At 53.3% G+C, this 111,931-nt stretch carries 128 protein-coding genes, 2 tRNA genes, 1 pseudogene and 1 riboswitch (1 of these 132 cut by a window edge); of the genes and pseudogenes, 112 read left to right on the top strand and 19 right to left on the bottom strand.

Annotated elements, in window-relative coordinates; translation table 11 throughout:
* Positions 1-542: the 3' portion of a TolC family protein gene (locus KE531_06195; GenBank protein ID MBR9953215.1), read on the top strand. The gene continues 676 nt to the left of window position 1, outside the view; the window shows 542 of its 1,218 coding nt (coding positions 677-1,218); its start codon lies beyond the left edge, outside the window; it ends in the stop codon at positions 540-542.
* Between the two features lie 93 nt (positions 543-635).
* The gene (locus KE531_06190; protein ID MBR9953214.1) at positions 636-1,853 is read left to right on the top strand and encodes a Zn-dependent hydrolase; all 1,218 of its coding nucleotides are present in this window, start codon (positions 636-638) and stop codon (positions 1,851-1,853) included.
* 48 nt (positions 1,854-1,901) lie between these two features.
* Here the strand turns inward: KE531_06190 and KE531_06185 are convergent, their stop codons facing one another.
* A complete protein-coding gene (locus tag KE531_06185) occupies positions 1,902-2,297 on the bottom strand; it encodes a hypothetical protein (GenBank protein MBR9953213.1) in 396 nt (131 codons plus the stop codon).
* 83 nt (positions 2,298-2,380) lie between these two features.
* Positions 2,381-3,019 (bottom strand): stage II sporulation protein R, encoded by a 639-nt coding sequence (gene spoIIR / locus KE531_06180; protein ID MBR9953212.1) that lies wholly within the window; start codon positions 3,017-3,019, stop codon positions 2,381-2,383.
* A 95-nt stretch (positions 3,020-3,114) separates the two neighbouring features.
* Between spoIIR and KE531_06175 the strand changes: the two genes are divergently transcribed.
* The 5 genes from KE531_06175 to KE531_06155 are packed head-to-tail and all read left to right on the top strand — an operon-like array spanning position 3,115 to position 8,122.
* Positions 3,115-4,179: a D-alanine--D-alanine ligase gene (locus KE531_06175; GenBank protein MBR9953211.1), complete on the top strand. Its 1,065-nt coding sequence runs from the start codon at positions 3,115-3,117 to the stop codon at positions 4,177-4,179.
* A gap of 8 nt (positions 4,180-4,187) precedes the next feature.
* Complete coding sequence (locus KE531_06170) at positions 4,188-5,009, top strand: glutamate racemase (protein ID MBR9953210.1); 822 nt, start codon at positions 4,188-4,190, stop codon at positions 5,007-5,009.
* 22 nt (positions 5,010-5,031) lie between these two features.
* A complete protein-coding gene (locus tag KE531_06165; GenBank protein ID MBR9953209.1) occupies positions 5,032-6,726 on the top strand; it encodes a ribulokinase in 1,695 nt (564 codons plus the stop codon).
* On the top strand, positions 6,723-7,181 hold the full coding sequence (locus KE531_06160; protein MBR9953208.1) for a DUF1934 domain-containing protein: 459 nt from the start codon (positions 6,723-6,725) through the stop codon (positions 7,179-7,181). The genes KE531_06165 and KE531_06160 overlap by 4 nt, the downstream gene beginning before the upstream one ends.
* On the top strand, positions 7,181-8,122 hold the full coding sequence (locus KE531_06155) for an AEC family transporter (GenBank protein ID MBR9953207.1): 942 nt from the start codon (positions 7,181-7,183) through the stop codon (positions 8,120-8,122). The genes KE531_06160 and KE531_06155 overlap by 1 nt, the downstream gene beginning before the upstream one ends.
* Before the next feature lie 97 nt (positions 8,123-8,219).
* On the opposite strand, the gene KE531_06150 is transcribed toward KE531_06155, so the two are convergent.
* Together KE531_06150 and KE531_06145 are read right to left on the bottom strand one after the other, a co-directional pair.
* Positions 8,220-8,699 (bottom strand): hypothetical protein, encoded by a 480-nt coding sequence (locus KE531_06150; protein ID MBR9953206.1) that lies wholly within the window; start codon positions 8,697-8,699, stop codon positions 8,220-8,222.
* A gap of 100 nt (positions 8,700-8,799) precedes the next feature.
* Positions 8,800-10,050 carry a sn-glycerol-1-phosphate dehydrogenase gene (locus tag KE531_06145; GenBank protein MBR9953205.1) on the bottom strand — a complete coding sequence of 417 codons (1,251 nt, stop codon included), beginning with the start codon at positions 10,048-10,050 and terminating at the stop codon, positions 8,800-8,802.
* A 253-nt stretch (positions 10,051-10,303) separates the two neighbouring features.
* Between KE531_06145 and KE531_06140 the strand changes: the two genes are divergently transcribed.
* The 9 genes from KE531_06140 to KE531_06100 all read left to right on the top strand — a co-directional run bounded on the left by KE531_06140 (position 10,304) and on the right by KE531_06100 (position 21,562).
* Entirely contained in the window at positions 10,304-11,074 is a 771-nt protein-coding gene (locus KE531_06140) for a DeoR/GlpR transcriptional regulator (GenBank protein MBR9953204.1), read from the top strand.
* Positions 11,075-11,110: 36 nt separating this feature from the next.
* Entirely contained in the window at positions 11,111-12,220 is a 1,110-nt protein-coding gene (locus KE531_06135) for an ABC transporter ATP-binding protein (protein MBR9953203.1), read from the top strand.
* 20 nt (positions 12,221-12,240) lie between these two features.
* The gene (locus KE531_06130; protein MBR9953202.1) at positions 12,241-13,890 is read left to right on the top strand and encodes an iron ABC transporter permease; all 1,650 of its coding nucleotides are present in this window, start codon (positions 12,241-12,243) and stop codon (positions 13,888-13,890) included.
* Between the two features lie 63 nt (positions 13,891-13,953).
* Complete coding sequence (locus tag KE531_06125) at positions 13,954-15,093, top strand: extracellular solute-binding protein (protein ID MBR9953201.1); 1,140 nt, start codon at positions 13,954-13,956, stop codon at positions 15,091-15,093.
* An 89-nt stretch (positions 15,094-15,182) separates the two neighbouring features.
* The gene (locus KE531_06120) at positions 15,183-16,346 is read left to right on the top strand and encodes a glycerate kinase (GenBank protein ID MBR9953200.1); all 1,164 of its coding nucleotides are present in this window, start codon (positions 15,183-15,185) and stop codon (positions 16,344-16,346) included.
* Between the two features lie 15 nt (positions 16,347-16,361).
* Positions 16,362-17,702: an MATE family efflux transporter gene (locus KE531_06115; protein MBR9953199.1), complete on the top strand. Its 1,341-nt coding sequence runs from the start codon at positions 16,362-16,364 to the stop codon at positions 17,700-17,702.
* A 124-nt stretch (positions 17,703-17,826) separates the two neighbouring features.
* A complete protein-coding gene (locus tag KE531_06110; GenBank protein MBR9953198.1) occupies positions 17,827-19,272 on the top strand; it encodes an amidohydrolase in 1,446 nt (481 codons plus the stop codon).
* Positions 19,273-19,386: 114 nt separating this feature from the next.
* Positions 19,387-19,932, top strand: a complete 546-nt coding sequence (locus tag KE531_06105) for a nitroreductase family protein (protein MBR9953197.1) — start codon at positions 19,387-19,389, stop codon at positions 19,930-19,932.
* A complete protein-coding gene (locus tag KE531_06100) occupies positions 19,925-21,562 on the top strand; it encodes a hypothetical protein (GenBank protein ID MBR9953196.1) in 1,638 nt (545 codons plus the stop codon). The genes KE531_06105 and KE531_06100 overlap by 8 nt, the downstream gene beginning before the upstream one ends.
* 128 nt (positions 21,563-21,690) lie before the next feature.
* On the opposite strand, the gene KE531_06095 is transcribed toward KE531_06100, so the two are convergent.
* The 3 genes from KE531_06095 to KE531_06085 are packed head-to-tail and all read right to left on the bottom strand — an operon-like array spanning position 21,691 to position 23,941.
* The gene (locus KE531_06095) at positions 21,691-23,262 is read right to left on the bottom strand and encodes a DUF4173 domain-containing protein (GenBank protein MBR9953195.1); all 1,572 of its coding nucleotides are present in this window, start codon (positions 23,260-23,262) and stop codon (positions 21,691-21,693) included.
* Between the two features lie 2 nt (positions 23,263-23,264).
* Positions 23,265-23,474 (bottom strand): helix-turn-helix transcriptional regulator, encoded by a 210-nt coding sequence (locus tag KE531_06090; protein ID MBR9953194.1) that lies wholly within the window; start codon positions 23,472-23,474, stop codon positions 23,265-23,267.
* A 14-nt stretch (positions 23,475-23,488) separates the two neighbouring features.
* On the bottom strand, positions 23,489-23,941 hold the full coding sequence (locus KE531_06085) for a DUF2975 domain-containing protein (GenBank protein MBR9953193.1): 453 nt from the start codon (positions 23,939-23,941) through the stop codon (positions 23,489-23,491).
* A 281-nt stretch (positions 23,942-24,222) separates the two neighbouring features.
* Positions 24,223-24,335, top strand: a riboswitch (TPP riboswitch).
* 117 nt (positions 24,336-24,452) lie between these two features.
* Here KE531_06085 and thiC point away from each other — a divergent pair.
* The 3 genes from thiC to thiE are packed head-to-tail and all read left to right on the top strand — an operon-like array spanning position 24,453 to position 26,905.
* Entirely contained in the window at positions 24,453-25,760 is a 1,308-nt protein-coding gene (gene thiC, locus KE531_06080) for a phosphomethylpyrimidine synthase ThiC (GenBank protein MBR9953192.1), read from the top strand.
* A 16-nt stretch (positions 25,761-25,776) separates the two neighbouring features.
* Positions 25,777-26,283 (top strand): energy coupling factor transporter S component ThiW, encoded by a 507-nt coding sequence (thiW, locus tag KE531_06075; protein ID MBR9953191.1) that lies wholly within the window; start codon positions 25,777-25,779, stop codon positions 26,281-26,283.
* A 1-nt stretch (position 26,284) separates the two neighbouring features.
* A complete protein-coding gene (gene thiE / locus KE531_06070) occupies positions 26,285-26,905 on the top strand; it encodes a thiamine phosphate synthase (protein MBR9953190.1) in 621 nt (206 codons plus the stop codon).
* 16 nt (positions 26,906-26,921) lie between these two features.
* On the opposite strand, the gene citX is transcribed toward thiE, so the two are convergent.
* Together citX and citC are read right to left on the bottom strand one after the other, a co-directional pair.
* The gene (gene citX / locus KE531_06065; protein MBR9953189.1) at positions 26,922-28,325 is read right to left on the bottom strand and encodes a citrate lyase holo-[acyl-carrier protein] synthase; all 1,404 of its coding nucleotides are present in this window, start codon (positions 28,323-28,325) and stop codon (positions 26,922-26,924) included.
* Positions 28,322-29,347: a [citrate (pro-3S)-lyase] ligase gene (gene citC, locus KE531_06060; GenBank protein MBR9953188.1), complete on the bottom strand. Its 1,026-nt coding sequence runs from the start codon at positions 29,345-29,347 to the stop codon at positions 28,322-28,324. The genes citX and citC overlap by 4 nt, the downstream gene beginning before the upstream one ends.
* A 194-nt stretch (positions 29,348-29,541) precedes the next feature.
* On the opposite strand from citC, the gene KE531_06055 reads away from it, so the two are divergent.
* The 6 genes from KE531_06055 (at position 29,542) to citF (ending at position 35,134) form a co-directional block, all read left to right on the top strand.
* Positions 29,542-30,456, top strand: coding sequence for a LysR family transcriptional regulator (locus KE531_06055; protein MBR9953187.1), 915 nt, complete (start codon positions 29,542-29,544; stop codon positions 30,454-30,456).
* A 222-nt stretch (positions 30,457-30,678) separates the two neighbouring features.
* A complete protein-coding gene (locus tag KE531_06050; protein MBR9953186.1) occupies positions 30,679-32,061 on the top strand; it encodes a TRAP transporter large permease subunit in 1,383 nt (460 codons plus the stop codon).
* Between the two features lie 15 nt (positions 32,062-32,076).
* The gene (locus KE531_06045) at positions 32,077-32,310 is read left to right on the top strand and encodes a hypothetical protein (GenBank protein ID MBR9953185.1); all 234 of its coding nucleotides are present in this window, start codon (positions 32,077-32,079) and stop codon (positions 32,308-32,310) included.
* A gap of 61 nt (positions 32,311-32,371) precedes the next feature.
* Positions 32,372-32,695: a citrate lyase acyl carrier protein gene (gene citD, locus KE531_06040; GenBank protein MBR9953184.1), complete on the top strand. Its 324-nt coding sequence runs from the start codon at positions 32,372-32,374 to the stop codon at positions 32,693-32,695.
* Positions 32,671-33,576, top strand: a complete 906-nt coding sequence (locus KE531_06035; protein MBR9953183.1) for an HpcH/HpaI aldolase/citrate lyase family protein — start codon at positions 32,671-32,673, stop codon at positions 33,574-33,576. The genes citD and KE531_06035 overlap by 25 nt, the downstream gene beginning before the upstream one ends.
* A 1-nt stretch (position 33,577) precedes the next feature.
* The gene (gene citF / locus KE531_06030; protein MBR9953182.1) at positions 33,578-35,134 is read left to right on the top strand and encodes a citrate lyase subunit alpha; all 1,557 of its coding nucleotides are present in this window, start codon (positions 33,578-33,580) and stop codon (positions 35,132-35,134) included.
* A gap of 59 nt (positions 35,135-35,193) precedes the next feature.
* Here citF and KE531_06025 read toward each other — a convergent pair whose 3' ends face one another.
* The 6 genes from KE531_06025 to KE531_06000 all read right to left on the bottom strand — a co-directional run bounded on the left by KE531_06025 (position 35,194) and on the right by KE531_06000 (position 40,109).
* On the bottom strand, positions 35,194-35,967 hold the full coding sequence (locus tag KE531_06025) for a helix-turn-helix transcriptional regulator (protein MBR9953181.1): 774 nt from the start codon (positions 35,965-35,967) through the stop codon (positions 35,194-35,196).
* A 115-nt stretch (positions 35,968-36,082) separates the two neighbouring features.
* The gene (locus KE531_06020) at positions 36,083-37,213 is read right to left on the bottom strand and encodes an acyl-CoA reductase (GenBank protein MBR9953180.1); all 1,131 of its coding nucleotides are present in this window, start codon (positions 37,211-37,213) and stop codon (positions 36,083-36,085) included.
* Positions 37,197-38,315, bottom strand: coding sequence for an acyl-protein synthetase (locus KE531_06015; protein ID MBR9953179.1), 1,119 nt, complete (start codon positions 38,313-38,315; stop codon positions 37,197-37,199). The genes KE531_06020 and KE531_06015 overlap by 17 nt, the downstream gene beginning before the upstream one ends.
* Positions 38,316-38,389: 74 nt before the next feature.
* Positions 38,390-39,181 (bottom strand): YwaF family protein, encoded by a 792-nt coding sequence (locus KE531_06010; protein MBR9953178.1) that lies wholly within the window; start codon positions 39,179-39,181, stop codon positions 38,390-38,392.
* Positions 39,182-39,835 (bottom strand): SdpI family protein, encoded by a 654-nt coding sequence (locus KE531_06005; protein ID MBR9953177.1) that lies wholly within the window; start codon positions 39,833-39,835, stop codon positions 39,182-39,184. It abuts the gene before it with no gap.
* Between the two features lie 13 nt (positions 39,836-39,848).
* Complete coding sequence (locus tag KE531_06000) at positions 39,849-40,109, bottom strand: winged helix-turn-helix transcriptional regulator (protein ID MBR9953176.1); 261 nt, start codon at positions 40,107-40,109, stop codon at positions 39,849-39,851.
* 426 nt (positions 40,110-40,535) lie between these two features.
* Here KE531_06000 and KE531_05995 point away from each other — a divergent pair, with 426 nt between their 5' ends.
* The 9 genes from KE531_05995 to prfA all read left to right on the top strand — a co-directional run bounded on the left by KE531_05995 (position 40,536) and on the right by prfA (position 48,694).
* Complete coding sequence (locus tag KE531_05995) at positions 40,536-41,600, top strand: acyltransferase family protein (protein MBR9953175.1); 1,065 nt, start codon at positions 40,536-40,538, stop codon at positions 41,598-41,600.
* Positions 41,601-41,616: 16 nt separating this feature from the next.
* A complete protein-coding gene (locus KE531_05990) occupies positions 41,617-42,486 on the top strand; it encodes a LysR family transcriptional regulator (protein MBR9953174.1) in 870 nt (289 codons plus the stop codon).
* Complete coding sequence (locus KE531_05985) at positions 42,483-43,319, top strand: tetratricopeptide repeat protein (protein ID MBR9953173.1); 837 nt, start codon at positions 42,483-42,485, stop codon at positions 43,317-43,319. The genes KE531_05990 and KE531_05985 overlap by 4 nt, the downstream gene beginning before the upstream one ends.
* A complete protein-coding gene (locus tag KE531_05980; GenBank protein ID MBR9953172.1) occupies positions 43,316-44,236 on the top strand; it encodes a DUF4037 domain-containing protein in 921 nt (306 codons plus the stop codon). The genes KE531_05985 and KE531_05980 overlap by 4 nt, the downstream gene beginning before the upstream one ends.
* 100 nt (positions 44,237-44,336) lie before the next feature.
* Positions 44,337-45,329 (top strand): Fic family protein, encoded by a 993-nt coding sequence (locus tag KE531_05975; GenBank protein ID MBR9953171.1) that lies wholly within the window; start codon positions 44,337-44,339, stop codon positions 45,327-45,329.
* A 139-nt stretch (positions 45,330-45,468) separates the two neighbouring features.
* Positions 45,469-45,678: a 50S ribosomal protein L31 gene (gene rpmE, locus KE531_05970; GenBank protein MBR9953170.1), complete on the top strand. Its 210-nt coding sequence runs from the start codon at positions 45,469-45,471 to the stop codon at positions 45,676-45,678.
* Positions 45,679-45,766: 88 nt separating this feature from the next.
* Complete coding sequence (locus KE531_05965) at positions 45,767-46,744, top strand: DUF1385 domain-containing protein (protein MBR9953169.1); 978 nt, start codon at positions 45,767-45,769, stop codon at positions 46,742-46,744.
* Positions 46,741-47,601 carry a peptide chain release factor N(5)-glutamine methyltransferase gene (gene prmC / locus KE531_05960; protein ID MBR9953168.1) on the top strand — a complete coding sequence of 287 codons (861 nt, stop codon included), beginning with the start codon at positions 46,741-46,743 and terminating at the stop codon, positions 47,599-47,601. The genes KE531_05965 and prmC overlap by 4 nt, the downstream gene beginning before the upstream one ends.
* Before the next feature lie 16 nt (positions 47,602-47,617).
* Complete coding sequence (prfA, locus tag KE531_05955) at positions 47,618-48,694, top strand: peptide chain release factor 1 (protein MBR9953167.1); 1,077 nt, start codon at positions 47,618-47,620, stop codon at positions 48,692-48,694.
* 134 nt (positions 48,695-48,828) lie between these two features.
* Here the strand turns inward: prfA and KE531_05950 are convergent, their stop codons facing one another.
* A complete protein-coding gene (locus tag KE531_05950) occupies positions 48,829-50,208 on the bottom strand; it encodes an MATE family efflux transporter (protein MBR9953166.1) in 1,380 nt (459 codons plus the stop codon).
* 97 nt (positions 50,209-50,305) lie between these two features.
* On the opposite strand from KE531_05950, the gene KE531_05945 reads away from it, so the two are divergent.
* From KE531_05945 to KE531_05935, 3 genes are read left to right on the top strand one after another with little or no spacing between them, the layout of a single operon-like run.
* Positions 50,306-50,968 carry a Crp/Fnr family transcriptional regulator gene (locus tag KE531_05945; GenBank protein ID MBR9953165.1) on the top strand — a complete coding sequence of 221 codons (663 nt, stop codon included), beginning with the start codon at positions 50,306-50,308 and terminating at the stop codon, positions 50,966-50,968.
* 10 nt (positions 50,969-50,978) lie between these two features.
* Positions 50,979-51,344, top strand: coding sequence for an MGMT family protein (locus KE531_05940; GenBank protein ID MBR9953164.1), 366 nt, complete (start codon positions 50,979-50,981; stop codon positions 51,342-51,344).
* Positions 51,341-51,835 carry an AAA family ATPase gene (locus KE531_05935; GenBank protein ID MBR9953163.1) on the top strand — a complete coding sequence of 165 codons (495 nt, stop codon included), beginning with the start codon at positions 51,341-51,343 and terminating at the stop codon, positions 51,833-51,835. Before KE531_05940 ends, KE531_05935 begins: the two co-directional genes overlap by 4 nt.
* A gap of 47 nt (positions 51,836-51,882) precedes the next feature.
* Here the strand turns inward: KE531_05935 and KE531_05930 are convergent, their stop codons facing one another.
* Both KE531_05930 and KE531_05925 read right to left on the bottom strand, forming a co-directional pair.
* The gene (locus KE531_05930; protein ID MBR9953162.1) at positions 51,883-52,890 is read right to left on the bottom strand and encodes an NADH:flavin oxidoreductase; all 1,008 of its coding nucleotides are present in this window, start codon (positions 52,888-52,890) and stop codon (positions 51,883-51,885) included.
* A gap of 73 nt (positions 52,891-52,963) precedes the next feature.
* Entirely contained in the window at positions 52,964-54,286 is a 1,323-nt protein-coding gene (locus KE531_05925; GenBank protein MBR9953161.1) for an MATE family efflux transporter, read from the bottom strand.
* 417 nt (positions 54,287-54,703) lie between these two features.
* On the opposite strand from KE531_05925, the gene KE531_05920 reads away from it, so the two are divergent.
* From KE531_05920 to KE531_05565, 72 genes and pseudogenes are all read left to right on the top strand, one after another.
* On the top strand, positions 54,704-55,201 hold the full coding sequence (locus KE531_05920; protein ID MBR9953160.1) for a pyridoxamine 5'-phosphate oxidase family protein: 498 nt from the start codon (positions 54,704-54,706) through the stop codon (positions 55,199-55,201).
* A 109-nt stretch (positions 55,202-55,310) separates the two neighbouring features.
* Entirely contained in the window at positions 55,311-56,642 is a 1,332-nt protein-coding gene (locus tag KE531_05915) for an MATE family efflux transporter (protein ID MBR9953159.1), read from the top strand.
* Between the two features lie 14 nt (positions 56,643-56,656).
* A complete protein-coding gene (locus tag KE531_05910; GenBank protein ID MBR9953158.1) occupies positions 56,657-57,259 on the top strand; it encodes a cytidylate kinase-like family protein in 603 nt (200 codons plus the stop codon).
* A 351-nt stretch (positions 57,260-57,610) separates the two neighbouring features.
* Complete coding sequence (rfbA, locus tag KE531_05905) at positions 57,611-58,513, top strand: glucose-1-phosphate thymidylyltransferase RfbA (protein MBR9953157.1); 903 nt, start codon at positions 57,611-57,613, stop codon at positions 58,511-58,513.
* Between the two features lie 54 nt (positions 58,514-58,567).
* Complete coding sequence (gene rfbB, locus KE531_05900) at positions 58,568-59,593, top strand: dTDP-glucose 4,6-dehydratase (GenBank protein MBR9953156.1); 1,026 nt, start codon at positions 58,568-58,570, stop codon at positions 59,591-59,593.
* Positions 59,590-60,441 carry a dTDP-4-dehydrorhamnose reductase gene (gene rfbD, locus KE531_05895; GenBank protein ID MBR9953155.1) on the top strand — a complete coding sequence of 284 codons (852 nt, stop codon included), beginning with the start codon at positions 59,590-59,592 and terminating at the stop codon, positions 60,439-60,441. Before rfbB ends, rfbD begins: the two co-directional genes overlap by 4 nt.
* 85 nt (positions 60,442-60,526) lie before the next feature.
* Positions 60,527-61,879 (top strand): phosphoglucosamine mutase, encoded by a 1,353-nt coding sequence (locus tag KE531_05890; GenBank protein MBR9953154.1) that lies wholly within the window; start codon positions 60,527-60,529, stop codon positions 61,877-61,879.
* Positions 61,880-61,945: 66 nt separating this feature from the next.
* Complete coding sequence (locus tag KE531_05885; protein ID MBR9953153.1) at positions 61,946-62,806, top strand: hypothetical protein; 861 nt, start codon at positions 61,946-61,948, stop codon at positions 62,804-62,806.
* 92 nt (positions 62,807-62,898) lie between these two features.
* Positions 62,899-64,236: an alpha-L-fucosidase gene (locus tag KE531_05880; protein MBR9953152.1), complete on the top strand. Its 1,338-nt coding sequence runs from the start codon at positions 62,899-62,901 to the stop codon at positions 64,234-64,236.
* 255 nt (positions 64,237-64,491) lie between these two features.
* Positions 64,492-64,564 (top strand) — tRNA-Gln (locus KE531_05875).
* Between the two features lie 67 nt (positions 64,565-64,631).
* A tRNA-Gln gene (locus KE531_05870) sits at positions 64,632-64,704 on the top strand.
* Positions 64,705-64,827: 123 nt separating this feature from the next.
* Positions 64,828-65,559 (top strand): acyl-[acyl-carrier-protein] thioesterase, encoded by a 732-nt coding sequence (locus tag KE531_05865; protein ID MBR9953151.1) that lies wholly within the window; start codon positions 64,828-64,830, stop codon positions 65,557-65,559.
* A complete protein-coding gene (locus tag KE531_05860; GenBank protein MBR9953150.1) occupies positions 65,552-66,409 on the top strand; it encodes an RNA-binding protein in 858 nt (285 codons plus the stop codon). The genes KE531_05865 and KE531_05860 overlap by 8 nt, the downstream gene beginning before the upstream one ends.
* The gene (locus tag KE531_05855; GenBank protein ID MBR9953149.1) at positions 66,406-66,783 is read left to right on the top strand and encodes a RidA family protein; all 378 of its coding nucleotides are present in this window, start codon (positions 66,406-66,408) and stop codon (positions 66,781-66,783) included. Before KE531_05860 ends, KE531_05855 begins: the two co-directional genes overlap by 4 nt.
* Positions 66,784-66,987: 204 nt before the next feature.
* Positions 66,988-68,079, top strand: a complete 1,092-nt coding sequence (locus tag KE531_05850) for an ABC transporter ATP-binding protein (protein ID MBR9953148.1) — start codon at positions 66,988-66,990, stop codon at positions 68,077-68,079.
* 253 nt (positions 68,080-68,332) lie between these two features.
* Positions 68,333-69,421 carry a helix-turn-helix domain-containing protein gene (locus KE531_05845; GenBank protein MBR9953147.1) on the top strand — a complete coding sequence of 363 codons (1,089 nt, stop codon included), beginning with the start codon at positions 68,333-68,335 and terminating at the stop codon, positions 69,419-69,421.
* A gap of 3 nt (positions 69,422-69,424) precedes the next feature.
* Positions 69,425-70,111: a cell division ATP-binding protein FtsE gene (gene ftsE / locus KE531_05840; GenBank protein ID MBR9953146.1), complete on the top strand. Its 687-nt coding sequence runs from the start codon at positions 69,425-69,427 to the stop codon at positions 70,109-70,111.
* Complete coding sequence (gene ftsX / locus KE531_05835) at positions 70,101-71,012, top strand: permease-like cell division protein FtsX (GenBank protein MBR9953145.1); 912 nt, start codon at positions 70,101-70,103, stop codon at positions 71,010-71,012. Before ftsE ends, ftsX begins: the two co-directional genes overlap by 11 nt.
* Before the next feature lie 9 nt (positions 71,013-71,021).
* Complete coding sequence (locus KE531_05830) at positions 71,022-72,224, top strand: peptidoglycan DD-metalloendopeptidase family protein (protein MBR9953144.1); 1,203 nt, start codon at positions 71,022-71,024, stop codon at positions 72,222-72,224.
* 140 nt (positions 72,225-72,364) lie between these two features.
* Positions 72,365-73,702 (top strand): S41 family peptidase, encoded by a 1,338-nt coding sequence (locus KE531_05825; protein MBR9953143.1) that lies wholly within the window; start codon positions 72,365-72,367, stop codon positions 73,700-73,702.
* A 121-nt stretch (positions 73,703-73,823) separates the two neighbouring features.
* Positions 73,824-75,161: pseudogene (locus KE531_05820) on the top strand (MATE family efflux transporter).
* Positions 75,162-75,511: 350 nt separating this feature from the next.
* Positions 75,512-75,832: a 30S ribosomal protein S10 gene (rpsJ, locus tag KE531_05815; GenBank protein ID MBR9953142.1), complete on the top strand. Its 321-nt coding sequence runs from the start codon at positions 75,512-75,514 to the stop codon at positions 75,830-75,832.
* 194 nt (positions 75,833-76,026) lie between these two features.
* Positions 76,027-76,662 carry a 50S ribosomal protein L3 gene (gene rplC, locus KE531_05810; protein ID MBR9953141.1) on the top strand — a complete coding sequence of 212 codons (636 nt, stop codon included), beginning with the start codon at positions 76,027-76,029 and terminating at the stop codon, positions 76,660-76,662.
* A 28-nt stretch (positions 76,663-76,690) separates the two neighbouring features.
* A complete protein-coding gene (gene rplD / locus KE531_05805; protein ID MBR9953140.1) occupies positions 76,691-77,311 on the top strand; it encodes a 50S ribosomal protein L4 in 621 nt (206 codons plus the stop codon).
* Positions 77,311-77,610: a 50S ribosomal protein L23 gene (rplW, locus tag KE531_05800; GenBank protein ID MBR9953139.1), complete on the top strand. Its 300-nt coding sequence runs from the start codon at positions 77,311-77,313 to the stop codon at positions 77,608-77,610. Before rplD ends, rplW begins: the two co-directional genes overlap by 1 nt.
* A 136-nt stretch (positions 77,611-77,746) precedes the next feature.
* Positions 77,747-78,592, top strand: a complete 846-nt coding sequence (gene rplB, locus KE531_05795) for a 50S ribosomal protein L2 (GenBank protein MBR9953138.1) — start codon at positions 77,747-77,749, stop codon at positions 78,590-78,592.
* Positions 78,593-78,610: 18 nt separating this feature from the next.
* Positions 78,611-78,895 (top strand): 30S ribosomal protein S19, encoded by a 285-nt coding sequence (gene rpsS, locus KE531_05790; GenBank protein MBR9953137.1) that lies wholly within the window; start codon positions 78,611-78,613, stop codon positions 78,893-78,895.
* A 29-nt stretch (positions 78,896-78,924) separates the two neighbouring features.
* Entirely contained in the window at positions 78,925-79,311 is a 387-nt protein-coding gene (rplV, locus tag KE531_05785; GenBank protein ID MBR9953136.1) for a 50S ribosomal protein L22, read from the top strand.
* A gap of 9 nt (positions 79,312-79,320) precedes the next feature.
* Entirely contained in the window at positions 79,321-79,977 is a 657-nt protein-coding gene (gene rpsC, locus KE531_05780) for a 30S ribosomal protein S3 (protein ID MBR9953135.1), read from the top strand.
* On the top strand, positions 79,977-80,414 hold the full coding sequence (gene rplP, locus KE531_05775) for a 50S ribosomal protein L16 (protein ID MBR9953134.1): 438 nt from the start codon (positions 79,977-79,979) through the stop codon (positions 80,412-80,414). The genes rpsC and rplP overlap by 1 nt, the downstream gene beginning before the upstream one ends.
* A complete protein-coding gene (rpmC, locus tag KE531_05770; GenBank protein ID MBR9953133.1) occupies positions 80,404-80,613 on the top strand; it encodes a 50S ribosomal protein L29 in 210 nt (69 codons plus the stop codon). Before rplP ends, rpmC begins: the two co-directional genes overlap by 11 nt.
* A 59-nt stretch (positions 80,614-80,672) precedes the next feature.
* A complete protein-coding gene (gene rpsQ, locus KE531_05765) occupies positions 80,673-80,987 on the top strand; it encodes a 30S ribosomal protein S17 (GenBank protein ID MBR9953132.1) in 315 nt (104 codons plus the stop codon).
* A 26-nt stretch (positions 80,988-81,013) separates the two neighbouring features.
* The gene (gene rplN, locus KE531_05760; protein ID MBR9953131.1) at positions 81,014-81,382 is read left to right on the top strand and encodes a 50S ribosomal protein L14; all 369 of its coding nucleotides are present in this window, start codon (positions 81,014-81,016) and stop codon (positions 81,380-81,382) included.
* Between the two features lie 14 nt (positions 81,383-81,396).
* A complete protein-coding gene (rplX, locus tag KE531_05755) occupies positions 81,397-81,702 on the top strand; it encodes a 50S ribosomal protein L24 (GenBank protein ID MBR9953130.1) in 306 nt (101 codons plus the stop codon).
* A gap of 23 nt (positions 81,703-81,725) precedes the next feature.
* A complete protein-coding gene (gene rplE, locus KE531_05750; protein ID MBR9953129.1) occupies positions 81,726-82,265 on the top strand; it encodes a 50S ribosomal protein L5 in 540 nt (179 codons plus the stop codon).
* Positions 82,266-82,281: 16 nt separating this feature from the next.
* A complete protein-coding gene (locus KE531_05745) occupies positions 82,282-82,467 on the top strand; it encodes a type Z 30S ribosomal protein S14 (protein ID MBR9953128.1) in 186 nt (61 codons plus the stop codon).
* 359 nt (positions 82,468-82,826) lie between these two features.
* A complete protein-coding gene (gene rpsH / locus KE531_05740) occupies positions 82,827-83,228 on the top strand; it encodes a 30S ribosomal protein S8 (GenBank protein MBR9953127.1) in 402 nt (133 codons plus the stop codon).
* Positions 83,229-83,536: 308 nt separating this feature from the next.
* Positions 83,537-84,079, top strand: coding sequence for a 50S ribosomal protein L6 (gene rplF / locus KE531_05735; protein ID MBR9953126.1), 543 nt, complete (start codon positions 83,537-83,539; stop codon positions 84,077-84,079).
* Positions 84,080-84,096: 17 nt separating this feature from the next.
* Complete coding sequence (gene rplR / locus KE531_05730) at positions 84,097-84,465, top strand: 50S ribosomal protein L18 (GenBank protein MBR9953125.1); 369 nt, start codon at positions 84,097-84,099, stop codon at positions 84,463-84,465.
* Between the two features lie 18 nt (positions 84,466-84,483).
* Complete coding sequence (gene rpsE, locus KE531_05725; GenBank protein ID MBR9953124.1) at positions 84,484-84,993, top strand: 30S ribosomal protein S5; 510 nt, start codon at positions 84,484-84,486, stop codon at positions 84,991-84,993.
* 15 nt (positions 84,994-85,008) lie between these two features.
* Positions 85,009-85,191 (top strand): 50S ribosomal protein L30, encoded by a 183-nt coding sequence (gene rpmD, locus KE531_05720; protein ID MBR9953123.1) that lies wholly within the window; start codon positions 85,009-85,011, stop codon positions 85,189-85,191.
* 27 nt (positions 85,192-85,218) lie between these two features.
* Positions 85,219-85,659, top strand: a complete 441-nt coding sequence (gene rplO / locus KE531_05715) for a 50S ribosomal protein L15 (GenBank protein MBR9953122.1) — start codon at positions 85,219-85,221, stop codon at positions 85,657-85,659.
* A gap of 1 nt (position 85,660) precedes the next feature.
* The gene (gene secY, locus KE531_05710) at positions 85,661-86,983 is read left to right on the top strand and encodes a preprotein translocase subunit SecY (protein ID MBR9953121.1); all 1,323 of its coding nucleotides are present in this window, start codon (positions 85,661-85,663) and stop codon (positions 86,981-86,983) included.
* A gap of 108 nt (positions 86,984-87,091) precedes the next feature.
* Positions 87,092-87,736 (top strand): adenylate kinase, encoded by a 645-nt coding sequence (locus KE531_05705; protein ID MBR9953120.1) that lies wholly within the window; start codon positions 87,092-87,094, stop codon positions 87,734-87,736.
* Between the two features lie 4 nt (positions 87,737-87,740).
* Positions 87,741-88,517, top strand: a complete 777-nt coding sequence (map, locus tag KE531_05700) for a type I methionyl aminopeptidase (protein MBR9953119.1) — start codon at positions 87,741-87,743, stop codon at positions 88,515-88,517.
* The gene (locus KE531_05695; GenBank protein MBR9953118.1) at positions 88,507-88,701 is read left to right on the top strand and encodes a hypothetical protein; all 195 of its coding nucleotides are present in this window, start codon (positions 88,507-88,509) and stop codon (positions 88,699-88,701) included. The genes map and KE531_05695 overlap by 11 nt, the downstream gene beginning before the upstream one ends.
* Before the next feature lie 5 nt (positions 88,702-88,706).
* Entirely contained in the window at positions 88,707-88,925 is a 219-nt protein-coding gene (infA, locus tag KE531_05690) for a translation initiation factor IF-1 (GenBank protein MBR9953117.1), read from the top strand.
* Positions 88,926-89,121: 196 nt separating this feature from the next.
* Positions 89,122-89,235, top strand: a complete 114-nt coding sequence (rpmJ, locus tag KE531_05685) for a 50S ribosomal protein L36 (GenBank protein ID MBR9953116.1) — start codon at positions 89,122-89,124, stop codon at positions 89,233-89,235.
* 109 nt (positions 89,236-89,344) lie between these two features.
* Positions 89,345-89,713: a 30S ribosomal protein S13 gene (rpsM, locus tag KE531_05680; GenBank protein ID MBR9953115.1), complete on the top strand. Its 369-nt coding sequence runs from the start codon at positions 89,345-89,347 to the stop codon at positions 89,711-89,713.
* Between the two features lie 190 nt (positions 89,714-89,903).
* Complete coding sequence (gene rpsK, locus KE531_05675) at positions 89,904-90,305, top strand: 30S ribosomal protein S11 (protein MBR9953114.1); 402 nt, start codon at positions 89,904-89,906, stop codon at positions 90,303-90,305.
* A gap of 15 nt (positions 90,306-90,320) precedes the next feature.
* Positions 90,321-90,914, top strand: coding sequence for a 30S ribosomal protein S4 (rpsD, locus tag KE531_05670; protein ID MBR9953113.1), 594 nt, complete (start codon positions 90,321-90,323; stop codon positions 90,912-90,914).
* A gap of 86 nt (positions 90,915-91,000) precedes the next feature.
* The gene (locus KE531_05665; GenBank protein MBR9953112.1) at positions 91,001-91,963 is read left to right on the top strand and encodes a DNA-directed RNA polymerase subunit alpha; all 963 of its coding nucleotides are present in this window, start codon (positions 91,001-91,003) and stop codon (positions 91,961-91,963) included.
* 80 nt (positions 91,964-92,043) lie between these two features.
* Positions 92,044-92,580 (top strand): 50S ribosomal protein L17, encoded by a 537-nt coding sequence (locus KE531_05660; protein ID MBR9953111.1) that lies wholly within the window; start codon positions 92,044-92,046, stop codon positions 92,578-92,580.
* A 271-nt stretch (positions 92,581-92,851) separates the two neighbouring features.
* On the top strand, positions 92,852-94,066 hold the full coding sequence (locus tag KE531_05655) for an N-acetylmuramoyl-L-alanine amidase family protein (protein MBR9953110.1): 1,215 nt from the start codon (positions 92,852-92,854) through the stop codon (positions 94,064-94,066).
* Between the two features lie 50 nt (positions 94,067-94,116).
* Entirely contained in the window at positions 94,117-95,166 is a 1,050-nt protein-coding gene (locus KE531_05650; protein MBR9953109.1) for an N-acetylmuramoyl-L-alanine amidase family protein, read from the top strand.
* A gap of 108 nt (positions 95,167-95,274) precedes the next feature.
* The gene (locus KE531_05645) at positions 95,275-96,525 is read left to right on the top strand and encodes a hypothetical protein (protein ID MBR9953108.1); all 1,251 of its coding nucleotides are present in this window, start codon (positions 95,275-95,277) and stop codon (positions 96,523-96,525) included.
* A gap of 94 nt (positions 96,526-96,619) precedes the next feature.
* Positions 96,620-97,495, top strand: coding sequence for an energy-coupling factor transporter ATPase (locus tag KE531_05640; protein MBR9953107.1), 876 nt, complete (start codon positions 96,620-96,622; stop codon positions 97,493-97,495).
* Positions 97,485-98,342 carry an energy-coupling factor transporter ATPase gene (locus KE531_05635; protein MBR9953106.1) on the top strand — a complete coding sequence of 286 codons (858 nt, stop codon included), beginning with the start codon at positions 97,485-97,487 and terminating at the stop codon, positions 98,340-98,342. The genes KE531_05640 and KE531_05635 overlap by 11 nt, the downstream gene beginning before the upstream one ends.
* Positions 98,343-98,408: 66 nt before the next feature.
* Positions 98,409-99,209 carry an energy-coupling factor transporter transmembrane protein EcfT gene (locus tag KE531_05630; protein ID MBR9953105.1) on the top strand — a complete coding sequence of 267 codons (801 nt, stop codon included), beginning with the start codon at positions 98,409-98,411 and terminating at the stop codon, positions 99,207-99,209.
* A 15-nt stretch (positions 99,210-99,224) separates the two neighbouring features.
* Complete coding sequence (truA, locus tag KE531_05625) at positions 99,225-100,286, top strand: tRNA pseudouridine(38-40) synthase TruA (protein ID MBR9953104.1); 1,062 nt, start codon at positions 99,225-99,227, stop codon at positions 100,284-100,286.
* Entirely contained in the window at positions 100,267-100,764 is a 498-nt protein-coding gene (locus KE531_05620) for a GNAT family N-acetyltransferase (protein MBR9953103.1), read from the top strand. Before truA ends, KE531_05620 begins: the two co-directional genes overlap by 20 nt.
* A 146-nt stretch (positions 100,765-100,910) precedes the next feature.
* Entirely contained in the window at positions 100,911-101,384 is a 474-nt protein-coding gene (locus tag KE531_05615) for a hypothetical protein (GenBank protein ID MBR9953102.1), read from the top strand.
* A 101-nt stretch (positions 101,385-101,485) separates the two neighbouring features.
* A complete protein-coding gene (locus KE531_05610) occupies positions 101,486-102,244 on the top strand; it encodes a 5-oxoprolinase subunit PxpA (GenBank protein MBR9953101.1) in 759 nt (252 codons plus the stop codon).
* Positions 102,245-102,256: 12 nt separating this feature from the next.
* On the top strand, positions 102,257-102,988 hold the full coding sequence (gene pxpB / locus KE531_05605; GenBank protein MBR9953100.1) for a 5-oxoprolinase subunit PxpB: 732 nt from the start codon (positions 102,257-102,259) through the stop codon (positions 102,986-102,988).
* Positions 102,988-104,085 (top strand): biotin-dependent carboxyltransferase family protein, encoded by a 1,098-nt coding sequence (locus KE531_05600; protein MBR9953099.1) that lies wholly within the window; start codon positions 102,988-102,990, stop codon positions 104,083-104,085. Before pxpB ends, KE531_05600 begins: the two co-directional genes overlap by 1 nt.
* Before the next feature lie 12 nt (positions 104,086-104,097).
* On the top strand, positions 104,098-104,907 hold the full coding sequence (locus KE531_05595) for a putative hydro-lyase (GenBank protein ID MBR9953098.1): 810 nt from the start codon (positions 104,098-104,100) through the stop codon (positions 104,905-104,907).
* A gap of 264 nt (positions 104,908-105,171) precedes the next feature.
* On the top strand, positions 105,172-105,606 hold the full coding sequence (gene rplM / locus KE531_05590) for a 50S ribosomal protein L13 (protein ID MBR9953097.1): 435 nt from the start codon (positions 105,172-105,174) through the stop codon (positions 105,604-105,606).
* A gap of 27 nt (positions 105,607-105,633) precedes the next feature.
* Entirely contained in the window at positions 105,634-106,026 is a 393-nt protein-coding gene (gene rpsI, locus KE531_05585; GenBank protein ID MBR9953096.1) for a 30S ribosomal protein S9, read from the top strand.
* A 443-nt stretch (positions 106,027-106,469) separates the two neighbouring features.
* Complete coding sequence (locus KE531_05580) at positions 106,470-107,291, top strand: ParA family protein (protein ID MBR9953095.1); 822 nt, start codon at positions 106,470-106,472, stop codon at positions 107,289-107,291.
* Positions 107,248-108,174, top strand: coding sequence for a ParB/RepB/Spo0J family partition protein (locus tag KE531_05575; protein ID MBR9953094.1), 927 nt, complete (start codon positions 107,248-107,250; stop codon positions 108,172-108,174). Before KE531_05580 ends, KE531_05575 begins: the two co-directional genes overlap by 44 nt.
* A 12-nt stretch (positions 108,175-108,186) precedes the next feature.
* A complete protein-coding gene (locus KE531_05570) occupies positions 108,187-108,462 on the top strand; it encodes a hypothetical protein (GenBank protein ID MBR9953093.1) in 276 nt (91 codons plus the stop codon).
* Between the two features lie 27 nt (positions 108,463-108,489).
* Complete coding sequence (locus tag KE531_05565; protein ID MBR9953092.1) at positions 108,490-108,681, top strand: hypothetical protein; 192 nt, start codon at positions 108,490-108,492, stop codon at positions 108,679-108,681.
* Positions 108,682-108,800: 119 nt separating this feature from the next.
* On the opposite strand, the gene KE531_05560 is transcribed toward KE531_05565, so the two are convergent.
* Entirely contained in the window at positions 108,801-110,027 is a 1,227-nt protein-coding gene (locus KE531_05560; protein MBR9953091.1) for an IS110 family transposase, read from the bottom strand.
* Positions 110,028-110,310: 283 nt separating this feature from the next.
* Between KE531_05560 and KE531_05555 the strand changes: the two genes are divergently transcribed.
* Genes KE531_05555 through KE531_05545 form a run of 3 tightly spaced genes read left to right on the top strand, consistent with a single transcriptional unit; the run spans position 110,311 to position 111,919 of the window.
* The gene (locus KE531_05555; protein ID MBR9953090.1) at positions 110,311-111,204 is read left to right on the top strand and encodes a helix-turn-helix domain-containing protein; all 894 of its coding nucleotides are present in this window, start codon (positions 110,311-110,313) and stop codon (positions 111,202-111,204) included.
* 48 nt (positions 111,205-111,252) lie between these two features.
* Positions 111,253-111,615, top strand: a complete 363-nt coding sequence (locus KE531_05550) for a hypothetical protein (GenBank protein ID MBR9953089.1) — start codon at positions 111,253-111,255, stop codon at positions 111,613-111,615.
* Positions 111,608-111,919, top strand: coding sequence for a hypothetical protein (locus KE531_05545; GenBank protein ID MBR9953088.1), 312 nt, complete (start codon positions 111,608-111,610; stop codon positions 111,917-111,919). The genes KE531_05550 and KE531_05545 overlap by 8 nt, the downstream gene beginning before the upstream one ends.
* Positions 111,920-111,931 lie beyond the last annotated feature (12 nt).

Here is a 111,931-nt window from a genome sequence, read left to right as displayed (position 1 = left end):
CCGGTCTTCTCACGGTGAATGCCAACCTTGACAAGATCCGCCAGTCCCTCTGCACAATGATGGGCTGGGCCTACGATGCGAGCCCGGAAATCCGCCCGGTGCCGGCGGCAGACGCTTCCAGAATCGGCGGGATGAACCCGGAGGCTGACAAGGAAAAGGCCATCGAGAACAACTATACGCTCCGCTACAATCTTCTGGATTATGAGAATAAGACAGACGGTTCCGTGGAGAAGCAGAACCTCCAGAGAACCATCGACAATCAGAGGACAGCGATTGCGTCTTCGATGACCAACCTTTACAACGATGTGCTTCAGAAAAAGAATGAATACGATACGGCTGTAACGGCTTACGGGCTGGAACAGGCAAAGATGCAGACGGCAGAGACGAAATACCAGCTCGGCATGATCGGCCGCCTGGAATATCTCCAGCAGAAAAATGCGCTGGTGACGAAAGAAACTGCGATGAAAAACGCGGATCTGGCTCTGTTTCAGGCGATGGAAACTTATGACTGGGCCGTGGCAGGAAATCTTGCCGTATCATAAATACAAATCTCCGGTTCCCCGGGCGAAAACTGCGGGGGAGCGGGGATTTTTTGCCTTATACAGGCTATTTTTACAGAAAGGAAAAGGAAACACATGGATTTTGAGCGGATTTATGGGAAATTTATGGAGCTTGCCTCCATCGGACAGGCGGAGGACGGCTCCGTGACGCGGCTGCTGTTCAGTGAAACGTATCTGGAAGCCCTGGAAAAGACGAAGGCCTACATGGAGGAGGCCGGGCTTACGGTATGGACGGATTCCTGCAAGAACCTTCACGGGGAGTACCGCTGCGGCCGCCCTGGTGCAAAAACCATCTACTTTGGTTCCCACCTGGACACGGTAAAGGAGGGCGGCCTCTATGACGGGATGCTGGGAATCGTGGCCGCCGTCGAGGCCTTTCGGGATTTCAAAGAATATCTCGGAGAAAACGGGGAGTGTTATGTAAACTTTCATCTTCTGGGAACCAACGGGGAAGAGGGCAACGACCTGGGCGGTACTTTCGGGAGCCGTGCCATGACCGGGCTTCTCGACCCGGACGCGCCGGGATATATGGAGCGGGCCGCGGCCTATGGCCTTTCGAGAGAGGATTTTGAGACGGTAAAACTTCCCATGGACGACGCCCTCTGTTATCTGGAGCTCCATATTGAACAGGGAAATACGTTGGAAAAAGCGGGAGAAAATATCGGCATCGTGACCGGCATTGTAGGGCTGGAGCGGTACGAAGTGACCGTGACGGGCGAGAGCAACCATGCGGGCACGACGATGATGGAGTACCGGAAGGACGCTCTGGTGGGAGCCGCCAGGCTCATCGAGGGCTTTGACCGGATTGCCAGGGAAATTGGAAACCAGATGGTAGCGACCGTGGGGACAATTTCCGTTTCGCCGGGGGCTGTCGCAGTGATCCCGGGACGGGCCGACATGGTGCTGGAAATCCGGAATCTGAGCGCTGAAAGGATGGAAGCGTTCATGGAAAAGGCCAGGGCACTTGGCGCTTCGCTTCCGGACGTGAAGGCAGAATTCTGTCAGATTGTAAAAAAGGCGCCGGTGCGCTGTGACGAGGGAATCATGGAGAAGCTGGAAACGGTCTGCGAAAGACATGGCTATCCCTGCCGCCGGATGTCCAGCGGTGCCACCCACGACGGAAACGCCATGGCAATGAAAATGCCCATCGCCATGATTTTCGTGCCGAGTAAGGACGGCATCAGCCACAGCAAAAAGGAGTTCACCGCCTGGGACGACGCGGCCAAGGGAATGACCGTGCTTGCGGAGGTGCTGCGGGAGCTTAACGAAGAAAACGGGCGGCGCTTCCGTTAAGGCCGCCTGCCGCTTTCTGCTTCACGAGCCAGGCGGAAGGCCCGTGTGCTAAAGTCCCAGGACATAAAAGCCCGCCGCATCGCTTTCTTTTTCAAGCCATGCGAGGAGCGTCTCATATTCCGGCGGTTTTTCCTGCTTCAGGCGCGCCGCAATCTGTTCGGCCCGGTCTGCCGGAAAAAAGTTGATGCCGCAGAGATCAAGCGGGCCGGTTTTGGTGTTGTTATAATATCCCCCGGAAAGGATATCGCCGTAAAAGGATAGAAATTCCGGGACATCGTCGCCTAGGACATAGAGGGAGCCGGCGTTCCAATGCTTTAAGCTGTGTACCGTGACGATATCCCGGATTTCGGTATTTTTTGGCAGGCGGCAGGACTGGATTTCAATGAAGCAGGAGCCGCCGGCCGACCGGCGTTCTTTCGGAGAAGAAAACATATGAAAAAGCATGGGAATCCTTTCCTGAAATTGTTTTTTTCATCATAGCATGGCCGCTCACCGCTGTCCACGAAAATCTTCCCCGACGCGTCCCTCTAACGCCCCAAAACCTCTAAAAATTTAAACTTCACCCGCACCGTCCCCGTCCCTTTGTGCCGCGCCCGAAGGAGCGCAAGAAAGTCGTCCTCCGGCAGAAGACCGGAAAGAACTTCCTTCGACTCCTCCGGCACGACGGCGTGGGTGCTGTCCAGATAGCAGAGGGACGGATACAGCACGCACCAGAAATTTTCGCCCTCACCGGCGCCCAAAAGGACGCGAACCGCGTCATAAGTGCCTGCGGGAAACGTCATATCGCCGTAAGTTTTTTCCGGGAATTCACAGGTTTCCAGCCGGATTTCGGCCGGGTAGGAAAAGCCGCGGCTTTCCATGAAGTCTTCCGCCGCGTTCTCCAGGGCGTCCCTGTTTTCCATAATATATGCGGAAAGCGCCTCCCTGGAGTCCGCCGGGATTTCCGCTGCGCCGTCGCGGATGGCATCCAGCAGAAAATCCTTTACTTCTAATTTTAATGCCTGATCCTCTGCCGAATTGCTGTTTGCCAGCACATGAAACCGCAGGATTTCCGGTGCAATGCGGGCTGCCAGGGCGGCGTCATGCTCCCGCTTTCCGGACATGGCCGTCAGAAAGGCTGTCAAAAGGAGCACCAAGGACAGGCAGAACCGATATTTCTTCTTCATCATCCGAACCTCATTTCATCACATTTGCTATTTGTAATTGTTTCCAACTGTGTTATAATCTAAACCGTATCCTTATAGAATTCAGGAGGAGAAAAATGCAGAAATTGAATCTTGTGGCACTGTTCGGCGGCCAGTCTTCGGAGCATGTGGTCTCCTGCATGTCCGCCAAAAACATCATCGCCAATATTGATACGGAAAAATACAACGTGATCCTGGTGGGAATCACCGAGGCCGGACACTGGCTCAAGGTAGACTCCCTGGCTCAGTTAGAGGACGATTCCTGGCGCGAAAGCCATGTATCGGCCGTCCTTTCCCCCGACGCGGAGGACAAATGCCTGCTCGTCATGGACGGGGATAAGACGGAAAAGATCCATGTGGACGTGGTGTTCCCGATTCTCCACGGCCTTTACGGCGAGGACGGCACGGTGCAGGGCATTTTAGAGCTTGCGAAGATCCCTTACGTGGGCTGCGGCGTCCTGGCGTCCTCGGCGGCCATGGATAAGCTGACGACGAAAATCATCGTAAACAGCCTGGGCTTCCGTCAGGCGGCCTATGTGGCGGTGATGAAGCATGAATTAAAGGACATGGAAACGGTGACGGCCCGCGTGGAAAGCGCGTTCCCGTACCCGGTCTTTATAAAGCCGTCCAACGCCGGTTCGTCCCGGGGGGTTACCAGAGCTGAAAACCGGAAAGAGCTGGAGGAAGGCCTTAAAGAAGCCGCCCGCCATGACCGGAGGATCCTGGTGGAGGAGGCCATCGTGGGTCATGAAATCGAGTGTGCCGTTTTCGGCGGCGGAGACGAGAAGGTTCGCGCTTCCGGCGTCGGGGAAATCCTTGCGGCGGCCGAGTTCTATGATTTTGATGCAAAATATTACAACGGGGATTCCCGTACCGTCGTGGATCCCGAGCTTCCGGAGGGCGCCGCAGAGACCGTCCGGAACGAGGCCAAGGAGATTTTTAAGGCCGTTGACGGCTACGGCCTGGCCCGCGTGGACTTTTTCGTAAAGGACGACGGGACGGTAATTTTCAACGAAATCAATACCATGCCCGGCTTTACGGCCATCAGCATGTACCCGATGCTCTGGGAAGCCAGGGGATGCGATAAAAAACAGCTTGTGGAGGACTTAATCCGTCATGGACTCCGCCGCTATGAGAGGTGATTCGCGGGATGGACAGAAACGCACCCATCGGGGTCTTTGATTCCGGCATCGGCGGCCTGACGGTGGCGAGGGAGATCATGCGCCAGATGCCGGAGGAAAAAATCGTCTACTTCGGCGACACGGCGAGACTCCCTTACGGCAATAAATCGAAGCAGACCGTCATCCACTATTCGGAGCAGATCATCCGTTTCCTGCGGACAAAGGGCGTAAAGGCCATCGTCATCGCCTGCAACACGGCCTCGTCCTATGCCCTGGAGGAAGTCCGCAAAAACGAGGATTTCCCCATCATCGGCGTCATCAATGCCGGCGCCAGGGCGGCTGCAGCGGCCACGAAAAACGGGAAAATCGGCGTGATCGGGACGGAAGGCACCGTCCGAAGCGGCACCTACGGAAAGGTATTACGGGAGATGAAGCCCGGCGTCGAGGTTTTCGGAAAGGCATGTCCGCTTTTTGTGCCCCTCGTGGAGGAAGGCCTTCTCCATGACTCGGTGACGGACGAGATCGCTTCCAGGTACTTATCCGTTTTAAAGGAAAAATATATCGACACCCTCGTGCTCGGCTGTACCCACTATCCGTTGATCCGCTCGACTCTCGGGCGGCTCATGGGCGACGGCGTGACGCTCGTGAATCCGGCTTATGAGACGGCAGTCCAGCTAAAAACCCTGCTTCATTCCATGGAGATGAGCTGCGATACCGGGAGAGAGCTGCCGCTGGAGGAAAAATACCAGTTTTACGTCAGCGACATGGCCGAGAAGTTCCGGGATTTTGCGACGGCAATCCTGCCGGACGAGGTAAAGAAAACCGTACAGATCAACATCGAAGAATATTAGCCGGAGACGGCGGGAGGCGCGTATGGGAAAAGAGAAGTATGCAGTCGGCATTGATTTCGGGACGCTGTCCGGCCGGGCCGTTTTAGCCAGGCTCTCCGACGGGGAAATCCTGGCCCAGAGCGCCCTCGCCTACCGCCACGGCGTCTATGAGGAGATGCTGCCGGACGGGACGAAGGCGCCTTCCGGCTGGGCGCTCCAGGATCCGGCAGATTATCTGGAGGTTCTGTTTCACACGGTGCCGGAGATTCTGAAGGCGGCCGGCGTCTGCCCGGAGGACGTGGTGGGAATCGGTGTGGACGTCACCTCCTGCACCATGTTCCCGGTGGACGAAAGGGGAATTCCCCTCTGTTTTCAGGAAAAATATCGGAATCATCCCCATGCGTACGGAAAGCTCTGGAAGCATCATGCGGCGCAGCCCGAGGCCGACAGGCTAAACCGGCTGGCAGCAGAGCGGGGTGAGGATTTTCTTTTGCGGTACGGGAATAAGGTAAGCTCCGAGTGGATGTTCCCGAAGCTCATGGAAATCTGCGAGGAAGCGCCGGAGATTTATGAGGCGGCGGCCAGATTCATCGAGGCGGCCGACTGGCTCCCGTGGATGCTCACGGGAAAGGAGACGCGGGCGGCGTCCATGGCCGGATATAAAGCCCTGTGGCATGAGAGCGGCTATCCGCCGGAAGAATTTTTAGCGTCCCTTCATCCGCTTCTTCGGAATGCGCCGAAAGAGAAACTTGGAGACGGCGTTCTCCCCCAGGGGAGCCTGGCCGGGCATCTGACAAAAGAGATGGCAGAAAAGCTTGGGCTTTCGGAACAAACGGCCGTCAGCGTCGGAAACATCGATGCCCATGTGGCCCTGCCGTCGGTGGGGATCACGGAACCGGGAAAGCTTCTTATGATTCTGGGAACGTCTACCTGCGACATTCTCTGCGGAGAGGACGAGCGCCATGTGCCGGGAATCTGCGGCGTCGTAAAGGACGGTGCGCTTCCCGGGCTTTACGGCTACGAGGCCGGACAGCCCTGCGTCGGCGATATGCTCGACTGGTTTTCCAGGCGGTGCGTGCCGGAGAGCTATAAAAAAGAGGCCGAGGCGGCGGGCGTAAGCCTTCAGGAGCTTTTAACAAAAAAGGCAGAAAGGCTGATTCCGGGAGAGAGCGGGCTTTTAGCTCTCGACTGGTGGAACGGGAACCGCTCCGTTTTGGTGGATTCGGAGCTTTCCGGCATGATCTTAGGGCTTACGCTTAAGACAAAGCCGGAGGAAATTTACCGGGCGCTCATCGAGGCCACGGCCTTCGGCCAGCGGATGATTATCGAAAACTTTGAAGCGTTTGGCGTCCCGGTAAAGGAGCTTTACGCCTGCGGCGGGATCGCAAAGAAGAATCCCATGATGATGCAGATCTATGCCGATGTCTGTAAAAGAGAAATTTTCGTCGGAAAATCCGACCAGTCCCCGGCCCTGGGTTCCGCCATGTTCGGCGCCGTGGCGGCAGGAAAAATGGGCGGCGGGTATGATACCATCGGCGAAGCGGCGGCGGCCATGGGACATGTGGAAGAAAAAACGTATGCCCCGGCGCCGGAGCATGCAGACGTGTACGACCGCCTGTACCGGGAATATGAGCGGCTTTACGCATATTTCGGCCGCGGGGAAAACGGCGTGATGAAGCGCCTGCTTTCCGAAAAGCGGGCGGCCGGAGAAAAAAAGAGGAGAGGACAGTCAACATGACAAAGGACGTGCTGGTGAGCGTGACGGGCACCCAGTTTTTCGGCGACGGCCAGGATGCTGTGGAAATCATTACGCCGGGAACGTATTATCTGAAAAACGGAAAACACTATATCCTTTATGATGAGGCCATCGCGGACACGGACATCGTGACCCACAACACCGTCAAGGCCGCCCCGGGGAAGGTGGAGGTCGCAAAAAACGGCGCTGTGGAAACCCGCATGGTTTTTGAGAGCGGGAAAAAGACCATGGCAAACTACCTGACGCCCCTGGGGCTCATCGTTTTAGGGCTTACGACGGTGGATATTAAGCTGAGAGAAGAAGAAAACGCAGTCCATGTGAACGTGGACTATGCACTGGAGATGAACGGGGAACACGTTTCCAACTGCCAGATCGGCATCTGCGCCCAGTCCAGAGAGACGGCTGCCCTTCACCTTTCCGGGGAAAGGAACGGATGATGGAAAGTTTTCTGGTAGCAGTCGATGCAGTTACACCATTTTTGATCTATATCGTATTCGGATATCTGGCAAAGGCAAAAGGGATTTTGGAGGAAAGCTTTCTCCAGAAATTAAACAGGATGATTTTCAAGCTGTTTTTCCCATGCATGACGTTTTATAACGTCTACAAGGCGGACGCCAGCTCTCTGCCGCGGCCGCAGCTTATGATTTTCGGCGCTGTGAGCCTGCTGCTTTTGGAAGTGATCCTCGTGCTCATCGTGCCGAAGATCATTAAGGAGAACCCGCGGCGCGGCGTCATCATCCAGGCCATTTACCGCAGCAATTTCATTCTGTTCGGCCTTCCGCTTACGATCTCCGTCTTCGGCGATTCGGCGGCTTCGGTGGCGGCCATGATGGTGACAATCGTCGTGTCCATCTACAATATCACCTCGGTTATCATCCTGGAGATGTTTCATGGCGAAGGGAAGACCAGCATGAAGGAGCTGTTGAAAAACGTGGCGACGAACCCGCTTCTTGACGGCGCCGTCGTCGGAATTATCTTTTTTGCGCTCCAGATCAGGCTTCCGGCCTGTATTTTAAAGCCTATTGCGGCTTTTTCGGACATGACGTCGCCCCTGGCGCTGTTCGTTTTGGGCGGCACCCTGCATTTCAGTGAGGTGCGGGCAAATTTAAAATATCTGGTGCCGAGCCTTTCCATGAAGCTCGTTGTGGTTCCGGCCGTCATGGTGGCCATCGCTTATGCCCTTGGGCTGCGCGGCGTGGAGCTGTTCATCCTGCTTGCCATGTATGCGACGCCGGTGGCGACCTCGTCCTATCCGATGGCTCAGAACATGGGCGGCGACGGCGAGCTGGCCGGCCAGTTCGTAGTCATCAGTACGGTGGTGTCGGTTGTAACAATTTTCTTCTGGATTTTCTTTATGAAGAGTGTCGGTCTGATCTAAGGAAGCGCTGATGAAATCACCGTTTCTCTAAGACATGAAAAATGGGCCTGCGGCAGATTTTTAAGTTTCTGCCGCGGGCCCGCGTTTTGTTTCGCTCTTATTTTTTCTTGTTCTCGTTCGTGTCTGTCTTTTCCCAGAATTTCAGGCGCTGTGCCAAAGTTTTCTTTTTCGGCAGGGGCGGGATGCCGCCGCGCACGCTCTTGATTTCCGTTATGTAGAGGCCGCTGATGACAACCTTTGCCTCTGTCTTTAACGGAAGCTGAAGGAATACCTTTTCGTCAGCGATCATGGTTGCAATCTTCGGGCCAACCTTTACCTTTACAATCGGCACCTTGGCGCGTTTTGCGTACCAGGGCGTCTTTTCGTAGACGATGCTCGGGAGACCGGCGTCCTTAAGCTTCATTTTCTTCTTATCAATCGCCATGACCGTCGCCACCTGGGCTGCGGCTTCAATGACGGCCTGCTGTTCCACCTGGCGCTTTTCCAGGCGCCGTCCGAGGAAGTACAAAACAACCAGCGCGACAACGAGAATTACGAGGATGACAAGAACGACATTTAAAACGATGTTCCAGTTCATGGGGATACCTCCAATCCTTTTCCCTGTCCCGCCCGCGGGGCCAGGGCCTACGGAAAAGATTATATCATCCATTAAATAAAAGCGCAAGCGGATGTTTGCCCTATTTCCCGATCATAAGCCGGATTCTCATGAGGGTCATCCGGTTGCGGACACTCGGCGAGTAATGGAGCAGTTCCGAAAGGGCCGCATCCGGCACCTCGATGTCCGAAAGGCTCTTCTTTGCGCCGATTTTTTCATAGAGGGAGAGAAGTTCGTCCTTTGTGGGGATCTCCTTTATGATCTCGCGGATCTTCGGCCATGCGGCGGCTAACATTTCCGGCGTCACGCCGTTCATGCAGTCGTTCTGATTCTCCTCCAGGACGGCCGGCGCAAGCCGCTCCCCGTAAAAGCGGTACAAATCGTCCTTTGGATAGAAGGCATATGGCTTCACATACGGAGAAAGATCCGAAATGGCGGCTAACTCGTGGTAAACGCCGGAGACGAGGGCCGTTCCGACGCCCACCTTTTCCCCGTGGAGCGCATGGGAATGGACGCCAAGGGCTTCCGGCTCCATCTCGATTAAGTGGGAAATGTGGTGCTCGGCGCCGGAGGCCGGGCGGGAGTTCCCCATGAGCTGCATGGCGAGGCCGGAGAGAAGGAGCGCGTAGGTGAGCTGTTCCATGGCATGAGAATCCCGCTCCCCGACTTTTTCGCAGCATTCATAGACGGCCTTCACGGCGTCCCTCGTCATGCCCTCGATGGTGGGGCAGAAAAATTCGCCGGTCAGCGCGTGTGCAATCTTCCAGTCGGCCAGGGCCGTGTATTTTCCCAGAATGTCGCCGACGCCGGAAAGCGCCAGGTAGAGCGGCGCCTCTTTGATGACGGAGACATCGGCCAGCACGATGTCGGGAGCTACGCCGGGAAGCGTCTTTTTGTAGCCGCCCCAGGTCATAGCCGACACGGTGGAACAGAAGCCGTCCACACTGGCAGCCGTCGGGCAGGCGATAAAGGGGATGCCTAACTTGTTGGCACAGTAGCGCGTCGTGTCGTGGATCGTGCCGCTGCCCACGGCGATTAAAAGCTTCACGTCCGGATCCAGCTTCTCAAGGACGGCCCCCGTCGCCAGCTCGTTGGCATGGAGGTTTTCCGGGTTCAGGACGATTTCCTGCTCCGCCTTCGGGCGCACCAGGTTTTTCGCATGGTAGGTGTTTTCATCATAAACGGCGGCACGCTTTCCGGTGATGCCGTATTCTTCCAGATAAGTTTCAAATTTTTCGAGACAGCCCTCTTCGATGACGGCGGCGCGGGTGTTCATCACATGGTTTCTCCCGCAGGCGCAGGGGCCGTTTAACTTCCTGCTGTCAAGGATCATAACGTATTTTCCTCCTTTCCGGTTTGCCCTGATTATACATCTCCATGTGCATTCTGTCCATAGAAACGGAGCAAAACAAAACAAAAACGAAACCAAACGAAACTTTACGCCAAAATTTTCCCGGCCGCAGGCATAAATTTGGCAAAATCGCACGGCAATCGAGACAAACTTGTGCAAATTTGTTGACACCTATCGGGCCGTAGAGTAAAATATAGGAAGATGATTTGTAAAATAGTGGTAAAGAGAAGGAAAAATGAGGCAGGAAGAGCGCAGGAGCTACATTCTTAAACAACTGAATGACAAGTCGTCGGTTACGGTTTCGGAACTCAGCGAAGCCTTTGGGCTTTCTGAGGTTTCTGTGCGGAAGCTCCTTGTTTCCATGGAGCAGGAGGGCGTCCTAAAGAGGACGTGGGGCGGCGCGGTCAGCGCCTACGGCTCGCTCCGGGAGTTCTCCCACCAGGAAAAGGAGTTTCTCCACAAAGAGGAGAAAACGGCAATCGCCAGAGCCGCCTATGACTGCATCAGCGACGGCGAAGCCGTGTTCTTAGACAGCGGCACGACGACAATCCAGCTTGCGCGCCTGATGGTAACAGGGCCCAAGCGAAATATTATGGTCTGCACGAACAGCATCCACATTGCCATGGAACTTTCCAAGGCAGGCGATTTGCAGGTGATCGTCACGGGAGGGGAACTGCGGGCCAATATTTATTCCTGCGTGGGTTCCCTTGCGGCGGCGGCCCTGGATCAGCTCTATTTCGACAAGGGCTTTGTGACGGGCAACCACTTTACGCTGGAACATGGCTTCACGACGCCGATTCCCGCGGAGGTGGAGTTAAAGCGCCAGGTATTAAAGGCCTCAAAGGAGAAATTTATCCTGATGGACTACACGAAATTCGGGGATGATTCCCTGGTTTCCATCGCGCCGCCGGAGGGCGTGGATGTACTGATTACCGACTGGCACATGCCGAAATCCGTGGCGGACGAATTTTTGGCAAAGGGCGTCAAGGTCATCGCCGCCCGTTAAACAGGTGAAGGACAGCAAAATGAGGAGGAACGGAAGATGAGTGTGAATATTACGGTAAGCCATGCGCTGAAAAAGTACGGAGAGAACGTCATCATACCGGATTTGAACGTAAAAATAAAGGAAGGCGAGTTTTTCACGCTTTTAGGCCCGTCCGGCTGCGGAAAGACGACGCTTCTGCGGATGATCGCGGGCTTCAACTCCATCGAAGGCGGAGATTTCTATTTTAATGAAAAACGGATCAACGACCTGGATCCGGCCAAGAGAAACATCGGCATGGTGTTCCAGAACTATGCGATTTTCCCCCACCTGACCGTGCGGAAAAACGTGGAATTCGGCCTGAAAAACAAACATTTCCCGAAAGACGAAATCAAAGAGAGGGCCGACAAATTCTTAAAGCTCATGCAGATCGACTCCATGGCTGACCGGCTTCCCGACCGGCTCTCCGGCGGCCAGCAGCAGCGTGTGGCCTTAGCCCGCGCTTTGTGCATCGAGCCGGACGTGCTGTTAATGGATGAGCCGCTTTCCAACCTGGATGCAAAGCTGCGCGTGGAGATGCGTACCGTTATCAAAAACATCCAGCACAGCGTCGGCATTACGACCATCTACGTCACCCATGACCAGGAGGAGGCTATGGCTGTCTCCGACAGGATCGCTGTCATGAAGGGCGGCGTGATCCAGCACATCGGAACGCCGAAGGCCATCTACCAGAGGCCGGCGAACCTGTTCGTATCCACCTTCATCGGCCGCTCCAATGTCTTAAACGGAAAGCTTGTGATGAAGGACGGCGTCCCGCATTTAAGGCTTCTTGACTACGATGCGCCGATGCCCCATGTAAAAGAAGAGTACCGGAAGGATGCGGACATCATGATTTCCGTCCGCCCCGAGGAGTTCTTAATGAGCCGGGAGACCGGAAAGGGCATTAAGGCCGTCGTCGACGACTGCGTGTTCCTGGGCCTCAACACCCACTATTTCATGCACCTGGAAAACGGCCAGGAGGTAGAGTCCATCCAGGAATCCACCATCGACAGCATCATCGAGCCGGGAACCGAAATTTCCCTGACCATCAATACCGAGAAGGCAAACCTGTTTACGGCGGACGGTGAAAAGAACATTTTAACCGGCGTCCAGAATGACTGTGAGTCCTAGGGAAAGAGGTGAAGTCACAGATGAAAGCAAAGAAATTTGAGCTCTGGAGCGGCATTACCGTCATGTTCCTCGTGCTGTTTTTACTGTTCCTCGTCTATCCCATGTACGGGATTTTGAGGCAGGCAGTCATCACGAAGGAAGGCCAGTTCAGCCTCCAGGAATTTACGAAATTCTTCTCCCAGAGCTATTACAGCAAAACGATTTTAAACAGCTTTAAGGTCAGCATTACCGTCACCCTTGTGACCCTTGTAATCGGAATCCCGTTTTCCTACTTCTTTTCCTTTTACAGGCTGAGGGGTTCCAAGGTGCTGTTTGTCATCAGCGTCCTCTGCTGTATGTCGGCCCCGTTCATCGGCGCCTACTCCTGGATCCTGCTTCTTGGACGCTCCGGCATCATCACGCAGTTTTTAAAGAACGTGTTTGGAATTGAGCTTGGCAGCATCTACGGCTTTAAGGGGATCCTTTTGGTACAGTCCCTAAAGCTTTTCCCGCTTGTGTTCATCTACATGAACGGCGCCTTTAAGAACATCGACAATACCTTAATGGAAGCGGCGGCCAACATGGGCTGTACCGGCGTCAAGCGGTTTTTCCAGGTGGTGATGCAGCTTTCCATGCCGACGATCCTGGCGGCGGCCCTGATGGTATTCATGCAGGCGTTTGCCGACTTCGGAACGCCGCTCTTAATCGGCGAGGGCTTCCGGACGTTCCCGGTGGAAATTTACAATCAGTACCTGGGTGAGAACGGAACCGACCACAATTTCGCCGCGGCCATCAGCGTCATTGCCATCGTGGTGACGGCCGTCGTGTTCTTTCTCCAGAAATGGGCCACGGGCAAGTATAAATTTTCCATCAATGCCCTGCATCCCATCGAGAAAAAGCAGCCGAAGGGCATCAAGGGCCTTTTGATGTACGCGTACAGCTACCTTCTCGTAGCCATCGCCTTCCTGCCGCAGATTTATGTGGTTTACCTGTCCTTCAGAAACTGCGACCAGGCGGTATTTAAGCCGGGTTATTCCCTTGCAAACTACGAGCAGGCCATGAAAAAGCTTCTGGTGCGTTCCATTAAGAACACGGTTGTCATGGGCGTGGGCGCCCTGGCGATCATCATCGTGATTTCCATCCTGATCGCATACCTGGTTGTGCGGCGGGCCAGCTTCATCAACAACATGATTGACACCATGGCAATGCTTCCGTATATCATGCCTGGTTCTGTCATCGGTATCGCCCTCGTCATCGCCTTCGGAAAGAAGCCGTTTGCATTGACGGGTACCGTAACCATCATGCTGATCTCCTTCGTCATACGAAGGATGCCATATACCATACGGTCGGCCACGGCGACGCTCATGCAGATTCCCATGAGCATCGAGGAGGCGTCCATCAGCCTCGGGGCGTCGAAGCTTAAGACGTTCATAAAAATCACCGTGCCGATGATGTCAAACGGAATCCTGTCCGGCGCAATCTTAAGCTGGGTTGCCATCGTGACAGAGCTTTCCAGCTCCATCATCCTCTACAACAACCGGAACATCACGCTGACGATGTCGGCCTATGTTGCGATTTCCAGAGGAAATTACGGCCTGGCTGCGGCGTTCGCGGCAATCCTTACGGCCGTGACTGCGGTGTCCTTAATTGCATACCTGTTAATCAGCAAGTCGGAGGACATCGAGCTTTAAATCCGGATACCGACGGCCGAAAGGCCGGTTATATCAAAATATTATAAAAAAGGAGAGATTATTATGAGAAAGAGTCTGGCAGTTTTACTGGCAGCAGCAATGGCAATGTCTCTGACCGCATGCGGAGGCGGCGCAGAAGAAACGACGGCTGCGGCTGCACCGGCAGAGACGGAGGCGGCTGGTTCCGAGACGACGGCAGCTGAGGCAGCGGAGACCGAGGCCGCTGAGGCCGAAGCCGCAGAGCCGGAGGACATCGGCGACAGCCTTGTGCTTTACTCCAGTATGACGGAGAACGACCTGGACAACTTAATCGAACTGTTCAATGAGAAATACCCGGACTGCTACGTTGAGGTGGTAAATGGTTCTGCCGGCGAGCTGACCGCGAGAATCGCAGCCGAGGCTGAGAATCCCCAGGGCGACTTGATGTGGGGCGGCTTAAGCAACAGCGACGGCGACATGTACACCGATATTTTCGAGCACTGGCTTTCCGACTATGAGGACGAAGTCATCGAGGACTACAAGTCCAACAACGGCTTTTACAGCCTGGATCACCTTTCCACCTGCGTCTTCTGTGTCAACACGGAGTTAGAGGCAGAGCTCGGCATCGAGATCAACAGCTACGAAGACCTTCTGAACCCGGCATTAAACGGCAAGATCGTTTTCTCTGACCCGAACTCCTCTTCCGCAGCATGGAACAATGTCTGCAACATCATGTCCGTATTCGGCAATGACAGCGATGAGGCATGGGAGTACATCACGAACCTGATGAACAATGGTCTTGTTATCTCCACTTCCTCTTCTGTCTGCTTCAAGAGCGTTGAGACGGGCGAGTATGTGGTTGGCATTACCTACGAGGACGGCGCTTCCACGCTTCTTAAGTCCGGCGCCGACAACATCCGTATGGTATATCCGGAGGAAGGAACTTCCGCATCTGCATTTGGCTGCGCCGTTATTAAAGGCGCTCCCCACGAGGCAGCAGCAAAGGCCATGGTGAACTTCTTAATGAGCGAGGACGGCCAGAACGCTCTGGGCGAAGCTCTTGGAACCCTTCGTATGACCAACTCCAAGGCAAACTTCGAGAGCCCGTACCTTCCGAAGACAGAGGATGTTACCTGGGTAACGCGTGACGTTGACTGGCTGATCGAGAACAAAGAGCAGGTGCTTGAGCACTGGAACCAGATTTATACAGAAGTAAATCAGTAAGGATCATCCGAATCAGGACGGCCGCGGGAGTTTTCCTGCGGCCGTTTTTTGAAATTGGGATGCCTTCAGGCAGACGGAGGAGATAAGACTTGGAACGCAACCTAAAATTTATATTTGCATCGGATTCCTTCAAGGGCTCGCTGTCGTCGAAGGAGGCGGCAGAGCTTCTTACAAAGGCGGCGAAGGCCGTGTTTCCGGACTGTATCTGCGTCGGGGTTCCGGTGGCTGACGGCGGCGAGGGGACGGTGGATGCCGTCGTGTCGGCAGCCGGCGGCGAGATGCGGCCTGTGACGGTCTGCGGGCCTCTGATGGAAAAGGCAGAAAGCTTTTACGGCGTCCTTCCCGGCGGGCGGGCCATCATCGAGATGGCGGCGGCCTCGGGTCTTCCGATGGTGCCGGAGAAAAAGCGGAATCCGCTCTATACTACCACATACGGTACTGGCGAGCTGATTTTTGACGCATTAAAGAGCGGCTACCGGGACATTACGGTGGCAATCGGCGGAAGCGCAACCAACGACGGCGGCATGGGGGCGCTTCGAGCCCTCGGCGTGAAATTCCTGGATGCGGACGGAAATGAGCTTTCCGGCATCGGGGAAGATCTGGAAAAGGTGGAGAAGATCTCCATGGACGGCCTGATCCCGGAAGCAAAGGAGGCACGGTTCACGGTCATGTGCGACGTGACGAACCCGCTCACAGGAAAGCAGGGCGCAACTTATACTTTCGGAAAGCAGAAGGGCGGGACGCCGAAAATTTTAGACCGGCTGGAGGCTGGGATGATCCGCTATGCGGATAAGTTGGAGGAAGCAGCCGGGAAGTCCGTGCGGGACATTCCAGGAGCCGGAGCAGCCGGGGGCCTCGGCGCTGCGCTTTTAGCACTTCTCGATGCCAGGCTCCAGTCGGGAATCGAGACGGTTCTTGACCTGATTGATTTCGATACGCTTTTAGACGGCGCCGATCTGGTGGTGACAGGAGAGGGGCGCATCGACTGGCAGTCGGCCTTCGGAAAAGTGCCGGGCGGCGTGGCAGGCCGGGCGAAAAAACGCGGGATCCCGGCGGCGGCCCTCGTGGGCGGCGCTGGGCCTGGCAGCGAGAGCCTTTACCACTACGGGATCGACACGATTCTGGCAATAACGGACGGGCCCATGGATCTTAAGGAAGCCATGGATCATGCCGCAGAGCTCTATGAAAAGGCGGCGGAGCGGATGTTTCGGATGTTAAGAATCGGACTGGAGATAGAAGAAAGAAGAAGATAGCGGGGGATAGGAAAAATGATAGTCCGGGAAAAGGATTTTTATGTGAAATCGGCGTCCATTGCGGTGCCCATCGCCATGCAGAGTCTGATTACCATCGGCGTCAACATGATGGACACGATCATGTTAGGCACCATGGGGGAGACGGCTCTCAGCGCCTCGTCGCTGGCAAACCAGTTTATTTCCATTTACCAGGTCTGCTGCATGGGAATCGGGATGGGCGCCAACGTGCTGACGTCGCGGTTTTGGGGGAAACAGGATCTCGTGTCCTTAAAAAAGACGGTCACAATCATGCTGAGGTTAAGCGTCGTTTTCGCCACCATGTTCGCGGCGGCCACGCTTCTTATCCCCGGCGCGATCATGCGGCTGTTTACGGCAGATGAGGCGATTATCTACGAGGGAACCAGATATTTTGAGTGGTCGATCCTGTCATACTATTTCCTGGGGATTTCCCTGACGCTGTCGCTGGTGCTCCGGTCGGTGGGGCGGGCGACGGTGCCGCTCATGGCGTCCATCGTAGCCTTTTTCGGGAATATCTTTTTTAACTACATGTTCATTTTCGGCAAGTTCGGCGCGCCGCGGATGGAAGTGGCCGGAGCGGCGTTAGGAACGCTGATCGCCAGGATCATCGAGTTTTCCATGGTGGTGGGCTACACGTTCCTGAAGGATCAGAACATCGGCTACCGGTTCCGTGACCTGTTTGGAAGCTGCCGGGATCTGGTGGGCGAATACTTGAATATCAGTATTCCCGTCCTGGTGAGCGATTCGCTTCTGGCCCTGGGAAACAGCGCCGTCGCCATGGTTATGGGCCACATCGGCGCCCAGTTCGTTTCGGCAAACGCCATCACGGCCGTGACCCAGCAGCTTTCCACCGTATTCATCCAGGGCATCAGCCAGGCGAGCTGCATCGTCGTTGGGCATACCCTGGGAACCGGCGACAGGAAACGGGCGCAGGATCAGGGCTACACCTTCCTGCTTTTGGGCGTCGGCATCGGAATCGTGGCCGGCGGCATTATCGCGGCCATCGGCGCGCCGGTGATTTCCTATTACCGGATTACGGAGGAGACGGCCGGCATCGCCATGCAGCTCATGGAGGCCGTGGCCTTCATCGTAATTTTCCAGAGCGCCAACAGCATCATGACAAAGGGCGTTTTAAGAGGCGGCGGGGACACGAAGTTTTTGATGGTTGCCGACATCCTGTTTCTCTGGGTCGTCAGCATCCCCCTCGGCGCCATGGCCGGGCTAGTCTGGCATTTTGAACCCTTCTGGATTTATGTGTGCCTGAAGCTTGACCAGGTGATTAAGGCGGTCTGGTGCGTGTTCCGGCTGAAAAGCGGCAAATGGATCAAGAGTATTTAGAAACCGGCTGCGGCCGACAAATTTGTTGCGGCGGGCATGATTAAGTAGTATAATCGAACTGGGCGCGTTCTCCTGCCATGGGGGCGGGAGCGGACTGCCCAGCCGAATGGAAAGGAGACTCGATATGGGAAAGAAAACGGCATGGGAAGAAATTGACAAAAAGGCTCCTGAAATTTTGGAAGCCAGCGATGAGATCTGGGGTTACGCGGAGACGGCGTTTACAGAAGTGAATTCTGTGAAGACGCTCTGCGAGGTTCTTCGCAAAGAGGGCTTTGAGGTTGAAGAAAACCTGGCTGGAGTCGAGACGGCTTTTAAGGGGACGTTCGGTTCCGGCAAGCCGGTGATCGGATTTTTAGGTGAGTTTGACGCGCTTTCCGGTCTTGACCAGGAAGCAGGCGCGCTTGAGAAGAAGGCAGTTCATCCCGGCTGTTCCGGCCATGGATGCGGCCACAACATGCTCGGCACGGCGTCCCTGGCGGCAGCCATCGGCGTGAAAAAGTACCTGGAGGAGAGCGGGAAATCCGGCACGGTCATTTACTTTGGCTGCCCGGGCGAGGAAGGCGGCTCCGGAAAGGCATTTATGGCAAAGGGCGGCGCGTTCGAGGGACTGGACGCCGCGATTACCTGGCATCCCGGCGATGTGACGAGAGCCGATACGGGAAGCTCCCTGGCAAACTATCAGGTTGCATATAAATTCTACGGCACGTCTGCTCATGCAGGCGGGGCGCCGCATCTTGGAAGAAGCGCCCTGGATGCCCTGGAGCTGATGAACATGGGCGTGCAGTTCTTAAGAGAGCACGTGGTTCCCGAGGCGAGGATCCACTATGCGATCACGAATACAGGCGGATATTCGCCGAACGTGGTACAGCCGTATGCGGAAGTTTTGTACCTGATCCGTGCGCCGAAAAATAAACAGGTGGAGGAAATCTACCAGCGCGTCAACAAGATTGCCGAGGGTGCTGCCCATATGACGGAGACGAGAGTGGAAATCGACTTCGTGAAGGGCTGTTCCAACCTTGTGAGCAATAAGGTGATTGCAAAGAGGCTCTGGGACAATTTGACAGAGCTCGGCGCTCCGGAGTACACGGAGGAAGAGCTTCAGATGGCGAAGGCCTTAAGCGAGGGCGTCGGCGAGGGCCGGTTTGAGTCCCTGGAGAAGGTGGCCGCAGGCCTTGGAAAGGAAGAGAAGAAGGAAGTCCTTGCCCACAAGGGAGAATCCCTGTACCGCTTCGTGGCTCCGTTTGATCCGGTGGGCATCATGTCCTTCGGTTCCACGGACGTCGGCGATGTGAGCTGGAACTGCCCGACGGCGCAGGCGTATGTCACCACATGGGCGGCCGGAACGCCGGGACATTCCTGGCAGGTTGTCACCCAGGGAAAGAGCGGGCTTGCCCACAAGGGACTGCTCTACGCGGCAAAGGCCATGGCCGGTGCAGCCGTAGACCTCTTTGAGGAGCCGAAATACCTGGAGGAAGCAAAGGCGGAGATGGAAGAGACCTTAGACGGTGATACCTACCACTGCCCGATCCCGGACGGCTGCAAGCCGAGGGCGCTTTCCGCAGGAAAGTAGGAAACGTACATAAAATGGGGGAGCCGCGGTGAAAAGCTGCGGCTCCTGTTTCGCAAAAAAGCATGACAGAAATGACGCCGCCAGACGGCCGGCAAAGACAGGAGGAAACGAGACATGGAAGTGATTGACGCAGTCCTTACGAGGCGCAGCATCCGCCGCTTCAAGGAGAAAAAGGTACCGAGGGAGACGATTGAGAAAATTGCCGCCGCGGCGGCTTATGCGCCGTCCTGGAAGAATACGCAGACCGTCCGCTATTATGTGGTGGAGGACGACGCGGTGAAGACGGACATTGCAAGGAATCATACGATGGGCTTTGCCTACAACACCGGCACCATCGAGCATGCGCCGCAGATCGTCGCCGTCACGTCCGTAAAGGGAAAAAGCGGCGCCGTGGAGGAAGGAAAGTTTACGACGGCCCAGAAGGAGAACTGGGCGCTGTTCGATGCCGGGGCGGCCTGCCAGACCTTTTGCCTGGCGGCTCATGAATACGGCGTCGGGACAGTCATCATGGGGATTTTTGATGCCGGGACGGTGGGAAAGCTGCTCCATATCCCGGAAAATGAGCAGGTAGTCTGCCTGATTTCCATGGGATACCCTGACGAGGAACCGAAAGCACCGAAGCGGAAGCCGGTCGATGAGCTTCTGCATTTCTGTGAGTAGGACGAGAGGGGGAGAGCGGCGCGGCCGGTTTTTGCGGTTTTTCTCCCCGGTTCTGGCCTTTATGCTGATGTTCTGCCTGGCGCTCCCGCTTTCTGCGGCGGCAGCCGAAAAGCCGGCATATTTAAAATCTGTGACATATTTCGGTGACCAGTGGCCGATCAACTTCTGGAGCAGCGAGGACGACGAAATGGAAGCCAACATGGCGCGGATCGCGGCCGACGGCTTCAACAGCATCATCCTCGTGGTTCCGTGGCGGGAATTCCAGCCGGAGACGGATCCCGTGGCGTACAGTGACTATCCGTTTAAAAAGCTGGACGCCATCATGGACTGCGCCGAAAGGCACGGCCTTTGGGTCAGCCTGCGTGTGGGCTATTGCTGGGATTACGCCGGAACCTCCGGCGTGCCGGCAAGATATACGGAAATTTTAAAGCCGGAGAGCAGGGCGCGGGCCGCATGGCTGGATTACTGCCGGACATTATACGCGGCGGCTTCGGCCCATGGGAATTTTTACGGCGGATTTATTACCTGGGAGGACTTCTGGGATTACACATACAGCCTGGAGCGGGAGATTCCTGCCAGGGAGCGGATTCAGATGGCAAAGGACTGCGGCTATACGAAATATCTGGAGGAGCGGTACTCGATTGAGCAGGTGAGTGAGGCTTACGGCGCCGGTTTTTCCGATTTTTCCCAGGTGTACCTGCCCTATAAGACGCATCCGAGCGCCAGCCTTTTCTATGACTTTTACGATGAGTTCCTGATGAATCTCATGAAGGAGAGCCAGGCTGTGTTCCCGGAGCTTTCCATGGAAGTGCGCGTGGACGGCGATGTGATTTACGACGGGGACGGGAACCAGACTTACTATTCCCATGGGCGGACGTTCGCCTGTGAGGGCGCGCCTTATTCGGCCATCATGTACAGCGTTTCCATGGGCCAGGCCAACAATTACGAGCGGATCTCCGCGGAGCAGGCCCTTTCCGCCATGCGGACGCATCTTGGGAACATCAGCGCCATTGCAGGTGGGAAGCCGCTGTTCATCGAGCAGCTTCTCTACATGGATACGACGGCTGAGTTTTCCTACAATGCCCAGATCGAGGAGAACCAGGTGGACGATTACATCATGGGGCTGTCCCCGATCCTCAAGGATTACAGCAATGGATACGGCCTCTGGGTGTACCGGAATTATGTAAACAACTGCGTGTACAACGCTCAGTTTGCCCTGGGGACAAAAGGGTGGACGGCGTCTTCCGGCGTGCGTGCGGAGAGCCATGACGGATCGCAGGCCATCGCCCTGCCGTCCGGTGAGAGTATTTCCCAGAAGTTACTTAAAAAGTTTGACAGAAACGATACGGTTTACGTGGAGTTTTATGCGTACAGCGAGGCCGGAGCCGACATGACCGTAAAGGTCGGCGACTACGAGCGGGTGGTTCGTGTGAGCGGGCCGACACGGTTCGTCTATTCGATCCCATCGACGGCAGACTGCGTGCTGTCGTTCACCTCGGATAAGGGCGAGGTTGTCATTGACGATGTGAAGATTTATACTTATGAGCAGGAAGGCAGGATTTATGACACGGATGGAAGCGAGCTGGATTTGGCCGGCGCGTTCCGGACGTTAAATGGGCAGTTGAATTAGAAATGGGTTTAGGAAGCCCGCCGCGGCAAGGGGAGATGCTGCGGCGGGCGGATTTTATCAGTTATAACTGACAAAACTAAAAAATACGGAACCTTATCAGATACAACTGACAGAATTCCAAAAAGCATTTATTCCGGCCCAACAGAACGGGCATCATAAATTTTCCTAGCTGCCCCGACGGAGAAATTATAGGTACGCAGGGAGGCATTGCCATCGCCGTCTGCGGCTCTCCGGCAAAATTCAGCCAGATAAGCATCCCGGCCGCCGTACCATTCCGTGAGCTCAGGGGAATCTTTCAGGTACTTTTCCATGGCAGGCGCCGCGTCCAGGGAAAGTGTCTGGAGGTAGTACAGATCGCTTGTGCCGACGGCTTCATGGCCGGGCGCTGTCAGGTTGTAGGCGGCGATCACGGCGTCGGGCCGGGAAAGGGCCAGAGCCGTATAAAAAACGGAGACCACGACGAGGCCGTACCGGAACAGGGGAAACCGCTCCTTCCGGATGAGCAGGAAAACGCCTGCCATAAAAACAGCGGCCGTCCCCAAAAACCACAGGACTAAAAGCCTGAGAAGCGTCAGCCGGTAAACCGAGATGTAAAGGAGCATCCGGCAGGCGGCGGAGGCGATCATGACACAGGTGCAGGCGCTGACGGTGGTAAGAAGCGCCTTTAAATACGGCGCTGGCCGGAAATAGCGGAGAAAGCCGAGGACGAGGGCCAGGTTTAAGGCGATTACGAAGGTGAGCTGGAAAAAGCCCTGGCGGGCGTACTCCGCATAGGTCATGCCGTCCGGGAGCGTGCCTTTCCGGAGGAACAGGAAGACGACCTGGATGGCGCAAAAGACAAGATATGCGGCCGCGAAGGTAAAGAGGAAGCCGGAGGCAAAGGCCGGACTCCCTTTTCGGCGGTCACGGACGCCTTCCGGGAATTTCATTTTGTAGCGGCTGCACAGGATGCAGTAAAAGACGGCTGCGGAAACCACGGTCTGAAACAGGACGGAGGAAACCGAGGACGGGTTTACGGCACCGTCTAAGGCAGACACGAGGAGCTTATTGAAAACAACGTCGGCGTCCCCGAGAAGGCAGACGACGATGAGCACAAAGGGCAGGGAGAGAAACGCGCCGAGGATGGCGGCTGCATAAGGCCCCTTTTTTCCCTGGCGGGACGTCTTAAAATAGCGGATGCCGTGGGAAAACGGCACCGGAAGCAGGAGAAAAAGTCCGCCTGCATACCGGAGAGCAGAGGAAATGGCTGTCCCGATGTCCCAGCCGGAGTCGTCGCAGAGCTGGTGGAGAAGGAAAAAGGCCAGCAAGAAGAACAGGGCGATGCGGTTTATGGTATGGAGGAACAGGCTGTCTGTCCGGCACATGGAGACGCCGATGAGAAGTATGGACGTTGCTAAAAACCAGGAATCTTTCCTGATTTTAACAGACAGGCTTTGGAAGGCGGCACAAACGAGGACGAAGCCGGCGGCCAGGAAAAACGGCCATGTGATGCCGTTTGGGTTTTTATAGAAGCAGAAGGCGTAAAAGAGGCCTGTGAGAAGACAGCCGGCGCCGTATTTGGAAAAGCGTTCAAAGAGAGGCGCAGCCGGGTCCGGCGGCACTTCTTTTTCTATTTTTCCTGAGGTTTCGGCCGGATTCATAGCCAGAGCCGGTTCCGGCATTTCGGGCTGCATCATGATTTCATTTTGATGTTCCATCATCGTCACTCCTTTTCTGAATATTCAAGAATGTCCCCAGGCTGGCAGTCAAGCTCGCGGCAGATGGCTTCCAGTGTGGAGAAGCGGATGGCCTTTGCCTTGTTGTTCTTCAGGATGGAGAGGTTTGCCGGGGTGATCCCCACCCGTTCTGCAAGCTCGCCGGCGGAAATTTTCCGTTTCGCCATCATGACGTCGAGGTTTACGATAATCGGCATGAAAAATCCCCCTTCTATATGGTAAAGTCGTTTTCGTCCTTCAGTTCCTTGGCGCGGGCGAAGACATTTTTTATGACACGGATTAAAAGGCACATGAGGATCAGACAGCAGCCCAAAATTCCCCAGAACAGATAGTAAATCATGGAGAGGAAGCAGAAGATGCCGGTGATGCCGCACATCCAGGAGATGAGCCGGAGCCTTTTGATGTTTTCGGCTGTGAAAATGTCTTCATTCCCGATGGCGGAAATGAGGTTCCTTAAATGGAACAAGAGAATCCCAACCGGTACGGCGCAGGCGTAGATGGACGCCAGGAAGAGCCGCACGTCTTTCCCGGCCGCGGTGTAGCTTAAGCGCACGAAGACCGGGACAAAAAACGGGCAGGTGAAAAGGACGAGAACGTAGCCGGCAATGAACAGCCAGATACAGCATTTTGTAAGCGCAACCGATTGTTTTTCAGACCAGAACATGAAATTCCTCCTTGCATGTGGATATTGCGGTGCAGTGACCGCCTGGATTGGGTGTATCATAGCATAGGCGGAAACGAAAATCAATATATTTTTATTGTTTTTCGATAAAAATATATTGATTTTCCATGCACTGAATTATACCCTTGACTGAATAGGGGATAAAAGGGTATAATTCCAAAGTTTTGAAATCAAGCAGTATCGCCGCTGGGGAGATAAAAGCCCAGCAAGATTTCTCTTGCTTTTTTTCATCATCATGCTATACTGAAACCAGGAAAATTACATACGGATAAAAAGGGAGCTTGCCGCGGCAGGCTGAGAGGGAATGAAGGAACGATTCCGACCTGTGGAACCTGATACGGATAATGCCGGCGTAGGGAGAAAAGAGATTGGCTTTACGGCCGCATCGCATTTCGGGTTCCGGAGTGAGGAGCGGCTTTTTTCTTGCCGCGGGAAATCCCGCGGCAGGATCGGACACATTTTCCGGCCCCCTTTCATCCGGGAGAGGAGACGCATGAACTATACGACACAGATGGATGCCGCAAGGAAAGGCATCATCACAAAAGAAATGGAGCTTGTGGCCGAAAAGGAGAAGATGACCGGGGAGGAGATCCGGGCATACGTGGCCAAAGGGCAGATTGCCATCCCCTGCAACAGGCTTCATACGTCCATCGAGCCGAACGGCATCGGTTCCATGTTAAAGACAAAGATCAACGTGAACCTGGGAATTTCCAGAGACTGCAAAGACATGGACGTGGAGGTGGAGAAGGTAAACAGCGCCGTGAAGATGGGGGCGGAGTCCATCATGGATTTAAGCTCCTTCGGCGATACGCGGACGTTCCGCAGGCGCCTTACGTCGGAATGTCCGGCCATCATCGGCACGGTTCCGATTTATGACGCCGTGGTTTACTACCACAAGGCATTAAAAGAGATTACGACGGAGGAATGGCTTGACATTGTGCGGATGCATGCCGAGGACGGCGTGGACTTCATGACGATCCACTGCGGCATCAACCGGGCGACGGCCGGCCGCTTCAAGGAAAACAAGCGGCTCACGAATATCGTATCCCGCGGCGGTTCCATTATTTTTGCGTGGATGGAGATGACGGGAAAAGAAAACCCGTTTTATGAGCATTTTGACGAGATCCTGGACATCTGCCGGGAGTACGACGTGACCTTGAGCCTCGGCGACGCCTGCCGTCCGGGCTGCTTAAAGGACGCCAGCGACATTTCCCAGATTGAGGAGCTAGTGACACTCGGCGAGCTGACGAGACGCGCATGGGAAAAGGATGTGCAGGTCATCATCGAGGGGCCGGGGCACATGCCTCTTGACCAGATCGAGGCCAACATGCGGATTCAGAAAGAAATCTGCAAAGGCGCACCGTTCTATGTTTTAGGGCCTCTTGTGACGGACATTGCGCCGGGCTATGACCATATCACAGCGGCCATCGGCGGCGCCATTGCGGCGGCAAGCGGGGCTTCGTTCCTCTGCTATGTGACGCCGGCCGAGCATTTAAGGCTCCCGAACCTTCAGGACGTGAAGGAGGGCATCATCGCCTCCCGCATCGCTGCCCACGCAGCCGACATCGCAAAAGGCGTCCGCGGCGCAAGGGACTGGGATGATGAGATGAGCCTTGCCAGGAAAAATCTGGACTGGGAGCGGATGTTTGAGCTTTCCATCGACCCGGAAAAGGCCAGGGCTTACCGGGCGGAGGCGAAGCCGGAGAAGGAAGATACCTGTTCCATGTGCGGCAATTTCTGCGCCGTCCGCAACATGAACCGGATCCTGGACGGGGAGATTGTAAGTATTTTTGACGAATAAAAAGGAGCGTGAGCATATGAAAATTACAGTGAAAAAGACAGTTACGGCGGCCATGCTGGTGGCTTTAACCGTGTCCTTATCTTCCTTTGCAATTCCCATCGGGGCATCGAAATGCTATCCGGTGCAGCATCTTGTAAACGTGGTTTGTGCCGTGTTTTTAGGGCCGGGCTACGGCGTTATGGCGGCCTTCTGCACCTCGTTTATCCGGAACCTTCTGGGCACAGGAAGCTTGCTGGCATTCCCAGGAAGCATGGTTGGCGCGTTTCTATGCGGCATCGTGTACCAGAAAACCCATAAGTTAATTCTTACCTATATCGGTGAGGTTGTCGGAACGGGGCTCATCGGCGGGATGCTCTGTTTCCCGGTAGCGGCGCTTCTTATGGGAAAGGAAGCGGCGTTATTTACTTATGTCATGCCGTTTTTCATGAGTACGGCCTGCGGCACCATCATGGCGGCGATCCTCGTGGGAGCTCTGGAAAAGGCCCATGCCGTCGAGTATTTAAAAGGCGTTTTGGAGAGCTAGGATGAAGGAAAAAGGAATTTTATACTTGATTGCAGACAGGAAATTGGGCGATGAAAAGATTCTGGAGGCCCTTGCGGCCGGACTTGACATGATCCAGCTCCGGGAGAAGAATCTTTCGTCGGCAGAATACCTGCGGGATGCGAAATGGCTCTGCGAAAAGGCCAATGAAGCAGGCGCCCTGTTTCTCGTAAACGACAGGCTGGACATTGCCCTCGCCTGCGGCGCTGACGGCGTCCATTTGGGGCAGGACGATCTGCCGGTTTCTGAGGCAAAGCGGCTTGCGGCGGCCTGCGGCCGCCCGGATTTCATCGTGGGCGCCACGGCAAAAACAAGGGAACAGGCGAAAGAAGCCGTGCGCCAGGGCGCCGATTACATCGGAAGCGGGGCGTGGTACTCCACTTCTACGAAGCCGGATGCGACGCCGATTTCCGACGAGGAATATCTGGCGATTTTAAAAGAAGCGCCGGTTCCCAATGTGGCTATTGGCGGGCTGACGCCGGAAAATTGTGGGCGGCCGTTATCCCTTGGCGCGTCCGGCCTCGCGGTGGCAGGCGGGATTTTAGGCGCGCCGTCGGTGACGGAGGCGGTGCGGGCGTTTCGGGAACGGCTAAGGAAACGCTGATTAAATCACCGTTTCCTTAAAGGATTTCTGACACTAACCCCGCGTCCTCCAAAAACAAAAGGAGCAAACTCACAGCCAAAAGATCGGCGCATCCGCCCGGGCTTAAGTTCCGGCGGATGTAGTCCTGATCCAACTGTTCCATCGTTTCCTTAAAATCTGACAAAGAAATTTCAGAAAGAAGCCTTCGGGCTTCTTTTTTTGCGTCCATGGCAGCGGAAAGGCCGCCGCGGTGGATCATGTTGGTGTCGTCCACCTCTGCGATCAGGGTTAAAAGCGAAAGGACAGCCGCATCGTTTAATGGCCAGCCGGAAGAAAGGTGCGCCTTCAGGGCTGGAAGGCCGATTTTTCTTGCCGATGGAAAGCCGGCGGCCGCTTCGCCGCGGGCGCCGGGGATTTTGTATGCAGTATAACAGGCCTCTCCGGCGGTGGCACATTTGCCGGTTCCTTCAAAATCCTTCAGGGAACATGTCCCCAGGCGCCGGCAGAGGTCGAAGACTTCCGCGGCATCCGCCGGGAGACCGGTGCCGGCCAAAAGATTTCCGGCACAGACTTTTCCAAGTGCACCGCAGAGAAGGGCAAAGGAAAAAATAAGCCCCTTGTGGGTGTTGACGCCGCCGGTGGCAGAGAACATGGCTGCCTCAGCCTTCTGCCCCGCGAGGCGAAGTCTGGAAAATAAGGCCTCCGTCTGCTCGTCCCCGTGATCCCAGCCGATACAGAAAAAGTCCCGGAACCAGGGAATCAGGGCGGCGCTGCTGTCGAGAAACGTGAAAAAGTCCATGTCCTTATGGGAGCCGGAATTGTTCCGGTCGACGAGGCCCGGCTTCGGCGTCGAGGAAACCTCGTAGAGCAGGGCGCGCACAGCGCAGGCCGCCGTCTTGTCAGCGGAGAGGCCGCGGAAATAGTCGTTTAAAATCTGGGCAGTCCGCCAGAGAACCAGTTCCATGGAATGAGCCTGGCTCCTGGCGCAGACCTTGGCGTTTTCGCCGCAGACAAGGCAGGTGCGGGGCGGGAGCCCTAACTCCGTCCGGGAAAGCGGCCGACCGTCGCCAGCCAGCACGTCGATGTCGAAAAGGCGTCCCAGAGGATGACTTTCCTCCAGCCCGGACATGGCCTTTTTTACGGCCTGCGGCTCAGAACCAAGCAGGAAAAACGCCTCGTTTCCCGTTTTTTTCCGGGACTCCTCAAACGTCAGGACGGATGTTTCCGGAATGAGCGCCCGGATTTCCGAAAGTCCCGTTTCAAAGGCAGCTTCCGCCAACGGAAACTGTTTGATGGCGCCGGGAATGTTCATGGAAAAGCTGATGAGGCAGCTTCCGCCTGCTTTTAAAAGCTCTTTCTGCCGGTCAGCCCGAAGGCTTCTGGCGTCTAAAATTTCTTCCAGCGAGGCGGGCTCGCCGTTTATGACGGATGCTGGCTTCATGATTTTCCCCCGTATTCTTCTTTTAAGTAGTTGGCCGTACAAGGCGGCACCAGAGCCAGAAGCTCGTCGGTGACGCCGGATTCTTTCAGGAGCTTTCGTACACGGGAGGCGCTGATGATGGTCTCCTCGCCGTGAAAGCCAGCCGTGACGCGGGCGATTTTATGAAAGGCGATGCCGTGGCGCGGCAAAATCTCCGCCATGGCGATGTTGTACCGGTTCGTCACGGGATCCAGAGGTTCTTCGCCGGCGAACCGCTTGGCGATGGAGAAAATCGGCGCAATCTTCGAGGCAAATAACGTGATGTCCAGTTCGCTCTGGATTTTTGCCGCGTCTTCACCTTCTTTTAAAAAGTAGGTGGGGAAGGTGGCGGCAGAAATCATGTAAGGGCCGGACGGATGCACTTTTACATTGGGAAGATGGGCCGTCCCTTCTTTTACGAGCCGCATGCGGACGTCAAAGGGGAACTGGGATCGGTTTTCCTCCACGACGAAGATATGAAGCAGCTCCACGCGGGCGGCGGCGTAGGTGATGAGCGCCAGATGCCCCTTCGTAAACGGGTTGCAGTTCATGACGATGCAGCCGACGTTTGCGGACGAACGGTCCGAGGCGGCAAAGCGGGAGTAGAACCGCTCCAGCCCGTCCTTCCTGTTTTCTAACATGATGACGTCCTCTGTTTCGGCGAGCGGATAAAAGCCGCAGGCCGTGAACATGTCCCTGTTTTTCGGGCGCGTGATGACGAAAAGATCATAAAAACCGGCCTGAAAACGGTTTTCTACGAGCCTGGATATGAGGCTTCCGAGGGCGTTCTGCCCCCTCAAAGACTCATCCACGGCAAAGCATTTTAAAAGCGTACCGGCGCAGCAGCCGCAGCCGGCCAGCGTTTCGTCGGAAGAAAAGACACCGAAGGCGGCCTCGATGTCGTCTTCAAAGGCGAGGTGATGTTTTTTCAGGAACTCTTCCAGCATGTGCCTGTCCGGCGCAAAGGAGAGGGATATTTCATGTATGGTAAATTCTTCGGTCATAATCTGCACCTCCAGTCGTTTCGTTTCTTCTATTTTAGTATAGCTGCGGGGATATTTCCAGATATAATATGCAAAAAAGATGACGGGCATATGAAAAAACTATGAGGACAAACGGACATGAGTTTGTTAATATGTAAACAAACAAAAATTGTACATGCTATAACAAGAATATGTCAGGGGGAATCAGAACAATTATGACGCTTCGAGATATGGAATATATACTTGTGATTGCAGAGGAAAAGAGCATAACGAAGGCGGCTTCCAGGCTTTTCGTGGCGCAGCCGGCCCTGAGCCAGTGTGTGCACAAAGTAGAGCGGGAGCTTGGGATGCCGGTCTTTTTAAGGAATACAAACGGCGTTACGCTGACGGCGGAGGGGCAGTGCTTTACGGAATTCGCAGAGCGGACGCTGCGGGAACAGAAGGAATTTGAAAAACGGGTGCAGGATTTAAGACATGCGGAGCGGGGGACGATCCATCTGGGGCTCACGGGAACGCAGGCCAGGTACGTGCTGCCGTATTTTCTGCCGCGGTTTAAGGAACTGTACCCCCATATCGAGATTGTACTGGTGGAGGCCAGCAGCGACGAGACGGAAAACAAGCTGGTGAAGGGGGAAATCGACGTGGGCATTCTCCATCCGCCGATCATCCATGAAAGCCTGGATTTTTTTGAAATCAGCTATGATGAAATGGTCATCATCCCAAGAAGCAACAGCCGTTTCCAACCCTTTATCTACTTTAAGGAAGACGAGACGGCGCCTTACCTGGATATTGAATTTTTAAAGAATGAGCCGCTTCTTCTCACAAAAAGCTGGCAGCGGAGCCGCATGGTCTGCGAGCAGATTTTTCAAAAGGCCGGGCTCACGCCCCATATTAAGCAGACATCGAAGAATATCAGCACCCTGGGCGCGCTGGCGCAGGTGGACTACGGGACGACTATCATGCCGTCCAAGCAGGTGCCGGCTGAGTTAAGCCGACGGGGCATCTATAAAATTGATCCGCTTTATCATGTCCCATATTCCTTTTTCGCAGCCGTGTTAAAGGATACGTACGTTTCCATGGCGACGCGAAAACTTTTAGAGCTTCTTGAGGAGTTAAAAGGGACGTTTTAGGGCAGGCCGTTCCTCCGGTTTTCTTATGGCGGCGACATGGTTTTCCTATTTAACAGACCGGAAATTTTCGTTTATTCTGTATCCAGAAGCAGCCGGAAATGGCGAAGCTTCCATACGCGCGTAGAAGTCGGGAACCGGCTGGCGCCGCATCCGTGCCGGAGGGAGAACTATCCGGCGGAGAGCAGGCGGCAGACGGAAAAGAAAAAGACTGGGGGAATGAACATGAATTTTATTGGCATCGGAGTGATCTCGCTCCTCATCTATATCGCCTCGATCCTGGTTATCAACATGGGACTCAAGCGGAAGATGGCGGAGGCGATGATGTGGTCTTTCCTTCTGATTCTTGCCATCGGCGGGATATTCGGAGGAAAGGATGTGGTGTCCCTGGCAAAGTCGGGCATCACATCGGCGGCCAAGCAGGAGGTCGTATATGCCTCCATGGCCTTCGTTTTTATGGCCTATATGATGGATAAGACCGGCGTCATCGGCCGTCTTGTGGAAATTTTAAACAGTGTTTTAGGCCGCCTTCCCGGCGGTTCCGGCTATGTATCCACCATCGCCAGCGCGCTGTTCGGCATGGTGTCCGGTTCCGGTTCGGGAAACGCGTCGGCCGTCGGCTCCATCACGATCCCGTGGATGAAGCAGAGCGGCTGGAGCACCGAGCGGGCCACGACTATTGTGGCAGGAAATGCAGGACTCGGCATGATTTTCCCGCCGTCGTCGTCCATGCTTTTGCTTCTCGGAATGGAGGCCATCGCGGCCGAGCTTACCAGCAATGAGCTGTATGTGGGGCTCATGGGCGCCGGCATGCTTGTTCTGGCGTACCGCCTTTTCGTCGTATTTCTCTATGCGAAAAAGGACGGACTCAAGGCATCTGCTTCGGGGAACGAATCCTTTGGGGCGGCATTTAAGAAAAATGCGTCGTCTCTGATTATTTTCCTTGGAATCATCATCCCGCTGCTGTTTCAGATGGGCCCCACGGGAAATGCCGTCAAGGCCAGATTGAATGCGAGTCTGGACGGTTCCTTCGGCTCTATCTCCCTCGTGATGTGGATTCCGATTCTCATGACCTTCTTTACGATTGTTGAGGGCTGGAAGTATCTGCCCCATGATTTCAAGGGCTGGAAGGACATGATTAAGACCTCAGCACCGAAATACAGCGAGGTCGGCTGCCTGCTGTTCTTTGCCTTTGCGGCGGCCAGCGTCCTGACAAAGCTGGGGCTTCAGGACGAGTTTACGGCGATTTTCGAGTCCCTGGGCAGCTATTCTTCTGTCCTTGTGGTGCTTTTGATTGCACTGATTACGACGCTCATGGTTGGCCCGTTCACGGGAACCGCTTCTACGACGGCCCTCGGCGCGCTGTCCTATGCGGCACTCCGTTCCATTGGCCTGGCTCCGGTGGCCTGCTGTGTGGCGTTTCTGTTCCTTGTTTCCAACGAGGGCTGTATCCCGCCGAACTCGGCTCCGATTTACATCGCCAGCGGTATTTCCGGCTTAAACGAACCGTCGAGAATTTTTAAAAACCTGATCTTCCATTATGCGCTTCCTGTGGTGCTTTTGGCGATTCTCATCATGCTTGGGATTATCCCGATCATAGGCGCATAGAAAGGAGAGGCGACGATGAAAAAGACCATTTACAATATCTGCATGGCAGTTTTCCAGATTACGCTTCCGCTGTTCCTTCTGATGGGGACGGTGCTGGTGTTTGCACAGCTCATTGGGGCGCTTATGGGAAACGGGGCTATCGTCATGGGAATCGACGATGCGTTAAAAACGTATTCCGTCTGGGCAGCCAGCGTCTGCGCGTTTTCCGGCTTTATCATGAGCTATACGAGAGAGAAAAAGAAAAAATAGAGGGAAACCGAATGCCGTGGGCCCCGTTTTGGGGCCCGAACGGCTGAAAGGAGGTTTTGTCATGGAAATCAAGAAACCGGCCGTCGCCGGAACCCTGGAATCCAGCGACTGCCAGATCGTTATCCGGCCCAACCCCGGCGCCGGGATTGACATCGGGCTGGAAAGCGATGTGAAGATGATGTTTGGCGAGTCCATCCTGGAAACCATAAACGAAGTTTTAAAGGAATTTGACGTCACGGACGCCTCCGTGGAAATCCGCGACCGGGGCGCCTTAGACTGCGTGATCCGCTCCCGGATGCAGTGCGTCATCTGCCGCGGGGCGGAAGAACCTTACGACTGGGCAAAGGAGGACGGGAAATCATGGCAGAAAAAACCATCCATTTAAAGCGCACCAGCCTCTACGCCAGCGGGGCCAGCCCCGTGAACATGATCCAGGCGGTGTTCTATAACGAAGACGTCCTGATTTACGACCTGGAGGACTCGGTTCCGGCCGTCGAAAAGGACGCGGCCCGCTTCCTCGTCTACAACATGGTGAAAAACCACAGGCCCAAAGACAAATACGTGGCAATCCGCGTCAACGGCATTTACTCGGAATATCTGGAAGAAGACCTTCAGGCCGCCGTCCGCGCAAACCCCGACTGCATCCGTATCCCCAAGGTGGAGTACGCGAGGGAAGCGCAGGACATCTCAAGACGGATCGGGGAAATCGAGGAAAAGGCCGGCCTGCCGGTGGGGAAGATTGAGCTAATCTGCAACATCGAGTCCTACATGGGCGTCATCAACGCCATGGAAATCGCCCATGCCGACCCGCGGATCGTCGCCATGGCTGTGAGCGCCGAAGACCTGACGGCCAGCTTAAAGGCCCAGCGGACGAAACAGGGGTTAGAGGTGTTCTATGCAAGGAACGCGGTGCTGATGGCCTGCCGTTCCGCCGGCATCGACGCCCTGGATATTGTATTCAGCGACATCAACGACACCGACGGCTTAAAGGAAGACACAGCCCTGGCAAAGAACCTGGGCTTTGACGGGAAGACCTGCATCCACCCGAGGCAGATCGACACGGTCAATGCCTATTTCACGCCCAGCATGAAGGAGATCAAATACGCGCTCCGCGTGCTGGCGGCCGTGGAAGAGGGAAAGAAACAGCACAAAGGCGCCGTGACCTTAGACGGCGGCATGATCGACAAGCCCATGGAGCTGCGGGCGCTGACGACCTTAGCCCAGGCGAAGGCCGCCGGGATCAGGACGGAAGGGATGGTGGTCTAGGATGAAGAATGCAGTGGGACGTGAAATCCCGGAAAAGATCGGGGATTACATCGTAAGGCCGTACACAGGCGCCTACACGGGGAATCCCGGGACAGAGCCGGTAAAGAGCCTGCGGACGGCAGGAAAGCATGTATCCGGGGACTGCAAGATGGCAGAGAGCATCGAGGAGGCCATTAGAGCCTGCGGCTTAAAGGACGACATGACGATCTCCTTCCACCACAGCTTCCGGGAGGGAGACGAGATCATCGGCCAGGTACTAAAAGCCATCAAGAACCTTGGAATTAAGCACCTAAAGTTTGCCCCGAGCGCCGTGGTAAATATCAAGAATCCCTCGATTGCGGATTTCGTAAAAGACGGCACCATCGACCGCATCGAGGCCAGCGGGATCCGCGGGGAGCTGGGCGACGCGGTATTAGAAGGCCTGATGGAAAACCCGGTCATCTTAAGAACCCATGGCTCCCGCCCCCGCGCCATCGAGGCCGGGGAATTACAGATTGACGTGGCCTTCATCGGCGCGTCGGCGGCCGATGAGTACGGGAACGCCACGGGACAGATCGGGCCAAACGCCTGCGGTTCCCTGGGCTATTCCTTCATCGACGCCACGAGCGCCGGAAAAGTCGTCGTCATCACCGATAACCTGGTGGAATACCCCTGTAACCCCGTGAGCATTTCCCAGCAGTACGTGGACTATGTGGTAAAGGTTGACCGCATCGGCGACCCGGAAAAGATCGGGAAAGGCGCGGCCAGGATGACGAAAAACCCGAGGGATTTGATGATTGCCGAGCGGGCGGCCGACGTGATGGCGGCGTCCCGCATGTTTAAGGAAAACTTCTCCTTCCAGACCGGGGCCGGAGCCATCAGCATCGCCTGCACCAACTACCTGGCGGAGCGGATGGAAGCGAGAGGCATTAAGGCAAGCTTTGCCCTTGGCGGCATGACGGCAGCCATCGTGGACATGTATAAGAAAGGGCTGGTGCGGGTACTGGAATGCAGCCAGTGCTTTGACGCGGTGGCGGCGAGGGCCATTGCCGAGGAGCCGGGGATCGTGGAAATCGACAATGCGGTGTACTCGAACCCGTTTTCCAAGGGAGCGATGCTTGATAAGCTGACTTTCGGTGTGCTGGCGGCGCTTGAGGTGGACACGGACTTTCATGTGAACATCTTAACCGGCTCCAGCGGGGAGATGATGGGAGGCCTTGGAGGCGGCCCGGATGTGGCGGCCGGGGCGGATATATCCATTGTGTGCCTGCCGGTGGTGAGAGGGCGGACGCCGTCGATCACGAAGCGGGTGTTCACCTGCTGTACGCCGGGAGAGACGGTGGCGGCGGTGGTGACAGAGGCGGGAATCGCCCTGAACCCGAAGCATAAGTATTATGAGGAACTAAAGGAAGACCTGGAGCAGGCGAATTTAAAGCTTGTAACCATCGAATATCTCCAGGAGTTAGCGGAGTCCTTGACGGGAGTGCCGAAGCCCATCGAGACGACGGACCGGGTGGTGTGCATTGTGGAATACCGGGACGGATCGGTGATTGATGTGATCCGGGAGATTAAGAAATAGAAAACAGACCGGGCCTTGTCCTCCGACAAGGCCCGATCTGTTTTCGTACCAAACACCATTTATTCCCATTCCCTCACCTTCCTTTTCACCCTAAAAACCAACCTTTTCGTATATTCTTCATTTTCAACCAACAGCTCATACGCCTCCATCATTCCCGCACAGTAACAAAATCCGAAAAGCCCTGCCGCAAGCCCCAAAAACACAAACCCATGATATTTAGACCACGCAAAAACGCCTCCCGCGGTAAGGGAAACCGTGATAATCCCCAAAATGAACAGAACCGTACACGGAATGAAAAATGCGTGCCAGGTTTTCTTTCTGGCACAGAGTTCATCTGACAGAGCTTTCAGATACCCCTGATCAAAGCCCAGCGGTTCTTCTCTTAAAATCTTATATTCCTTCCGTTCCAAAACCGCACCGGTGACAAAGGCGGCAATTCCCGCCGCGAAACATCCCGCCATGCCCCAAAACCTCCATGCCATGCCTTCGGAAAACAAGACGAAAGGGATTCCCGAAAGTGCCCAGAACATAAACCCGATGCCAATGCAAAGATTTACCGTTTTCTGATTTTCCAGGTATCCCTGGGCCATTTCCCTGCTCACATAGTACCGATGCCCGTCCGTATTTTCCGAGGCCGCTTCCTCCCGAAGAAGAAAGTCAGCAGACACATCAAAAATGCTGGCGAGCAAAAGCAGCTTTTCCGTTTCGGGATAGCCTTGATGGTTCTCCCACTTGCTGACTGCCTGTCTTGTGGTGCCGAGCTGCTCGGCCAGGGTTTCCTGGGAAAGCCCTCTTTCTTTTCTCAGCTTGAACAGTTTTTCTCCGAATGTCATAGCTTCGCCTCCCTGATTTGGTAGGTTTATTTTAGTCCATTGGCCTGCCATTTTCCAGCGCTTCCGGAATGCAGTTTGTCAACTGGAGGTTGCGGCGGTGTTATTTTCCGTTTCGTCATGGAACCATATCTCCTTCCACAATCTTACAATACCTTCTAAGCGCATACTCCCCGTCATGCACACCGCCGATTCCCTCTATGCCCGAAAGCTCTCCGGCACCGCAGACCCGCGTCACGCCGGAGCGGATCAGCAGGTAAGAAAGCTCATCCCGTTCTGCATCATTGCAGATCAGGCATGCCGTCTGGAGCGCTCCTGCCATGCCGCGCAGAACCCGAACCATCTCTGTTCGCGGAAGAAGCCGCACGGGAAAGAGACTGTCTGCATCCCTGTGACCGACGGCTCCGGAAAGCTGATCGGAATACGCCCAGAGCGTCCGCCCGGCCGTCCCCCGGAGCGAGCCGCACTCCCAAACGCTTTCCAAAATCGTCCCGAACCGTTTTTTAAAGGCCAGAAGGTCGTCCCTGTTCTCGGAATCCAGGAAAAGAAGCTGGCAGGAATTGCAGTAACGTCCCTCGGTTTCAGCCAGATGGCGCGCCAGCCGGAACAAATCCATGGTTTTTGAAGCGCCATCCATGGAAATGTAGGCGAAGCTGACCTTAGGTCCCCATTCGATGAGTTTCCGGTCAGGCGGAAGGAGATTTCGAACAGCACGGACGGCATCGTTCCCGCCCCAGACCACGGCCGCGTCCGCCAGCCCGGCGAGCCGCCTAAGCTTTTCCTGCTTATCGGAGGGAATATGGAACACATGGACATAGGGAGAAAGTTTTGGCTCCTCGTTGACAAGCTGGCGTAAAAGGAACCTGGAAATAAGAAAATCCCCGGAGGCCGGCTTTAGGAGATTGATGTTTCCCGTCAAAAGTCCCTCAATGACGCTGTAAGCGCCAAGCCCGGCCATGTTCCCGGCGCCCACATGGAAGAGAACGCCAAGGGGAAACACGGTGCGCCCGTACTGCCAGTCTCCAAGTTCCCGATTTACCCGCTCCATGAGCCGATCTTCGGAGAACATCGCGGCAGCCTGGCGCAAACCGCCGTCCGGCACGGAGATTCCTTCAGGAAGGCGAAGCTCCCCGGACAGGATTTTTTCCGAAACCCGCCCGCAGGCCGCCGCCGTAAGCTCCGGCCTTAGAAGCGGCTTTTCCAGTGTCCGTATGATTTCAGATTTCAGATCTTCAAGGCTTCGTCCCATATCCAAGTCCTCCCTGTAAAAGTATGGCGGCATCGGCCGCGCATGTCTTTTCCGTTCCCGCCTCGGCCCGCCCCAAAAGCGTAAAATAAGGGGCCGAAATCCCGCAGCCGCATTCCTTTCCCTCATGCATCACAGCCAGGTCGCCGGTCAGGATACTCGTTAAGGGCATTCCCTTTGCCAATGGGGAAATCAGGTTTAAAAGCCCCGGCTTTCCGTAAGGCAGGGGCTTTAAGGTGTTCACATCCAGGACGGCCGCCCGGCTGTACACGGGAACATGGAAATGCCCGTTTTTGCAGGCACAGTAGAGGGATGAATGCTCGGCCGCACCGAAAAATTCCCTGTACTGATCCGGCGGGATTCCGAGCCTGTCCTGAATTAGCTCCAGAAGCTGCTCCCGCTTCGGCGCGTCGCCGTGAAAGCCCTTCCAGCCGCCGCCGAGAAGAACCATGGAGCCGCCGGGGAGCGCAAAGCGCAGTCCATGTTTTTTCAAATACAATAGGAAGAAATACGTATAGAAAGGAAACCCGATGATCCGCACAGGGAGACGGAGAGCCATGGCGAACCGCAGTGCCCTCAAAAGCCCGTCCCGGTTGATGAGAGGCCGTCCATGGCCGCCGGCCTTTAACGCATATACCCGCCGGACGGGCGGCGCAAAGAACGAAGTAACCGTCTGCGTCTTTGCGATCATGACAGGATCGTTCGGCCGCGGCGCAAAGCTCATCATCAGGCAGACAGCCGGCCGCGGCGAGAGGATTTTGTGATATTTTACGATGGCATGGGTCATTCTTGCCCCGCGCACCGCATCGGAAAAGCAGAAGCCGAGATTCGTCTTTTTCCCGCCGGTTCCCGAGGAGGTAACGCGAAATGGGAGCTTTTGCGGCTTAAGTGTCCAGAGGGGATGTTCTTTTAAGAAAGCGGCGGGAATCGGAACCGGCTCCGATCCCATAGAAAACCGCATGGAAATCCTGCGGTAGGCCGCATTGTGCCTGAAATGGAATTCCGTATTTTCCTGGACAGCCCTTTGGAACAGGCGTTCCGACCCTGCGGCATCGTAGAGTTCTCCGCGCCAGGAAAACAGCCGTCTTGTGTAGGACTTGTTCATGCGCTTCACCTGCCGTTTCTTTTCCCTTTTCTTAAGTATAGCAACTGGAAAAACGGGGGTAAAGGAAAATAGTCTTACGATTTTTGGTACGATTTAAAAATGCGGGCAGAAAGCATACCCATGATGCAGTGGACGAGAAAGGCGCCGGCCGCCATGGCGGCGATGTAGAGAAGAATTCCGGGAAAAATCCCCAATTCCATGGAGATTTTGTGGAAAACCGGCTGGGAAGACGGGTGAAACGGGGATATGTAGAACATATCGGCGCCGGAAGATGGGCCGGCGGCCGTGTTGACGGCAAGCGCGGCGATGCAGCAGAGGAAAAAGATCGGGAGCGTTTCGGCATAACCCCGCAGGGAATGGCTGGAAAGCCCGGACATACCGCAGTAAAGCCCAAGGAAAATTAAGAGAAAGTGCCAGAGAAAGCCATGGAGCGTCATGGTCCAGTAAGGATGCATGAGCCCGGCCGGCACGGCTAAGGCCATGATGCCGCCGAGAAGGCCGAAATCCTGAATGAATGTGGAAAAAACAGCAGAATATTTTCCGCTTTGTGGATAAAGCAGGCAGAGGTACATGGGAATGCTGCAAAGCTGGAACGGAAAGTACCACCAGTTGAAATGGCCGTCAAATTCGATAAAGAAAAGGAAGGCCTGCTTGTAAAGCTCAAGGAAGAGGAGAAAAAGGCCGCAGGAAAACAGGACGGCCTTCGGGGCCGCCCCGCGTTTTTTTGCCAGCCGCCGCGCCGCCAGCACAGCCAGGGGAATCCCGGCGGCGCAGAGCGCCAGATGAAAAGCAGAATATGGCTTCGGTGTTTCCATCTCCCATGCCGTTAGGGAGAGGACGTCTTTCAGAACAGAAATTACCTTCATTTACGGATTCTCCCTCCCGCGCCGCCACCAGACATAGGACATCACATACGGCACAATAACGATGGCTGCCACTGATAAAATTCCGGCCGTAAACACAAGCTTTTTATCAGAAATGAAGAATGCCCCAAACAGCCACAAAAGGCCGGAAAAAAACGTGATTTTCCCGCCGAGCCGGTGGGTCTTCCGCCAGTTTTCCTCGTCAGCCAGCGCCCATGGCGTCTTGATGCCGGAGGAAAAATTCGGCTTGAACTTCGGCAGGATGTTGCCGGTCACAAGCAGGGTGAGTCCGGCCATGACACAGGCAAACTGGGACATGTCAAAGGAGCCGGGGCGGAGGCACTGGATTACCATGGCGGCGATGCATGCGAACATGAAAAAATTCATGAATACGCAGAAAATATTATATTCTTTTATAAATTTCATGTAATTCTGATATTTAGGATCGATTTTCGGCACGACCTCAAACAGGAGATTGAACAGGACGGCCATGCCGCCGAAAAACCACACATAGGCTTTGGGATTGTATTCATCGGGGCCGTCTATGCCCCAGTGGGTCGGGATTTGTTCCGGCAGAAACGGGTAAGACGCCGCCAGGAACAGAAAAGTAAGAACCGTAATGGCGATACAGCAGATTCTTCTTGTTTTTACGCTCATAAGGACGCCTCCTTCAGTTTTTCAGCTCCATCATCCACTGGATGATGTCGTCAATGACAGACGTGTTCAGGGAATATTGGATGTATTTTCCCTTTTTTTCTTCATCAATCAGGCCCGCCTGCTTTAAAAGGTTCAGATGATGGGAGACGGTGGCCCCGGTCATCGGAAAGCACTCGGCGATCTCTCCGGCGTACATGGGCTTTTTCTTGAGAAGGTTCAAAATTTCCCGCCGCGTCGGGTCGGACAGGGCCTTAAACGTATCGGCAAACGCCATGAAATCACCTCACCTTTTGCGGAAATGGCAATATTTAGATAAATTTCTAAATGATTAAGTTAAGCTTATCACTCCGGGAAACGAATGTCAAGAGGCGGAAAAAACTGGCAGCTCTCCCAAACCTTTCACCTTCACTGGAAATGGCGGGGGATTTATGGTAGAATGTTCACAACGTGAACATTCTACCTGCGCATACCGGTTTCTGCGCCCGCCGCAGAAAGCCGGGCGCTAAATTCCGCCGGAGGCCCCATGGCCGCGGAGCGGACGTGGTAGAATGTTCACAACGTGAACATTCTACCTGCGCATGCCGGTTTCCGCGTCTACCGCGGAAAGCCGGGCGCTAAATTCCGCCGGAGGCTACCATGGCCGCGGAGCGGACATGGCAGAATAATTGCAAGAATTTTAACGCATGGAGCAGGCCGGCATATGAGAGAAGAAAACTTCCGAAACAAAATTTCCTGGATGATGTTCCTGTTCAGCCTTTTTGTGATCTGGGTTCATGCCTACAACATTGAGCTGTTTTCCGCCGGGCAGGCGGGGGCGCTCTGGGAGACGGCAGACAGAATCGAAACCATCGTCTCGGTGGCCGTGGGGCAGACGGCTGTGCCGGGCTTCTTTCTGCTGTCCTCTTATCTGTTCTTTCGGACATACCGGCCGGAAAAGCTTCTGAAAAAATGGAAGGAACGGGTTCACAGCGTCCTCATCCCATACATCGCCTGGAATTCCATCTACTACTTTGGCTACGCGGCGGCTTCCAGACTTCCGTCCATCCATGCCATCGTCGGAAAACCGCCGGTTCCCCTGGGGTTTTCGGAATATCTGGACGCCATCCTTCATTACAGCTACGCACCGGTATTCTGGTATCTGTACCAGCTTATCATCCTGATTATTTTGTCGCCGGTCATCTATCTGCTGGTAAAAAATAAGCTCGCCGGCCTTTTCTGGCTCGCCTTTTTGGCCGCCGCCGTTCACTTCCACTGGGACACACAGCACCCCAACACGGATGCACTGTTTTACTATTCCGCGGCGGCATGGGCGGCAGTGCATGGAAAAGCCGCGGTGGAAGCGGCATGGAACAGGAGGCGGGCGCTTTTTGGGGGCGTGGGCTTTCTCATTGCAGCGGCCTGCTTTGCCATGATGAGAAAGCCGGGGGCAGACGTTTTGTGGACGGTGCTTTACCGGTTTTTCGTGCCGGTGTCATTGTGGCTTCTGCTTCCGGAAAAGCGGCTTTTTGCGGCGCGTCCCTGGATGAAATTAAGCCTGTATCTCTATGCCGTGCATTACATCATCGTCCGGTTTGTGAATAAAGGCGCCGGCATGGTCTTTGCCCGGATGTTCGGGCAGGAGACGGTGCGCTGCGCGGCGGCCCTCGGCATTTACTTCCTGCTTCCGGGGGTTGTGCTTTTGGCGGCCTATGTATCGGCGCTTATCCTTGGGAAATATTTCCCGCGGCTCTGGCGGCTGCTTTCCGGCGGCAGGAGTATTCAATGAGGAATGGGAGAAAAATATGCTGGAAGAATTAAAAACCTTTGCCGCCGTCGTGCGGTATAAAAACTTTACCCGCGCCGGGGAGGCCGTCGGCCTGTCGCAGCCGGGCGTCAGCGCCCATATTCACCGGCTGGAAAATTATTTCGGCGTCTGCCTCGTCGAAAGGAGCGCAAAGCGGCTCCAGATCACGGACGCAGGCATGCGGGTGTACCGGAGTGCCCAGGAAATCTTAAAAATCCTCGATGAGACGGCCAGGGAAATCCGCGGCGGCACGGGCCAGGTTTCGGGAAAGCTCCATATCGGCGGGACGCTCACCATCGGCGAGTGCGTGCTTCCTGGGCTGATGGGGAAGTTTAGAGAGACGTACCCCGGCGTGCAGTTAGAGCTTACGGTGGAGAATACCATGGAGATCCGCCGCATGGTGCGGGAAGAACAGGTGGAGCTTGGCTTCGTGGAGGGCATCCACCAGAGCGATGAATTTGAAGAGGGCTATTTCATGGAAGATTCGCTGGTGCTTTTGACCTCGGCGAGCCATCCGCTGGCGGACACCGAGTTCATCGAGCCGGACATGCTGACGGAGGAGGACTGGATCGCCAGGGAAGAAGGCTCGGGAACCAGGGAATATCTGGATCTCTATCTGACCTCCAACCGGATTACGCCGAGGACGCTGACAGTGCTCGGCAGCAACTATGCCGTCAAGGAGGCAATCCGCAACGACATGGGGATTACCATTGCGTCGTCGCTTTTGGCCGGCGCGGGGGACGGGATCCGCATGCACCGGTTCGCCAGGGAATACGTGCGGCCGTTTTACTACATTGCAAACAGGAACAGGAATTTAAGCCAGGCGGCGCGGCTGTTCCTTCAGATGATAGAAGGGAAGGTTTCATGATACTGGAAAAAGAAGACTGGAAGGAAGGCGCATGCCCGGCGGAGAGCCAGGGAAAGAAAAGCGGCAGCCATGGGCATGAGCCGCTTCAAAACACCTCCATCCATGGGATTATCGAGGAATTTGACCGCCTTCTGGCGCGGGATGATAAGGACGCGGCGGCCGCGTATCTGGAAACATGGCTTTCGCGGTTTGAAGATACGGGCGACTGGGCCGGGCAGATTACTATTTTAAACGAAATGATGGGCTTTTACCGGAACACCGGCGAGAAGGAGAAGGGGCTTTCGGCCGTGAAAAAGGGACTTTCCCTGGCTGGAGAGCACCGGCTTTCCGAGACAGTCAGCGGCGGGACGACGTATCTCAACGCGGCGACGACCCTCAAGGCCTTTGGCCGGGCGGCGGAGGCCATGCCTTATTATGAGCAGGCATTCCGCGCCTACGGAAAGAACCTCGACGCCGGGGATTACCGGTTTGGCGGCCTGTTCAACAACATGGCGTTAGCGTATGAGGATCTGGGGGATTTTGCGAAGGCCGAGGCGTATTACGGAAAAGCCATGGATATCATGGAAGGGCTTAAGCCTGGAAGTATTCTGGAAATTGCCGTGACATGGATGAACCTGGCCTGTCTTTATGAAAAGTGGGGGCGCGAAGAAGAAATCGAAGGCTGCCTTCTTTTAGCGGCCGAGGGCTTCCATTCGCCGGAGGTGCCCCATGACAGCTACTATGCCTTTAACTGCCGGAAATGCGCCATGACCTTCGACCATTTCGGATATTTCCGGATGAAACAGGAGCTTCTTTCGGAGGCGGAACGGATTTACGGAGAGGGTGCGCGATGAGAGGTCTTGAACTTTCGGAAAAGTTTTATGAGGAATACGGCCGCGGAATGATCGAGGGACAGTTTCCCGAATATGCCGGCGTCATCGCAGCCGGCGTGGCAGGAGAGGGTTCCGACTGTTTCGGGTACGACGATGAAATCTCCAGGGATCATGATTTCGAGGCGGGATTCTGCCTTTGGATTCCCGACGCGCTTGAACGGGAGCTGGAATTTAAGCTGTCCCGGGCTTACGGGAAGCTTCCTGAGGAATTCCTTGGGGTCAGGCGGGCGAAGCAGAGCCTTTGGGGAAGAAACCGCCGCGGCGTCATGCTGACTGGGGAGTTTTACAGCCGGTTCACCGGGCGGCCCGGTCTCCCGGAAAGCCTCATGGAGTGGCTTGGGACACCGGAGTACAGCCTGGCCTGCGCCGTAAACGGCCGGGTGTTCCGGGATGATTCAGGCGAGTTTACGGCCATCCGAAAGGAACTTTTAAAGGGGTATCCCGAGGATGTGCGCTTAAAGAAAATCGCCGCCCGGGCCGCAATGATGGCCCAGTCCGGCCAGTATAATTTTGAACGGTGCAGGCGGCGCGGGGAAATGGGCGCGGCGGCCATGGCGCTGTTTGAATTCGTGCAGCATGGGCTTTCTATGATTTTCCTGCTGAATAAAAAATACATGCCCTACTATAAATGGGCCTTCCGGGCGGGAAAAGAGCTTTCCCTTCTTTCGGAGCATGTCTGCGCCATGGAGCGGCTGGTTTCGGAGCCCTGGACGGCTTCTTTAGAGGCCATCGAAGCGGTCTGCGCCGGAATCATTGGAGAGCTGCGCCGCCAGGGGATTACGGATGGGAACTGGGATTACCTGGAGCCCCATGCCTATGAGGTGATGGAGCGGATTCGGGATGGGGAATTGCGGAATCTGCATGTGATGGAAGGGTGATGGAAAACGTATGGATGGACATTGAATTTTTTCTGTGCCTTCTGTATAATCAAGGAAGAAAATGCGTAAGATAATACGCAAGAATATGGAGGTGCCTTTTATGGAAGCGTACAGGCCGCCTTTTACAATAACGAATGAAATGCTGTCATCTGTATCGTCAATTTCCGAAAAAATTGGCCGCATGACAGCCTTTGATAACCTGGAAGCAAGGCCGCACCTCAGAAAGAATAACAGAATCAAATCCATCCATTCTTCCTTAAAAATCGAAGCCAACTCCCTCTCTTTGGGACAGGTTCGTGATGTAATAAACGGGAAAGCAGTTTTGGGAGAGCAGAGAGAAATACAGGAAGTGAAGAATGCCTATGCCGCTTATGAGCGGATTTCGGAAATCGACCCATACAGTATCCGGTGTCTGAAGCAGTTTCATGGAATTATGACGAAGTACCTGGTGGAGGAGTCCGGGGAATTCCGCCGGGGGGAAGAAGGCGTCTTTAACGGCGGGCAGTGCATCTTTATGGCGCCGCCGGCGCGGTTGGTTCCTCGGCTTATGGAAGAACTGTTTGGATGGATGAAGGAGGCGCGAAATGAGGTGCATCCCTTGATTCTTGGCAGTGTTTTTCACTATGAATTTGGGTTCATCCACCCGTTTTCCGTCGGCAACGGGAGAATGGCGAGATTGTGGCATACGGCGCTTTTGTCCAAATGGAAGCCTGTTTTTGAGTATGTTCCCATCGAAAGCCAGATTGAGAAATTCCAAAGTGAATATTATGAAGCGATTGCCAGGTGCCATGCAGCCGGAGAATCCACGGCTTTTATTGCGTTTATGCTGGAACAGATTGACAGGATCCTGGGCGATATTTCTGTTCAGATCAGCGAAGAAAATGAACAGCTTTCCGAATACGTGAAAAAGCTGCTTGCCGTCATGGAATACGAAATCCCCTATACGAGCAGGGCGCTGATGGAAAAGCTCGGGCTGAAATCCAGAGAGGGCTTCCGCAGAAATTACCTTCATCCTGCGGTGGAACTGAACCTTGTCAGGATGACGATACCTGATAAACCGAACAGCAGGAATCAGAGATATATAAAAGGATGATGTCCCGCTTTCCCCGCAAAAAACCTCTTGCAATACCCACTATTCTATGCTATACTGATTAAGCTGTTCTAAAAAGGACAGGAATTGATGATGTAACGTGACTGTCGGTCATGTGCCATAATAAGAAGAGGTGAAAAACATGAAAGAGGGAATCCACCCAAATTACTATCAGGCCAAGGTCGTTTGCAACTGCGGTAATGAATTTGTAACTGGTTCTACTAAGAAGGACATTCACGTAGAAATCTGTTCCAAATGCCATTCATTCTATACCGGTCAGCAGAAGGCTGCTTCCGCTCGCGGACGTATCGAAATGTTCAACCGTAAGTATGGTATGAAAACAGACAAATAAGGTTTGATTAAGCAAGGTTGAGCTTTTGGAGCATTCTGAAAACTCAGCCTTTTTTCGTTTCAGGAAACAAAATGCAGGAGGACAAAAATTGAAATATTCCGGCATCGGAGGACAGGCAGTAATTGAAGGTATCATGATGAAAAACCAGGATAACTATGCGACGGCCGTCAGGCGGCCCGACGGTTCCATCGAGGTGAAAAAAGATACCTATGTGAGCATGACGGAAAAGGTGAAATTCTTCGCGCTTCCGTTCGTGCGCGGCGTGTTCAGCTTTGCGGACTCCATGATCCTGGGAATGCGGTCGCTGACCTGGTCGGCCAGCTTTTTTGAGGATGACGAGGACGAGGAGCCGGGAAAGCTGGAAAAATTTCTGACTGACCGCTTCGGCGAAAAGCTGGAAGCGGCGCTTATGACGGCCGTCATGGTCTTTTCCATCCTGATGGCGATTGTCATTTTCATGGTGCTGCCCCTTGTGATTGCGAACTTTTTCCGGCGGTTCATCGCGTCGGAGACGGTTATGGCGGTCTTGGAGGGACTGATCCGCATCATGATTTTTATCGGCTACATCAAGCTCATATCGGGCATGGAGGACATCCGCAGGACGTTCATGTACCACGGCTCCGAGCATAAATGCATCAACTGCCTGGAAAACGGGCTGGTGTTAAACGTGGAGAATGTGAGGAACAGCTCCAAGGAGCACAAGCGCTGCGGAACCAGCTTCCTTTTGTTCGTCATGGTAATCAGCATCCTGTTTTTCATGGTGGTTCGCGTGGACACGGTATGGCTTCGGATTATAAGCAGGATTATCCTGATTCCTGTCATCGCCGGCGTCTCCTACGAGGTGCTTCGCCTGGCAGGCCGCAGCAATTCCAAAATCATGAACATCGTAAGCCGCCCGGGCATGTGGATGCAGGGGCTTACGACGAAGGAACCGGACGATTCCATGATCGAGGTGGCCATCGCCGCCGTGGAGGAGGTTTTCGACTGGAAATCCTATCTGGAGGAAAATTTCCCGGAAAAATATCCGGCGGGGTATTTTGAATCGGAAAAGAGGCAGGCCGTATGACATGGGCCATGCTTTTAAATGCCGGAAGAGAGCGGCTTTCTAAGGCAGGTGTCCCGGACGCTGAGCTGGATGCGTGGTATCTGTTTGAACATGCCTTCGGCATCAGCCGGGCCGCGTATTTCCTTCAGGCGGCCAAAGAGGCGGACGCGGGGAGCGAGGCCCTCGCCGCCTATGAGGACATGCTAAAAAAACGGGAATCCCGGATTCCGCTCCAGCATATTCTGGGGAGCCAGGAATTCATGGGGCTTTCGTTTCTCGTAAACCGGCATGTGCTGGTGCCCAGGCAGGACACGGAAACGCTTGTGGAGACGATTCTTTCGGAACAGAAGGGGAAGAACATAAACATTCTCGACATGTGCACCGGCTCTGGCTGCATCGCCGTAAGCCTTGCGGCGCTTGGCGGCTATGAGCATGTGGAGGCGGCCGATATCTCCGAAGAGGCGCTTCTTGTGGCAGAGGAAAATGCCAGGCGGCTTTTTCCGGCAGGGCATATCCGGTTCCGGAAGAGCGATCTGTTTTCCGCTTTTGGGAGGGACGAGCAGTTTGATGTGATTGCATCGAACCCGCCCTATATCCCGACGGAGGTGATTGCAGGGCTGGAGCCGGAGGTACGCGAGTTTGAGCCGAAGAATGCCCTGGATGGCGATTGGGACGGGCTTTCCTTTTACCGCAGTCTGGCGGCAGAAAGTCCCCGTCATTTAACGGCCGGCGGGCGTATATATATGGAAATCGGTTGGGATCAGGGCGAGGCCGTCTGCGGGCTCCTTTCTTCCCAGGGATTTACGGATATCAGAGTGATAAAGGATTTGGCAGGGAAGGACCGCGTGGTCTGCGGGGTGCGTCCTGCCGGGATGTGAGGACAGGAGGTTTCACATGTTTGACCGTTTGGAGGATCTGGTAAAGCATTACGAGGAGTTAATGCTGGAATTAAACAACCCCTCCGTGACAGAAGATCAGAGGCGGTTTAGAAAGCTCATGAAGGAGCAGGCGGATCTGGCGCCGCTTGTGGAGACGTACGGAGAGTATAAGAAGGCAAAGCAGGACGTGGAGGACAGCCTGGCACTTCTCGAGGAAGAGAGCGACGAGGAGATGCGGGAGCTTGCCAAGGAAGAGCTTTCCGAGGGAAAAAAGAGGATTGAGGAGCTGGAGGAAAAGTTAAAAATCCTGCTGCTTCCGAAGGATCCTAATGATGATAAGAATGTTATTGTGGAGATTCGTGCAGGCGCCGGCGGCGACGAGGCCGCCCTGTTTGCATCGGAGCTTTACCGCATGTATGTGCGCTATTCCGAGCGCCAGAGATGGAGAGTGGAGTTAATCAACGTCAGCGAGAGCGGCATCGGCGGTATGAAGGAAGTGGAATTCATGATTACCGGCCAGGGCGCCTACTCCAAGCTGAAATATGAGAGCGGCGTCCACCGCGTTCAGCGTGTGCCGGAAACCGAGTCCGGCGGCCGTATCCACACGTCCACAGCCACAGTGGCGATCATGCCGGAGGCCGAGGAGGTCGACGTGGTTATCGACGATAAGGACGTCCGCATCGACGTCATGCGCGCGTCGGGAAACGGCGGCCAGTGCGTCAACACGACGGACTCGGCAGTGCGTCTGACCCACATCCCGACGGGCATCGTGATTTACAGCCAGACAGAGAAGTCCCAGCTTCAGAATAAGGAAAAGGCGTTCCGCCTTCTGCGCTCCAAGCTCTATGACATGGAGATGGAGAAGCGCCAGAACGAGGAAGCCGAGGCCAGACGGAGCCAGATCGGAACCGGCGACAGGTCGGAGAAGATCCGCACCTACAACTTCCCCCAGGGCCGTGTCACCGAGCATCGGATCAAGCTGACGCTCTATAAGATTGATTCCGTCATGGACGGGGATTTGGATGAGTTAATCGACAGCCTGATTGCGGCAGACCAGGCGGCGAAGCTGGCAAAAATGAACGAAGAAATGTAAAAGAAGAGAGGCGTCAAAAGCGCGGGAAAACGAATCCCGGCGGCTTTTGGCGCCTGTATTTTTCTTTCACGGGAACACGCGTCCGGTGAGACGAGAGCGCTCCGCGCAGAGGCCTTGCCACGCACCTTTGCCCATCACGATTCTGCCGCCCGCGCCGTCTGCCGCGGCCTTATGGCCCTGTCTGCCGGCTTCTTTTTCTCATGTGCCAGATAAAGCCCGATGATAGCCAGCATGACGACCGTCGAAAACGGAGAGACGAGGCCGTAAAAAGCCAGGCTTTCCACACCGGTGCCGGCCATGAAAAACAGGAGCGGCACGCGGATGCAGAGGGCGCCGAAGCAGCAGTTTGCCATGGTAAATAAGGTCTTTTCGCATCCGTTTAAATACCCGTTCATGCAGAATAGAAAGGCGACGGCCAGATAGTCCAGGCTGCACGCCCGAAAAAACGGGATGCCGGCTGCAATGACCGCGGGATCGTCGGAGAAAATGCGGATCATGGACTGGGGTGAAAGCTGCGCCCAGGAAAAAAACAGGACGGAACAGAGGACGGCCGCCGACATGCCGTATTTTAAAAACTTTTTCGCCCGCTCCGGCTTCCCGGCCGCCATGTTCTGAGCCGTTAATGCCGCAAGGGCGCTGGAGACGGAGGTGGCCGGCAGCATGGCGAACACGTCGTACTTGCTGGCGATTCCGACAGCCGAAGCCGCCAGGACGCCGAAGCCGTTGATGATGGCGGTCAGATAGAGAAAGGAAAACCGCACCATGCATTCCTGGAAGGACACCGGAATCCCCAGGGAGAGAAGCTCCTTTAACAGCCGTCTGTCGACCCGTAGATTTTTTAGGGAAAAGCGGAACAGGAAGTTCTGGCGGTTGAGGCAGATGACGGCGCTTATCATGCTGACGGCCTGGGAGGCGATGGTGGCGATGGCCGTGCCGGAAACGCCCATGCCGAGGACGCCGACGGTGAAAAAATCCCCGGCGATGTTGCAGACGCAGGCCACGGCGACGAACCGAAGCGGGTTTAAGGAATCGCCGCAGCCCCGCAAAACGGCGCTGAGAGCGTTGTATTCACAGATAAAAAATGTCCCAAGGCAGCAGATGAAAACATACTGGCGCGCCTCTTCGAAGGAGCTTTCCGGTACCTTTAAGAGACTCAGGATGCCGTCGACGCTGAGGCATAAAACGGCCGTCAGAAAAAAGGAAAACAGGCCGAAGGCCGTGATTGTGGTTCCGATGGCGCGGGAGGCCTCCTCGTGCATGTTCCGGCCCATGTATTTTGCCACCAGGATGGTGCCGCCGAGGGTGAGGCCGGAGAGCAGGCTGGTGATGATCTGCGTGACCTGCGTGCCGGTGGAAACGGCTGCAATGCCGGACGGTGAACAGAAGCGGCCCACCACCATCAGATCGACGGCCCCGTAAAGGGCCTGGAGCAGGTTTGCCAAAAGAAACGGGACGGAAAAGGAAAGCAGTACGCGGTAAATGTTTCCTTCCGTCAGGGAATGTGTATTTTTCATTGATTTCCTCTCCTTTCCATGGTAGTATAATAATTCAATAAAGCGGAGAAATCTGTAACCTGGACTACACTTCGGAATAAATGGGGGATGAAAACGCATGGGACAGACAAAAATCCCGGAAAGCCTGTACGGATATTTTGAGCGCACCGGACACCGGAAACTTTACCGGCCGGGGGAAGCCATCTACCTCCAGGGCGACGCGTCCGGAAGCTTTTATTTCATCAGAGAGGGCCGCGTCCGGGCGTTCTGTACGGCGCCGTCGGGAAAGGAACTGACATTTGAAATCATAGAAAAAGGCCGGATTTTCGGGGAGTCGTCCCTGGCGGCCCGCTGTGCGCGGCCGGTTTCCGTCATGGCGGTCAATGAGGCAGAGCTTTACGCCCTGGACAGCGCCGCCCTCTATCAGGCCATGGGGGAATCGAAGGAGCTTGCGGCCGTCATCTTCGGGCTCCTTTCCGATACCTGCAACCATTTGACGGAACAGCTCAAGCGGATTTCCCTCTACGACAGCCGGGAAAAAGCCGCGAGCTTTCTTCTGACCGAGACGGAAAACCCGGATCCGGACAGAGGCGTCACCGAAAACAGCATCCCATACACTCAGGAGGATCTGGCGATGATTCTGGGAATGAACCGGGTCACAGTGAACCGCATCCTGACAGGGTGGCGGGAAGAAAAGGCTGTTTCCGTCTCCTATGGGGAAATCCGGATTTTAAACAGAGACTATTTGAAAGACCTGCTTTCGCGGGCAGAGATCATGTAAAGGAGAGGCCATGGATCAGGAATTTTACAGACGCGCCGGCATCGTAATCCGCAGCATCCCCGAGGGGACGGTGGCGACCTACGGCCAGGTGGCGCTTCTCTGCGGAAAACCGAAAAATTCCCGCCAGGTGGGCTATGGGCTTAAGAAAAATCTGGTGGGCGACGTGCCGGCGCACCGGGTTGTGAATTCCCGCGGAATTTTAAGCGGAGCCGTCCATTTTGAAATGCCGGATCTCCAGCGAATGCTGTTGGCGGACGAAGGCGTCTTTGCGGAGTGGACAGAAAAAGGCTGGCAGGTGGATTTAAAGCAGTACGGCTGGAAAAATACCATGGAGGACGCCCTGTTTCTCAAGGCGCAGTTTGAGGAGGAGACATGAAGACACTGTATTTAATCGGCGGCCCCATGGGCGTCGGAAAGACGGCGGCGGGCCAGCTTTTAAAGAAAAAGATAGCAGGAAGCGTGTTTCTGGACGGCGACTGGTGCTGGGACATGAACCCGTTTCTGGTGACGGAACACGCGAAGGCCATGGTGTTTGACAACATCTGTTATCTTTTGAAAAATTTCCTGGAGAGCCCGGACTACGGGACGGTGATTCTTGCCTGGGTCATGCATGAGCAGGCGATTGTTGATGCGATTGCGGAGCGCGTCGGGGGAAAGAATGTGAGAATCGTGAAAGTTTCCCTGGTCTGCCGGGAGGACGTTTTGCGAAAACGGCTGGAAAAAGACATAAAAGCCGGCCTTCGGGAGGCCGGCTGCGTGGAGCGGAGCTTTAAACGGCTCCGCTGTTATAAAAATCTGGATACGGTAAAGCTTGATACGTCAGAACTGACGGCGGCCATGGCGGCAGAGGAAATTGCGAAACTCTGACGGTGCGGCCGCCGTTTTGGCATGCCGGGGCTCATGGCGGGCATCTGTTACTTCGTTTCCTCCATGGCCTCGTCTGCCCAGTTTGGATTTTTTAAGATGGCGCGACCGACGCCGATCATGTCGGCAGATCCGGCTGCCAGAAGTTCATCGGCCCCGGCCCTGTCGGCAATCCCGCCGGTGAGAATGACCGGGATGGAGACGGCGCGCTTTACGGCCTCGGACATGTCGCGGAAGTATCCGTTTTCCGTATGCCCCTCCCTGCGGTATGAGCACATGCCGCCGGAAAGGTCGAGGAGATCAAGGCCGGCCGCCTCAAGCTGTTTCGCCGCCGAAACGGCGTCGTCGATGGTACTTCCGCCCTCGGTATAGTCGCAGCCGCCAAGACGCATGGCAAGCAGGAAATCCTCGCCCACCTCCGCGCGGACGGCCTTTATGACCTCGAGGTGAAGGCGGATCCTTCCGTCGATGGTATGTCCCGAATAAGCGTCCTCCCGCTTGTTGGTAAGGGGCGAGTAGAACTGATTTAAAAGATAGCCGTGGGCCGAATGGAGCTCGCAGCCGTCAAAACCGGCCTTTTTCACACGGACAGCCGCCTCGGCAAAGCTTTCTACGAGGGCGTCGATGTCCTCTTTCGTCATTTCCCGCGGCGTCTTCATTTCGTCCTGCGTCGGGGAGAGGGGATTTTTAAACCCGCTTGGGCTTATGGACTCTCCCTCAGAAATGCCGTCTCTTGCGGCGCTGCCTGCGTGGTTGATCTGCATGAGCGCATGGCTTCCGTTTTTATGGAGCAGGGCCGAAAGCTCGGAGAGCCCGGGAATATCTGCGTCCTTTGCGACGGAAAGCTGGTTTTTGCTGGCACGGCCGTCCGGGCGGATGAAACTGTGCTCGACGATGACAAGCCCCACATGGCCGCCTTTCGTCCGCTCGTCATAATGGGCGAGAAGCTGTTTTGTCACAGCCCCGGCGTCAGACCGTTCCGTGGCGCAGGGCGCCATCACCAGCCTGTTTTTCAGTTCCAGATGGCCTGCGCGTATGGTATCCGTAAGAAGTGTCATGGAAAATCCCCTCCTGAACATAAGATTTCTTACTTTCTATTTTACTTTAGAAGGCACGTTTGTCAACACTCCGTTACAGCACGAACCGCTGCCATTTCCCGCTCCGGTAGCGGAACGTAAAGCAGACGGCGCGCACGAGCCAGTCGATGGTCATGGCAACCCAGACGCCGAAGACGCCCATGCCGAGCATGGTGCCTAAAAGCACGCTGAAGCCGAAGCGGAAGACCCACATGGAAAAGATCGACAAAAGCATGGTGAACTTCACATCGGCCGCGGCCCTGAGGGCATTGGGGAGCGTAAAGGACATGGGCCAGATGGTGACGACGCAGAGGGAGTGGTAAATTAAGATCTTGACGGCATAGCCGCTGGCCTCGTCGGAAAGCCCGTAAATCGAAAGCACCGTGGGCATCGCCAGAAGCACCAGGATGTTCATGACGATCAGGCATCCGTATGCCGCGAAAAGCAGCCGCTTCGTATAGTATTTTACCTGCTCAAAATCGCCGGCGCCGACGCACTGGGCCGTGACGGTTAGGACAGCAAAGCCCATGGAGGTACCGGGGAGGACGGCAAAGGTCGCCACGTTGTTGCAGACGGCGTTGGCCGCCAGGGAGGCGGTGCCGTAGCCGGCCACCAGGCTCAAAACCACGATTTTTCCAAGCTGGAACATGCTGTTTTCCAGCCCGTTGGGAATCCCGATGTAAAGAATCTTCTTTAACAGCGAAAGATCAAGCCGGAACGGGTAAGGATGAGGCAGGTGCAGGATGTGTTTCTGGTTGTTTAACAAAAACAGCATCACCGCGCAGGCCACGCCGCGGGATACGAGAGTCGGAATGGCGACGCCCTCGACGCCCCGGTGGAAGACGAAAATCAAAAGGGCATTTCCTGAAACATTGATGGCATTCATCAAAAGCGAGGTGTTCATGGCGATTCTGGAATTGCCCATGGAGCGGAAGATGGCGGCTCCTGCGTTATAGAGGGCAATTAACGGGATGGATGCCAGCACGATCATCAGATAGACGGTACTGTTGTACATGACGTCTTCCTCGATTTTCCCGAAAATCCCGTGGAGAATCAGGTCGCGGCCGAGATAGCCGACGAGCATGATGCATATGGAAAAAAGAAACGTAAAGTTGATGAGCTGCGCCGTGGCCCGGCAGCCGTTTTCCGGCTCCTTTCTGCCGATGTACTGGCCGGCGATGACGGCGCCGCCGGTGGCAAGGGCCGTGAAAATATTGATGATTAAGAGCATGACCGTGTCCACAAGGGAAACGCCGGAAACCGCGGCTTCCCCGACCCGCGCAACCATGATGGAATCGGCCAGCCCGACAAATGCCTGAAGAAACTGGTCAATCATCAGAGGGACAATGAGCTTTATCAGGGATTTCCTGTCAAACATCCGCTCCAACTGTAAGACCTCCTTATGCGATAAAAATTCAAGTCAAAAGATACCACATAGTTTTAGCACAATCTTTTCGGGATGGCAACGGGGAAATTTTATAATTTTTCAATCGTGGGAAATTAAAAGAAAGTGCAGGCAAACAAAAAGAGGCCGGATTAGGGAGGCACTCATAAAACAGCATAAGAATGTTTTCGGGAGACGGCGCAGCTTCATCTATGCCGTTTCTCCGTTTTGCAGGTCGTTCAGCATGGTGGGACAAGCACGAGCGATTTTCGAAAAGTCTCTTGACTTTTTTAGGGCTATATGATATTTTGATTAGGAATAAGTTTCTGCCGAGAAACGCTTATTTTTGCTCCATTAGGCCATTGAAGGAGTAAAAATGGGCGTTTATTTTTTTGGATTATGGAGGTCTATATGGTATTTAGAGAAATGAGGAGAAAAAAGCAGGTGCTATCTCAAAAAGAAGTTGAGGGTATTCTGCATAAAGGGACATCTGGTGTGCTTGCCCTTTTAGGCGACAACGATTATCCTTACGCCGTTCCAATCAGTTATGTGTATGACAACGGAAAAGTCTATTTTCACAGCGCAAAAAGCGGTCACAAAATAGATGCTATTCAAAAGGCTGCAAAAGCGTCGTTTTGTGTGATTGATGAAGATTTAGTTGTGCCGGAGGAGTACACGACTTATTTCAGAAGTGTAATCGCTTTTGGACGAATACAGATAATCGAAAATGATAGCGAAAAAAGAGCAGCGATAGAAAAATTGGCAATCAAATATGCGCCGGAAGATACTGCCGCAAGCCGTGATGATGCCATAAGCCGCGAGTGGAAGCCTCTTTGTATGTTGGAAATGACAATCGACCATGTTACAGGAAAAGAGGCGATAGAACTTGTAAAAGAAAAGGAAAAATAATTAAATAGACTGTAAATAAAATCAGCCCGCCGGGGTTTCATTTTATTGTGTAGTAGGCCAGCGTTACACAAACGCCGGTCTTTTTTGTTTGTTAGGAGGATTGATTATCATGTATGAAGGCAAATCACACACGTTATTTGCCAAATATGCCGTACCGCAAATGATTGGGCTGCTGTTCAACTCAGTCTATATGATTGTTGACGGTGTATTCATTGGCAATCGACTTGGCCGCGACGCTATGGCAGCCGCTGCCGTTTCTGTTCCGCTTGTCGAGATACTGATTGCATTGTCTATGGCAGTTGCCACAGGCGCGGGCGTTTTGATTTCCGCACATCTCGGTCAAGGTGAAAAAGAAAAAGCACGCCATATTTTTAGTCTTGCTGCCCTATGTACGGCTGTTATGGGACTGTTGATTAGCGTATTGGGAAATATTTTTATACACCCGCTTGCTGAACTTTTAGGCTCAACACCGGTTATCCATGATGAAGCAATCAGTTATATGTGGTATATCGTTACTTTTTCCCCGTTCCTGCTTTTCAGTTTCTTGTTAAGCGGTCTGGTGCGTAATGATAATCGTCCAAAACTTGCCATGTTTGCTCTCATGTTTGGCTCTGTATCAAATATTATTTTGGACTATGTGTTTATGTACCCCTTGAACATGGGTATTGCCGGTGCAGCGTTGGCTACCGCACTTGGCCCTATTTTCAGCGTTTTAATTATGCTGCCCCATTTTATATTCAAACGCGGAAATTTGTATTTAACAAAGTTCAAATTGAAATGGAAAAATCTCTGTTCTGTTTATGTACTTGGCTTTCCGTCTTTTATCATGGAGTTTACCATTGGAATTATTACCTTTGTGTATAACTTTGCCATCGTGCATTATGGTTTTGGGGAAATTGGTCTTGCGGCTTACCTTGTAATTGGCTATCTAATGTTAATTATTTTGACACTGTTTCTTGGCATGGCGCAGGGCTTGCAACCCGTGTTTAGTTATTTTATGGGGACAGGAGAAGAAAAACGGAGCAAATCTCTACTTGGCTTTTCCATTAAAGCTTTTTTAACGATAGGTATTTTGTGCTATATCTTGATTATTTTCTTCTCCCGCGGCTTTTTCTCTATTTTCAACCCGGAAGATATTGAACTGATCAACTTTATGGAAAGTAAAAGCCTGCTATATTTCTCCGGCTTTTTCCTTGCGGGATTTAATATTTTAATGATTTCCTATTGGCAGGCAAACGAGCGCACAAGTAAAGCCCTTACGGTATCTCTATCCCGCAGCGTAATATGGCCGCCAATTTTAATTGCCGTTCTTCCGCTGATTTTTCGCAGCGAAGCCGTATGGCTCTGCCATTCTATCAGCGAAGTTATGACGGCGGTTACAGCAGTTGTTTTGATTGTTTTGCTCAAGCGTAAAAAAGAAAATCAGAAAGTTGGATTTTAAGGAGGGGACACGATATGAAGCGAATTATTACCATAGGCCGCGAATTTGGAAGCGGCGGGAGAGAAGTTGGCAGGCGTTTAGCCGAAAAACTGAATGTTGCCTATTATGACCGTGAGATTGTTGATGAATTGATGAAACGAACTCAATTAGCAGAAAGTTATGTGTTGCAAGTGGAGGAAAGCAGACCTTTACCGCTGTTACCGATAACAACTGCTCGCACTTTTGGTATTCCTATCAACTATCCGTTGGAAAACCGTCTGTCTATTTATAAGCAGGAAAGCGAAATAATCCGTGAAATGGCAGAGAAATCGGATTGTATCATTGTGGGACGGTGTGCGGACTACATTTTGCAGGACTTGAAACCTTTTCGGCTATTCATATATGCCGATATGTGTTCTAAAATTGTCCGTTGCAGAGAAAAAGGAGCCGACGCAGCGGAGATGACGGATAAAGAATTGCAGCAAAAAATTATGTCAGTTGATAAGAAAAGAGCGCATTACTATCAATTTTATACGGAGCAAAAATGGGGCGATAAAGCAAACTATGATTTATGCATTAACACAACCAATACTGAAATCAAGAAAATCATTTCTGCCATAGAGAAATTTATAATTTAACCGTCTAGTTCCCCTTTGTGTTCCCATGGTACTAACACACATGGGAACACAAAGTTTTGAAATGAACGGAAACATAATTGAAGTCCCTTTTGTTCAGGCATATACAGATGAAAATGACTAAAACAGAAAAAGAAAGAAAATAATATAAACGATACAAATAAGAGACCGCCTTTCTGTGGCAAAGTATTATTCCTGATAATTATACATAGGATTCCAAGGAGAATCAACAAAATTTATGAACTGTTCTCTTTCCACCCCCCTGAAATTGTGCTATAATGTCGCCATATACAGGGGATTTCCGCGCCCAGACGGCGCTTTCCCCGCGAAAAACAGAGGAAAAAAGGAGAAACCATGAAAGGAATCATTCTTGCAGGCGGCAGCGGCACCCGTCTTTACCCACTGACAAAGGTAACGTCCAAACAGCTTCTTCCGATTTATGATAAACCGATGATCTACTATCCGCTTTCCGTTTTGATGGATGCGGGAATCCGGGATATTCTGATTATTTCCACGCCCGACGACACGCCGAGATTCGAGGCGCTTTTAGGAGACGGCCACCAGTTCGGCGTCAACCTCTCCTATGCGGTGCAGCCAAGCCCCGACGGACTGGCCCAGGCGTTCATCATCGGCGCTGACTTCATCGGCACCGACTCCGTTGCCATGGTTTTAGGCGATAACATCTTCCATGGACAGGGCCTTGATAAGAGGCTCAGAGCCGCGGCGGAAAAGGAAACAGGCGCGACTGTGTTCGGCTACTATGTGGACGACCCGGAGCGGTTCGGCATCGTGGAATTCGATAAGGACGGAAAGGCCATTTCCATCGAAGAGAAACCGGAGAAGCCGAAGTCCAATTACTGTGTAACCGGTCTTTATTTCTACGACAACCGTGTCGTGGAATATGCAAAGAACTTAAAGCCGTCGGCCAGAGGGGAGCTGGAAATCACCGACTTAAACCGCATCTATCTGGAAAACGGCGAGTTAGACGTGACGCTTCTCGGTCAGGGCTTTACCTGGCTTGACACGGGAACCCACGAATCCCTGGTGGAGGCCACCAACTTCGTAAAGACTGTAGAAACCCACCAGCACCGGAAAATTGCCTGCCTGGAGGAAATCGCCTACTTAAACGGCTGGATCACGAGGGAAGAGGTCATGGCTTCCTACGAGATCTTAAAGAAGAACCAGTACGGCAAGTATTTAAAGGATGTCCTCGACGGAAAATACATCGACAAGCTGCCGGGCCATTCCGAGAGATAGAGAGAAACGCGGCGCAGGTGTTCCCTGCGCCCGGCAAGATAAAGGAGAAAAATCATGAAAATTATCGTAACGGGCGGCGCCGGATTCATCGGCGGAAATTTCGTTCATCATATGGTAAACAAATACCCGGACTATGAGATCATCAACCTGGATCTTTTGACCTACGCCGGAAACCTGGAAACCTTAAAGCCGGTGGAGAACAAGCCCAACTACAAATTTGTGCGGGGCGACATCGCAGACAGGGAATTTATTTTTGATTTATTTGAGAAAGAGAAGCCGGACGTAGTCGTAAACTTTGCGGCTGAGAGCCATGTGGACCGCTCCGTGGTGGATCCCGGCATCTTTGTCCGCACCAACGTCATGGGAACGACGACGCTTCTTGACGCCTGCAAGGAATTCGGCATCAAGCGGTACCATCAGGTTTCCACTGACGAGGTTTACGGCGACCTGCCCTTAGACCGCCCGGATCTGTTCTTTACGGAGGAGACGCCGCTCCATACGTCGAGCCCCTACTCCGCTTCCAAGGCCAGCGCGGATTTATTCGTTCTCGCTTACCACAGAACCTTTAAGATTCCGGTGACGATTTCCCGCTGCTCCAATAACTACGGCCCCTACCACTTCCCGGAGAAGCTGATCCCGTTAATCATCAGCCGCGCCCTGGCAGACGAGAAGCTGCCCGTTTACGGCACCGGCGAGAATGTCCGCGACTGGCTCCATGTCTCCGATCACTGCGAGGCCATCGACTTAATCCTTCATAAGGGCCGTGTCGGCGAGGTCTACAACGTGGGCGGCCACAACGAGCGCACGAACCTCGAGGTCGTTAAGACTATCTTAAAGGCCCTCGGCAAGCCGGAGAGCCTGATCGAATTCGTCACAGACCGTCCCGGCCATGACAGGCGCTACGCCATCGACCCGACGAAGCTGGAGACCGAGCTTGGCTGGAAGCCGAAATACAACTTCGACACCGGCATCGAGCAGACGATCAAATGGTACCTGGACAACGAAGAATGGTGGAAGAATATCATAAGCGGCGAGTACAGCAACTACTTTGACAAGATGTATGGAGAGAGGCTGAAATGAAAATATTAGTGACAGGCGTCAAGGGCCAGCTTGGCCATGACGTGATGGAAGAAATGGCAAAGCGCGGCATCGAAGGCGTCGGCGTCGATATCGACGAGATGGACATTACCGATAAGGCCGCCTGCGATAAGGTAATCACGGAGGCAGGCGTCGATGCGGTAATCCACTGCGCCGCCTACACGGCCGTGGATGCAGCCGAGGACAATGTGGAGCTCTGCCGGAAGGTCAATGCCGACGGCACGAGAAACATTGCCGAGGTCTGCAAAAAGCTGGGCATCAAGATGATGTATATCAGCACGGACTATGTGTTCGACGGTCAGGGCACCCGTCCCTGGGAGCCGGACGACGAGAGGCACCCGTTAAACGTCTACGGCCAGACGAAGTATGAGGGTGAGCTGGCGGTGGAAGAGCTGGTGGAGAAATTCTTCACAGTGCGGATTGCCTGGGTTTTCGGCGTCAACGGCAAGAACTTCATTAAGACCATGCTGCGGATCGGGAAAGAAAAAGGTGCCGCCACGGTGGTGGACGACCAGATCGGCTCTCCGACCTACACCTATGACCTGGCCCGCCTTCTTGTGGACATGATCCAGACTGATAAATATGGAAGATACCATGCGACCAACGAGGGACTCTGCTCCTGGTATGAGTTTGCCTGCGAAATTTTCCGCCAGGCAGGCATGGACAGCGTGACGGTGACGCCGGTTCCGACGAGCGGATATCCGGCATCCAAGGCAAAGCGTCCCATGAACAGCCGCATGAGCAAGGAAAAACTGACAGAAAACGGATTTGAACGCCTGCCGGCATGGCAGGATGCAGTCCGGCGCTATCTGAAGGAAATTACCTGGTAGAGAAGCGCATATAGTATTGCAGAAGGGGATGTTCTCCTTCTGCAATGCTTTTTGACGGAAAATTTCATGACAAGGAGTGGGAAGAATGGGAAAATATTTTGGAACAGACGGCTTCCGCGGGGAAGCAAACGTGGATCTGACGGTGGAACATGCCTATAAAGTGGGAAGGTTCCTGGGCAGTTACTATGGAAAAATAAAGAAGGGAGACCGCTGCCGCGTCGTGATCGGAAAAGATACGCGCCGCAGCAGCTACATGTTCGAGTATTCCCTCGTGGCGGGCCTTACGGCTTCCGGGGCGGATGTGTACCTTCTCCATGTGACGACGACGCCGAGCGTGTCCCATGTGGTGCGGACAGAGGACTTTGACTGCGGCATCATGATTTCTGCCAGCCATAATCCCTTTTACGACAACGGCATCAAGGTCATGAACGGCAGCGGCGAGAAGCTGGAGGAGGACGTGATCCTGGAAATCGAGAAATATCTGGACGGTGAGACGGAGGAAATTCCCCTGGCGACCGGCGAGGCCATCGGGCGGACGCAGGACTACTCGGCCGGCAGAAACCGCTACATCGGCTATCTGATTTCCATTGCCACCCGCTCCTTTAAGGGAAAGAAAGTGGGCTTAGACTGCGCCAACGGAAGCGCTTCCTCGGTGGCCAAGAGCGTGTTTGACGCCCTGGGCGCTGAGACCCACGTCATCAACAACGAGCCAAACGGCCTGAACATCAACGTAAACTGCGGCTCCACCCATATCGGGGTGCTTCAGCAATATGTGAAAGAGCATCACCTCGACGTTGGTTTCGCTTATGACGGGGACGCCGACCGGTGCATGGCCGTGGACGAAAACGGCAATGTGGTGGACGGGGATTTGATCCTTTACATCTGCGGAAAGTACATGAAAGAGCAGGGCGGCCTGAAAAACAACACGATTGTCACGACGGTCATGTCGAACCTGGGGCTTTATAAGGCTCTGGACCGTGAGGGCATTGATTATGTGAAGACGGCTGTCGGCGATAAATACGTTTACGAGAACATGTCCCAGACCGGCAATTGCCTGGGCGGCGAGCAGTCGGGACACATCATTTTCAGCAAATACGCCAACACCGGAGACGGGATTCTGACGTCCTTAAAAATTATGGAGGTTATGCTGGAGAAAAAGCAGCCTCTTTCCAAGCTGGCGTCGGAGGTGACGATCCTGCCGCAGCTTCTTAAGAATGTGCGGGTCAAGGATAAAAATGCGGCCCAGGAAGACCCGGCCGTGAAAGAGGCCGTGGCGAAGGCCGAGGCCGAGCTTGGAAGCGACGGGCGCATCCTTCTCCGCCAGAGCGGGACGGAGCCGTTAATCCGCGTCATGGTGGAGGCCGGCACGGAGGAAATCTGCGAACGGTACGTGAACCGGCTTGTGGAGGTATTAAAAGAAAACGGGCATCTGATTTAAGATGGAATCAGAAAAGCGGCATACCGGAACAGGCATGCTGCTTTTCTGGCTTTAAAGGAGTCAGGAATGGGAGAAAGGAAGAAAATAAATTGGCGAACATGGTGTGCACTGGCAGCCGGCCTGTGCCTTTTTGCGGCCTGCGCGGCTCTGTACCGGGCGGAGAACCGCTATCCGGTGAGAGTGCTTTCCGATATGACGGGAAACACCGGCGGCATGGCAGAGATTCCGCACTGGGAGGACATGGAAATTTATGAGCAGTACCCTCAGATTCTTGCAGGCGGAACCGAGTACCGGGCCGGACGCGGAGAGATACCGGCAGAGAGGCTGGGGGCGAAGCTTGCAGATATTTTCGCAAAAGGCTGGGATGCCTACGGCGAAGACAGCGAACGCACCTGCCCTGCGGAGGTTTATGAAATCCGGAACATTGCCGCTTCCTGTGCGGCGGCTGTCCGGTATGAGGGAACGGATATTTTTTATGCCGCCGTAAATGCCTCTTACTGGCCGGAAACCCTGGGACAGTTTATGGAAGACTTGGACTTAAGAAATAACCTGATTGTCAACTGGGCGTCCTGGGAATACCATAAGCCCATCGGCGGCGATACGGAGATCCGCTTTGAAAAGCTTGATATGAACAAGGTGTGGGAATTTCTGCTGGCCAAAGAGGCATCAAAAAATGTGTACAGCGATCTGAATATGGAACCGGCAGAGACGTTAATGGAACTTAGCGTCAGCATTCCGCTCCTGGGCTATGAGAATATCAGCATCCGCGTGGACAAAGACGGTTTTCTGACGACCAATATCCTGGAGACGGGAAAAAAGTTTTATATCGGAACGGAACATGCACAGGCTTTTGCTGATTACGTGTCGGAGGAATGTGACGGATATGAAGTGAGGCACCCGTCCGGCGGTGTTCCCATCCCGGAATAGGCGGCCGGAATTTCTGACGGATTGACGAAAGCTTTGCTGGCGGTTTCGGGCAGTTTGTGGTATGCTGACAGTGCATCAATGGAATGATTAAAATGGGAGGAATCATCGTGTATTCATTTGACCGAAACGAATATGAAAAGAGAATGGCCTGGTACACCGACGCGCGGTTCGGCATGTTTATCCACTGGGGGCTTTATTCAATCCCGGCGCGGGGCGAGTGGATCCGCAGCGAGGAGGAAATTCCGAAAGAGGATTACATGCGGTATTTTGAGGAATTTGACCCGGTGGACTACGACCCGAAAAAATGGGCCAGGGCCGCGAAGGAAGCCGGCATGAAATATGTGGTGCTTACGGCCAAGCATCACGACGGCTTCTGCCTGTTTGACAGTAAGTACACGGATTTTAAGGTTACGAACACGAAGCTTGGCCGCGATGTGGTGAAGGATTTCGTGGAGGCTGTGCGGGGAGAAGGCCTGAAGGTCGGCCTGTACTTCACGCTTCTGGATTGGTATCATGACGACTATCCCCACTACGGGGACAAGCAGCACCCCATGCGGAACCGACCGGAGTACGGAAACGAGGGCCGCAATTTCGACCGCTATCTGGACTACATGCATAACCAGATCCGGGAGATCTGCACCAACTACGGCAGGCTGGATGTGCTCTGGTTCGACTTTTCCTATGAGGATAAGTACAACGTGATGAGGGGCGAGGCCTGGCGCGCGACGGAGTTAATCAATATGGTGCGGGAGCTCCAGCCGCAGGTGATCATCGACAACCGCCTGGAGGTCAGCGGTGAGGGGTACGGTTCCCTCTGGACAGGGGAGCCGAAGCCGTACCACGGCGATTTCGTGAGCCCGGAGCAGATGGTGCCGCCGCAGGGAATCCAGGATAAAAACGGCCGGGACATGGTGTGGGAGTCCTGCGTTACCATGAACCGCAACTGGGGCTACTGCGAAAAAGACCATTATTTTAAGCCGGCGTCCATGCTGATCCGGAAGCTGGTGGAGTGTGTCTCCAAGGGCGGGAACATGCTGCTTAACGTGGGCCCGGATGCCAGGGGGAATATTCCGCCTCAGTCCATGGCAATTTTAGAGGAGATCGGCGCCTGGATGAAGAAAAACGGGAACAGCATCTACGGCTGCGGAAAGGCCGGAATCGAGAAGCCGGAGTACGGCCGCATTACAAGGAACGGGAACCGCGTTTACTACCACCTGTTTGAGAACACCATCGGGCCCATGCCGCTTACGGGAATCCGGCCGGAGGAGGTGGACTGTATCCGCCGCCTGGCGACGGGCACGGAGATTCCCATCTCGACCAGTTGGGTGCACAGCGATTATCCCGATATTGTGTTTGCCGACCTGGGGCCGGATCCGATTCTCCCTGATCCGGTGGATACGGTGCTGGAGGTCAGGCTGAAAGCGCAGTAAGGACTTAAGACGCGGCGGGGAGGCCCGCCGGGGCAGGGCGCCGACTTCAAACGCGGCACCGGGCCGGCCAGACTGTTTGTCCGGGCCATCCAGGCGAGGTACACACCCCAAACGCAGCGCCGGGCCTCCTTGCGGATATCCGGCGCCCCGCCGGGGCGCCTGCCTCCTGCCGCGTTTTACGAAGAATGGGAAAAAATGAAAAATACTACTTGACGAACCTGCCGCTCTGGTATATAATGCATAAGGTCAACGCGATGGGCTATCGCCAAATGGTAAGGCAACGGACTCTGACTCCGTCATTTTCTTGGTTCGAATCCAAGTAGCCCAGTTTCCCAAACATGTCCGGCAAAACAGTTGACAACCTGAGAAAAACGTATTAAAATATATTTTGTTATTGGGCTATCGCCAAATGGTAAGGCAACGGACTCTGACTCCGTCATTTTCTTGGTTCGAATCCAAGTAGCCCAGTTTGAAAGCTCCAATTTCGTAAGGAAATTAGGGCTTTTTGTTTTATCCGCGGGGGAGTTTGTCCCGGGCGGCAGAACACGCTCCGCGAGCGGCGGCTCGCGGGAATGAGAGGAAGCAGGAAGCATGTATGAGTTTGAGAGCCGCGTCCGGTACAGTGAAACGGATGCGGATGCAAAGCTGTCCGTGGTGGGGATGATGAATTATCTCCAGGATTGTTCCACGTTCCATTCGGAGGACTCCGGTGTCGGGCTTTTCCATTTGGAAAAGGAAAAGAAAATCTGGCTTTTGTCCTCCTGGCAGATAAAGATTTACAGACGGCCGTCCCTGGGCGAAACGATCACGACGGCCACATGGCCATATGGCTTTAAAGGGATTTTCGGCATGCGGAATTTCGCCATCTATGACCGGGAGAGGCGGCCGCTTCTTCTGGCGGACTCCAACTGGTTTCTGATGGACACGGAAAACGGCCGGCCGCTGCGGGTGACAGAGGAAGATTTAAAGCCCTACGGGGAACCGGGAGAACGGCTTCCCATGGAGGAAGCGGGAAGAAAGATTCTGCTGCCGGAAGAGATGGTACAGTGTTCGAGCCTTTGGGTCATGGCCCATCAAATTGATACGAACCACCATGTGAACAACGCCCAGTATGTAGAAATGGCGCGGGAGGCGCTTCCGAAACCGATGGAAATCGGTGAGATCCGGGCCGAGTACCGGAAGGCTGCCGTGCTTGGCGATGAGATTAAGGTTTTCGCGGCCAGGTGCCCGGGAGGTTATGTTGTCTCCCTTCAGGACGGTAAAGGCGCCGTCTTTGCAAATGTGGAGCTGAAAGAGAAAAGAGAGGACGAAGGACATGATTGAGCTTGGAATGATGCAGACGCTGACGGTGGTGAAGGAAACCAGCTTCGGCGTATATCTGGCAGAAACCGGAAGGCGGGGAGACGGGGAGGAGGCACGCGTCCTGCTCCCGAAAAAGCAGGTGCCGAAGGGCTGTACCCTCGGCGAAAAGCTTGAAGTTTTCATTTACAAGGATTCGGAGGACAGGCTGATTGCCACGGTATCAAAGCCGAAGCTGACCCTGGGGGAGACGGCGGTTTTGGAGGTAAAGGAGGCGACGGATATCGGCGCGTTCTTAGACATGGGGCTTGAAAAGGATCTGCTGCTTCCGTTTAAGGAACAGACGTATCCGGTGAAAAAAGGCGAGAAGTGCCTCGTGGCCCTCTACGTGGACAAGAGCAAACGGCTGGCTGCCACCATGAAGGTGTATCCGTATCTTCGCAGCGATTCTTCCTATCATACCGGCGACGAGGTCACGGCGTTTATTTTTGAGATCAATCCGGACATGGGGGCGTTTGCCGCTGTGGACGGCCGGTATCACGGCATGATCCCGAAGCGGGAGCTGTTTTCCGGCTTCCATGCCGGGGATGAGATCCGCGGGCGCGTCACCAGGGTGCGCCAGGACGGGAAGCTGGACTTAAGCGCAAGGGACAAGGCATACACCCAGATTTACGGGGATTCCGAGCTGGTTTTAAAGGTCATAAACGACTATGGCGGCATACTTCCGTTCAACGACAAGGCGTCTCCCGAGGTCATTGCGAGGGAGTTTAAACTCAGCAAAAACGCCTTTAAACGAGCTGTTGGCCATCTGTTAAAGGATGGTAAAATAGAAATCACAGAAAAAAATATTAAAGTATTGGAGGAAAAGAAATGAAGAACATCATCAGCACAAACAATGCACCGGCGGCAATCGGCCCCTACTCCCAGGCAGTTGAGGTAAACGGCATGGTATTTACTTCCGGCCAGATCCCGGTAAATCCGGCCACGGGCGAAATCCCGGAGGGCATCGAGGCTCAGGCAGAGCAGGTTATGGTAAATGTGAAGAACCTTCTTGAGGCAGCCGGAACCAGCATGGAGAACGTCATCAAGACGACCGTGTTCATCAAGGACATGAACGACTTCGGAACGATCAACGGCATCTACTCCAAATATTTCGAGAAAGACTGCCCGGCACGCTCCTGCGTAGAGGTGGCACGCCTTCCGAAGGACGTCTTAATGGAGATGGAAGCTATCGCTTTAAAGGCGTAATCCGTCATTTTTGACAAATAATGTTTCCCTGCCATGTCGTTTTTATCCGAAAAGGAAACAATTTGCTGTAAAACACGATGGAGATATGCAGTTTTCATGGAAATTGCAGCAATTATTTGTTGATTTACAATATGGAAAATCCCTCCTGTTTTGTGTACGATTAGTACAGACAAAAATGTGCATAGAAACGGAAGGGTGAGCAGGATGGCGGGATTATCGTTAAAGCATATATGTAAAATCTACCCCAATGGCTTCCAGGCAGTGAGGGACTTTAACCTCGAGATTGAAGAACCGGAGTTTGTGGTACTCACAGGCCCGGCCGGCTGCGGAAAAACGACGCTTTTAAAGGTTATTGCAGGCCTTGAGGAAGCAACGTCAGGAAAGGTTCTGGTCGACGGCCAGGATGTGACGGATGCAGACCCGCGTGACCGGCAGCTTGCCATGCTCTTTAAGAACAGCACCCTGTATCCGGGGATGACTGTTTATGAAAATATGGCCTTTGCGCTCCGGATGGCGAGGATGCCCCAGAGCGAAATCGACGAGAGAGTCACGGAGGCGTCAGAGCTTTTAGGGCTTTCCGGTATTCTTTCGGCAATGCCGGAAACGCTTTCGGAGATGGATGAGAGGCGGGTTCTTCTTGGGAGAGCCATCGTGCGCCGGCCGAAGGTGCTTTTGATGGACAGCGTGCTGTCCGGCATTTCCGTGAAGCCCCTGGTGAAATTCCAGAAGCTGTATGAGAAGCTCGGCATCATCATCGTCTATGTGACGAGTGATCCCGCGGAGGCCATGGCGCTCGGCACACGCGTCGTTGCCATGGAGAGCGGATGCGTCCGCCAGGCGGGGACGCCGAAGGAGCTCTACGAAAACCCGAGCTGCTCTTATGTGGCCAGCTTTTTTGGGACACATGCGCCGAACCTGTTTATTGTGACGCCGGAAGCTGAAAACGGCCGTGCGCGGATCCGCTTCCAGGACGGGGAGCTTCTGCTCCCGGAGGCCATTTCCAGGCGGCTTTTTGACGGCGGCTACATAGGAAACAGCGTGGCCATGGGAATCCGCCCGGAACATATCTGTCCTGCCGGCGAGGCAGCGGATCTCTCGGAGAACGGCGTGTTTGACTGCAAACTCCAGGATATCGAAATGTCTTCGGATGGCGTGTTCTGGAAGTTCGGCACAGAGGAAAATGGGTTTGAAGTGAAGGCCGGCGAGGCGGCAGCCGAGATCGGCGATACGCTCCGGCTTGCGGTAGATGTAGACCGGATCATCCTGTTTGACAGGGAAACGAAACGGGCAATTTAATAAAGGACAGAGAAACAGACGGGAGGGCCAGATGCGGCGCCTCCCGTTTTCCTTTTTGCAGGAACGGACTTTCGGCTTTTCCGCCAGACAGAAAACACAATTTTTCCGGGCAAAATCCGCTCCTTTCGTGGAATCTGACGGCCTGGGCGGAGAAAAATAGTAAAAATGTAAAAATTTTTCTTCCCTTTTTCGTTACTTTGCATTAAAATATAAAGTGGATTTATGTTATTAACTGTGTAAAGGAGAGAACACTATGATTTCAAATCAGATCCTCCAGTCGAACATCGACGGATTGAAGGAAATCACGAGGATTGACCTTTGTGTCTGTGATATTGAAGGAAAAGTGCTGGCTTCCACATTTGAAAATGCGGAAGAGTATGAAAGTTCTATTCTTGCGTTTGTGGATTCTCCGGCCGACAGCCAGGTAATTTCGGGCTATCAGTTCTTCAAGGTATTTGACGAGCACCAGCTTGAGTACATCCTGCTTGCAAAGGGCGGCAGCGATGATGTGTACATGGTAGGAAAGCTTGCGGCATTCCAGATCCAGAATCTGCTGGTGGCATATAAAGAGCGGTTTGATAAGGATAACTTTATTAAAAACCTGCTTCTTGACAATCTTCTTCTTGTGGATATTTACAACAGGGCGAAGAAGCTCCATATTGAGACAAACGTCAAGCGTGTCGTCTTCTTAATTGAGACGAAGAATGACAAGGACGTCAACGCCCTGGAGACCGTGAGGGGCCTGTTTTCCACGAAGACAAAGGATTTCATCACGGCCGTAGACGAAAAGAACATCATCCTGGTGAAAGAAGTCAAGCCGGGCGAGACATACGCAGATCTGGAAAAGACTGCCAACACGATTCTCGACATGTTAAATACCGAAGCGATGACGAAGGTGCACATCGCCTTTGGTACGATTGTCAACGAGATCAAGGACGTTTCCCGCTCCTACAAGGAAGCCAAAATGGCCCTGGACGTGGGAAAAATCTTTTACAGCGGGAAAAATGTGGTGGCATACAGCAACCTGGGAATCGGCCGCCTGATTTACCAGCTTCCGCTTCCGCTCTGCCGGATGTTTATCAAGGAAATCTTCGACGGGAAGTCCCCGGACGATTTCGACGAGGAGACCCTCACCACCATCAACAAGTTCTTTGAGAACAGCCTCAATGTCTCGGAGACCTCCAGACAGCTTTACATCCACAGGAACACGCTGGTTTACCGCCTCGACAAGCTCCAGAAGAGCACCGGCCTTGACCTTCGCGTGTTTGAAGACGCGATCACCTTCAAGATTGCCCTTATGGTCGTGAAATACATGAAGTATATGGAGAATCTGGACTACTAAATTATGATAGAAATTTCAAAACTGACGAAGACCTATGAGAAAAGCAGCAAGGCCTTAAAGAGCATCAGCCTCACCATCGACGACGGTGAATTTGTGTTTATCACAGGCCGGAGCGGCTCGGGAAAATCGACGCTTATGAAGATCCTGCTAAAGGAAGTCGAGCCGACCTCCGGCCGTGTCGTTGTCAACGACATGGATTTGGGGCGGATGCCGAGGCGCTATGTGCCAAAATACAGACGGACGCTCGGGGTGGTGTTCCAGGACTTCCGGCTTTTGAAGGACAGGACGGTGTACGAAAACGTCGCGTTCGCACAGCGGGTCATCGGCGCGCCGTCACGGACGATCCGGGAATCCGTTCCCAGGATGTTAAAGCTTGTCGGGCTTTCGTCGAAATATAAATCCTATCCCCACCAGCTTTCCGGCGGTGAACAGCAGCGGGTGGCCATTGCCAGGGCCTTAATCAACGATCCGGCCGTCCTTCTGGCTGATGAGCCGACGGGGAATCTGGATCCGCACAATTCCATGGAAATCATGCGGCTTTTGGAGGAGATCAACCGCCGCGGGACGACGGTCGTGGTCGTGACCCACAGCCGCGAGATTGTGAATGCCATGCATAAGCGTGTCATCACCATCGACAGGGGCATGATAATCGGCGACGAGGAAGAAGGCGGGTATCGGTATGAGGATTAGTACATTCTGGTTTTGTTTTAAACAGGGCATTGTGAATATATGCAGAAATATCTGGTTTTCCCTGGCGTCGACCGCGATTGTTTCTGCATGTATTTTTTTACTCTGCGTATTTTTCTCTATTATTGCCAACATTCAGTTTATGGTGCAGTCGGCGGAGACGAACATGGGGATCACCGTGTTTTTCAACGAGACTATGACGGAGGATGAAATCCTGGCCGTCGGGGAAGAGATTGCGGGCCTTGGCGATGTCATAAAGGAGATGCGCTATATTTCGGCCGAGGAGGCGTGGGAGAGCTTTAAAACCGACTATTTCGGGGAAGACAGCGAGCTGGCTGAGGGCTTTGCTGACGACAACCCGCTGGCTGGTTCGGCGTCCTATGAGATTTTTTTAAACAATATTTCCGATCAGAGTTCGGTGGTTTCCTATCTGGAGTCCCTGGACGGTGTCCGTAAGGTCAATTATTCCAACACGGCGGCCGAGGGGCTTTTGAGCTTCAACCGGATGCTTGCGATGTTATTCGGCGTCATCATCCTTCTTCTTCTGGCCGTGGCTGTTTTCTTAATCAGCAACACGATTTCCGTGGCTGCGGCCTTCCGGAAGAATGAAAATAAGATCATGCGGCTGATCGGCGCCACGAATTTCATGATCCGCGCGCCGTTCATCGTGGAAGGGCTTGTGATCGGCCTTCTTGGGGCGGCGATTCCTCTGGCCGCCATGTATTTTCTTTACCGGCAGACGGTGGCGTATGTGATGGAACAGTTCCGGATCCTTTCGGGGATCATCCGGTTTTTGCCGCTGGAAACGATTTTCCCGACCATGGCAGGGGTGTCCCTGGCGTTGGGAGCAGGAATCGGCTTCCTGGCGAGCTTTTTTACGATACGGAAGCATTTGCGCGTATAGGAGCAGGCGATGAGACAGAAAAAACGGATATGGACGGCTGCGGCCGCAGGTCTCCTCTGTGTGGGGCTGGCGTTCCCTGTCCTTGCGGATAAAACGGAGTTAAACGAAGCCCAGGACAGGAAAACGGAGCTCGAGGAAGAGTTAGAAAAGACAGAGGATACCTTAAAGAATCTGGAGACTCTTAAGGGAAACACGGCAGCTTACGTGAGGGAGCTGGATGAGAGCCTCTCTGCGGTGAGCAACGAGTTGGAGGCCTTAAACGGCAGCATCGCGGAAAAAGAGGGCCAGATTGAAACGACAAAAGGGGAACTTGAGCAGGCGAAGGAGACAGAAAAAAAGCAGTATGAATCCATGAAGCTTCGGATAAAATATATGTATGAGCGCGGCGACACGTCTTATGTGGAGCTGTTCATGGAGTCGGATTCTCTTTCGGAGCTTTTAAATAAGGCAGAATATATTTCAAAGATTTCTGAGTATGACAGGCAGATGCTGGATCAGTATGCGGCGACGAAGGACGAGATTGCCGCAGACGAGGCGAGGTTGGAGACGGAACATGCCGAGCTTCTGGATCTGAAGGAACAGACAGAGATCAAACAGGCGTCGGTGGAACAGCTCCTTTCGGCAAAGCAGGCGGAGTTAAGAAGCTATGAGAGCCAGATCGCCGAGGCGGAGAACCAGCTTTCCGAGTATGAAAAGGATCTGGAGGCCCAGGAGGCGGCCATCCGCCAGATTGAGGAAGAAATCAAGCGCCAGGAGGAAGAGGCGAGAAGAAAGGCGGAGGCGGCAGGACAGTCCTATGTGACAAAGGACATCGGCGACATCCACTTTATCTGGCCATGTCCGGCCAGCAGCAGGATCACCTCCGGCTTTGGCGGGCGTTCGTCACCGACCGAGGGCGCGTCCAGCAATCACCAGGGCATCGACATCGGCGCCCCGACAGGCAGCGACATCCTGGCGGCCGCAGAGGGCGACGTGGTGGTTTCCACGTACAGCTCGTCGGCCGGCAATTATGTGATGATAAACCACGGCGGCGGTGTCTATACGGTGTACATGCATGCTTCGAAGCTCCTGGTATCGGTAGGCGAGCATGTGAGCCAGGGACAGGTGATTGCTAAGGTCGGCTCCACCGGCTATTCCACGGGGCCGCATCTGCACTTCGGCGTCCGTTTAAACGGTACATATGTTGACCCGAGAAGCTATGTGAGCCCGTGACGGCGGATCGGGAAAACAGGACACAGTGACATAAGCAAGGAGAATGGAAATTGGAAGAAAAGGAAACGAGAAATAAATTCTGGAAAGGCGTCCTCGTCGGTGCGCTTGTGACGGCCTTCTGCGGACTGATTGCCGTTGGCATGGCAGCCGGCATCTGGCTCGTGGCAAAGCGTGCCAGTATCAGCATGACGGCGAGGAACGACGCGGTTCAGGAGGAGACGGCTGCTCTCGACATGGACCGGATCGGCACGAAGCTTGCATACATGCAGGCGCTTGTGGATGAATATTATCTGTTTGATGACGAAGACATTGAAAAGGCGGAGGACTGGATCTACACCGGCTTCATTTATTCCCTCGGCGACCCGTATTCCGCCTACTATAACGCAGAGGAGTATGCGTCCTTAAACGAAGACCTGGAGGGGGCGTACTGCGGCATCGGCGTCCAGGTGAGCCAGAACCTTCAGACCGGTATTGTCACGGTGGTGAAGGTGTTCCCGGACGGGCCGGCCAAGGAGGCGGGCATGCTGCCGGGAGATATTCTTTATAAGGTAAAGGATATTCTCGTGTCCGGCGAGGATTTAAATCTTTTAATCAGCGAGCATATCAAGGGAGAAGAGGGGACGACAGTGCCCATTGAGGTGTACCGGGAGTCCACCGACGAATACATCCAGATGGATGTGGAGCGCCGGATGGTGGAAAATATGACCGTGGAATATGACATGCTGGACGGCCATATCGGCTATGTGGCTGTTTCCTCTTTTGACGAGCCAACGGCGGAGCAGTTTCGGACGGCCATCGATGTGCTGGAGAGCAAGGGCATGGAAGGGCTGATCGTGGATCTCAGAAACAACGGCGGCGGGCTTCTGGACGCGGCGGAGGATATGCTGGATTATGTGCTGCCGGACGGTATGGACGCCGTGAGCTTTAAGGGAAAGGGCGTCGAGGACTTCACCTATGTGACGGATTCCGTCCTGTTTGACGGTGAAAAGACGGAGGAACATCAGGTAGATGTGCCGATGGTGCTTCTTGTAAACGGCGAAAGCGCCAGCGCCTCGGAGGTCTTTACCGGCGCGCTCCGGGACAACGACTGGGCCACGATTGTCGGAACCCAAACCTTCGGAAAGGGAATTGCCCAGGGCGTGTTTGAGATGGCGGACGGCAGTGCCTTAAAGCTTACGACGGCGTATTATTATGTTCCGTCGGGCGAGTGCATCCATGAGGTCGGCATTGCGCCGGATCTGGAAGTGGATCTGGATGAAGAATTAAAGAGCATGATTACGGTTCCCAAGGAGGATGACAACCAGCTTAAGGCGGCCGTCGATGTCCTGTTAAAGGGCGAGGACGAGGCGAGACGGCTGGTGGAGGAATCCCAGGCGGCCGCAGAGGAAGAGGCGGCGCCGGTGGAGGAAACGTCGGACGGCAGTGAGCTGGCTGCGGACGGAGAAGAAGAAACGGAAGCTGCCCCGGAAGGGGAATAGGAATTTGGGAGCACGACAGTGCGGAATGTTCGTGTGCGATGATCGAGCAGGGGAAAATCTCCCCTGCTCGATTGTAAGATAAGGCTTTTGGGGAAAAGTTTACGGAGGATAGGAAGGAACGATGAAAGAGAAGAACCTGACAGAAGGAAATGTGCTGAAAACGCTTCTGGTGTTTTCCGTACCGTTTTTAATTGCCAATATTTTGCAGTCCCTTTACGGGGCGGTGGATCTGTTTGTGGTGGGCCGCTACTGCGGCGCCGAGAGCGTGGCGGCCGTGTCCACGGGGACGCAGGTGACGCAGATTGTCACGAGCCTGATTACGGGACTCACCCTGGGCAGCACGATTCTCATCGGACAGTTCATGGGAAGCCGCGATCTTCCTCTCGTCAAGCAGACCATCGGGACGACGCTCACGGTTTTTGCGGGAGTGGCTGTCCTCCTGACGGTGGGGATGCTGGCGTTTTTGCGGCCGCTTCTTACGGTTCTCCAGACACCGGCGGAATCCTTTGACCTGACGGCGCAGTATGTGACGGTCTGTTCCCTCGGGAATATTTTTATCTGCGGCTACAACGCCATCAGCGCCATCCTGCGGGGATACGGCGACTCGGCGCGGCCGATGGTGTTCGTGGGGATCGCCTGCGTCATCAACATCATCCTGGATTTTGTGTTCGTGAAGTATTTCGGCCTCGGCGTCCGCGGGACGGCCATTGCGACGGTGGCCTCCCAGGCCTTCAGCATGGCGGCGGCCATCGTCTATTGAAAAAGGAAGGACTTCATTTTCGATTTCCGTCCGGCCAGCTTCCGGCCGGTGGGAGATATCGCAAGGCGTCTGGCCATTGTGGGTATTCCGATTTCCTTTCAGGAACTGATGGTGCGGATTTCGTTCCTGTATTTGATGACGGTGATGAACCGCTGCGGCGTGTATGCGGCTTCGGTAGTCGGCATCAGCAGCAAATATGACGTCTTTGCCATGCTTTCGGCCACGTCCATGGCCAACGCCCTGGCGGCGATTACGGCTCAGAACATGGGCGCCGGGAAAATCGCGCGGGCGAGGCGGTCGCTCTGGTACGGGATGGGCTTTGCCCTGGCGGTCTCCTTCCTGTTCTGGCTCTGGGCGCAGGTAAGCCCCCAGTCCATGATCCGGGTGTTCACGGACGACGCCAACGTGGTGGCGGCCGGGATCCCGTTTTTCAAGTCGTGCAGCTATGACTATATTATGGTGACAATGGTGTTCTGCCTGAACGGATACTTAAACGGCCGCCAGAAGACGGTCTGGACGATGGTGAGCTGCAGCGTCGGCGCCCTGCTTCTTCGGATCCCGATGGTGTATCTTTTCGGAAAGTATTTTGCCGAGGATCTTGGGATGCTGGGGAAAATCGCTCCGATTGTCTCCGGGATTATGGCGGCTTATACGCTGGCGTATGTGATTTGGGAGGGGAGAAAGCAGAAAGGGGTTTGAGAATTGCCCCCTTTCTGTCCATTTTTTCCTATATATAATAGGAAAATCCCCCGCGAACTGCACAGAACGTAAAAAATGCAGGAAAGTGCTTGCATTTTAAGGAAATCTGTGCTATGCTAACAACGCTGTGGCATGATAGCTGTGAAGCGTGAGGTTGCTGCCCATGTGGCAGGTTTTCCGTGGAGCGAATGTCAAGTTAAGAAACTGGCGACAAGTCACTGTACCAATTTAACAGCTGCTCAGGGTAAGGGGCAGTAACAACGTGTGAAGTCGTAAGATACACACGAGACCGTGTACAGTCACCGCTTGTCGTACTTCGTTAAAAGTGCGAAAAGGAGGCGACTTTTTTTATGGCAAGTCAGGTTATGAGAATCACATTAAAGGCGTACGACCATCAGCTGGTTGATCAGTCCGCAGGCAAGATCATCGACACTGTAAAGAAAACAGGAGCAAAGGTGAGCGGGCCGGTGCCGCTGCCAACCAAGAAAGAGGTTGTAACGATCTTAAGAGCTGTTCACAAGTACAAAGATTCCAGAGAGCAGTTCGAGCAGAGAACTCATAAGAGACTGATCGATATCGCAAGCCCGAGCCAGAAGACGGTGGATGCACTGTCCAGACTGGAAATGCCGGCAGGCGTTTATATCGACATCAAGATGAAGAATCATAAATAATTTGTGGTTCCCATCGAAGCGAAATTGGTAAAATCCTGAAGGGTTCTGATATAAAAGCAACACTTTCCTGAAAGGGAATCAACATCGCTGCAAAACGCAGTGTCATAGTGTTCCACCTATGTTGGGCTGTTCTAGGATGAACGTAGAAAAATGTTCTGCGTTCCGCTGTGGATCATGTAACAGGAGGTAAAAAAATGAAGAAAGCGATTTTAGCTACAAAAGTCGGAATGACTCAGATCTTCAACGATGAAGGCGTTCTCGTTCCGGTAACGGTTCTTCAGGCTGGCCCGTGTGTTGTAACACAGGTTAAGACCGAGGAGAACGACGGCTACAAGGCCGTACAGGTTGGTTTTGTTGACAAGAGAGAGAAGCTGGTAAACAAACCGGTTAAGGGCCATTTCGATAAGGCTGGAGTATCTTACAAGAGATATGTAAGAGAGTTCCGTTTTGACAATGCTGAGGAGTACAGCGTAAAAGACGAGATCAAGGCTGACATCTTCGCAGCAGGCGACAAAGTAGACGCAACAGCAATCTCCAAAGGTAAAGGTTTCCAGGGCGCAATCAAGAGACTGGGACAGCACAGAGGACCGATGGCTCATGGTTCCAAGTTCCATCGTCATCAAGGTTCCAACGGTTCCGCAACAACTCCGGGCCGCGTATTCAAGGGCAAAGGCATGCCGGGTCAGATGGGCAACAAGAGAATCACAACCCAGAACCTGGAAGTTGTCAGAGTTGACGCAGAGCAGAACCTGATCCTGGTTAAGGGCGCCGTACCAGGGGCTAAGAAATGCCTGGTAACACTGAAGGAAACAGTAAAAGCTGGCAAATAAGCTTTTACAGGAAAGGAGGAAATAGAAAATGGCAAACGTATCCGTTTATAATATGGAAGGAAAAGAAGTTGGCACAATGGAATTAAACGATGCCGTGTTCGGAGTTGAAGTAAACGAGCACCTCGTACACATGGCCGTTGTTGCACAGCTTGCAAATAAGCGTCAGGGAACACAGAAAGCAAAGACACGTTCTGAAGTTTCCGGCGGCGGAAGAAAACCGTGGAGACAGAAAGGTACCGGCCACGCAAGACAGGGTTCCACAAGAGCACCGCAGTGGACGGGCGGCGGCGTTGTATTCGCTCCGACACCGAGAGATTACAGCATCCGTCTCAACAAGAAGGAGAAGAGGGCTGCCCTCAAATCCGCACTTACAAGCAGAGTAAACGACAACAAGTTCGTTGTTGTGGATGAGTTAAAGTTTGATGAGATCAAGACGAAGAACTTCAAGAACGTCATGGATAACCTGAAGGTTTCCAAAGCTCTTGTTGTCCTTGCTGAGAATGACCAGAATACGGTTCTTTCCGCAAGAAATCTTCCGGAGATCAAGACATCCCTTGTCAATACGATCAACGTATATGACATTCTGAAATATAACACGGTAGTGGCAACAAAGGCTGCCGTAGCTTCTATCGAGGAGGTGTACGCATAATGGCAAATGTACAGTACTACGACGTAATCCTCAAGCCGGTTGTAACAGAGAAGAGCATGAACGCTATGACAGATAAGAAATACACCTTCCTGGTTCATCCGGATGCAAATAAGACCATGATCAAAGAAGCTGTCGAGAAAATGTTCCCGGGAACAAAGGTAGAGAGCGTAAACACCATGAACAACGAAGGCAAGAAGCGCAGAAGAGGAATGGTGTTCGGCATGACTGCCAAGACAAAGAAGGCAATCGTTAAGCTCACAGCTGACAGCAAGGAAATCGAGATTTTCCAGGGCCTGTAATTAACAGGAACTGAGAAAATCCACAGGCCTGCACTCCTAACCGAACCGCCAGGCGGTTTGGCCGCAGGCACCTATACGGCGAGAAAATGCCGTGATAAAATAAGAAACGCCAGAGAGCGTTGAAAGGAGTTTACAAATGGGAATCAAGACTTACAGCCCATATACACCGTCGAGAAGACATATGACCGGCTCTGATTTCTCTGAGATCACGAAGAGCACTCCGGAGAAGTCCTTAGTCGTTTCTTTGAAGAAGAACGCCGGCCGCAACAATCAGGGTAAAATCACCGTCAGACATCAGGGCGGCGGCAACAGAAAGAAATACAGAATCGTTGACTTCAAGAGAAATTCCAAAGACGGAATCCCGGCAACGGTTATCGGCATCGAGTACGATCCGAACAGAACTGCAAACATCGCATTGATCTGCTACGCAGACGGCCAGAAGTCCTACATCCTTGCTCCGCAGGGGCTGACAGACGGCATGAAGGTCATGAGCGGCGAGAACGCCGAGGCTAAGATCGGCAACTGCCTCCCGTTATCCATGATCCCGGTCGGCGCACAGGTTCACAATATTGAGCTGTATCCTGGCAAGGGCGGCCAGCTTGTCCGTTCCGCAGGAAACGCTGCACAGTTAATGGCAAAAGAAGGAAAATATGCAACACTTCGTTTACCTTCCGGCGAAATGAGAATGGTTCCGATCAACTGCCGCGCAACCATCGGCGTAGTTGGAAACGGCGACCACAACCTGATTAACATTGGTAAGGCCGGCAGAAAGCGCCACATGGGCATCCGTCCGACCGTCCGCGGTTCCGTTATGAACCCGAATGACCATCCGCATGGTGGTGGTGAAGGAAAGACCGGTATCGGCCGTCCGGGTCCGTGCACACCGTGGGGCAAGCCTGCTCTGGGTCTGAAGACCAGAAAGAAAAACAAACATTCCAATAAGTTAATCGTAAGAAGAAGAAACGGCAAGGCGATTTCGTAATCGATAGGAGGTAAAACGATGGCTCGTTCACTTAAAAAAGGACCATTTGCAGATGCTAGCTTACTGAAGAAAGTAGACGCTATGAACGAGGCAGGACAGAAGCAGGTCATCAAGACCTGGTCCCGCCGTTCTACGATCTTCCCGCAGATGGTTGGTCATACAATCGCGGTTCATGACGGCAGAAAGCATGTACCGGTATATGTTACGGAAGATATGGTTGGCCATAAGCTCGGTGAGTTCGTTGCTACGAGAACTTACAGAGGCCATGGCAAGGATGAGAAGAAATCCGGAGTACGCAGATAATTAAGACGCTTTGAAAGGAGGTTTTTTCAATGGCTAAGGGTCATAGAAGTCAGATTAAGAGAGAGAGAAATGCCCAGAAGGATACGAGACCATCTGCAAAGCTGTCTTATGCAAGGGTATCCGTTCAGAAGGCTTGTTTCGTATTAGATGCCATCAGAGGCAAAGACGTGCAGACTGCACTTGGTATTGTTACCTACAATCCCAGATATGCTTCCAGCTTAATTGAGAAGCTGCTCAAATCCGCAATCGCAAACGCAGAGAACAACAACGGCATGAGCGCGGAAAACCTGTATGTGGAGGAATGCTACGCAGATCAGGGCCCGATCATGAAGAGAGTGAAACCGAGAGCACAGGGCAGGGCTTACAGAATCGAGAAGAGAATGAGCCATATCACCATTGTCCTGAATGAGAGATAGGAGGCAGTTATGGGACAGAAAGTTAATCCACACGGCATGAGAGTCGGTGTTATTAAAGACTGGGATTCCAGATGGTATGCTGAAGCTGATTTTGCTGACAACCTGATCGAGGATCACAAAATCAGAACATATCTGAAGAAGAGACTGTACAGCGCAGGCGTTTCCAAAATCGAAATCGAGCGCGCTTCTGACAGAGTAAAGATCATCGTTTACACGGCAAAGCCGGGCGTTGTCATCGGCAAGGGCGGCTCTGAGATTGAAAAGCTCAAAGCAGAAGTTCAGAAGATGACAAGCAAGAAGCTGTTTGTAGACATCAAGGAAATCAAGAGACCGGACCGCGACGCACAGCTTGTTGCAGAGTCCATTGCACAGCAGCTTGAGAACCGTGTTTCCTTCCGCCGTGCCATGAAGTCCACTATGTCCAGGTCCATGAAGGCCGGCGTTCTTGGTATCAAGACCGCAGTAGCCGGACGTCTTGGCGGTGCTGATATGGCCCGTACCGAGTTTTACAGCGAGGGAACCATCCCGCTTCAGACATTAAGAGCAGATATTGACTATGGTTTCGCTGAGGCAGACACCACCTACGGCAAGATCGGCGTTAAGGTTTGGGTCTACAAAGGCGAGGTACTTCCTACGAAGGGAAATAAGGAAGGGAGCGATAAATAATGTTAATGCCTAAGAGAGTAAAGCGCCGCAAACAGTTCCGCGGAACGATGGCCGGTAAAGCTTTAAGAGGAAATAAAATCTCCAACGGTGAGTTTGGCCTTGTTGCCATGGAGCCGTGCTGGATCAGATCGAATCAGATTGAGGCAGCCCGTATTGCCATGACTCGTTACATCAAGCGTGGCGGTAAAGTCTGGATCAAGATTTTCCCGGACAAACCCGTAACTGCAAAGCCGGCTGAAACCCGTATGGGTTCCGGTAAAGGTGCTCTTGAGTACTGGGTAGCAGTCGTTAAGCCAGGTCGTGTTATGTTTGAAATCGCTGGCGTTCCAGAAGAAACAGCAAAAGAAGCTCTGCGTCTTGCAATGCACAAACTTCCCTGCAAGTGCAAAATTGCTTCTAAGGCAGATTTAGAAGGCGGTGATAACAGTGAAAACTAATAAATATGTTGAAGAATTAAAAGCGAAGACGGCTGCAGAGTTAAACGAAGAATTAGTTGCAGCAAAGAAGGAACTGTTCAACCTGAGATTCCAGAACGCAACCAACCAGTTAGATAACACAAGCAGAATCAAGGAAGTTCGCAAGAACATCGCAAGAATTCAGACTGTTATCACAGAGAAGGCAAGAGTTGCTAACTAATTTCACATCCGCGTGCCCAGACGGTGCGGACAGCTTGTTCGCTCCCATGACACACGCCGATGCGTGTAACAAATAGAGGCTTTGAAAAAAGCCGTTCGCAGGAAAGGAGATTATCCGTCGTGGAAAGAAATCTTAGAAAAACACGTACTGGTAAGGTAGTTAGCAACAAGATGGACAAAACGATTGTAGTTGCTATCGAAAACCACGTAAAACATCCGTTGATCGGTAAGATCGTTAAGAACACATATAAATTAAAAGCTCATGATGAGAACAACGAGTGCAATATCGGCGACACCGTAAGAGTGATGGAAACAAGACCGTTATCCAAGGATAAGAGATGGAGACTTGTTGAGATCGTTGAGAAAGCAAGATAATTGATTCAAGGAAGGAGTATCAAGGCATGATTCAGCAGGAAACCAGATTAAAGGTTGCCGACAATACAGGTGCAAGAGAACTTCTTTGTATCCGTGTTATGGGCGGCTCGACAAGAAGATATGCTAATATTGGTGATATCATCGTAGCTTCCGTTAAAGATGCAACACCTGGCGGAGTTGTGAAGAAGGGCGATGTTGTAAAGGCCGTTGTTGTGCGTACCGTAAAAGGCGCTCGCCGTAAAGACGGTTCTTATATCAAGTTCGACGAGAACGCAGCAGTTATTATCAAGGATGATAAGACTCCAAGAGGAACCCGTATTTTTGGGCCGGTTGCGAGAGAGCTTCGTGAGAAACAGTTCATGAAGATCGTATCTCTGGCTCCGGAAGTATTATAAGGAGGTGCCGGGTAATGCATAAGATCAGAAAAGACGATATGGTCAAGGTTATCGCGGGAAAAGATAAAGACAAGACCGGCAAGGTCCTGCATGTAGATACAAAGAAGAATACAGTCCTGGTTGAGGGCTGCAACATGGTAACGAAGCACACGAAGCCGAGCCAGACAAACCAGAACGGCGGAATCGTTCATCAGGAAAACCCGATGGATATCTCCAACGTCATGCTGGTTGTTGACGGCAAGGCAACGAGAGTCGGCTTCGAGGTGAAGGACGGCAAGAAGGTCCGCGTTGCCAAGGCAACCGGTAAAGTAATCGACTAATAGCGGAGAGGAGGAAAAACAAGTTGGCTAGATTAAAAGAAATGTATCAGAACGAAATCGTTGATGCAATGACAAAGAAATTTGGATACAAGAATATCATGGAAGTGCCGAAGCTCGACAAGATCGTCATCAACATGGGCGTAGGCGAAGCAAAAGACAACGCAAAAGTCCTGGACTCCGCAGTGCGTGACCTGGAGATCATCACCGGTCAGCACGCAGTCACGACAAAGGCTAAGAAGTCTGTTGCTAACTTCAAGATCAGAGAGGGCATGGCAATCGGATGCAAGGTTACTCTTCGCGGCGAGAAGATGTATGAGTTTGCAGACCGTTTAATCAACCTGGCTCTTCCGCGTGTGCGTGACTTCCGCGGTGTAAACCCGAACGCATTTGACGGCAGAGGTAACTATGCACTTGGCATCAAGGAGCAGTTAATCTTCCCGGAAATCGAATACGATAAGGTTGACAAGGTAAGAGGTATGGACGTTATCTTCGTAACGACTGCCAAGACCGATGAAGAAGCTCGTGAACTTTTGACATTATTCAATATGCCATTTGCAAAATAAGTAGGAGGATTTATCCATGGCAAAGACTTCGATGAAGATCAAACAGCAGCGTCCGGCCAAGTTCTCCACGAGAGAATACAACCGTTGCAGAATCTGTGGACGTCCGCACGCATATTTGAGAAAATACGGCATCTGCCGTATCTGCTTCCGTGAACTGGCTTACAAGGGCGAGATCCCGGGCGTAAAGAAGGCAAGCTGGTAGGCTGTGAGCACTTGGCGAGGCCTTTTCGAGCCTAGTGCGAACGCCGTTCCCGAATCTTAACGAGGCCGAGCCGAAGGCGAACGCCGAGTTTAGCTGAGGGAACATACCCGTTCCCGCCTGGCAAAAGTAGCTTGCGCCAGTGACGAAAGCCGTTCTTCGACCGGAAGGGAGAAGAACTTCCCTGTGAAAAGCAGTGGGGAGAGACAAGGAATCATTTCCTTTCTCTATGAAACGCCGGAAGGCGTTGTATCATCCCCACTCCCTCACCGGCCGCAAAGAACATCCCTGTGCCGCGCAGGACTGATTCCTGCGAACGACAGTGTGACACACCGACAACCTAAAAGGAGGAAATTGAAATCATGACAATGAGCGATCCGATTGCAGATATGCTTACAAGAATCCGTAACGCCAACACAGCGAAACATGATACCGTAGATGTTCCGGCTTCCAAGATGAAATTAGCCATCGCTGACATTCTTGTAAAAGAAGGTTACATCAAGAAATATGACATCGTCGAGGACGGCGGTTTCCAGACCATCCGCATCGCGTTAAAATACGGCAAGGACAAGAACGAGAAAGTTATCTCCGGCATCAAGAAGATCTCCAAGCCGGGCCTTCGCGTTTACGCAGGCAAGGAAGATATGCCGAAGGTACTTGGCGGACTTGGCATCGCCATCGTATCCACAAACCAGGGCGTCATCACCGACAAGCAGGCAAGAGAGCTTGGAGTAGGCGGCGAAGTTCTGGCTTTCGTTTGGTAGGCATTGAGCATTTAATGAGCACGAGCTGAAAGCGAAGCGCGAATTTAGTGCGAAAGCCGTTCCCGAACCTTAACGAGGCCGAGCCGAAGGCGAAAGCCGAGTTTAGTTGAGGGAACTTACCCGTCTATTTGGACGAAGGCAAAATAGATGTTATTCACTCCCCGCCTGCAAAACCCGTAACCCAACCCGCGGGCAGGGCGGAGACGTGCGGCCTGCTCCTTTTGCGGAGCGCGGCATAGATAACATAGAAACTGAAAACAGAGAATGTGCAAAGCGTTCTCCGAGAATTTAAGTAGGAGGTAAATGGCATGTCACGTATTGGTAGAATGCCGGTTGCAATCCCCGCAGGCGTAACTGTGACGATTGCAGAGAACAATGTAGTGACCGTAAAAGGTCCGAAGGGAACCCTGGTGAGAGAGCTTGCACCAGAGATGGAAATTAAAGAAGAAGACGGACACATCATCGTTTCCAGACCGAATGATTTAAAGAGAATGAAATCTCTTCACGGTCTGACAAGGACGTTAATCAATAACATGATTCACGGCGTTACCGAAGGCTACGAGAAGAAGCTGGAAGTAAACGGTGTTGGTTACAGAGCCCAGAAGCAGGGCAAGAAGTTGACACTTTCCCTTGGTTATTCCCATCCGGTAGAGATGGAGGATCCGGAAGGAATCGAGACGGTTCTTGACGGCCAGAACATCATCATCGTGAAGGGCATCAGCAAAGAGAAGGTAGGCCAGTATGCTGCCGAGATCAGAGACAAGAGGAGACCTGAGCCGTACAAGGGCAAGGGAATCAAGTATGCTGATGAGGTAATCAGACGCAAAGTTGGTAAGACTGGTAAGAAATAATTAAGGAGAGTGTAAAAATGGTCAGCAAACAGTCAAGAAGCGAAATCCGCAGAAAAAAACACGCTAGATTACGCAATCGTTTTGCAGGTACAGCAGAAAGACCGCGTTTAGCAGTGTTCAGAAGCAATAATCATATGTATGCTCAGATTATTGACGATACCGTTGGTCATACTTTAGTTGCTGCTTCTACCGTTGAGAAAGAAGTAAAGGCAGAGCTTGCCAACACGGATACCGTTGAAGCTGCTGCATACGTTGGAACCGTAATCGCAAAGAGAGCTATCGAAAAAGGCATCAAAGAAGTCGTTTTCGACAGAGGCGGTTTCATTTATCAGGGCAAGATTCAGGCACTGGCAGACGCAGCCCGCGAGGCTGGTCTGGAATTCTAGTAGAGAGGAGAATACAGCATGAAGCGTACAATCATTGATGCGAGTCAGTTAGAGTTGAATGACAAAGTTGTTGCCATCAAGCGCGTATCCAAGACTGTAAAAGGTGGACGTACCATGAGATTTTCCGCTCTGGTAGTAGTAGGCGACGGCAATGGACACGTAGGAGCAGGCCTTGGAAAGGCCGGAGAGGTTCCGGAAGCGATCCGTAAGGGCAAAGAAGCTGCCATGAAGAATCTTGTTGAGATCCCGAGAGACGAGAACAACAGCATCCCGCATGACTTCCTCGGCGAGTTCGGCAGTGCATCCGTACTGCTCAAGAGAGCTCCCGAAGGTACTGGTATCATCGCAGGCGGCCCGGTTCGTTCCGTAGTGGAGCTTGCAGGTATCAAGAACATCCGTACCAAGTCTTTAGGTTCCAACAACAAGACGAACGTAGTTCTCGCAACCATCGAGGGCCTTTGCAAGTTAAAGACTCCGGAAGAGGTTGCCAAGAGCCGCGGCAAATCTGTTGAAGAAGTTGTTTGCTAATAGGAGGATAAGAAGATGGCAGAGAAATTAAGAATCACATTGGTAAAATCCCCTATCGGTGCTGTTCCGAAGCAGAGAAAGACGGTTGAGGCACTTGGTTTAACCAAGATGCACAAGACTGTTGAGATGCCGGACAATGGTGCAGTCAGGGGCATGATCCAGAACGTAAGACACCTGGTAAAAGTTGAAGAAATCTAAGCTGAAATAGAGTAAGGAGGTGCAGTGATGAACTTATCTAATTTACATCCTGCTGAAGGTTCCAAGCATAGCGATAATTTCAGAAGAGGCCGCGGCCACGCTTCTGGAAACGGCAAGACTGCCGGCAAGGGACACAAGGGCCAGAAGGCTCGTTCCGGAGCTACAAGACCTGGCTTCGAGGGCGGCCAGATGCCGTTATACAGACGTATCCCGAAGAGAGGGTTCAAGAACATGAACCGCAAAGAGATCGTCGGAATCAATGTTGGTGCACTGGAAAGATTTGAGAACGACTCCGTAGTTTCCGTTGAAACCCTGATGGAGTGCGGTCTTATTAAGAACCCGCAGGACGGCGTTAAGATTCTTGGAAACGGTGAGCTTACGAAGAAACTTAACGTAAAGGCCAACGCATTCAGTGAGGGCGCAAAAGCCAAAATTGAAGCAGTAGGTGGAACCTGCGAGGTGATCTAATATGTTGAAATCTCTGCAAAACGCATTTAGAGTGAAGGAGGTAAGAGAGCGCATTCTCTTTACCTTCCTCATGCTTGTTGTAATCCGACTCGGCTCCTTGCTGCCGATTCCGGGTGTAGATGCCAGCTATCTGAGCAGCTTTTTCGCAAACCTTCAGAATTCCGGTATGGGATTCTTCAACGCGATCACAGGCGGATCTTTTTCCACCATGTCGCTCTTTGCACTGAGCATCACCCCGTACATTACGGCATCCATCATCATGCAGCTCATGACGATTGCCATTCCGAAGCTTGAGGAAATGCAGCGTGAGGGCGAGGATGGACGGAAGAAAATTGCAGAATACACAAGATATCTGAACGTAGGCCTTTCCCTGTTCGAGTCGGCTGCCATGGCAGTCGGCCTCGGCGGAAGAGGACTCCTTTTGGAAGATTACAGGAACATCTGGGGCTACCTTACGATCATTGCTGCAATGACGGCAGGCTCTGCCCTTCTGATGTGGATCGGCGAGAGAATCACGGAAAAGGGCGTTGGAAACGGTATTTCCATCGTACTTCTTTTCAACATCGTCTCCAGCCTCCCGCAGGACATCCTGACGCTCTATGAGCGGTTCATGGCAGGCAAGTCCGTGGCGGTTGCCGCAGTGGCAGCCATCCTCGTGCTGGCCGTAATCCTTGCGACCGTAGTTTTCGTCCTTATTTTGAATGGCGCAGAGCGCCGGATCCCTGTGCAGTACAGCAAGAAAATGCAGGGACGCCGGATGATCGGAGGCCAGTCCTCCCATATCCCGCTTAAGGTCAACACCGCGGGCGTCATCCCGGTTATCTTTGCATCTTCCATCATGTCCATGCCGGTCATGATTGCACAGTTTTTCCAGGTGGACTACGCCTCTGTCGGCGGAAAGATCCTGATGGCCCTCAGTTCCAACAACTGGTTCAGGCCTGACATGCCGGTCTATTCCATCGGCCTTGTGATCTACATTGCGCTTGTCGTACTGTTCGCGTACTTCTACACGTCCATTACGTTCAACCCGCTGGAGGTCGCAAACAACATGAAGAAGTCCGGCGGCTTCATTCCTGGCATCCGTCCCGGAAAGCCGACCTCCGACTATCTGAATGACATTCTGAATTATATTATATTCATCGGAGCAGTAGGCCTGGTGATCGTCTGCATCATCCCGATCATCGCCTCCGGCCTGTTCTCCGTTGGCAGCCTGTCCTTTGGCGGTACGTCCTTAATCATTATCGTGGGCGTTGTCCTTGAGACACTCAAGTCCATCGAGTCCATGATGTTAGTGAGAAATTACAAGGGCTTCTTAAACGACTGATAAGGAAGGGCGGCAGTTGCAGAAAATAAACCGGAACAGGCGGAAACTCTTTTTCGCCTGCTTCGGGTTATTGCGTCTATTGGCTTTTTAGCTTATGGGAGGAAACGCATGAAAATAATAATGTTAGGCGCTCCGGGAGCGGGCAAAGGAACTCAGGCAGAGAAAATCTCCGCAAAATACGGAATTCCCCATATTTCCACAGGAGATATTTTCCGGGCCAACATCAAAGCTGGAACGGAACTTGGGAAAAAGGCGAAAACCTACATGGACCAGGGACTTCTTGTCCCGGATGCCCTGACTGTGGATCTTCTGATGGACAGGATCAGCAAAGAAGACTGTAAGGACGGTTATATCCTGGACGGCTTCCCGCGCACGATCCCACAGGCAGAGGCGCTTGATGAGGCCCTGGAAAAACGCGGGGAGACGGTGGACTTTGCCGTCGATGTGAATGTGCCGGATGAGCATATCATTGACAGGATGTCGGGACGGCGCGCCTGCTTATCCTGCGGCGCTACATACCACATCGTCTATGCGCCTCCGAAGAAAGAGGGCATCTGCGACAAATGCGGCGCTGGGTTAGTGCTGCGCGACGACGATAAGCCCGAAACCGTAAGAAAACGCCTTTCCGTTTACCATGAACAGACGCAGCCGTTAATCGACTATTATCAGGCCAAAAAGATTCTTGCGGCGGTAGATGGCACGAAAGAGATGGAAGAAGTCTTCCAGGACATCGTAAAAATTTTAGGAGCTTAAAACCATGGCAGTAACGATTAAATCGCCCAGAGAAATTGAACTGATGAAGAAAGCCGGCGAGATCCTGGCAAAAACCCACGACGAGCTGGCAAAGGCACTGCGCCCGGGCATGTCCACCATGGACATCGACAGGCTCGGCGAAAAGATCATCCGCGGCTACGGCTGCATCCCTTCCTTTAAGAATTACAACGGCTATCCGGCTTCCATCTGCGTTTCCGTAAACAGCGAGGTGGTGCATGGGATCCCAAACAAGCACCGTTACCTGAAGGAAGGCGACATCGTGAGCCTGGACGCCGGCGTGATCTATAAGGGCTACCATTCGGACGCGGCGAGAACCTACGGAATCGGGAAAATTTCTCCGGAAGCTCAGAAATTGATTGATGTGACGCGGCAGTCTTTCTTTGAAGGGATTAAATTTGCAAAAGCCGGCAATCATCTCAATGATATCTCAAGTGCCATTCAGGAATATGCGGAAAGCTTTGGGTATGGCGTGGTCCGCGACCTGGTGGGCCATGGAATCGGGACACATCTTCACGAGGACCCGGAGGTTCCGAACTTTTCCCAGAAAAGGAAAGGGATCCTGCTTCGCCCCGGCATGACATTAGCCATTGAGCCGATGATAAACGCAGGCCGGGCGGATGTGGTGTGGCTGGACGACGACTGGACCGTCGAGACGGATGACGGGAGCCTGTCGGCCCACTACGAGAATACGGTCCTGATTACAGAGGGAGAGCCGGAAATCCTGTCGCTTCTTCCGGCGGGAGAGAGCCATGGAGCTTAAGAAAGGCTGGATGGCAAAATCCCTGGCCGGCAATGACAGGGGACGGCTTTACACCGTCGAACAGGATGCCGGAACCTACGTTTTCCTGACGGATGATACGGGAAAGCAGATCCGGAAAAACAAAAAGCATATCCAGGCAGTGAAGAGGATGAAGGAAACTTACACGTCATACAGGAGGAAATAAAAGGTATGTCCAAAGCAGATGTAATTGAAATCGAAGGCGTAGTTGTGGAGAAGCTTCCGAACGCCATGTTCCAGGTGGAGCTGGAGAACGGCCACAAGGTTTTAGCAACCATCAGTGGCAAGCTCCGCATGAACTACATCCGGATTCTCCCGGGCGATAAGGTGACGCTTGAAATGTCCCCCTACGATCTGTCCAAGGGAAGAATCATCTGGAGAGATAAATAAAGCAAAAAACTCTTGATTTGTAAGGGTTTTGGTGTTATAATGTTCCAGCGAACTTTGTTGAGACGCTTGTATTGCGCCCATTTTTCGGACGATTTTATACAGGTATTGCAGACGTAACGCCGTTTTTAACATGTTTTTGGCTTGGTGTGTGCCGGGAACGGAAGGAAGACGGACTACGAAGGAAAGGAGAATTACTGTGAAAGTAAGATCATCGGTGAAACCGATTTGCGAGAAATGCAAAATCATCAAGAGAAAAGGCAGTATCAGAGTAATCTGTGAAAATCCTAAACACAAACAAAGACAGGGCTGATGCCGCATAAGGAATGCCCATTTTTTCGCGCGGCGCCTACATGACTCGCCAGAGTGCGTTGTTCATGTAAGATCAAATTATTTTTCTACTATTTAATGGAGGTACACTCATGGCTCGTATTTCAGGTGTTGATTTACCAAGAGAAAAACGTGTCGAAATCGGCTTAACTTACATCTACGGCATTGGTAGAGCAAGTTCCAACCGTATTCTTGCGGCTGCTGGCGTAAACCCTGACACCCGCGTGAAGGATCTGACAGACGACGAAGTAAAGAATATTGCAGCAGTGATCGCTGATACCCAGACGGTTGAAGGTGATTTACGTCGTGAAATCGCTTTAAACATCAAGAGGCTTCAGGAGATCGGATGTTACAGAGGAATTCGTCACAGAAAGAGCCTTCCGTGCCGCGGTCAGAAGACGAAGACCAATGCAAGAACTTGCAAGGGCCCGAGAAAGACAGTCGCAAACAAGAAGAAATAAGGACAGGACGGTTTTTGATTTTTTGAAAGCTGTACTGGGCGAAAGCAAAGCACTTCGGCAGTAACAAACAATGATGAATCAAGTTGCATGTTTTAAAAACAGGAAACAGGGTTCAGAATTTCGCTCCCTGGACGGAAACCTTAGGCCGCTCAGGGCGGAGAAAGATGAAAAGAAAGTAGGTTAGTTTAAAATGGCTAAAAAAGTGTCCACTGCAAAAAAAGTGACAAAAAAGCGTGTAAAGAAAAACGTTGAACGCGGACAGGCGCACATCCAGTCATCTTTTAACAACACAATCGTGACATTAACAGATGCACAGGGAAATGCCTTATCCTGGGCAAGTGCAGGCGGTCTGGGATTTAGAGGTTCAAGGAAATCTACTCCATATGCAGCTCAGATGGCTGCGGAAACTGCAACTAAGGCAGCTCTTGTACACGGTTTAAAATCCGTTGACGTTATGGTAAAAGGACCTGGTTCAGGCCGTGAGGCAGCAATCCGTGCCCTTCAGGCATGCGGCCTTGAAGTAACTAGCATTAAGGACGTAACTCCGGTTCCGCACAACGGATGCCGTCCGCCAAAACGCAGAAGAGTCTAATTAGGAGGAAGTAAAATGGCAGTTGATAGAGTTCCTGTTCTTAAAAGATGCAGATCCCTTGGTTTGGACCCGATCTATTTAGGAATTGATAAAAAATCCAACAGAGAATCCAAAAGAGCGAACAAGAAGATGAGCGAGTATGGCCTTCAGTTAAGAGAGAAGCAGAAAGCAAAGTTCATCTACGGCGTTCTTGAGAAACCGTTCCGCAATTACTACGCAAAGGCTGTCCGCATGAACGGCCAGAGCGGTGAGAACCTGATGAAGCTTCTTGAGTGCAGACTCGACAACGTCCTGTTCCGCATGGGTCTTGGCAGAACCAGAAAAGAAGCAAGACAGATCGTAGACCACAAGCATGTACTTGTAAACGGCAAGTGCATCAACATCCCGTCCTACCAGGTTAAGGCCGGCGACGTGATCGAAATCAAAGAGAAACACAAAGGTGATCAGAGATACAAAAACATCCTGGAAGTAACCGGCGGCCGTCTTGTACCGGCCTGGATCGAGGTTGACCAGGAGAACCTGAAGGGAACTGTAAAATCTGTTCCGACAAGAGAAGAGATTGATGTTCCTGTAAATGAGATGCTCATCGTCGAGTTGTACTCCAAATAAGTAATTCACCGGAGCGGAGCCCCTTTTTCGGGTTTTCTCCGCTCCGTGGCATTCCTTAAAGGCATACCCAAAAGGAGGGGCTTTTTGTGTTCGATTTTGAGAAACCAAACATTGAGATAGCTGAAATATCCGAAGATAAGAGATACGGAAAGTTTGTCGTGGAGCCGCTTGAGCGGGGCTACGGCACAACTCTGGGAAATTCCCTTAGAAGAATCATGCTTTCTTCTTTGCCGGGTGCCGCTGTCAGCCAGGTGAAAATCGACGGTGTTCTGCATGAGTTCAGTTCCATTCCTGGAGTCAAGGAAGATGTGACTGAGATCATCATGAACGTCAAAAACTTAGCAATCAAGAATAACAGCGATACAAATGAGCCGAAGACCGCTTATATCGAGTTCGAGGGCGAGGGTGTCATCACGGCTGCCGATATCCAGGCAGACGCTGATATCGAGATTTTAAATCCCGACCAGACTATCGCAACTTTAAGCGGCGGTGCCGACAGCAAGTTCTACATGGAGCTTACGATCACCAATGGCCGCGGCTATGTAAGTGCTGACAAGAACAAGAACGACGATCTCCCAATCGGCGTGATCGCAGTGGATTCCATCTACACGCCGGTTGAGCGTGTGAATATGGCGGTTGAGAATACGCGTGTCGGCCAGATGACCGATTACGACAAGCTGACCCTGGAAATCTACACCAACGGAACGCTGGATCCCGACGAGGCCGTCAGCCTTGCTGCGAAGGTTTTAAGCGAGCATCTGAATCTCTTCATCGACCTGTCCGAGAATGCAAAGACTGCCGAGGTCATGGTCGAGAAGGAGAACAATGAGAAAGAAAAAGTCCTTGAGATGAACATTGACGAGCTGGAGCTTTCCGTCCGTTCCTACAACTGCTTGAAGCGTGCGGGAATCAACACGGTGGAAGAGCTTTGCAGCCGCACCTCCGAAGACATGATGAAGGTCCGCAACCTGGGCCGCAAGTCCTTAGAGGAAGTGCTTGCAAAGTTAAAAGAGCTCGGACTTCAGCTCAACTCGAGCGACGAACAGTAAATTTATGGAGAAAAAGCAGGTATCCAGTAAGCCCGAAGATGCATGGGTAGCTGTTCCACAAATGGAGGAGAATTAGAATTATGTCAGGTTATAGAAAGCTTGGAAGAACATCCAGTCAGAGAAAGGCATTACTTAGAAGCCAGGTAACAAGCCTCTTATATCATGGAAAGATCGTTACCACTGAGGCTCGTGCAAAGGAAATCCGCGGCATCGCCGAGGGCCTGATCGCACTGGCTGTTAAGGAGAAGGACAACTTTGAGACCGTTAAGGTAACAGCTAAGGTTGCCCGCAAGGACAAAGACGGCAAGAGAGTAAAGGAAGTTGTTGACGGCAAGAAAGTTACCGTTTACGATGAAGTTGAGAAGGAAATCAAGAAGGATATGCCTTCCAGACTTCATGCAAGACGTCAGATGTTAAAGACTCTGTACGGTGTGACTGAGGTTCCGACGACTCTGGCCGGCAGAAAGAAAAATACGAAGAAGGTTGACCTTCCGGCAAAATTGTTCGATGAGATTGCTCCGAAGTACGCTTCCCGCAACGGCGGCTACACGAGAATCGTGAAGATCGCACAGCGCAAGGGCGACGGCGCAATGGCAGTTATGATCGAGCTGGTATAAGATTTTAAGGTGACAGCCAGGTGGATATGTTTGTATTCACCTGGCTGTTTTCTTGTTTCTGGGAGGCACATTTTTGGAATTCTGCACCATCTTCTTACAGGATTGAAAGAATATCGTAAGTTGACGCGGCCGGATGCTGAGTTTATAATATTCCCATAAGGGATTATCTGGGATTTTGAATTACAGGATAAAGGAGATGGGGATGAATATGGAAAGACGTGCAAAGGTACAGAAGATAAAGAGGCTTTTGAGTGTTGGAGTTACGGCGGTTATGCTTGCGCTTCTCGGCGTTTCGCCGGCGTTTGCGGCTTCGGCGATTTCTTCCGTGAATATTACGCTGGATCTGGATATTGAGGCGGGAGAACCGCTTCCCAGCTTAAACTGCGGATATACGGGCGATGACTGCGAGGTGGCCGTTTCCAGCAATTCCAGGTACGACGTCAAGTCGGCCAAATGGGTCAAGGAGCCGGATGAGGCCACACTTGGAACCAGCTATTCGCTGAAAATCTATATCGAGGCCATCAATGACTATGAGTTCAACGGGACGTATTCCTCCAGAAACGTCAAGGTAAAAGGCGGAGATCTTGTTTCTGTCAAGAGAGAGAGCCGCAGGGAACTGCTTGTAACGGCAAAATCGCGGCCGGCTGAAGGCGAGTTCGATATCCCGGATGATGCCCAGTGGACTGATGCCGGAAGCAAGAGCAAGCTCGGCCAGGCAAAATGGAACCGGGTGGACAATGCGGCTTATGAGGTTTACCTTTACCGGGGTGGCAAGGTTGTTGAAAAACTGACAGGGATTACGGGTACCTCCTATAATCTGTATCCGTATATGACAGTCAAGGGAACGTATTCCTTCCGTGTGCGTGCCGTGGCGAAGGACGAAGAAACGGAAAAATATGCAAAGTCAAGCGACTGGAGCTATTCCGACGAGATCTACATCGGAGAGGATGAGGTTTCCGACGGAAGCGGCCGGATTTCCAGCGATGGTACGGCTGTGACGCCGCTGCCGCCGTCTGACACGTCCCAGGTGGGATGGCTTGAGAGCAACAAATACTGGTATTACCGGTATCCCGACGGAAGTTATCTGACGGACTGCTGGGCCAACATCGGAAACCAGTGGTATCTTTTTGATGCAAACGGCGCTATGATGACGGGCTGGCAGACAAGGAATGGATATACCTATTATCTGAAGGACAGCGGTGAGATGCAGACTGGCTGGCTCTCCTATGAGGGGCGCTGGTATTACCTGAATCCGCGGACAGATTTCGGCACGAACGGCGCCATGATGACAGGCTGGCTCGGTGTCGGCGGAACGGATTATTACATGAAAGCCGACGGCTCCATGGCCGAGGGCTGGCAGGAAGTGGACGGGAGCTGGTATTACTTCTATCCGGGAAGCGGAGCGAAGGCGTTCAATACTTATATCGACGGATTTTATGTGGATCAGAACGGTATCTGGAAAAAGCCTGAGGTGCAGGGGGCCTAGGCGGGTATAAAAAGCGGCGGAGCAGTTGAACAGAAAGCGAGGAATGACAGATGAAGAGAAAAACAGCAGGAAAGCTGTTCGCCGGAGCGCTGCTGGCGGGGCTGCTGACATGTTTTGCAGTGTTCCCGGCCTTTGCGGAAACCATTAGGAGCCTGAACCTGAGCTTTGACGGGACGTGCGAGACGGGACAGATTTCGGAGCCGCAGGTGTCTGTGAGCACGGACGGCGTTTCGATAGATTCCGTAAAATGGAACAAGAGCGTGTCAGGCTGGAAGCCGGGGGCGAAGGTGACGGCAACCGTGACTCTTTCAGCCGACGGCGGGGACACGTTTCTCTCAAGCTACGGCGAGCGTTCTTTGAAGATTTCCGGAGCAGAGCTTGGAAGCGCGAAGAAATCCGGAGAAAACCTGAAAGTGACAGCATATTATTATCCGTCGGTGCAGCTTGAAGCGCCGGAGGAAGCCGGATGGAGAAATGCGAATAAAACGATTGCCACCTGGGATAAGGTGAAATATGCTACGGCTTACCAGATCAAGCTGTATCTGGACGGCAATTATATTAAAACCATTGATGCCGACGGGACGACGAAGGACCTGAGTGAGTATATGACGAAGGAGGGCACGTATTCTTATGAGGTGCGTGCCATGGCGAAGGACAGCGGCGATGCGAAATATATGAAGAGCAGCGGATACACCGCTTCCACTGACAGTGTCGCAGAAGATCTTGGCGATACGGACGGAACCTGGAAGCTATATGTCCAGGGGAAGAAGTACCAGAAGGCCGACGGGACGCTTGTAACGGGCCAGTGGTACCGGATCCTTGGAGAATGGTATTACTTTAATGCCGATGGGTATGCCGTGACTGGCTGGAACGAGGTCGGCGGAAAGAAGTATTACATGGACGAAGACGGCGTGATGCAGACGGGATGGCTGGAAGACGGCGGAGACTGGTATTACCTGAATGCCGACGGCTCCATGGCCACCGGCTGGTGCCAGGCGTCGCCGAATCAGTGGTATTATCTGAATGAAGACGGAACGATGGCATCGAACGCCAGCATCGACGGGCGGACGCTCAACGAAGATGGACTCTGGGTGCAGTAGGAATGGGGGCATGGCAGAAAGTTTTCTGCTGTGCCTTTTCTTTTGGGGGCGCACTCCGGCGCGCGTGCACCAGGCACATACTTTTTCATGCAGGAAGGGAGGAATTCGATGAAAAAACTGTTTTTGGGTATCGCCGCCGCGGCCGTACTGGGGCTTACGGCAGTGTCAGGGATGATGAATGGGCAGGAGAATAAGGATATGGCGGTGATTTCTCTGGCGGAGGCGTTAGAGGATTATGATTATATGTGGAAAGTGCTCGAGGAAGATTATGCGCTTTCTAAAGTGGCGGAGAGAAAATACCTGCTGTCCATGGATGCCTTAAAGGAGAACTACCGAAAACAGATAGAAGCGCTTGGTGAGAAGCAGGTTGATTTTATGGCGTTTTACGGGCTGTTGGAAACATGCGTGGGAAAATTTCAGGGCTTAGGGCATCTGGCGCTTCTTGGGCCAGATGCGTATGCGGAAATAGCCACGCCGGGTTTGACGTACACGGAGACGGATCCGTTTGGAATGTGGTGCCTGACCATTTGTGATGACCCGGTGGTGAAGGAGCGGTATGCCTATCTGGAAACGCAGTATCCAAAAACAGCGGGAACATCAAAGGCCGCGGATGAGGAGAATCTGACTTTTCGGGAGATTGATGATGACACGGCGTATGTGAAAATAAAGAGCTTTAGAACAGACCATATTGAAGAAGACAGGGAAATGCTTGGCAGATGGTTTCGGGAGAACGCCGGGAAAGAGAATATCATCATCGATATCAGCGAAAACGGCGGCGGTTCCGATTTATACTGGATGGAGCTTTTAGTGGCGCCCAACATCGACAGCCCGATGGGATACGAGAAATGCTATGTCACGCCTTACGGAGAGGAATCGCGGGAGCCATATGCGGCCATGGGGCTTACGGAGGAGACATTCGAGACAGATTTTGACGTCCTGCGCGCCCTTCCGAACATCAATGAGGATGATTTGAAGGGGATGCGTTATTATAGAAAGCAGAGATTAACGGTTTCTCCGCTTTCCGATCAGAAGGTGTGCAAGGGGCGTTTCTTTGTCCTGGCAGGCAAAATGACCGGCTCGGCTTCTGAGGGATTTGCCATTTTCTGCAAGGCGACAGGCTTTGCAGTGCTGGTGGGGGAAAATACGCTAGGAGACGGCGGAGGCGCCAATGTCTTTCTGGCGAAGCTTCCCAACAGCGGTTTGATTATGAAATACCGGGCCATGCATGTGCTGAACCCGGACGGGAGCAGCAATGTAGAATTCGGAACGACGCCGGATATCAAGGCAAAACGAAATACAAGGGGGGAAATCTCTTATCTCGGCTTATGCCTTGATTATATCGAAAGCTTGGAACCATAGGCAGAAAATCACTTGACTATCCGCCCATTATCAACTAAAATTTAAAAACATGTAAACAATAGAAAATGGCCGAAAATTTAAAGAGAGGCAGACCATGGGAATTATCAGTGCAGTGAATTTAATTTTTAATTATATCCGGCATGACGACGAGAAAGGAACCGATGAGGTGACAGAGGCATTAAAGGGCGTCTCCCTGGACATCGAGGAGGGGACGTTCGTGGCAATCCTGGGCCATAACGGGTCGGGAAAGTCCACCTTTGCGAAGCTGATGAACGGGATTCTGCTTCCGTCGGACGGCACGGTTTTCATATCAGGCATGAAGACGGACGACGAAGAACATCTCTGGGACGTGCGGAAGACGGCCGGCATGGTGTTCCAGAACCCGGACAACCAGATCATCGGCAACGTGGTTGAGGAGGACGTGGGCTTCGGGCCGGAGAACATGGGCGTCCCCACGGACGAGATCTGGCGGCGTGTGGATGAAAGCCTGGAGGCGGTCGGGATGACGGCGTACCGGCTCCAGTCGCCAAATAAGCTTTCCGGCGGCCAGAAGCAGCGGGTTGCCATCGCAGGCGTCATGGCGATGAAGCCGCAGTGCATCGTTCTGGACGAGCCGACGGCCATGCTGGATCCCAACGGCCGGAAAGAGGTCATTAAAACCGTCCATGAATTGAACCGGCAGGAGGGCATCACGGTTCTTCTGATTACGCACTATATGGAGGAGGTCATCGACGCCGACCGTGTGATTGTCATGGACGGCGGGAAGGTTGTGATGGACGGGACGCCGCGGGAGATCTTTTCCAGGGTGAAGGAGCTTAAGACGTACAGCCTGGATGTGCCGCAGGTGACGGAGCTGGCCGACGAACTGAAGGAAGCCGGCATGGAACTTCCCGACGGGATCCTTACGATTGATGAGCTGGTGGAACGTCTGGTTCCGCTTTTAAATGGAGAGAACAGAAATGGCAATTAAGATTGAACATCTGAATCATGTTTACGGCCAGGGAACCGTGTTTGAGCAGTACGCCTTGAAGGATGTGAGCCTGACGATTGAAGACGGGGAGTTTATCGGGCTGATCGGCCACACAGGTTCCGGAAAGTCCACGCTGACCCAGCATTTGAACGGCCTTCTTAAGGCCACAAGCGGCGACATCCTCTATAACGGGACGAGCATCTATTCCGAGGGCTTTTCCATGAAGGAGTTAAGGAGCAAGGTAGGGCTGGTGTTCCAGTACCCGGAGCATCAGCTTTTTGAAGTGGATGTGTTTACGGACGTCTGCTTCGGGCCGAAAAATCTTGGCCTTTCCAGTGAGGAGATCGAGACGCGGGCGAAGGAAGCCCTGCATCTTGTGGGGCTGGACGAGAGCTTTTACAGCCAGTCGCCCTTTGAGCTTTCCGGCGGCCAGAAGCGGCGTGTCGCCATTGCAGGCGTCCTCGCCATGAAGCCGGAAGTGTTAATTTTAGACGAGCCGACGGCCGGTCTTGACCCGAAGGGGCGTGACGACATTCTGGGACTCGTGGAAACGCTCCACAGGGAGCAGGGGATGACGGTAATCCTCGTCTCTCACAGCATGGAGGACGTGGCGAAGTATGTGGACAGGCTCGTGGTGATGAACCACGGGGAGAAGGCGTTTGACGGGACGCCGAAGGAAGTGTTCCGGCATTATAAGGAGTTAGAGGCCATGGGGCTTGCGGCGCCGCAGATCACTTATGTGGTTCATGCCTTAAGGGAGCGGGGAATTCCCATCGGGGAAGACCTGACGACCATCGAAGAGGCAAGAGACGCAATTTTAGCGGTCTGGAGGGAAAACAGGCGTTAGCCTGGACGGAAGAGAATCGCTTTCATGCCGCCGGCGGCTGCGGCAGAAAGACCTGGAGGAAATGAAATGTTAAGAGATATCACACTTGGACAGTATTATCCGACGGATTCCGTCCTTCACAGGCTGGATCCGCGGACGAAGCTGTTCGGAACGCTTGTATATATTGTGACGCTGTTTCTGGCAGACAGCCTGTTTGGCTACGCGGCGGCGGCACTGTTTCTTGTGCTTGCCATTAAGCTTTCCAATGTGCCTGTGAAGTTCATGGTGCGCGGCTTAAAGGCCATCGTGTTCCTGCTTTTAATCAGCGTCAGCTTCAACCTGTTCCTGACGCCGGGAACGCCGATTTTTAAGATCGGCTTCCTTCAGATGACCTGGGAGGGGCTGGAACTGGCGACGTTCATGGCAGTGCGGCTGATTTTTCTCGTGATGGGTTCCACAATCCTCACGCTGACGACGACGCCGAACCAGCTCACGGATGGGCTGGAAAAGAGCCTGGGCTTTTTGAACCGCGTCGGCGTGCCGGTACATGAAGTGTCCATGATGATGTCCATCGCCCTGCGGTTTATTCCGATTCTCGTGGAAGAGACGGATAAAATCATGAAGGCGCAGATGGCGAGAGGCGCTGATTTTGAGAGCGGGAACCTGATTCAGAAGGCGAAGGCCATGGTGCCGCTTCTGGTGCCGTTGTTTATTTCTGCGTTCCGGCGGGCCACGGATCTTGCCATGGCCATGGAGGCCAGATGTTATCGGGGCGGCGAGGGCAGGACGAAGATGAAGCCCCTGCACTATGAAGGGCGCGATAAGAAGACGTATGCCGTCTATCTCGTCTATTTCCTTGCGTCGCTGGCGTTTAAGATTCTTTTATAGTGGGAGAATGGGATTTTGAAGCGGATCAGACTGACGGTTGCCTATGACGGAACCGGATACTGCGGCTGGCAGCTCCAGCCCAACGGTGTGACGATTGAAGAGGTTTTAAATAAAGCAGTTTCAGAGCTTTTAAAGGAGGAAATCTGCGTGGTGGGGGCGAGCCGGACGGATTCCGGCGTTCATGCCCTGGGAAACGTGGCTGTATTTGACACGGAGAGCAGGATCCCCGGAGATAAGCTCTGTTTTGCGTTAAACCAAAGGCTTCCCGAGGACATCCGGGTTCTGGAGTCCGCGGAGGTGCCGCTCACCTGGCATCCGAGGAAGCAGAACTGCGTGAAAACGTATGAATATATGATTTTAAACTGCCGGATTGATGTGCCGACAAAGCGGCTGTATGCCCATTTCTGCTATTTTCCGCTGGATGTGGAGAAGATGAAAAAGGCGGCGGCGTATCTGGTGGGCGAGCATGACTTTGCCGCGTTTTGTTCTGCCAGGCACCAGGCGGAGGAGACGGTGCGGACGCTTTATCAGGTGTCGGTCACAAAAGGAGAGGATGATATCATCACGATCCGTCTGAGCGGCAGCGGCTTCCTTTATAATATGGTACGGATTATCGCCGGGACGCTTATGAAGGCTGGCATGGGCGTGTATCCGCCGGAGCATGTGAAGGAAATCCTGGAGAGCCGTGACCGGCAGGCGGCCGGCCAGACGGCGCCGGCCAAGGGGCTGACGCTTGTGGGGATTGAGTACGAGAAGGCACTGTCGCCTGCGGTTTCCGGGGAAAATGAGCATTGGAGCTATGTTCTCGATCAGAGCGAGACGGAGACGTCAGGGAAATCTGTTCTGAGAATCCGGTTTTGTGAGAAGGCAGAGCTTTTGCGGCTCATCCGGCGGATGGTACATCAGGCGTACCGGAACGGCGCAAAGGAGGTTTTTGTGACGGTTCCGGAGGAATGCGAGGTTTCGGAGGAAGAGCAGTACGGGTTTTACCGGTTAAAACGGTGGGAAGACGGGCTGTGGCAGGCGGTGTATGCGCCGCAGGAGAAGGAGAAAGGGCATGGAGAATGTGACGCTTGATATTCGGAAGGCGAAAGAGGGCGAAGCGGCGGCCGTCGTGGAGCTGATTGAGAAGCGGATTCGCTGGATGGATGAAAAGCAGATTTCCCAGTGGAATAAAGAAGATTATCTCTCCATTTATCCGCCGTCTTATTTTGAGAAGCTGGTCAGGGAAGGCGCGATGTTTGTGGCAGTCTGCGGAAAACAGATTGCTGGTGCAGCAGCGGTATTCACCGAGGATTCCGCATGGGAGACGGATCGGTCGGCTTTTTATGTGCACCATCTGGTGACGGATACGGCATATCCCGGAACGGGGAAGGCGCTTTTGGCGTTCATTGAGGCATACGGAAGGGAGCAGGGGATGGACGCGGTGCGCCTGGATGCCAAGAAGGGCGCAGAGGCCCTCGGGAAATTTTATGACGGCCTGGGATATGAGGTTGTCGGAGAATGCCGGGAAGGAGATTATGTGGGGGAGAGACGGGAGAAGGTTTTGAGGTAACTTTTTGGAAATATGTGAGAAAGGCGTGCGGCGAGTCTGCACGTCTTTTTTATATGGGGCGCGTTTTCTGCCGGAACTCCCTCTTGCACCCACCCGCGATTTATGGCAGAATGAAGACATACATATGACATAACGGAGGTGCGTAAATGAAAGAAAAGAAGGGATACCGGATTGCATGGTGGCTGTTAGCGGCTGTCTTTTTTACCGGCGTGCTGGTGTACTCCGCTTCACAGGTGGTGCTGAATGCAGCTTTTTCCCTGGACGGCCTTGTGTCAGGGAGCGAGGAGTTCTGGGCCATGACAGATAAGCGGTTTGCGCTCCTTGATTTTTCTGACCGCTTTTCCGGGTTTTGTTCGACGGTCTATGTCATCGGCGATGCGGTTCTCACACGGAATTTCATATTAAAAGGAGAAGCGATGCCCTACAAACAGATCCTTTATCCGTATGCAATTCTTGTTCTGCCGTCTGCCGCCGCGGGCCTTCTGATTTCGGCGTTCGCCAGGGCGGGTATCGGCAATTTCTATGCGGCGTATTTCGGGATCTGGATTCTTCTTACGGTATTTCTCATGGTGCGGCTGATCGCCAATTTTCTCCGGTGCCGCCGTGGAAAAGACTGGTAATTGCCGCTTGATTTGACAGAAAAAGTCGGATAGAATAAAGGGGAGAAGGAAGGCGGCCGGTGGAAAAGATGGGCCGGCTGTGGATAAAAGGAGGCAGATTTATGTTTTTTGTGGATTTAAACAGTGATCTGGGGGAAAGCTTTGGAAATTATACCATCGGGATGGACGAAGAAATCTTAAAGTATGTTTCCTCTGCGAACGTGGCCTGCGGATGGCATGCCGGCGATCCCATGGTGATGGAGAAAACCGTGGCCCTGGCGAAGGAATTTGGAACGGCCGTGGGAGCACATCCTGGTTTCCCGGATCTTATGGGCTTCGGCCGCCGGAACATGGCGGTGACGCCGGAGGAGACAAAGGCGTATGTGAAGTACCAGCTTGGCGCGCTGTCGGCTTTTACGAAGAGCCATGGAATGACAATCCAGCATGTAAAGCCCCATGGCGCCATTTACAACATGGCGGCTGTGGACGAGAAGCTGGCGCGGGCCATGTGCGAGGCCGTTTATGAGGTGGATCCGGACATCATTTTCATGGGGCTTGCAGGCTCCAAGATGATTTCGGCGGCAGAGGCCGTCGGGCTCCGGGCTGCCAGCGAGGTGTTTGCTGACCGCGCCTACAACGATGACGGGACGCTGGTTTCCAGAAAGCTCCCGGGCGCGATGATTAAAGACGAGGAGCTGGCGATCAAACGCGTCGTCCGCATGGTGAAAGAGGGAAAAGTGACCTCCATCAACGGAAATGACATTGCCATCAAGGCGGATTCCATCTGCGTCCACGGCGACAATCCCAAGGCGCTGGCCTTTGTAAAGAACATCCGTGAGACGCTGATTTCTGAGGGCGTGGAGATAAAGAGCTTAAAATAAGGGGAGGAAGCCATGAGCGATGTCAGATATCTTGTTTCCGGGGATTCTGCTGTCTGCGTGGAGTTCGGAAACGAAATCAGCCCGGAGATCAACCGGAAGATCCGGGCGTTTAAGATTGCTTTGGAGAAGGAACAGATCGAGGGGATCGTTGAGACGGTGCCGACGTACCGGTCTCTGCTTGTTGTCTATGAGCCGGAGACGGTTTCTTTCGGTGAACTTACGAAACGGTTTGGCGAGGTCATGAAACATATCGGGAGCGTCCAGATCCCGCCGCCAACGGTGGTGGAGATTCCCGTCCTCTACGGCGGGGAGATGGGGCCGGATCTGGAATTTGTGGCAGAACATAACCACATGACGCCGGACGAGGTGATCCGGCTTCACACGTCGGAGGAATACCTGATTTATATGCTCGGCTTTATCGCCGGTTTCCCGTACCTCGGCGGCATGAATAAGAAGATTGCGACGCCGCGGTTAAAGAGCCCGCGGGTGAAAATTGAAGGCGGCTCCGTCGGGATTGCCGGCGAGCAGACGGGGATTTATCCCGTGGCATCGCCGGGCGGCTGGCAGCTCATTGGCCGGACGCCGGTGAAGCTCTACGATGCGGACAGGGAAAAGCCCGTGCTTTTGGAGGCGGGGCAGTACATAAAATTCCGCCCGGTGACGGAAGAGGAATATAAGGAAATCGAAGAGCAGGCGGCGGCTGGCACGTACTCCTGCGTCACCTATGAAAAGGAGGCGGAGTAATGGGCATCAAAATCATAAACGGCGGTTTCCTGACGACGATTCAGGACATGGGACGGTACGGCTTCCAGGAGACGGGCATGTCGGTGTCCGGCGTCATGGACACCCGCTCTGCTGCGCTGGCAAATATTTTAGTGGGGAACAGTGAAAAAGAGGCCGTCATCGAGGTTACGATGATGGGGCCGATGATCGAGTTTACGGAGGACAATATCGTCGCCCTCACCGGCGGTGACCTGGGAGCGAAGCTTTCCGGGAAGCCCATGCCGCGGTATGAGGCCGTGCATGTCCATAAGGGCGAGACCTTAAGCTTTGCCGGGATGTTTTCGGGGAGCCGGGCGTATCTGGCCTTTGCCGGCGGGCTCGATGTCCCGTCTGTCATGGGCAGCAAGTCCACGAACTTAAAGTCGAAAATCGGCGGCTTTGAGGGAAGAAAGCTTGGAGCCGGCGATGAGATTGGTTTTTCGGCGCCGAAAACATGGCTGCCGAATATGGGGAAGAGGAAGCTTTCGCCGGAGGATTTTTCTTCCAGGGAGTGTACGCTGCGGGTTCTCATGGGGCCGCAGGACGACTGCTTTACGGCAGCCGGAATCCGGACGTTTTTGGGGAGTGTCTACACGATCTCTAATGAATACGACCGCATGGGCTGCCGGATGGAAGGGCCTGTGATCGAGCATAAAAACGGCGGCGACATCATCACCGACGGAATCAGCTTCGGCGCTGTCCAGGTTCCGTCCCACGGAAATCCCATCGTAATGATGGCTGACCATCAGACAACGGGCGGCTATACAAAGATTGCCAATGTGATCTCTGCGGATCTTCCGCGCCTTGCCCAGTGCCGTCCGGGGTATCAGATCCGGTTTGAGAAGGTGGATATCGAGGAGGCACAGAGGCTTTACTGCGAGGAGAAGAAGCGGCTTCATGAGCTTTCCGATGCCCTGAATACGGCAGCAGTGCCGTCGTCGGAGGCGCAGGCGGTGGCCATCGCGGCAGCGGCCAGCGAGGATGAGACGTACTGGGAGAAAAAAGGCACATACCGCGTCGTGGTGAACGGGCAGGAATTCCTTGTGGATCTTGCCAGGGAGGCCGTGCGGAACCTTTAGGAGGAAATCAAAATGGCAGATGAGAGGAATGCCCGGCCAAAGGAGATAAGAGAGCGGATCCGAAGAGGGGAGATCACCGGGCCTACGGCCGGGATGTGCGGCGGATATGCACAGGCGAATCTCGTGATCCTTCCGGGGGAGTATGCGGCGGATTTTAAGGAATTTACGGCAAAGAACCCAAAGCCGTGCCCTGTTTTGGAAATCCTTGAGGGCAGCCCCATGGTTCATGACATGGGCGAGGGCGCCAATATCCTGACGGATATCCCGCGGTATTTTATCTATAAAAACGGCGTGCTGGCAGACGAGGTGACGGACATTTCGTCCTATTGGCAGGATGGCTTCGTGGGTTTCCTGATCGGGTGCAGCTTTTCTTTTGAGGAGGCGCTTCTTGCTGCCGGCATCGACGTGCGCCATATTTCCATGGGGTGCAATGTGCCGATGTATAAGACGAACATCGAGTGCGCGAAGGCCGGTGTGTTTGAGGGGCCGCTTGTCTGCACCATGCGTCCCATGACGCCTGCCGATGCCATGCGGGCGGTGGAGATTACGGAGCGGTGCCCAAATGTCCATGGAGCACCCATTTATATGGGAGATCCGGAAAAAATCGGGATTGCGGATCTTTCATGCCCTGACTACGGCGACAGCGTGGAGATCCGGGACGGCGAAATCCCGGTGTTCTGGGCCTGCGGCGTTACGCCCCAGGCGGCTGTGGAGCGGGCGAAGCTTCCGCTCGTCATCACCCACGCGCCGGGGCATATGTTTATCACGGATGTGACGAATGCAGAACTCAGCGATTACCTTGAAAAGAAGAAGAGAAGATAAAGCCGGGAACCGTCCGGCCGCAGCGTTTGCCTTTCAAAGCCTGCGGCCGGATTCTTTTTTGCGCGCCGGAACAGGAAGGGCCTCCAGCCCTTATTTTATGGGAAAAATTGCGGTTATTTGAGGAAAAAATGGTTGACACACCCGACAGAGTATAATATAATGTGTAAATGTGACATCGGGCAAAAATGCTGGTACCATAGCCCCGGAATCAGTATTTTTCGATACAGGAACTGAAATGGTTAAGTACAAACAGGAGGTCAATCCATGAAGAGCTTTATGGCCAGTCCGGCAACGATTGAAAGAAAATGGTATGTAGTTGATGCTACGGGATATACATTAGGACGTCTGGCATCTGAAGTAGCCAAGGTGCTGAGAGGAAAGAATAAACCGATCTTTACACCGCATATGGACTGCGGCGATTATGTGATCGTAGTAAACGCTTCCAAAGTGAAGGTAACTGGAAAGAAACTGGATCAGAAGATCTATTACAGCCATTCCGATTATGTAGGCGGAATGAAGGAGACAACGCTGAGAGAAATGATGGCTAAGAAGCCGGAGAAGGTTATCGAGTTAGCCGTTAAGGGAATGCTTCCGAAGGGACCTTTGGGAAGAAGCATGATTACGAAGCTTCATGTATATGCTGGTGCTGACCACGAGCAGGCAGCTCAGAAGCCGGAAGTTTTAGAAATCAAATTTTAATAGAAGGTCTGGAAGGAGGAAATCATAATGGCTAACGCTAAATACTACGGAACAGGAAGAAGAAAAAAATCTATCGCCAGAGTATATCTTACCGCTGGTACCGGTAAAATCACAATCAATAAAAGAGACATTGACGAGTATCTTGGCCTCGAAACCTTAAAGGTTATCGTTCGTCAGCCGCTTGTTGCTACTGAGACAGCAGACAAGTTCGACGTAATGGTTAACGTCCGCGGCGGCGGCTTTTCCGGCCAGGCCGGCGCAATCCGTCACGGTATCGCAAGAGCCCTGCTTCATGCAGACATTGAGTACCGCCCGGTGCTTAAGAAAGCAGGCTTCCTGACGAGAGATCCGCGTATGAAAGAGAGAAAGAAGTACGGCCTCAAGGCTGCCCGTCGCGCTCCGCAGTTCAGCAAGCGCTAAACTTTATCAAAAGTGGTCAAAAACCCCGGAACTACGCGGTTTCCGGGGTTTTTCCTTTTCAAATGGTTTGACGCAATTTGACAGAACGAAGCCTCTTTTAACCCGTTTTCTATGGGTTAAATGGTGGACAACCACCCCAAAAAGAGGGCTTATGGGTTAAAAAATAGGACAACCGAGACGCGATTTTGGGATGCCAAGGGGATGTTTATTTATACATCTCCAAGAGACCTTTTTCGTGAAAACGGTTTGTCTGAATTTGACCTAATTTGAACAAAAGAGAATAAATCTAATCGCCAAGCGCTCAGTATTTTCTACTGGGTGCTTTTTGCGTTTCCGGGGAATTTCATTCCGGGATAAGAAAAGGCCGTCACTTTCAATTTTTGAAGTGGCGGCTTTTTCTATTTCCAGAAGCCATAGAACAATTCAGAAATGAGGTGAAGTCATTGAACACGCAAATCATCGCCATCGCCAACCAGAAAGGCGGCGTTGGCAAGACAACCACCTGCGCGAACCTGGGGATTGGGCTGGCGCAGGCCGGAAAGAAAGTGCTGCTGATCGACGGGGACCCGCAAGGCAGCCTGACCATCAGCCTGGGCCACCCCCAGCCGGACAAGCTGCCCTTTACCCTGTCCGACGCGATGGGCCGTATCCTGATGGACGAGCCGCTGCGCCCCGGCGAGGGTATCCTGCACCACCCGGAGGGCGTTGACCTGATGCCCGCAGACATCCAGCTCTCCGGCATGGAGGTCTCCCTGGTGAACGCCATGAGCCGAGAGACCATCCTGCGGCAGTATCTGGACACGCTCAAGGGACAGTATTCCCATATCCTGATTGACTGCCAGCCATCCCTGGGTATGCTCACGGTCAACGCCCTGGCCGCCGCCAACAGGGTCATAATCCCCGTTCAGGCGGAGTACCTGCCCGCCAAGGGCCTGGAACAGCTGCTCCAGACCGTAAACAAGGTGAAGCGGCAGATCAACCCCAAGCTCCAGATCGACGGCATATTGCTGACGATGGTGGACAACCGCACCAACTTCGCCAAGGAGATTGCCGCCCTGCTGCGGGAGACCTATGGCAGCAAAATCAAGGTGTTCGGCACCGAGATTCCCCATTCTGTCCGGGCAAAGGAGATCAGCGCCGAGGGCAAAAGCATTTTTGCCCATGACCCTAATGGCAAGGTGGCCGAGGGCTATAAGAATCTGACCAAGGAGGTGATAAAACTTGAAAAGCAGCGCGAAAAAAGTAGAGCTGGCTCCATACGATGATTTGTTTTCCACCGAGGAAAGCCGCCAGGATGCCAAGCTGGAGAAGATACAGGAAATTCCGCTGTCTGAGCTGCACCCATTTAAGGGGCATCCCTTCAAAGTCAAGGATGACGAGGCCATGATGGAGACCGCCGACAGCGTTCGGCAGTATGGTGTTCTGGTTCCGGCGATCGCCCGCCCGGACCCGGAGGGCGGCTATGAGCTGGTTGCCGGTCACAGGCGGCACCGGGCCAGTGAGCTGGCCGAGAAAGAAACCATGCCTGTCATTGTCCGAGACCTGGACGATGATGCTGCCACTATCATCATGGTGGACAGCAACTTACAACGTGAAAGCCTGCTCCCCAGCGAAAGGGCCTTTGCTTACAAGATGAAGCTGGAGGCTATGAAACACCAAGGCGCACGGGGGGACTTAACTTCGTCCCAACTTGGGACGAAGTTGCGTGCAGATGAATTGTTGGCGCAGCAGGCTGGTTCGAGTAGGAACCAGGTGCAGCGCTATATCCGCCTGACGGAGCTGATTCCCGAACTGCTGGATATGGTCGATGAAAAGAAAATCGCCCTCAATCCGGCTTATGAGCTGTCCTTTCTCAAAAAAGAAGAACAGCGGGATTTGCTGGACGCGATGGACAGCGAACAGGCTACCCCCTCTCTCTCCCAGGCTCAGCGACTCAAGAAATACAGCCAGGAGGGACATCTGACCCTCGATATGATGCGCGTCATCATGGGTGAGGAAAAGAAAAGTGATCTCGACAAAGTGACTTTCACCTCCGACACCCTGCGGAAGTATTTCCCCAAAAGCTATACGCCCCAGCGGATGCAGGAAACCATTATCAAACTGCTGGAGGCGTGGCAGAAGAAGCGCCAGAGAGACCAGGAACGATGAAAGGAGCCGCCTATGAGGGATATTTCAGCCCGTGAGCTGAAAGGACACAATATCTTGGCCGTAGAGCGTTTTCAGGACAGCACCCGCTGGATGATCGAGTTTTCCGTTCAGCGCCCTTGTTCCTACGGCTGCCCCGGCGATGATATGCGGCTGTTTCTTACGGAGGACGGGTATCAGGCCGCCCTCGTAAGCCAGAAGCGTCGGGAAATCAAAATCAAGCGGTATGCCCGTGTGATCGAGGGCCATGTGCTCGACTTCAAACCGGACAAGCGCCGCCGCCACCCGTAAACTCATTATCACTACGAAAGGAAAGGAATGAATATGTGTACTGTCCAGAGCATCAAAGATGCCATCCGGGAAAGTTGCCAGTCCCAGTATGATATGGAATCCACCGACATTGACCGGGTTTTGCAGACCCTCCCGTTTTCGGAGCATGAGCCGATGTTCAGTCATCCGCCGAAGTACAAGCGTCCTTACCGGCCCTGGCAGAACAACAAAAACAGCTGAAAGCCACAGTCTTTTTCACGAAGGATTGTGGCTTTTTTGTTATGAAAACCTTCCTCCGGAAGGGCGCAACAACCCAGCCCGCCCGGACGGCAGGCTAATTGACTGTATAAGTTGTTGGATCAGGCGGAGCCGGGCAGGGCATCAGGTTCCCAGCCCAATGCTTTCAGGCGTTTCAGGTAACTATGTATTTTTCTATCCCGATTGAAAGAGTCGTAATAGTCAGATCCCAAATCACGAAAAGGCGCGCTGTTTTTCAACATGTGGTATATGGCGATCAGCATGGAATGTGCAACCGCAAGTGTGGCACGGTTCTTACCTCGTCTTGCGGCGATCCGCTGGTATTGCGCCGAGAAATAAGACCCTTTTACAGAACGTGCAGATTTTGCACATTGGGTCAAAATCGTCTTGAGCGGTTTGTTGCCTTTTGTTGTTTTCCCGTGCTTTCGCCGTCCTGCGCTCTGGCAGTTGCCGGGGCAAACCCCAGCCCAGGAACAAAGATGGGCGGCACTGGGAAATCTGCTCATATCCAGACCGATTTCCGCCAGAATCACCTCGGCGCTGCGCCGGGCGATACCGGGAATATCGCAAAGAGCAGCAATCGCCGCTTCATATTCGTCCATGTAATCCTGTACCAGTTTATCCAAGTCGGCAATACGCCTGGTCAGATCATCGATATGGTCTATAACCTGCGCCAGTAACTTTCTTTGCAGCGGTGTGGTAATCCCCTCAATGGCTGTCACGAGTTGCCCCAGTTTAGAACGCATCCGTCCATGAACCACCTTAGATACTTCCTCCTCACTGGTTGGGACGTCATCTTCAATGATCTTTTCCAGCAGCTTTCTGGCACTCTTTCCGTTGATGTCTTTGACCACAGAGTCCAATTTGATGTTGGCGCCCTCCAGGATCTTTTGTAGACGGTTGGTTTCTCTGCACCGTTCCTCTGTCAGGCTTTTTCGGTAACGGGTAATTTCACGCAGCTCCCGCTGTTCCCGGCTGGGAATATAACTTGCTTTCAGCAGTCCGTGGCGAAGCAGATCCGCGATCCATTCTGCGTCTTTCACATCGGTTTTGCGGCCGGGCAGTGCTTTCATGTGTGCCGCATTGACAACCATGGCATCCAAATCCATCAGCTCAAACAGGTTATACAGTGGTTTCCAAAATACGCCCGTGCTTTCCATGGCAATCATTTCACAGCCTGATTCTGTGAGCCAGGTTGCCAAAGACTTGATCTCGCTGGTCGTTGTGCCGAATTCACGCAGGCTCTGCTCTCCGCCCTGATCCAAGCAGGCCACGATGATCTTCTTATGCACATCAATCCCACAACAACACCGATAGACAACTTCCATACTCCTGCGCTCCTTACAAAAGTTGTCACGGCGCGCTCTCCTAAAGCAATTATTTTGCTATACGTCCTTTACTGCCGTTTGGCTGGGACAATTTGTGGTTCAACAGGAGAGCAAAACCAGTTTCATGCGCGCGCTCGTAGCGGCAAAAAAAGCCGATCTTGTGCCGTGCATCTATATTTTACCATACTGCCTTGTCTGCTGCACCTGGTTTTCATTCATCGTGGTGCAAGCATGTAATGCGGCATGAAGTTTCATGCCCTAAAATTAGAAAGGAGTGAAGTCAATGGCCGTTTTTCGCATTGAACGGACCAAAGATTATACCGTGATGAGCAATCATCACCTGCGGAACCACGAACTATCCCTCAAGGCAAAGGGGCTTCTTTCCATGATGTTATCCCTGCCTGATGACTGGAACTATACTACCCGTGGACTTGCGAAAATCTGCAAGGAGGGCGTTGATGCCATCGGCAGTGCGCTGCGGGAGTTGGAAACCGCCGGTTACATCGTGCGGAACCAGCTGCGGGACCAACAAGGCCGGATCAGCGACACCGAGTATGTGATTTATGAGAAACCCCAGCCCAGGCAGCCAGAAACGCCAAGGCCGGATACGGCTGTACCAGATACGGCTTCACCAGATACGGAAAACCCGTATCTGGATAAACCGGATACGGAAAAGCCCGCAGAATTAAATATAGAGAAACCAAATACTCAAAAACAAAATACTCATGGAGCAAGTACCGATTCCATTCCCTTCCGGGAAACAGCGGCAGCACAGCTGCCGGAACGGAAAGGAAGGGATGCGATGTCTGTCTCAGAGATAGAAAATTATCGGGAATTGATTCTGGAGAACATCGAGTATGACTATCTGTGCAGAGAGTTTTCGACCTACCGTGAGGACCTGGACGAGATTGTGGAGCTGATGGTGGAGACCGTTTGTGCCAAACGTAAAACCACTCGGATCGCTGGCAGCGACTTTCCCCATGAAGTCGTGCGCTCCCGGTTCTTGAAGCTGGATAGCGAGCATATCCGATTTGTCATGGACGGTATGCAGAAAAACACCACGGAGGTCCGCAATATGAAACAGTATTTGCTTGCAGTGCTGTTCAACGCGCCCACCACGATCAGCAATCACTACACCGTACAAGTCAATCACGATATGAACACAGGCGGCTGGTAAACAGCCGCTTTTCTGTTGCCCGGCAATACCGGGAGAAAGGATTTTGCCATGAAACGACCTCTTGCCTACATTACGGCTCCCTGGAGCAACAACCAGTATGAGAACGCCGAGAACGCTGCCACCTACTGCCGCCAGGTGTACGACGCCGGGTATTCGCCCATCTGCCCGGTTCTGTTCTTGTCCACCTTCCTCAAGGACGAGATTCCCCAGGAACACAAGGACGGGCTGGATATGGTGCGAGACTATCTGCGCCGGTCCCATGTGCTGGTGGTCTGCGGCCACGGCATCGACGAGACCGTGAAGAATGACATCGCCACCGCTGAGCGCCTGCGGATCACCGCTACCACCCTGGACGGTATCCTGACTGTGAAAGGCCAGGGACGCGGGAAAGGAGGTGCGCGCCATGCCTGAGCGTAAGACCGTGGGCCAGCTGATGGAGGAAATGCGGCTCAAGGCCGGGGCGCAGAACTACCACGGCCATGAGTACATGGATTTGGAGCGGTTTGCCGAGGACACCCGGCACATGATTATCTTCGATGTGCTGACCCACGATTCGCCGGTGGGCTGGAAAGGCGAACGGACCCGCCTGTTTCTGACGGAGGCCGGATACCAGAAAAGCCTGGAGAACCAGGAAAAGGGCCACATCAAGATTCTCAGCCATGCCAAGGTGCGCCAGGGACATCTGTACTATGACCGCTCCGATCAGCTGCGTTGAAAGGAGCCTGCC

It is taken from the genome of Eubacteriaceae bacterium Marseille-Q4139 (assembly GCA_018223415.1).
In the GTDB taxonomy this organism is placed as follows: domain Bacteria; phylum Bacillota; class Clostridia; order Lachnospirales; family Lachnospiraceae; genus CABSIM01.
The sequence above is the reverse complement of the archived record's forward strand: the minus strand, read 5'-3'. Positions and strand labels throughout refer to the sequence as shown.

Coding starts and splice junctions, on each gene's coding strand:
- KE531_06190 (MBR9953214.1), top strand. CDS start 636: ATGGATTTTGAGCGGATTTATGGGAAATTTATGGAGCTTGCCTCCATC.
- KE531_06185 (MBR9953213.1), bottom strand. CDS start 2,297: ATGCTTTTTCATATGTTTTCTTCTCCGAAAGAACGCCGGTCGGCCGGC.
- spoIIR (MBR9953212.1), bottom strand. CDS start 3,019: ATGAAGAAGAAATATCGGTTCTGCCTGTCCTTGGTGCTCCTTTTGACA.
- KE531_06175 (MBR9953211.1), top strand. CDS start 3,115: ATGCAGAAATTGAATCTTGTGGCACTGTTCGGCGGCCAGTCTTCGGAG.
- KE531_06170 (MBR9953210.1), top strand. CDS start 4,188: ATGGACAGAAACGCACCCATCGGGGTCTTTGATTCCGGCATCGGCGGC.
- KE531_06165 (MBR9953209.1), top strand. CDS start 5,032: ATGGGAAAAGAGAAGTATGCAGTCGGCATTGATTTCGGGACGCTGTCC.
- KE531_06160 (MBR9953208.1), top strand. CDS start 6,723: ATGACAAAGGACGTGCTGGTGAGCGTGACGGGCACCCAGTTTTTCGGC.
- KE531_06155 (MBR9953207.1), top strand. CDS start 7,181: ATGGAAAGTTTTCTGGTAGCAGTCGATGCAGTTACACCATTTTTGATC.
- KE531_06150 (MBR9953206.1), bottom strand. CDS start 8,699: ATGAACTGGAACATCGTTTTAAATGTCGTTCTTGTCATCCTCGTAATT.
- KE531_06145 (MBR9953205.1), bottom strand. CDS start 10,050: ATGATCCTTGACAGCAGGAAGTTAAACGGCCCCTGCGCCTGCGGGAGA.
- KE531_06140 (MBR9953204.1), top strand. CDS start 10,304: ATGAGGCAGGAAGAGCGCAGGAGCTACATTCTTAAACAACTGAATGAC.
- KE531_06135 (MBR9953203.1), top strand. CDS start 11,111: ATGAGTGTGAATATTACGGTAAGCCATGCGCTGAAAAAGTACGGAGAG.
- KE531_06130 (MBR9953202.1), top strand. CDS start 12,241: ATGAAAGCAAAGAAATTTGAGCTCTGGAGCGGCATTACCGTCATGTTC.
- KE531_06125 (MBR9953201.1), top strand. CDS start 13,954: ATGAGAAAGAGTCTGGCAGTTTTACTGGCAGCAGCAATGGCAATGTCT.
- KE531_06115 (MBR9953199.1), top strand. CDS start 16,362: ATGATAGTCCGGGAAAAGGATTTTTATGTGAAATCGGCGTCCATTGCG.
- KE531_06110 (MBR9953198.1), top strand. CDS start 17,827: ATGGGAAAGAAAACGGCATGGGAAGAAATTGACAAAAAGGCTCCTGAA.
- KE531_06105 (MBR9953197.1), top strand. CDS start 19,387: ATGGAAGTGATTGACGCAGTCCTTACGAGGCGCAGCATCCGCCGCTTC.
- KE531_06095 (MBR9953195.1), bottom strand. CDS start 23,262: ATGATGGAACATCAAAATGAAATCATGATGCAGCCCGAAATGCCGGAA.
- KE531_06090 (MBR9953194.1), bottom strand. CDS start 23,474: ATGCCGATTATCGTAAACCTCGACGTCATGATGGCGAAACGGAAAATT.
- KE531_06085 (MBR9953193.1), bottom strand. CDS start 23,941: ATGTTCTGGTCTGAAAAACAATCGGTTGCGCTTACAAAATGCTGTATC.
- thiC (MBR9953192.1), top strand. CDS start 24,453: ATGAACTATACGACACAGATGGATGCCGCAAGGAAAGGCATCATCACA.
- thiW (MBR9953191.1), top strand. CDS start 25,777: ATGAAAATTACAGTGAAAAAGACAGTTACGGCGGCCATGCTGGTGGCT.
- thiE (MBR9953190.1), top strand. CDS start 26,285: ATGAAGGAAAAAGGAATTTTATACTTGATTGCAGACAGGAAATTGGGC.
- citX (MBR9953189.1), bottom strand. CDS start 28,325: ATGAAGCCAGCATCCGTCATAAACGGCGAGCCCGCCTCGCTGGAAGAA.
- citC (MBR9953188.1), bottom strand. CDS start 29,347: ATGACCGAAGAATTTACCATACATGAAATATCCCTCTCCTTTGCGCCG.
- KE531_06055 (MBR9953187.1), top strand. CDS start 29,542: ATGACGCTTCGAGATATGGAATATATACTTGTGATTGCAGAGGAAAAG.
- KE531_06050 (MBR9953186.1), top strand. CDS start 30,679: ATGAATTTTATTGGCATCGGAGTGATCTCGCTCCTCATCTATATCGCC.
- KE531_06045 (MBR9953185.1), top strand. CDS start 32,077: ATGAAAAAGACCATTTACAATATCTGCATGGCAGTTTTCCAGATTACG.
- citD (MBR9953184.1), top strand. CDS start 32,372: ATGGAAATCAAGAAACCGGCCGTCGCCGGAACCCTGGAATCCAGCGAC.
- KE531_06035 (MBR9953183.1), top strand. CDS start 32,671: ATGGCAGAAAAAACCATCCATTTAAAGCGCACCAGCCTCTACGCCAGC.
- citF (MBR9953182.1), top strand. CDS start 33,578: ATGAAGAATGCAGTGGGACGTGAAATCCCGGAAAAGATCGGGGATTAC.
- KE531_06025 (MBR9953181.1), bottom strand. CDS start 35,967: ATGACATTCGGAGAAAAACTGTTCAAGCTGAGAAAAGAAAGAGGGCTT.
- KE531_06020 (MBR9953180.1), bottom strand. CDS start 37,213: ATGGGACGAAGCCTTGAAGATCTGAAATCTGAAATCATACGGACACTG.
- KE531_06015 (MBR9953179.1), bottom strand. CDS start 38,315: ATGAACAAGTCCTACACAAGACGGCTGTTTTCCTGGCGCGGAGAACTC.
- KE531_06010 (MBR9953178.1), bottom strand. CDS start 39,181: ATGAAGGTAATTTCTGTTCTGAAAGACGTCCTCTCCCTAACGGCATGG.
- KE531_06005 (MBR9953177.1), bottom strand. CDS start 39,835: ATGAGCGTAAAAACAAGAAGAATCTGCTGTATCGCCATTACGGTTCTT.
- KE531_06000 (MBR9953176.1), bottom strand. CDS start 40,109: ATGGCGTTTGCCGATACGTTTAAGGCCCTGTCCGACCCGACGCGGCGG.
- KE531_05995 (MBR9953175.1), top strand. CDS start 40,536: ATGAGAGAAGAAAACTTCCGAAACAAAATTTCCTGGATGATGTTCCTG.
- KE531_05990 (MBR9953174.1), top strand. CDS start 41,617: ATGCTGGAAGAATTAAAAACCTTTGCCGCCGTCGTGCGGTATAAAAAC.
- KE531_05985 (MBR9953173.1), top strand. CDS start 42,483: ATGATACTGGAAAAAGAAGACTGGAAGGAAGGCGCATGCCCGGCGGAG.
- KE531_05980 (MBR9953172.1), top strand. CDS start 43,316: ATGAGAGGTCTTGAACTTTCGGAAAAGTTTTATGAGGAATACGGCCGC.
- KE531_05975 (MBR9953171.1), top strand. CDS start 44,337: ATGGAAGCGTACAGGCCGCCTTTTACAATAACGAATGAAATGCTGTCA.
- rpmE (MBR9953170.1), top strand. CDS start 45,469: ATGAAAGAGGGAATCCACCCAAATTACTATCAGGCCAAGGTCGTTTGC.
- prmC (MBR9953168.1), top strand. CDS start 46,741: ATGACATGGGCCATGCTTTTAAATGCCGGAAGAGAGCGGCTTTCTAAG.
- prfA (MBR9953167.1), top strand. CDS start 47,618: ATGTTTGACCGTTTGGAGGATCTGGTAAAGCATTACGAGGAGTTAATG.
- KE531_05950 (MBR9953166.1), bottom strand. CDS start 50,208: ATGAAAAATACACATTCCCTGACGGAAGGAAACATTTACCGCGTACTG.
- KE531_05945 (MBR9953165.1), top strand. CDS start 50,306: ATGGGACAGACAAAAATCCCGGAAAGCCTGTACGGATATTTTGAGCGC.
- KE531_05940 (MBR9953164.1), top strand. CDS start 50,979: ATGGATCAGGAATTTTACAGACGCGCCGGCATCGTAATCCGCAGCATC.
- KE531_05935 (MBR9953163.1), top strand. CDS start 51,341: ATGAAGACACTGTATTTAATCGGCGGCCCCATGGGCGTCGGAAAGACG.
- KE531_05930 (MBR9953162.1), bottom strand. CDS start 52,890: ATGACACTTCTTACGGATACCATACGCGCAGGCCATCTGGAACTGAAA.
- KE531_05925 (MBR9953161.1), bottom strand. CDS start 54,286: ATGTTTGACAGGAAATCCCTGATAAAGCTCATTGTCCCTCTGATGATT.
- KE531_05920 (MBR9953160.1), top strand. CDS start 54,704: ATGGTATTTAGAGAAATGAGGAGAAAAAAGCAGGTGCTATCTCAAAAA.
- KE531_05915 (MBR9953159.1), top strand. CDS start 55,311: ATGTATGAAGGCAAATCACACACGTTATTTGCCAAATATGCCGTACCG.
- KE531_05910 (MBR9953158.1), top strand. CDS start 56,657: ATGAAGCGAATTATTACCATAGGCCGCGAATTTGGAAGCGGCGGGAGA.
- rfbA (MBR9953157.1), top strand. CDS start 57,611: ATGAAAGGAATCATTCTTGCAGGCGGCAGCGGCACCCGTCTTTACCCA.
- rfbB (MBR9953156.1), top strand. CDS start 58,568: ATGAAAATTATCGTAACGGGCGGCGCCGGATTCATCGGCGGAAATTTC.
- rfbD (MBR9953155.1), top strand. CDS start 59,590: ATGAAAATATTAGTGACAGGCGTCAAGGGCCAGCTTGGCCATGACGTG.
- KE531_05890 (MBR9953154.1), top strand. CDS start 60,527: ATGGGAAAATATTTTGGAACAGACGGCTTCCGCGGGGAAGCAAACGTG.
- KE531_05885 (MBR9953153.1), top strand. CDS start 61,946: ATGGGAGAAAGGAAGAAAATAAATTGGCGAACATGGTGTGCACTGGCA.
- KE531_05880 (MBR9953152.1), top strand. CDS start 62,899: ATGGGAGGAATCATCGTGTATTCATTTGACCGAAACGAATATGAAAAG.
- KE531_05865 (MBR9953151.1), top strand. CDS start 64,828: ATGTATGAGTTTGAGAGCCGCGTCCGGTACAGTGAAACGGATGCGGAT.
- KE531_05860 (MBR9953150.1), top strand. CDS start 65,552: ATGATTGAGCTTGGAATGATGCAGACGCTGACGGTGGTGAAGGAAACC.
- KE531_05855 (MBR9953149.1), top strand. CDS start 66,406: ATGAAGAACATCATCAGCACAAACAATGCACCGGCGGCAATCGGCCCC.
- KE531_05850 (MBR9953148.1), top strand. CDS start 66,988: ATGGCGGGATTATCGTTAAAGCATATATGTAAAATCTACCCCAATGGC.
- KE531_05845 (MBR9953147.1), top strand. CDS start 68,333: ATGATTTCAAATCAGATCCTCCAGTCGAACATCGACGGATTGAAGGAA.
- ftsE (MBR9953146.1), top strand. CDS start 69,425: ATGATAGAAATTTCAAAACTGACGAAGACCTATGAGAAAAGCAGCAAG.
- ftsX (MBR9953145.1), top strand. CDS start 70,101: ATGAGGATTAGTACATTCTGGTTTTGTTTTAAACAGGGCATTGTGAAT.
- KE531_05830 (MBR9953144.1), top strand. CDS start 71,022: ATGAGACAGAAAAAACGGATATGGACGGCTGCGGCCGCAGGTCTCCTC.
- KE531_05825 (MBR9953143.1), top strand. CDS start 72,365: ATGGCAGCCGGCATCTGGCTCGTGGCAAAGCGTGCCAGTATCAGCATG.
- rpsJ (MBR9953142.1), top strand. CDS start 75,512: ATGGCAAGTCAGGTTATGAGAATCACATTAAAGGCGTACGACCATCAG.
- rplC (MBR9953141.1), top strand. CDS start 76,027: ATGAAGAAAGCGATTTTAGCTACAAAAGTCGGAATGACTCAGATCTTC.
- rplD (MBR9953140.1), top strand. CDS start 76,691: ATGGCAAACGTATCCGTTTATAATATGGAAGGAAAAGAAGTTGGCACA.
- rplW (MBR9953139.1), top strand. CDS start 77,311: ATGGCAAATGTACAGTACTACGACGTAATCCTCAAGCCGGTTGTAACA.
- rplB (MBR9953138.1), top strand. CDS start 77,747: ATGGGAATCAAGACTTACAGCCCATATACACCGTCGAGAAGACATATG.
- rpsS (MBR9953137.1), top strand. CDS start 78,611: ATGGCTCGTTCACTTAAAAAAGGACCATTTGCAGATGCTAGCTTACTG.
- rplV (MBR9953136.1), top strand. CDS start 78,925: ATGGCTAAGGGTCATAGAAGTCAGATTAAGAGAGAGAGAAATGCCCAG.
- rpsC (MBR9953135.1), top strand. CDS start 79,321: ATGGGACAGAAAGTTAATCCACACGGCATGAGAGTCGGTGTTATTAAA.
- rplP (MBR9953134.1), top strand. CDS start 79,977: ATGTTAATGCCTAAGAGAGTAAAGCGCCGCAAACAGTTCCGCGGAACG.
- rpsQ (MBR9953132.1), top strand. CDS start 80,673: ATGCGTGTAACAAATAGAGGCTTTGAAAAAAGCCGTTCGCAGGAAAGG.
- rplN (MBR9953131.1), top strand. CDS start 81,014: ATGATTCAGCAGGAAACCAGATTAAAGGTTGCCGACAATACAGGTGCA.
- rplX (MBR9953130.1), top strand. CDS start 81,397: ATGCATAAGATCAGAAAAGACGATATGGTCAAGGTTATCGCGGGAAAA.
- KE531_05745 (MBR9953128.1), top strand. CDS start 82,282: ATGGCAAAGACTTCGATGAAGATCAAACAGCAGCGTCCGGCCAAGTTC.
- rpsH (MBR9953127.1), top strand. CDS start 82,827: ATGACAATGAGCGATCCGATTGCAGATATGCTTACAAGAATCCGTAAC.
- rplF (MBR9953126.1), top strand. CDS start 83,537: ATGTCACGTATTGGTAGAATGCCGGTTGCAATCCCCGCAGGCGTAACT.
- rplR (MBR9953125.1), top strand. CDS start 84,097: ATGGTCAGCAAACAGTCAAGAAGCGAAATCCGCAGAAAAAAACACGCT.
- rpsE (MBR9953124.1), top strand. CDS start 84,484: ATGAAGCGTACAATCATTGATGCGAGTCAGTTAGAGTTGAATGACAAA.
- rpmD (MBR9953123.1), top strand. CDS start 85,009: ATGGCAGAGAAATTAAGAATCACATTGGTAAAATCCCCTATCGGTGCT.
- rplO (MBR9953122.1), top strand. CDS start 85,219: ATGAACTTATCTAATTTACATCCTGCTGAAGGTTCCAAGCATAGCGAT.
- secY (MBR9953121.1), top strand. CDS start 85,661: ATGTTGAAATCTCTGCAAAACGCATTTAGAGTGAAGGAGGTAAGAGAG.
- KE531_05705 (MBR9953120.1), top strand. CDS start 87,092: ATGAAAATAATAATGTTAGGCGCTCCGGGAGCGGGCAAAGGAACTCAG.
- map (MBR9953119.1), top strand. CDS start 87,741: ATGGCAGTAACGATTAAATCGCCCAGAGAAATTGAACTGATGAAGAAA.
- KE531_05695 (MBR9953118.1), top strand. CDS start 88,507: ATGGAGCTTAAGAAAGGCTGGATGGCAAAATCCCTGGCCGGCAATGAC.
- infA (MBR9953117.1), top strand. CDS start 88,707: ATGTCCAAAGCAGATGTAATTGAAATCGAAGGCGTAGTTGTGGAGAAG.
- rpsM (MBR9953115.1), top strand. CDS start 89,345: ATGGCTCGTATTTCAGGTGTTGATTTACCAAGAGAAAAACGTGTCGAA.
- rpsK (MBR9953114.1), top strand. CDS start 89,904: ATGGCTAAAAAAGTGTCCACTGCAAAAAAAGTGACAAAAAAGCGTGTA.
- rpsD (MBR9953113.1), top strand. CDS start 90,321: ATGGCAGTTGATAGAGTTCCTGTTCTTAAAAGATGCAGATCCCTTGGT.
- KE531_05660 (MBR9953111.1), top strand. CDS start 92,044: ATGTCAGGTTATAGAAAGCTTGGAAGAACATCCAGTCAGAGAAAGGCA.
- KE531_05655 (MBR9953110.1), top strand. CDS start 92,852: ATGCTTGCGCTTCTCGGCGTTTCGCCGGCGTTTGCGGCTTCGGCGATT.
- KE531_05650 (MBR9953109.1), top strand. CDS start 94,117: ATGAAGAGAAAAACAGCAGGAAAGCTGTTCGCCGGAGCGCTGCTGGCG.
- KE531_05645 (MBR9953108.1), top strand. CDS start 95,275: ATGAAAAAACTGTTTTTGGGTATCGCCGCCGCGGCCGTACTGGGGCTT.
- KE531_05640 (MBR9953107.1), top strand. CDS start 96,620: ATGGGAATTATCAGTGCAGTGAATTTAATTTTTAATTATATCCGGCAT.
- KE531_05635 (MBR9953106.1), top strand. CDS start 97,485: ATGGCAATTAAGATTGAACATCTGAATCATGTTTACGGCCAGGGAACC.
- KE531_05630 (MBR9953105.1), top strand. CDS start 98,409: ATGTTAAGAGATATCACACTTGGACAGTATTATCCGACGGATTCCGTC.
- KE531_05620 (MBR9953103.1), top strand. CDS start 100,267: ATGGAGAATGTGACGCTTGATATTCGGAAGGCGAAAGAGGGCGAAGCG.
- KE531_05615 (MBR9953102.1), top strand. CDS start 100,911: ATGAAAGAAAAGAAGGGATACCGGATTGCATGGTGGCTGTTAGCGGCT.
- KE531_05610 (MBR9953101.1), top strand. CDS start 101,486: ATGTTTTTTGTGGATTTAAACAGTGATCTGGGGGAAAGCTTTGGAAAT.
- pxpB (MBR9953100.1), top strand. CDS start 102,257: ATGAGCGATGTCAGATATCTTGTTTCCGGGGATTCTGCTGTCTGCGTG.
- KE531_05600 (MBR9953099.1), top strand. CDS start 102,988: ATGGGCATCAAAATCATAAACGGCGGTTTCCTGACGACGATTCAGGAC.
- KE531_05595 (MBR9953098.1), top strand. CDS start 104,098: ATGGCAGATGAGAGGAATGCCCGGCCAAAGGAGATAAGAGAGCGGATC.
- rplM (MBR9953097.1), top strand. CDS start 105,172: ATGAAGAGCTTTATGGCCAGTCCGGCAACGATTGAAAGAAAATGGTAT.
- rpsI (MBR9953096.1), top strand. CDS start 105,634: ATGGCTAACGCTAAATACTACGGAACAGGAAGAAGAAAAAAATCTATC.
- KE531_05570 (MBR9953093.1), top strand. CDS start 108,187: ATGAGGGATATTTCAGCCCGTGAGCTGAAAGGACACAATATCTTGGCC.
- KE531_05565 (MBR9953092.1), top strand. CDS start 108,490: ATGAATATGTGTACTGTCCAGAGCATCAAAGATGCCATCCGGGAAAGT.
- KE531_05560 (MBR9953091.1), bottom strand. CDS start 110,027: ATGGAAGTTGTCTATCGGTGTTGTTGTGGGATTGATGTGCATAAGAAG.
- KE531_05555 (MBR9953090.1), top strand. CDS start 110,311: ATGGCCGTTTTTCGCATTGAACGGACCAAAGATTATACCGTGATGAGC.
- KE531_05550 (MBR9953089.1), top strand. CDS start 111,253: ATGAAACGACCTCTTGCCTACATTACGGCTCCCTGGAGCAACAACCAG.
- KE531_05545 (MBR9953088.1), top strand. CDS start 111,608: ATGCCTGAGCGTAAGACCGTGGGCCAGCTGATGGAGGAAATGCGGCTC.